Raw genomic sequence first — 112,841 nt, forward strand, 5'->3', positions numbered from 1 at the left:
ACGCCCACCGCGGCACGCCCCACGGCTGGGGGTGTCACTCCTGGACCAAAACATAACCCCCAAAAAAACCCACGCCCATAGGAGCGACAACGCGCTCCCCGCCCCCTTGACGCGTCGATCTTGCGGTTTCGGTTGTCGATATGGACTATGTGCCCACATCTGTCGCAGCAGAAAGTGCAAGATCGGCGCACGCCGGGCGGGGGCGGGGGTGGGGGTTAGGGGCGGGGTCAGCCTGCTATGGCGGCTGGTTCGCGGAGCGGGTCGGTGGCGAAGCCGGCCACGCCGTCGGCGAAGCCGACCCGGGCGGTGTAGCCGAGCAGTTCCGCGGCGCGGCGCGGGTCGGCGACCACGTGCCGCACGTCGGCCGCGCGTGCCCCGCCCACGACCTGCGGGGCCGGTCCGCCCATCGCCTCGGCCAGGGCGACCGCCAGCTCCCCAACGGTGTGCGGCTCGCCCGAGCACACGTTCACCGGTACGAGGGTGGCCGGTGGCAGGTCGCGGGTGAGCGCCAGCAGGTTGGCCCGCGCCACGTCGGTGACGTGCACGAAGTCCCGCCGTTGCCGGCCGTCCTCCAGCACGCGCGGGGCCATGCCGGCCGCCAGCGCCGACCGGAAGATGGACGCTACTCCGGCGTACGGGGTGTCGCGGGGCATCCGAGGGCCGTAGACGTTGTGGTAGCGCAGCGCCCACACCGTCCCACCGGTCTGTCGGGCCCAGGCGGCGGCCAGGTGTTCCTGCGCGAGCTTGCTGGCGGCGTACGTGCTGCGCGGCTCCAGCGGCGCGTCCTCGGGCACGAGCACCGGGTCGAGGCCCCGACCACAGCGGGGGCAGGTCGGGTCGTACCGGCCGGCCGCCACGTCCTCGGGTCGCCGTGGCGCGGGGCGCACCGTGGCGTGCTCGGGGCAGGCGTAGCGCCCCTCGCCGTACACCACCATCGAGCTGGCCAGCACCAGCCGGCCGATTCCCGCCCGGTGCAGGGCGGCCAGCAGCACGGCCGTGCCGTAGTCGTTGTGCGTGACGTAGTCGGGGCCGTCCGACGGGTCCAGGCCGTGGCCGACCATCGCCGCCTGGTGACAGACCACGTCCACACCGGGCAGCAGGCGATCCAGCAGGGCGCCATCCCGGACGTCGCCGCGCACCACCTGGTGCTCACGTGACCAGACGGGCAGCTCCCCGCCGTGCGCCTGGGGCAGCAGCGCGTCCAGCGCCACCACCTCGTGGCCCTGCTCGACGAGCAGGTCGACGACCTGCGACCCGATGAACCCGGCCGCGCCGGTGACCAGTACGCGCATGTCGGACACGGTAGGGCCGGTCGGGCGTCCGACGGGCCGGTTCGGCGCAGCCGTAAGGAGTTCGCAACAGCTCGGCCGGCCACGATGGCCCGGTAAGCGTTCGGTAATGCGGTAAACCCCGCTGCGTCGTACCCCTGCGGTCTAACCTGCCGGCAGTGCCCGCCACCGGCGCTCGCGCCCGGCGGGCCGACGACGGCGGGATGTGAGGACCAGGAGGGAACAGCGAGTGCCAGGAGCAAGGCCCGGCCCGGGCGACAGCGGGGCCCCGGTGTCGGACGCGGACGGCTACGGCGCGCCGCGCGGGCTCTGGCGGGGACTGGCCCGGCATCGTCCGCCGGGTGTGGACGCGGCCGAACGCGCCTGGCGCAGTCCGTTGCGCGGTCCCTGGCTCACCGCCGTCTACGGTTCGGCGCTGCTGGTGGCGCTACCACTGGTGATCATCACGGGGCTGCTCGACTACGCCGCCTACGGCCCCCGCTTCGACCAGGCGTTCCCGCAGGACGTCGGCTGGCTGCGGCTGCCGGTCTTCGACTGGCCCACGCGGCCGTCCTGGCTGTTCCGGGTCACCCAGGGCCTGCACGTGACGCTCGGGATCGTGCTCGTCCCGGTGGTGCTGGGCAAGCTGTGGTCGGTGCTGCCGAAGCTGTTCGCCTGGCCGCCGGCCCGCTCGGTGGCGCAGGTGCTGGAACGGCTCACCCTGCTGCTGCTGGTCGGCGGGATCCTGTTCCAGATCGCCACCGGCCTGCTCAACATCCAGTACTCGTACGTGTTCGGCTTCGACTTCTACACCGCCCACTACTTCGGCGCGTGGATCTTCACGGCGGCCTTCGTGGCGCACGTGATCATCAAGTTCCCCCGGTTGGTGACCGCGCTGCGATCCCGCCCGCCGGGCACCGAGCTGCGGACCACGCGCGCCGACACGCGACCCGAACCACCCGACCCGGACGGCCTGGTCGCGACCGAACCGGGCCCGGCCACGGTCAGCCGACGTGGGGCGGTGGCCCTGGTGGGCGGCGGCGCGCTGCTGCTGGCCGTACTGACCATCGGGGAGAGCCTGGACGGTCCACTGCGGCGTACCGCGCTGCTGCTGCCTCGCGGGCGACAACCCGGCACCGGGCCGAACGGCTTCCCGGTCAACCGCACCGTCGCCGCCGCCGGCGTACGTCCCGAGCAGACCGACGCGAGCTGGCGACTGACGCTGCGCGGCGGTGGGCGAACGGTGACCCTGGACCGGCCCGGCCTGCTGGCCCTGACCCAGCACACGGCCGCGCTGCCCATCGCCTGCGTGGAGGGCTGGTCGACCCGGCAGAGGTGGACCGGCGTACGTCTTCGTGACCTGGCCGCGCTCGCCGGCGTTCCCGACCCGGTCTCGGCGCGGGTGTCGTCGCTGGAGCAGGCCGGGCTGTTCCGCACGGCGGTACTCGCGGCCAACCAGGTCCTCGATCCCGACTCGCTGCTGGCGTTGCGGGTCAACGACGTCGACCTCTCCCCCGACCACGGCTATCCGGCCCGGGTCATCGTGCCCGCCCTGCCCGGCGTGCACTGCACCAAGTGGGTCGCCGAGATCGACTTCCGGGAGCGGACCGATGACTGAGCGCACCGCTCGGCCGCGGGCGGCCTACGGCGCGGCGCCCTGGCATCTCGCCCTGGTGACGGCGGTGATCGTGCTCGCCGGCTGGGTGGCGCTACGCCTCGCCGACGAGGCGACGTTCGGCCGGATGCTGCTCTGGTTCGTCGGCGCGGTCGTCGCGCACGACCTGGTGCTGTTCCCGGTGTACGCGAGCGTCGACCGCGTGCTGCGCGCGGCGGCACGCGGTCGCGTCGTGCTGCTCAACCACCTGCGGGTGCCGGCGCTCGGCACGGCGCTGCTGTTCCTGGTCTACGCACCCGGCATCCTGCGCTGGGGCGAGACGACCCACGAGGCGGCCACCGGCCAGACGCAGCGGCCGTACCTGCTGCGCTGGCTGGCGCTCAGCGGGGCGCTCTTCCTGCTCAGCGCGCTCGCGTACGCGCTGCGGCGTCGCCGTCAGTCGTCGGGGCAGCGCTCGGAGAGCGCGTAGCGCAGCAACACCACGTCGCCGATCTGGCGCGTCTCGGCCAGTCGGGCCCGGCGGCCCGGATGCCAGGGGAAGCGGCCCTCGTCGACGAAGCGTGGCGCCCGACGGTCGCCGACGAAGAACGGGGCGACGACCAGGTGCAGCTCGTCGGCGAGGCCGGCGGTGAGGAACTGGGCGTGGACCGTCCCGCCACCCTCGACCATCAGGCGGCGCACCCCCCGCGCCGCCAGGTCGGCCAGGACCCAGCCGAGGTCGACCGGCTCTCCCCCGTCGATGACGGTGGCCAGCTCGCCGACCCGCTCCCGGGTCTTGTCCAGGGCGCCGCTGGCGCAGTAGACCAGCCGGGTGGAGTCGCCCGCGGTGAAGAACCGCGCGGTCGGGTCGAGGTCCCCGCGCGCCGTCAGCGTCACCTTGACCGGCGAGGCGGGCTGGCCGCACGCCACCCGTTCGGTCCGCCGCGCCGCCGATCGCACCAGCAGGCGGGGGTCGTCACGGCGGACGGTGGCGGCACCGACCAGGATCGCGTCACAGCCGGCCCGGACCGCGTCGACGCGGTCGAGGTCGTCCTCGTTGGACAGCAACAGACGCTGGTCGGAGGTGTCGTCGATGTATCCGTCGATGGAGGTGGCGCAGCTCAGCAGCACGTAGGGCCGTGGCGACGCCGGCCGGCAGCTCACCGGGAGACGGGCCGGTCAGGGGTGCGGCCCGCCCGCTCCTCGGCCGCTGCGGCCTCGGCCGCTGCCTCGGCCGCCTCTGCCTCGGCCGCCTTGGCGGCCTTCGCCGCCAGGTAGTCGGCGTTGGCCGGGGAGAGGAAGACGCTGGTGGGGACGCGTTCCACGACGTCGACACCCAGCCGGGTCAACTGTTCGGCCTTGTCGGGGTTGCTGCTGAGCAGGCGTACGCGCGGCACGTCGAGCGTGGCCAGCATCTGCGCGGCGGCGGTGTAGTCGCGCTCGTCCTCGCCTCGGCCCAGCGCCACGTTGGCCTGGTAGGTGTCCAGGCCGGCATCCTGAAGGGCGTACGCGTCGAGCTTCGCGTACAGGCCGATGCCCCGGCCCTCCTGACGCAGGTAGAGCAGGAACCCGCCGGTCTCGGCGATCCGCTGCACCGCCTCCCGCAGTTGCGGCCCGCAGTCGCAGCGCTGGCTGCCGAACACGTCCCCGGTCAGGCACTCGCTGTGCGGGCGGACCAGCGGCGGCTCCCCACCGGCGGTGAGCCGGTCCAGCGCGCCGGCCCAGTCGCCCAGGCCGAGGGCGAGGTGTTCGCGACCGTCGACCAGACCTTTGAACGTGAACACCCGGACGGTGGTGGTGTAGCCGTCGGGGAACGCCAACGGCACCGTGACCTGCGTACGGACCGTGGCGACGGGCAGTGCTTCGGGCATGGGACTCCTTCGTCCGGCGCCGCGGGACGGCGGCGACGCGTACCGTTTCACCACTGAATCAACAGCCGCCGGGCGAGGCGGCTTCCCGAGCGGCGGTGGGTTCACGGGCCCGTCGGGCGAGCAGCACGGCCGCGCCGGGCAGGCTGGCCACCAGCACGAGCGCGCCGTAGACGGTGGCGGTGGCGACACCCTCGGAGGCGCTGAGACCGGCCGCGCCGAACACCCAGGCGGCCACCCCCTCGCGGGGGCCGAAGCCCGCGACGTTCAGGGGCAGGCCCATGGCCAGCAGGGCGAGCAGGGTCAGGGGCAGCAACCTCGTCAGCGGCGCGTCGGATCCGGCGGTCCGGGCCGCCACCAGGAAGGTGGCCAGGTGACCGGCGACCATCACGGCGGAGGCGACCAGCACGCCGAGCCAGGTCCGCCGGCCCAGCAGTCCGGTCCGCACGTCGGCGACGGCGGTTCGCACGCCACGCGCCCACCGGGACCGGCCGGTACCGGGCAACAACCGAGCCAGGAGTACGGCGGCCAGTCCGACCGCCACGAGCAGCGCGGCGGTGGCCGGCAGGTACGGACGCACCGGGGACGGGAACGCCGCGAGCACGACCAGGGCGACGCCCACCAGCACCACCTGACCGGCGGCACGTTCCCAGACCACCGCGCGGATACCCCGGCTGACGTCGCCGGCGTCGCGGCCGTGGCGCACCGCCCGGTGCACGTCCCCGAGCATCCCGCCGGGCAGGGTGGCGTTGAGGAACACGGCCCGGTAGCAGTGCGCCACCGCGGTCGCCAGCGGCAGCCGCACGCCCAGGCCACCGGCGACGAGACTCCACCGCCACGCGGCGCAGACCGTGGTGAGCGCGCCGATGAGCAGGGCCGCGGCCAGCGCCGGGGCGTCGATCAGCCGTACGCCGGCGAGGAACGCGCCGCCGCCCACCTGCCACAGCAGGACGGCGAGCAGGCCCACCCCGCCGACCACTCGTGCCCAGGCCCACACCATCGACGCCGGTCCTCCCTGAAGATCGTCCACTCTCTTAGTGCACGTACCCAGGGTGTGGATGGTTCATCCACCGGCCAGCAGGTCCCGGTGCTCGACCACCACGCCCAGCCGGCCGGCCGCCGCCTCGGCCAGCCGACGTCGGGCGTACGCGTCGGCCGGGCCGGCCAGGTCGGGCCGCTGCTCGCAGGCCGCGCCCAGCCAGCCCCGGAACCACTCGGCGGCCAGGTCGGCCTGCTGGGGGCCGAGTCGCCACGGGCTGGGCCGCTCGACCACGGGCACGCCCCGCCGGGCGAATGCGGCGGCGGTGACGGCGGCGGCGTCCGGGCCGAGCAACCGACGGCCGTCGACGGTACGCCGCTGGTGCGCGTTGAACGCCTCCTCGACCGCGGCGTCGAGCGGGTCCTCGGGAGTGAGCCGGACCCGTCCGGTCACCGAGACCGCGAACAGGGCGGGGCGGCCGGCGTCCACACAGGCCGTGACCACCCGCTCGACCTCCTCGGCGGTCAACATGTCCAGCAGCGCGGACGCGGTGACCAGCGCGCCGTCGGACAGGTCGGCGGCGGTGAGCCGGGTCAGGTCGCCGCAGCGGGTGTGGACGGTGACCGGCGCTCCGTCGGCGGCGGTCACCCCGGCCATGCTGTCGGCGGCGCGGGCCAGCAGGTCGGCGTCCCGGTCGTGCAGCACCCACCGCTGCGGTCCGCTGAGCCGGGCGGCGAGCCAGCGGCTCATCGAACCGGTGCCGCTGCCCAGGTCGTGGATCACGACCGGGTCGTGGCCGGCCAGTCGGGGTCGGACGGCGTCCAGCAGGTCGTCGGCGCGGGCCGCCGCGTCGGCCGGCTCCCGCAGACGCAGCCAGTCGGCGAACGGCAGGGTCTCCTCGACGGTCACCCCGTCACCTCCTCCAGCACGGTGGCCAGGCGCGCGGTCGTCACCGGCCAGTCGGACAGGGTGTCGCGGCGGGCGAGCGCGGCGCGCCGCAGCCGGGACCGCAGTTCGTCGTCGCCCAGCCACCGGCTCAGCGCGCCGGCCAGGGCGGCCGGATCGTCCGGCGGGACCAGCAGACCGGGCACGACGCCGTCGGGGGCGCGACCCAGCGCCTCGGGCAGGCCCCCCACGTCGGTGCCCAGCACCGGTACGCCACGCGCGAGGGCCTCGGTGACGACCATCCCGTACGTCTCGCCCCGCGAGGGCAGGACCAGCAGGTCGGCGGCGGCGTACGCGGCGTCGAGCGCCGGGCCGGTCAGCGGGCCGGCCAGTCGGACCCGTTCCGCCAGGCCGGCGCCGGCGAGCCGGTCGCGCAGCTGGCACACCAGCTCGGGTTCCCGGGTCAGGGTGCCGGCGCAGACCAGCGTCCACGGCGTCTCGGCCAGCACGCACAGGGCGTCGACCAGCAGGTCGTGACCCTTGTGACGGGTGACCGCGGCGACGCAGAGCAACCGGTCACCGGTTGCGCTGCCGGGATTCGTCACCGGAGCGGGCGTCACCCCGGGCGGCGCGACGTGGACGCGCTCGGCGGGCAACGCATGGCGGGCCAGCAGCCGGCGGCGGGTCCACCCGCTGGTGGTGACGACGGCGCTGGCGGTGGCCAGCGCACGACCCTCGGCCTCGTCGTCGAGCGGCATGTGCACCAGCGGGACGAGGCGCAGCCGGGTCGCGTGCGGGGCGAGCAGCTCCGGCACCGTCGAGGCGATCAGGCCGTCGACGAGCACCACGGCGTCGTCCGCCGTGGTGGCGAGCAGCCGGGCCAGCGCTGCCCGGTCGGCCGGGTCGGGGTGCGGCCACGCGCCGGGTACCGGGTGCTCGTGCACCGTCCACCCACGCTCGGCGAGCCCGGCGCAGACCCGCCGGTCGTACGTGTTGCCACCGCTGGGCGTGCCCGGGTCGTCGATGTCCCCCGGCAGGACGACGTGCACCGCACGTCGTCGCGCGGCGGCGGGGGCGGGGGCCGGCGGCGGCCGGCCCGCGTCGGTCACAGCGACCGCTCGTAGCTGGCCCAGGCGACGTGTGACTCGTGCAGGGTGACGGTGATACCGGCCAGCTCCCGGGCACCGGCCCCCAGGTCGCCGGCGTGTACCCGCTCGGCCAGTCGGTCGGCGACGGTACGGGCGAGCACCTCCGTGGTGGTGTTCGTGCCGGCGAACGCGGGCTCGTCGTCGAGGTTGCGGTAGGACAGCTCCCCCACCACGGCCCGGAGCTGCTCGGTGGCGAGGCCGATGTCCACGACGATGCCGTCGGCGTCCAGGTCGGGCCGGCGGAACGTCGCGTCCACCACGAACGTCGCCCCGTGCAGGCGCTGGGCCGGGCCGAACACCTCGCCCCGGAAACTGTGGGCGATCATCATGTGATCCCGAACGGTCACGCTGAACATGGTCACTCCCCGTCGTCGTAGGTGATGAGGTGGCAGAGCGCGGGCAGGTCACCCGAACTCAGTCGGGCGAGTACGTCGGGTAGCTCCGTGAACCGGGACGCGCCGGTGATCAGCGCGTCGAACGCCGGGTCGTCGAGCAGGTCCAGGGCCAGCGCCAACCGGTCGGTGTAACTGCGACGACCGCGCCGCGCGGGCGCGACCATGCCGACCTGGCTGCTGCGCACGGTGAGCCGTCCGGAGTGGAACGCCCCACCGAGGGACACCTGCACCTGGCGGTCGCCGTACCAGCTCAGCTCGACCACCGTGCCCTCGGGCGCGAGCAGGTCCAGCGCCTGTTGCAGGCCGGCGGACGTGGCGCTGGCGTGCACCACCAGGTCCCGGTCGCCGGTCGCGTCGGCGGGTCGGGCGAACCGGACGCCGAGCGCCCCGGCCACCCCGGCCCGGCGGGCGTCGGTGTCGACCAGCTCGACGTCCACACCGGGGAACCGCGCCACCAGCGCCGCGACGCAGCAGCCCACCATGCCCGCGCCGATCACGCTGACCCGGTCGCCGAGCAGGGGCGCGGCGTCCCACAGGGCGTTCACGGCGGTCTCCACCGTGCCGGCGAGCACGGCGCGGGCGGGCGGCACGTCGTCGGGCACCGGCACCACGGCGGTCGCCGGCACGACGTACGCGCTCTGGTGCGGGTGCAGGCAGAACACCGTACGCCCGAGCAGTTCCGGCGGGCCCTGTTCGACCACGCCGACGCTGAGGTAGCCGTACTTGACCGGGCCGGGGAAGTCGCCCTCCTGGAACGGGGCGCGCATCGCCGCGTACTGGTCGGCGGGCACCCGACCGGCGAACACCAGCGTCTCGGTGCCCCGGCTGACCCCGGAGTAGCGCGCGCGGACCAGCACGTCGTCGGGGCCCGGGGCGGGCAGTGGCACCGGCCGGATCTCCGCCGCGCCGGGCTCGCGCACCCAGCAGGCGTACGCCTCGCGGTTCACCCTCGTACACCTCACCTTTTGTCCCGGTCGAACCGAACGGCCCTGATTTCCGTGTTCCCTGTCGGGGTCGTCGATCATAAACACGGAGGTACGGTGCCCACAGTTCGAAGCGGCCCGGTGATCGGGCTCACCGCACAACTGGTCGTGCTGGCGACGCTGGCCGCCACCGTGGGTCTGGACAAGGCGGGTTGGCTGGCCGGCGTCGGCTACGCGGCGGTCACCTGTCTCGCGTTGAGCCGGGGCCTGCACCTGTCCGGCGCGTCCCGCCTCGGCCCCGCCGACCGGGTGACGTTGGCCCGGGGCGTCCTGGTCGGCGCGGTCACCGCGCTGGTCGTGGACTCGTTCGACCGCCCGACGCCGGTGGGGCTGCTGGTCGCGTTGAGCGCGGTGGCCCTGCTGCTGGACGCCGTGGACGGCCAGGTCGCCCGGCGCACCGGCACCGCCAGCGCCCTGGGGGCGCGCTTCGACATGGAGGTCGACGCGTTCCTCATCCTGGTCCTCAGCGTCTACGTCGCCCCGGCGGCCGGAAGTTGGGTGCTGGCCATCGGCGCGATGCGGTACGCCTTCGTCGCGGCGAGCGCGGTCCTGCCCTGGCTGCGGGGCACGTTGCCGCCACGCTTCTGGCGCAAGGTGGTGGCCGCCGCCCAGGGAGTGCTGTTGACGGTGGCCGCCGCGCGGGCGCTGCCGGAGCAGTGGACCACGCTGGTCCTGGTGGCGGCGTTGGCGCTGCTGGTCGAGTCGTTCGGCCGGGACGTGGCCTGGCTGTGGCGTCGCCGCCCGGCGCCCCGGCCGGCTCGCCCGCTGCTGCCGGTGCCCACGCCGACGCTCCCGGTGCCCCGGCCCGCGCTGGCGGCGCGCTCCGGCGGTACGGTCCACTCCGACTGGAGGCCCCGATGACCCTCGCACCTCGGCGACGCCGGCTCGCCGACCGGTTGCGCGGGCGCTCCGCGTCGACCGGCGACGCCGCTGGTCGTACTCCCGTGGTGTCGCCCGCGTCGCGCGGCCCGGCGCGGCGGGCGCTGCGGGGGGCGGGCACGGTGCTGGCGGTCCTGCTGGTGTACGTGGTCCTGGTCGGACCGGACCGCCTCGGTGAGCTGACCCCCGGCGCGCTCGTGCGGATCCCGTTGGAGGGTCTGCTGGTGGCCGCGCTGCTGCTGGCGCTGCCGGCGCGACCACGACGGATGGTGGTGGCCGTGCTCGGGCCGCTGCTCGGCCTGCTGGCCATCGTGAAACTCGCCGACCTGGGGTTCCGCACGGCCCTCGACCGCCCGTTCGACCTGGTGCTGGACTGGCTGTTGCTGGACGACGCGTTCGGCTTCGTCCGGGACTCGGCGGGGCGGGTCGGCGCGCTCGGCGCGCTGGTCGGCGTCGTGCTGCTGATCGGAGCGCTGCTGGTCGTGGTGACCGTGGCACTGCGGCGGCTGGCGTCGCTGCTGGTGGACCACGAGCGGACGGCGACGCGGGCGGTGGCCGCGCTGACGGTCGTCTGGGTGGTCTGCGCCGTCGCCGGGGCGCGGATCGTCCCGGGTGTGCCGGTGGCCGACGCCGGGACCACCGCGCTGGTGGGCGCGCACGCCGAGCAGGTGGACGCGCGGCTGCACGACGGGAGCCGGTTCACCGCCCAGATCGACGCCGACCCGTTCCAGGACGCCCCGGGCGAGCAGTTGCTGACCGGGTTGCGCGGCAAGGACGTCGTCCTGGCCTTCGTGGAGAGCTATGGGCGCGACGCCGTCGAGGACCCGGAGTTGGCGCCGCAGGTCAACGAGGTGCTGGACGCCGGGACCGCGAGCCTGCGCGCTGCCGGGTACGGCTCACGCAGCGGCTTTCTCACCTCCCCCACGTTCGGCGGCGGTAGTTGGTTGGCGCACGACACCCTGCTGTCGGGTCTGTGGACGGACAACGAGCAGCGGCACCGCAGTCTGCTGGCCAGCGACCGGCTCACCCTCAACGGCGCGTTCCGCCGGGCCGGCTGGCAGACCGTCGGGGTGCTGCCGGCGGCGACCCAACCCTGGCCGGAGAAGGACTTCTTCTCGTACGACCGCTACTACGACACCGAGGCGCTCGGCTACCGGGGCCCGAAGTTCGCCTACGCGCCGATGCCCGACCAGTACACGCTGTCCTTCTTCCAGCGGCACGTGCGCGCCGACGCGGACCGTCCGATCATGGCGGAGATCCCGCTGATCTCCAGCCACTCGCCGTGGACGGCGGTGCCCCGCATGATCGGCTGGGACGCGGTCGGCGACGGCTCGGTCTACCACGGCGACGCCGGGGCGAAGGACGGCGGTAAGGACGACCGGGACACCGGCCGGGTACGGGCCGGCTACCGGCAGGCGATCGCCTACTCGCTCCAGTCGCTGATCTCCTACGTGCAGACCTACGGCGACGACGATCTGGTGCTGGTCTTCCTGGGCGACCACCAGCCCGCTCCGGTGGTGACCGGCGAGGGCGCGAGCCGGGACGTGCCGATCACGATCGTCGCCCGGGACCCGAAGGTCCTCGAACAGATCACCGGGTGGGGCTGGCAGGACGGCCTGCGGCCGGGTCCACAGGCGCCGGTGTGGCCGATGGACTCCTTCCGCGACCGGTTCCTGACCGCCTTCGGGTCGTCGACGCCGCCGTTGGCCGCACCCCGCTGAGCTGTTCGGACCTACGCATGATCGACCCGAGGTCGCCGATGTCGGGGTGTTCAGCTGGCAGGGAAACCGCGACATCGCCGATGTCGTGATGATCATCGTTCGTCGGACGCGGCGGGGCGGGCGCGGACGTGCAGCCGCTCCCCCTGCGGCCCGAAGAGGCTGAGCGCCTCGGCGGTGCCCGGCCCGGGGTTCATGATCAGGTGCGGGATGCGGGTGTCGAACTCGGCGACCTCCCCGTGCGTCAGGATCAGGTCGCGGTCACCGAGCACCAGGCGCAGTCGACCCGAGAGCACGTACAGCCACTCGTACCCCTCGTGGACCTGCGGGGTTCGTCCCCCGGCGGTCGGATCCGGCGGGAAGATCTGCTTGAACGCCTGCAGGCCGCCCGGACGGCGGGTCAGCGGCAGGTGCGTCACGCCGTGGATCACGATCGGCTTGGGGCGTACGCGGGGGTCGCCGGTGGCCGGGGCATCCACCAGCTCGTCCAGGGCCACCTGGTAGGCGCGGGCCAGCGGAAGCAGCAGCTCCAGGGTGGGCCGGCGGCTGCCGGACTCGAGCCGGGACAGGGTGCTCACCGAGATGCCGGTCAGGTCGGCGAGCTGGGTCAGCGTGGTGCCGCGCTGGTGACGCAGGGCCCGCAACCGGGGGCCGACGGCGGCCAGCGCGGCGTTGTCGTCGTTTGCCATAACGGCAACGATACTTGCCATCCTGGTGGCGGCGACGGATGGTGGGCTCAACCGACGAAGAGGGAGACATTCCGGTGGACGAGACGTACGACGTGGTGGTGGTGGGCGGTGGCGCGGCCGGGCTCAGCGGCGCTCTGGTGCTGAGCCGCGCGCGGCGGTCGGTGCTGGTGATCGACTCGGGGGAGCCGCGCAACGCGCCCGCCGACCGCGTGCACAACTACCTGGGCCGGGAGGGGACGCCGCCGGCCGAGCTGATCGCCGCCGGACGCGACGAGGTGGCCGGGTACGGCGGGCAGTTCCGCGACGGCCGGGTCCGTACCGTGACAAGGGAGGACGACAGTTTCCGGATCGCCCTCGACGACGGCGACGCGGTGCGGGCCCGCCGGCTCCTGGTGGCCACCGGGCTCACCGACGAGCTGCCCGACGTGCCCGGGGTGGCCGAGCGGTGGGGTCGCGACGTGCTGCACTGCCCGTACTGCCACGGCTGGGAGGTCCGGGACCGGCGGATCGGCATCCTGGCGACCGGGCCGATGGCCGTGCACCAGGCCGAGATGTGGCGGCAGTGGTCCTCCGACGTGCTGCTCCTGCTGCACGACGCGCCAACCCCGGACGAGGAGACGGCCGAACGGCTCGCCGCCCGGAGCATCCCGGTGGTACCCGGTCCGATCGCCGCGCTCGAGGTGACCGGGGACGCGCTCAGCGGTGTCCGGCTCGCCGACGGCCGCGTCGTGGCGCTCGACGTCGTCGTGGTCGCCACCCGCACGTCGCCCCGCGCCGACCTGCTCGTGGGGCTGGGTCTCGCTCCGGAGGAGGTGACGATGGGCGGGCACGTGGTGGGCACCCAGATCCCCGCCGACGCCACCGGCGCGACGACCGTGCCGGGCGTCTGGGTCGCCGGCAACGTGGCCGACCTGCGTGGTCAGGTCATCACGTCCGCCGCCGCCGGGCTCATGGCCGGGGCGGCGATCAACGCCGACCTCATCGCCGAGGAGACCCGGGACGCGGTGACCGCGTACCGGCAGTTGGTCGCCACGACCTTCGAGGAGCCGGCCTGGGAGGAGCGGTACCTGTCGAAGCCGGCGGTGTGGAGTGGCCGCCCGAACCCGCAACTGGTCGCCGAGACCGCCGATCTCAGCCCCGGGCGGGCACTGGACGTGGGCAGCGGTGAGGGCGCCGACGCGGTGTGGCTGGCCGAGCGGGGTTGGCAGGTGACGGCCGTGGACATCTCGACCACCGCCCTGGGTCGGGCCGCCGAGCACGCCGAGGCCGCCGGAGTCGGTCACCGGATCGAGTTCCTCCACGCCGACCTGCGCGACAAGCCGCCCGCCGAGGAGGCCTACGACCTGGTGACCGCGCAGTACATGCACCTGCCCCCGACGCAGCGGCGGGAGTTGTTCGCCCACCTGGCCGCCGCGGTGGCCCCGGGCGGCGCGCTGCTGATCGTGGGCCACCACCCGATGGACCTGTGGACGTCGAGCCACCGGATGCACATGCCGGACATGATGTACACCGCCGAGGACGTCGCCGCCGAACTGGACCCAACCCACTGGCAAGTCCAAACCACCGCAACCCGCTCCCGCCCCGGCCCGCACGACCTGGTCCACCACGACGCAGTCCTGCTGGCCCGCCGCCGCTAACCCACCCCCCCAACCCGTCACCGTCGATCATGGAGTCGTGGTGGATGACAAGAGCCGCCAATCAGGGCCTTCCGGGCACCACGACTCCATGATCGGCGAATGAGGGGTGCGTGCCTTCGCACGGGGGTGGGCTCGGCGGTAGCGTTGCGCCACACTCACGGCCCGCAGGGCGGTTGACCTTGCGCCCGACCGTACGGAGGATGGTGCATGTCCATCGGCGCTGAGCCGCTCGCAACACGCGACGATGCGGCCTCGCGGCCGAGCTTCGAGCTCGCCCTGCGCGGCTACGACAAACGCCAGGTGGACCGGCACCTGGAGCAGCTCGACGGGCAGATCGCCATGCTCAGCGGCGAGCACGGGCGGTCGGCGGTACGGGTGCGTGAGCTGACCGCCGAGGTGCAGCGGCTGCGGGCCGAGCTGGCCGAGATGCACGAGCAGCCGGTTCAGGTGGACCGCGCCTCGTTCCAGGATCTGGGCCCGATGGTGGGCGAGATACTGACCCTCGCCGAGAAGCAGGCCGCCCTCATCACCGAGTCGGCCGCCGACCGCGCCAACGAGCTGCGCACCGAGGCGGAGCGAATCCTCGCCGACACCCGTGAGCGGGCCGCGCAGGCACGACAGGATCTGTCCGAGGAGGTGGCCGCGCGGCGCAGCGAGCAGGAGCAGGCGTACGAGGAGCGCCGCGCCGTGGCCGAGGCCGAGTTGACGGCGATCCGGGAACGCGCCGAGCAGTTACGCGCCGACGGTGAGGCCGCGCACGAACGCGCCCAGCACGAGGCGAAGCGCATCACCGAGCAGAGCGCGCAGCAGCTCAACCAGACCCGGGTGGCTGCCGACGCGCTGATGAAGTCGGCGCGTACGCAGATCCAGCAGGAGGTCCAGGCGGCCCGCGCCAAGAACCAGCAGGAGATGGCGCAGTGGCAGGCCGGCGTGGAGCGCGAGGTCGCCGAGTGGCGCAGCGCCGCCGAGCAGGAGATCGCCGAGTTGCAGGCGGCCTCGCAGGAGGAGCTGGCCGAGCAGCGCAGCTCCACCGAGCAGCAGATCGCCGCGCTGCTCGCCGAGGCGCAGCAGCACGTGACCGAGCTGCGGAACCGGGCCGATGAGCAGGCCGCCAGCCACCAGGAGCAGTTGACCGCGCTCCAGCAGGAGATCGAGGAGCGCCGGGAGGAGTCGGCCCAACTGCACGCCGAGTTGGAGACCGCCCAGCAGCAGCTCGCCGAGGTCCGCCAGGAGGGTGAGACCCTGGAGAACGAGCTGTCCCGGATGCAGCAACGGCTGAGCGAGGTGCGTCGCGACCTGACCGCCGAGGCGACCCGGCTCGACGAGGCCCGGCGGGCCGGCGACTCCGCCGAGCGGCACGCCAAGGAGGTCCGTGCCCGGGTGCAGCGGGAGGCGAAGCGGGTGGCCGACCTGGCCGCCGCCGCCGTGATGGCCGCCGCTGCCGGTGGTACGGAGACGGCCGAGTATCCGATGGTCGGTCCACGGTCGAGTCGCGCCGCCGCCGACCCGATCCCGGTCGACCGGGGCGCGGGCGACGGCGCCGAGACCGGGCGGGCCGACGTCGAGGGCGCCGGTGACGACGAGGCCGAGGCCGAGCAGGCGCGCGTCGAGGCGGACCGGGCCGGTACCGACGAGACCGGCGACGAGGCGGTCCACGCCGATGCCGCGCACGCCGACGACGACCGGGCCGACGACGACCGCGCCGATGGCGAGCGTCCGGCAGGCACGCCGCTGCGATACCCGGTGGGGCCGGCCGACCGCACGCCCACCCACGAGCCCATCTTCACCCGGCCCGACGCTCCGACGCCCGTACCGTTCCTGGCCTTCGGGCAGCCGGTCAGCGACAACGGCACCGCCCGGCACTGACCGGTCGTCCGGGCCCGGGGCGCGTACGTTCTCCGGGCCCGGTACGACCAGGGTTCGACGATCTTCACCGAACCCACACACCGGCTGCGCCGCACGCCCACGAGTCGATGGTGGGATGGGCGGATGAGCCAGCTCACGAGTGCGGACCGGATCGCGTACCTGGACACGGCCGCGGCCACCCCGATCGGTCGCGACTACAAGAGGCGTGCCGTCGACGCTCTCGACCTGCGGCCGGGGCACTGCGTGGTGGACGTCGGCTGCGGGCCAGGCACCGACCTGGGGCGGTTGGCCGATGCGGTCCGGGCCGACGGCCTGGTGGTCGGCGTCGACCGTGACCCGAGGATGCTCGCGGAGGCGGGTCGGCGGCTGGCCGACCGGCCGCGGATCGACCTGCGCGTGGGCGACGCCCACGCGCTTCCGTTGGACGACATCAGCATGGACAGGGCCCGGATCGATCGCGTCCTGATGCACGTGGAGGATCCCGCGGCGGCGTTGGCCGAGGTCCGCCGGGTGCTGCGCCCGGCGGGTGTGCTCGTGGTGACCGAGCCGGACTGGGACACCCTGGCCGTCGCCGACGAGGACGTGGCCACGAGCCGCCGCTTCGCCCGGTTCGTGGCGGGGCGGGTGCGGAATCCGACCGTCGGTCGGGAGCTGGTCCGGTTGTCGGCGCGAGTTGGCCTGCGGGTGCGATCGGTCGAGGCGATCGCCGTCGTCTTCGAGGACTTCGGCACGGCCGATCAGATCCTGGGGCTGCGGCGCAACTCCGCCCGTGCGGTGGCGGCTGGCGAGATGGTCGACCGGGAGGTCCGGCCGTGGCTTCGCCGTCTTGCCGCCGGTCCGCTGCTGGCGAGCTTCACCCTCTACCTGGTCACGGCCGAGGCCTGACGACCAACGGCCACCCCTCGCCGCCCTGGTACGCCACCTGCATTCGCCGGGAACCGCCCCGGACGTCCCGTCGGAGCTGGCAGGCTGGGCTGGCCGACACGCACCGACGACCGCCGGCCCGGGTGGCGACGACGAGCACCCCGTGGCCGCGAAGGAGCGCCCGTGACCGACCAACCGGAGGACTTCGACCTGCTCGTCGTGGGCGGCGGCAAGGCCGGCAAGACGCTGAGCATGGACGTGGCCCGCTCCGGACGCCGGGTGGCGATGGTGGAGCGCGGCATGATCGGCGGGAGCTGCATCAACGTCGCGTGCATCCCCACCAAGGCGCTGGTGACGAGCGCGCGGGCGGCCCACCAGCTACGGCACGCCGCCGCGCTCGGCCTCGCCGTCGAGGGTGGGCGGGTCAACATCGACCTGCTGCGGGCGCACAAGCAGGACGTCGTCGAGGGGATGGTCGCCGCCAACCGGCAGCAGTTCCTCGACTCGGGTCTGCACCTGGTGATCGGTGCGGCCCGGTTCGTCGCCGATCGGACCGTTCGGGTGCAGCTGGCCGACGGGGGTGAACGACTGCTGCGGGGCGCCGACGTGGTCATCAACACGGGCACCCGCCCGCATCTGCCGTCCGTGCCCGGGATGGCCGAGGCCGGAGTGCTGACCAGCAACGACCTTCTCCGGCTGGATCGGCTGCCGGCACGGCTGGTGGTGCTCGGCGGCGGGACCGTCGGGGTCGAGTTCGCGCAGATGTTCGCCTCGTTCGGCAGCGCGGTGACGGTGATCGAGGGCGGCCCGCAACTACTCAGCCGCGAGGACCCCGATGTCGCCGACGCGCTGATGCGGGTCTTCCTCGCGGACGACATCGACGTCCGCGTCGGCGTGGCCGTCGCCCGGGTCGACCGCGACCCCGACGGGACGCTCCGGGTCACCCTCGACGACGGCAGCGTGGTGACCGGTGACGAGGTGCTGGTGGCGGCCGGCCGGGCGCCGGTCACCGACGGGCTGGGGCTGGACGCGGCCGGTGTCCGGCTCGATGAGCGTGGCTTCGTGCTGGTCGACGAGTATCTGCGCACCAGCGCCGAGCGGACGTGGGCGGCCGGGGACGTCGCGGGCAGCCCGCAGTTCACGCACGTGTCGCTCGACGACTACCGGATCATCCGGGCGAACCTGGCCGGCGAGCGGCGCAGTACGTCCGGGCGGCTCGTTCCGTACACCGTCTTCACCACCCCGGAGCTGGCGCGGGTCGGTCTCAGCGAGAGCGACGCGCGCCTTGCCGGATACGACGTCGAGGTGGCCCACCTGCCGGTCGCCGCGATCCCCCGCGCCCGCACTCTGCGCGAGACCCGGGGCATGTGGAAGGCGGTGATCGACACCCGCACCGACCTGATCCTGGGCGCGGCGCTGCTCGGCCCGGAGTCGGGTGAGGTGATCACCTCGGTGCAGTTGGCCATGCTCGCGCGGATGCCATGGGCCGCGCTGCGGGACGCGATCATCACGCATCCGACCATGGCCGAGGGCCTCAACCTGCTCTTCGCGTCATTGCAGAGCCGACCGGTGCGCTGAGCACAGGTCAGCCGGCGATCTCGGCGCGTACCCGTTGCTGGAAGGCGCGGGCCTCGGCGCCGGTGGGCGGTGGACCGCCGTGCCGGGCGGCGATCGCCCGACGGATGACCTCCGCGGGATAGCCGGTGTCGACGAGCCGCCGACCGGCGTCCACCTTGGACAGCCACACGCCGTCGCGGTGCCGCACCAGCGAGCGGCAGGCGCCGAGCACGGCGTCCTCGGTGCCGGGCGCGGGCCGGTCGTCCGGCGGCGTTGGCAGGGCCAGCCACCAGGTCAGCGCCTCGATCAACAGGCGACGCAGGTCGGCCGGGGCGAGGTCGGCGAAGACCTCGGCCGCCGGCGGACCGAGCAACGCCAGTCCGCTCTGGCGCAGGATGCTGCGGTCCAGCCCGTACCAGAAGCGGCCGTCGGCGCTCGGCCGATCGGCCGGGTCGAGGGTGCGGCGGAACGGCATGGCGCGTCCAGTGTTCAGCTCGACCTCGAAGCCGGGTTCGGGGCTGCCGGCCGCCGCCACCGCCCGCCGGTAAACGACCAGTTCCAGCCCGCGCGCCGGACAGGGCAGGGACTCGTGACGAAGCCGCGCCACCAGCGTCCGCTTGACGGTGTCGGTGAGCGGGCCGGCGCAGACCAGCGCCACGTCCACGTCGCTGCGGCCGGGCTCGTACGCGCCGAGCCCCACCGAACCGGCCGCGTACGCGCCGACGAGATCGTCGCCGAGGACCTCCCGGGCGGTGGCCACGAGATCGTCGAGGTAGCGCGTCAGAGCGGAGTCCACGCGCCCATCCTCGTCTGCGGGCGCGGACGCGCCCAGGCCGGGTGGTCAAGGTCCTCCGTCGAGCCGAGGCGGAGTCCAGGCGGTGGGCCGGCGGTGGGCCGCGCCCCTGCGGGTCGACGGCGGACGGCGCCGACGGCGCGGCCGACGGCCGACGGCGGACACCACATTGAGCGTGATGCCTGTGAGTCATCAAGATGACTCACCGGCATCACGCTCATTGGAGCGGGTGGCTCCGATCCGGCCGGACCACGGGCCCGCGAGCGACGCGCCACCAGCGGCCGAAGCGGCCGGTCGCCGTCCGGACCCTCGGCAGGCCGGCCAGGGGCTTTGACCCTCGGCCTAACCGGCGTAGAGCAGCAGCAGGCCGGCGACGGTGTAGGCGACCATCAGCGCGAGCAGCGGAAGCTGACCGGCGACCGCCCGCGCCCGGGGGAACAGGTACAGGGCGCGGTCGTGGGCGAGCAGCGTGCCGAGCAGGTGCCCGACGACGATGACGGTGATCTGAAGATTGGCCACCCCGGACGGGGTCACCAACGCAGTGTGCGGTTCCCAGCCGGCGGTGCCGAAGACGTCCGCGCCGGTGTGGCGGGGGTCGGAGAGCAGGGCGAGGGTGCGCTGACCCTCCAGGATCAACAGCGAGTAGTAGTGCGCCACCACGTAACCCACCGCGATGGGGACGATCGAGTGCGCGATCTCGCCCGGTACGCGCCGCGCCCCGACCGCGCCGGCGTCCGCCGGCTCGGTGCGGCCGACGCGGGCCGCGACGCCCGTGGCGGCGAGGTACGCCACGGCGACCGCCCCGATCACCAGGACCAGTCCCGCGCTGCCGGTGACCACCGGAGGCAGCCCGTTCTCCTGGGCGAAGCGCAGCCAGACCGGCGCGTTGGAGAGGCTGTCGAACATCGTCGAGCCGAGCAGCACGATCACCACGGCGACCAGCCCGGGGCGGGGCCGCAGCCCGGCGATCCCGTCGAGCGGGTTGCGCCACACCAGCACACCGTCGGCGGCCCGGCCGATCGGAGCGAGCTGGCCGACGAGCGCGCTGTAGACCTCGAACGGGTCGGCCCGGTCGAACCACGCCGCGCCGAACACCACGGCGCCGGCCAGCATCACCACGGCGTACCCGGCCAGCCACGCGGTGATGACCGGCAGCGTGGCCCGGTCCGGCGCGACCAGTTCGAGCCAGACGAACCCGAAGAGGGTGAGCGCGGCGGGCCAGAGGCCCAGACCGGCCGGCAGTTCACGGACGCCGCGCGCCGGGTCGCGCCGGGCCGCCAGCGCGCCGAGCAGATGCACGGTACGCAGCGGGTTAACCGCCCGCCACACCGGACCGAACAGCAGCGAGACGGGCACCAGACCGACCCAGAGGAGCACGTAGAGCACTCCGGCCGTCGGGTTCTCCGGGGTGTCCGGCCCGGCGAGCAGGCCGACACCGAACCAGCCGGCGCCGAGCAGGCCCAGTACGCGCAGCGCCCACCGGAACGTGGGGGCGTCGACGAGGCGGGCCAGCCGGTCCGGCACCGGCCGACCACCTGAGGCATCACGGTCCAGGCGTGGCTCCCGCCAGAGCACGCCCAGCGCGACGAACGTGACGACCAGGGTCAGAGCGGCGGCAACGACGAGCTCGGGCAGCGTGATCGGGAGGTCCTGACGGCCGCCGACGCCGTGCGCCAGCAGCGTGGGTGCGGCGGACATCGGAGATCAGCGGACGACGAGCTGGAACAGCACCAGCTCGGTCTCGTGCGTCTCGACCTCGAACAACCCGGTCTTGTCGGCCCGGAACTCCACCGAGCCCGGTGTGCCGGCCGGGAGGCGGGCGCCCAGGTCGTAGCCGTGCACGTGCAGCTCGTCGGCGACGTCCGAGGTGACCGTGATCCGGACCGACTGGCCCTTGTTCACGGTCACCCGGCCCGTCGGCGGGGTGATCCGTCGCTTGGCGATGGTCACGGTGATCTCCCGGTCGACGGCGGCGGGGGTACTGGCCGCGGGGGTGGGAGTGGGGCTGCCCGCCATGGTCGGCGCGACGGAGGGGGTCGGCGCGACGGCGGTTGTCGGGGCCGTCGAGGGGGCGGCCACGGACGGGTCGCCGTTCTGGCCACAGCCCGCGGCGAGCACGGCGGTGAGCAGACCGGTGACCAGCAGGGCGGCGGGGCGGGCGGTGAGGCGGGCGGTGGGGCGCGAACCGGGGACGGACACGGGTGAACTCCGAACGACGCGAGGGGGACGGGGTGTCGAGGTGATCGTCGGAGGGTGAACTCTACGTCTTGTTCGGCGGCGGGGAAATGACCATGATGAACGAATGCGATCGAGGCTGGTCACTGTCGGTAATGTCGTACGTCGCGCCGTGGCGGTGCTGGCCGTGCTCGTGGTCGCGTCGCTGGCGCTGCCCGCCGCCCCGGCGTCCGCGCACGGCCAGTTGGCGACCTCCACTCCGCTGACCGGCACCGTGGTGCGCCAGCCCCTCGAGAGGGTGGAGCTGTACTTCACGGAGAAGCCGGCCGCCAACGCGCACTTCACCCTCACCGGCCCGAACGGGTCACGGGTGGACAGCGGCTGGTCGTACGGCGAGCCGAAGCGGTTGGACAAGCCGGTCCAGGAGTACTTCATGGTCAACGGCACCTTCGAGCCCCGGCTGTACCACACCGGCTTTCCCGCGATGGTGACCGTCGCGCACTGGCCGGCGAAGGGCCGCTACACCGCCAGTTACCTCACGGTCGCGTCCGACGGTGAGGCCGTGAAGGGCACCGTCACCTTCGACTACCAGGGGCCGAGCACGGCGGCCCCGGCCGGTTGGGCGGCGCCGACGAACGGCCCCGATCCCGCCCTGTTGGCCCAGGCCGAGGGCACCGCGTCGGCGTCCGCCGTGCCGGCCGCGACCCTCGACCCGGCCGTGACGCCCGCCGCCGCGCCGCCGTCGTCCTCGAAGGAGCGCGGGCTCCCGTCCTGGGTGATCCCCGTCGTCATCGTCGCCGTGGTGGGCACGCTCATCGTCGTGGCGGCCCGCCGTCGCCCGGCGGCACGGCCGACCGGCGGAGCGGCCCGCCCGCGCGGCGGCGCCGCACGTCCACACGGCGGCGGCGCCCCGCGGCAACGCGGCGGAGCCAACCGCCGGCCGGCTCGTCGCGGCCGCCGCTGACGCCCGGGTAGTCAGGCCACGCCCACACGTCCACAGCGCGAAGATCTCCGCTCAGCGGAACAGCACCGGCCGGTTCCCCCGGGCGCCGACGAGCTGGCCCCGGATGTTGATGTCCTCGATCCAGTCGGTCTCCCCCACGCCCCGGGTGGTCAGGTCGGTCATCAACCCGTTGCGCCAGAGGAACGGGTGCCACGCGGCGGTGGTGGTGGCGCTCTGGCCCACCACCTCACCGCGGTCGTTTATCGCGGTGGCGCGGCTCCAGTCGCCGCCGAGCGTGCCGAGGTCGGTGAGTGTCCCGTTCTGCCAGCGGAACGCCCGCCCGTTCGCCGCCCCCACCACCTGACCCCGGTTGTTGACCCCGAGCGCCTCGCTGCCGATCTGGGTGAAGACGCCGTCGCGCAGCCGGCCACCGACGCAGGTGCACGGGTAGTCCTGCGGCGGCACGTTGAACCCGCCCACCACGTCGCCCGCGTTGTTGAAGTCGGCGGTGAACTCGTAGAAGTACTCCCGACCCAGGTCGGTGAAGACGCCGTCGCGCCACAGGAAACGGTGCGGCATGTCGCCGGCCGGTTCGCTGGTGCCGAGCACCTGCCGCCGGTCGTTGACGCCGATCGCCACGCTGTTCTCCCCGCCCAGGGTGCCCAGGTCACGGAGGTGGCCGTCGCGCCAGAGCACCGCGCGGGTCAGGTAGTCCGAGCCGAACGAGGTGATCGCCACGTCACCGAACTCGTTGACGTCCACGGCGCTGGAATCGGTGTCACCGGGCAGCACGCCCAGGTCGGTGATGACGCCGTGTCGCCACAGCACGGCGTGCCGGGCGCCGCCGGCGACGGTGCTCCAGCCGACGATGTCGCCGCGATCGTTCATCGCCGTCGCAGCGCCGTCACCCCCGCTCAGGGTGCCGAGGTCGACGACCCGATAGCTGTGCGGGGACGCCACGGCGGGAGCGGGAGCGAGGGTGATCAGCGCGACGACTGTCGTCACTGCGGTCAGCAGGGGACGCGGGGACACCATGGACGCCAAGGGGACGCTCCTCGGATCGGAGCGGCGACGACCCGGCGGACGGGCGCGGGGACAACCGCCACTGCGCGTTCGATCGGTTACGCACAGTAGATCCGGTGTCGTGGCGACACGCCAGGGACCGAACGGTCACCGACGCATCAGGCGCGCGTCGGTCAGGGGCCGTGCGGCAGCGGCTGCGCCAGTGCCCGCAGTTCCGCCGGGAGCTGGGACAGGGCATCGGAGAACTCCCGGTGCCCGACCACCCGGTGCATCGTCTCGAAGACCGCCCGTACGCCCCGCTCGGCCCCGGCCCGGTCCGTGCCGGCGCGATCGGCGACGCGGCGCAGGAACTCGTCGTACCCGAATGTCTCGGGCGGTTCGGCGGCCTTGACCAGCAGCGGACTCAGCTCGTCGGCCACGTGCGGGGCGAGCGCGGTGGCCTCGCCCCCGCTGAGACGCTCGGTGAGCGTGCGCAGCACGGCCTCGGTCAGCGGGCGTGCCTCGGCCGGCGGAATACCCGCCCGTGCCGCCACCTTGTCGACGAACGCCAGTTCGGCCATGGACCCGCCCCTTCCGTCGCCGGAACGCGTGGCTACCCGGGCCGGACGGCGACAAACCCCGGGAGGCGCTGGCCCGGCGGTTCTGCCGGTTGCGCCGCGCCCCACCCGCCGTGTCTCGTACCGTGAGGTCGGACCGGGACCACGGCGGCCGCCCCGACGGGCGGCCCGGGCCGCAGGAGGAGCAGATGGCGGTCGACCTGCCCGACGTGATCGACAGGTACTTCCGGGCCGTCGGCGACGGGGACGTGGACGCCTTCGTCGCCTGCTTCGCGGACACGGCGAGCGTGGCCGACGAGGACCGGCTGTACGACGGCCGTCCGTCCATCCGCTCCTGGCGGGAGCGCTCGATGGCGCAGTACTCGTACACCGCCGAACCGGTGCGGGTCACGCCCCAGGCGGGCGACTCCTACCTGGTTCTCACACGGCTGTCGGGCGACTTCCCGGGCAGCCCGGTCGAGCTGCGGTACCGGTTCACCCTGCGCGACGACCTGATCGGCGCCCTGGACATCCGTCCGTAGCGGGACGCGCGGTGACGCGAGCTGAGCGGGTCCGTCGCGGACGACTCGGGGTCCTGACCCGTCCGCCGTCGCACAGTGGCCGCACCTTCTTGATCAACCGCCGAACGGAGGACACGGCCGACCGGCCATCGGATGACATGATGTCCCGACAACGGCCGACGCGACGAGAAAGGGTGCTGCTGTCCGATGGCGCACTTCGAGGCCCGCACGTCCACGGCACCCGGTCGAATCGTGGTCACGCTGACCGGTGAGTGCGACCTGGCGGCCCAGCCCGAGCTGACGACCGTGCTGTCCGCGGCGGTACGAGCCGCCGCGGTGGTGGTGGTCGACGTCGGCGGGCTGCGGTTCCTCGACTCCACCGGCCTGCACGGCCTGGTGACCGCCCACCAGGCGGCGCGCGCCGACGGCCGGCACCTGTACGCGGTCAACGCCTCCGGTCCGGTCGCGGCGGTCCTCGACATCACCGGCGTGGGCAACCTGCTGCGTCCGCCCGCCGACGACCCGCGGCTGGCGGGCTGATGGCGGCCGACCGACCCAACGCGCACGCGGTGGCCGAGGAGCCGCCGTCGGCCCCGCGCACCGACACGATGGCGTACGAGGTGGCGGCCGACCTGCGGGCGCTGCGCACGTTCGTCTGCCAGGGCGCCACGGCGCGGGGCCTGTCGGCCGAGCGGGTGGAGTTGCTGGCGCTCGCGGTCAGCGAGCTGGCGACCAACACGTTGCAGCACACCACCGGTGGTGGCCGGGTCCGGCTCTGGGCCGAGGGCGACCAGGTGTTCTGCGACGTCGTCGACCAGGGCCCGGCGCGGACGCTCGGCCGGGAGATGCCCGCCGCCAACGCGGTACGCGGTCGCGGGCTGGCCATCGTCGAGCGGATCTGCGACGAGGTACGGGTGTTCACCGCCGGTGCGGGCACCGTGGTCCGGATCCGGCTGTCGCGGTGAGCCGGGCGCGGATCAGGGCAGCACGCGGACGGCCAGGGTGCACGTGTCGTCGTCCGGGCTGGGGTGGTGCAGCAGATTCCGCAGCCGGGCGAGGGTCTGCTCCCCCGGCGTCGCGCTGAGCGCGGACAGGGTGGCGCTCACCTGCCGCAACCGGTCCTGCCCGGGCTCCCGGCGCTCGACCAGGCCGTCGGTGTAGAACAGCACGAGGTCGTCGGGGCGCAGTCGCGCGGTGAGCACCGGGTACGTCGAGTCGACCATGGCGCCCAGCAGCAGACCCGGCGGGCTTTCGAGCGGGTCGGTCCGACCGGCTCGGGACAGCAGCGGCGCCAGGTGCCCGGCCCGGCCCCAGCAGAGCGCCCGGGTGGCCGGGTCGTACACGGCGACCACCGCGGTGGCGGTGATCGAGAGCTGACCGCAGAGCCGGTTGAGGTGCCCGAGCAGCACCGACGGGTCCCCGATGCCGATCGACAGCCAGGAAACCAGGGCGAAGCGCAGGTGCGCCATTCCGCTCGCCGCGTCCAGGCCGTGACCGGCGACGTCGCCGACGGCGAGCACGACCGTGCCGTCCGGCTGGGCCTGCGCGTGGTACCAGTCACCGCCGACCTGCGCGGTGCTCTCGGCCGGCAGGTAGTTGACCACCGCCTCGATGCCGGGCAGGGCGAACGTCTCGCGGGGCACCGGCTGGATGAGGTTCTGCAACTGCCCGGCGAGCCGGTGCTCGGCCAGCGCGGTCAGCTCCCGCGTCCGCAACTGGTCGTTGAGCCGTTCGATGGCGGTACGCGAGTTCACCCGGGCGGTCACGTCCTGCACCACGGCGTGGATCTTCAGCGGTACGCCGTCCGCGTCCCGGGACACGTCGGAGAGGATCCGCAGGTGCCGCACCCCGCCGGTCGTCTGGAACCGGACCGTCACGTCGGAGGACTCCCCGCCGTCCAACGTCTGCCACGCCGCCTCGCGCAGCAGGTAGTCGTCGGGTAACAGGGCGGCTGCCTGCTCGGCGCGCGACAGCGGCCCGAGCGCGGGATCCCGGTCGAAGACGCGGTACATGCCGGGTGACCATTGACTGATCCCGCTGGCCAGGTCGTACTCGGCCCAGCCGAGGCTGCCCAGCAGCTCGGTGCGGTCCAGGCGACGACGGTCCTCGTCGAGCCGCTGCCAGGACACCAGCAGGCCGCCGAGGACCCGGTGCACCTCGACGTCGAACAGCGAGTCGGCGACGACCCCGGTACGACTCTGGACGTACCGGAAGTCGGCCAGGCGGCCCGACGGCCCGGTGCTGAACACCCGTTCGTAGAGCTGCCAGAGCGGCCCGCCGACCATGGTGGGGTACAACTCGCTGAGGCAGGCGCCGACGCGGTCGACGCCCCGACCGTAGATGTCCTGGCTCTGCCCACTGGTGGCCGCGATCCGCCAGTCGGCGACGGCTCGGTGGGCGTCGGGCACCGGCACCAGCCAGGTGCACCCGGCCGGGACCACCGCGAGGATCTCCCGGACGACCGTCTCGACCGGTCGCGTCGCTCCGGTGGCGTGCGCGCCCGGACGGTCCTGGTCCGCCATGGCACGAAGCCTAGTACGCACCGCCGTCCGAGCTAGCCCATGGTGGCGCGGGCGGCGGTGTCGATGAAGTCGGCGACCGGGCCTGGTTGCGAGACCGCCACGGCGTGCGACCCGTCGACCTCGACCACGGTGGACCCGGCCCGCTGGGCCAGGAAGCGTTGCAGGTCCGGCGGGATGCCCTGGTCCTGCGTGCTGATCAGGGTCCACGACGGGATGGTCTTCCAGGCCGCCTTTTTCACGGACCCGGTCTGGGCCATCGCGGAGGCCGGCCGCTGGGTGACCGCCATCAGCTCGGCGAGCTCGGGGTCGACGTCGGCGGCGAACACCTCCGGGAACACGTCCTGCTTGATGTACTGGTCCATGGCCGTCCCACCGTCGGGCAGGGGGTAGGGCACCATCTCGATGGACGTGACGAGCTGACTGCCGGGGTACTTCATGACCAGGTCGACCACGCTCTCGCCGACGTCCGGGCTGATGCTGGCGACGTACACCAGGGCTTTCACGTTGGCCGCGCCGTCCGCGGCCTCGGTGATCACCAGTCCGCCGTACGAGTGCGCGACCATCACGACCGGACCGTCGACGTTGTCCACGACGGAGCGGGCGTACGCCGCGTCCCCCTGCACATCGCGCAGCGGGTTGGCGACGGCGATGGCCGGATAGCCCCGGCGCTTGAGGTTGGCGATCACCCCGTTCCAGCTCGACGAGTCGGCGAAGGCCCCGTGCACGAGCACGATGGTGGGCAGCCCCGCCTGCTGACCGGACGTGTCAGAGGCACTCATGCGGCATCACCTTCCGTGGCATAAAGCCAGTATTCGGGATGAATCAGGCTGCTGTCGGCGATTCCCCGACACGGGCGGGCGCGCCGCCGCGCCGATGCCCCACGTCCCGACGGGTCGGCCTGCCACAATGCGGTCAGTCCGGACGGTGACGCCGGGAGTGGGAGACCGGGAGGACGGCGCCATGCCGGACAGCGCACGCGAGGCGGAGCTACTCGACGCTGAACGCACCCTGCAGGCCGCGCAGCGGGCCGGTGACGCCGCCGCCCTCGACCAGTTGCTGGTCGACCAACTGATCGCGATCGGCCCCGACGGCCGAAAGCACACCAAGGCGGAAGATCTCGCCGCGTACCGGGACCGGACCTCGGTCGTCGAGGAGCTGACCGAGGAGGAGTTGGACCTGCTCGTCGTCGGGTCGACCGGGGTGACGTTCTGCCTGGCCCGGGTCGCCGGGATGTTCGACGGCGCGCCGTTCAGCGCGCGCCTGCGCTACACCCGCACCTGGGTGCACGACGACCCGCACGGGTGGCGGGTGCTCGCCGCGCACATCAGCCAGGTCTGAGCGCCGGTCAGCTCACGGTGGCGGTGACCGGGCCGATCCGCAGCACGCCGTCGTGCAGGGGGGTGCAGCGGACGCCGCCCGTGGTGCGCAGCGCCTTCCAGGCCCCCGGGCCGACCGTGACGTCCATCCAGGCGCAGGGGCGCGCGGCCCGGTTCACCCGCAGGCCGACCGGGCCGTCGCCGGAGTCGAGCACCAGCACCCGGCCGATCAGCTCGTCCACGGCGAGGCCGGCGGTGAGGATGTTGCGGCGGACCTGCGCCAGCCCGATGCCGGCCGGCAGCGACTCCTGGGCGATCACCGTGACGCTGGCGTCGCGGTGTGCCGCTTTGCCGAAGTAGCGGTCGCCGACGATGCCGAGGCCGGCCCGGATCTGGACGGCGTCGACCAGCTCGCCGGGGGGCGCGGGTGCCGGACCGTCGCTGGGCCGGCCCAGGAAGCGGTGCACGGGCGAGGCCAGTAACTCGACGATCTGCGCCATGGCAGGGATTCTACGAACCGGAGGGTGCCGCCGGGGCACGCTCCGGCCCGAGCCGGCTCAGACCGCCAGGGCCGCGCGTACCTCCCGCTCCGCCGTGACTCCCCCATCGCCGTGCGAGGTGACCCGGCCGGATTCGAGGACGTGGTAGCGGTTCGCCACCCGCAGCGCGAAGCCGAGGTGCTGCTCGACGAGCAGCACACTGAAGCCGGTCTGCCGGGTCAGCTCGACGATCCGCTCCTGGATCTCGGCGACCACCGACGGCTGGATGCCCTCGGTCGGCTCGTCGAGCATGAGCAGCCGCGGCCGGGTGATCAACGCGCGGGCGATGGCGAGCTGCTGACGCTGTCCGCCGGAGAGCAGCCCCGCCCGCCGCCGCAGCAACGGGCGCAGCGCCGGGAAGAGGTCCAGCACCTCCGCCGTGGCCACCGCGCCGTCGCGCCGGCCGTCGGCGACCAGGCGCAGGTTCTCCGCCGCCGTGAGGTGCGGGAAGCACTGCTGGCCCTGCGGCACGTACGCCATCCCGCGCGCCACCCGCTCGTGCGGCGCGAGCCGGGTGACGTCCTCGCCGTCCAGCTCGACCACCCCGGCGGTCGGGCGCAGCAGGCCCGCCGCGACCCGCAGCAGGGTGCTCTTGCCGGCGCCGTTGTGCCCGAGCACCGCGGCCACCCCGTCCGGCGGGACGGCGAGGTCCACCCCGTGCAGCACCCGGGAACGTCCGTAACCGGCGTGCACCCCACGCAGGGTCAGCATCATGCCTCCGAAGGACTGGGGACCGACCCGGCGTCGACCGAGTGGCCAAGGTAGACCTCCTGCACGCGCGGGTCCGCCTGGACCTGCGCCACCGTGCCCTCACTGAGCACCTTGCCCGCGTGCAGCACGGTCACGCTACGCGCGAAGCGCCGCAGGAAGTCCATGTCGTGCTCGATCACCACGACCGTGCGGTCGCGGCTCACCGTCTCCAACAGGGCGCCGGTGGCGTCGCGCTCCTCGTGGCTCATCCCGGCGACCGGCTCGTCGAGCAGCAGCAGCCGGGCGTCCTGCACCAGCAGCATGCCGATCTCCAACCACTGCTTCTGGCCGTGCGCGAGCGTGCCGGCGAGCTGGTCGGCCCGGCCGGTCAGCCCGATGGTGTCCAGCGCGGCGGCCACCTCGTCGGGGATGCCCCGCCGTCGCCGGGCCAGGGTGGCCCAGCTCCGGCGCGCGCCGGCCGCGATGTCGAGGTTCTGCACGACCGACAGCTCCTCGAAGATCGTCGACGTCTGGAACGTCCGTCCGACACCGAGGCGGCTGATCCGGTGCACGGGCCGACCCAGCAGCTCCTGATCCCCGAAGCACACCGATCCGGTGGCCCGCACCAGGCCGGTGATCGCGTCCACGAGGGTGGTCTTGCCCGCGCCGTTCGGCCCGATCAGGAACCGGATGTCCCCGGCGGGCACCTCCAGCGAGACGCCGTCGACCGCGGTGAAACCGTCGAAGCTGACCCGCACGTCACGGACGGACAACCCGTCCAGTCGGTCGTCGCTCATGCCACTTCCACCTCCGCCCGGTCGGCGCGTCGCCGGGCCAGCGGGAACCACCCGCGCCGGCTCGACGCGGGGTCCGCGTCGCGGCGACGGGCCAGCGCCCACAGCGACGCCAGGCCGCCGGGAAGGAACGCCACCACCACCACGAAGAGCAGACCCTGGAGGTACGTCCAGGTGCCCGGGAACCGTTCGGAGAGGGCGGTACGCGCCCAGGCCACCGCGACCGCGCCGAGCACCGGCCCGAGCAGCGTGGCGCGACCGCCCACCGCGACCCCGATGACGAACTCGATCGACGGGACGATGCCGATCAGGGCGGGCGAGATGATGCCCACCGCCGGCACGAACAGCGCGCCGGCGAGGCCTGCCATGCCGGCCGCCACCACGTAGGCGACGAGTTTGACCGACGCCGGGTCGTAGCCGAGGAAGCGGACCCGCTCCTCGCCGTCGCGCACCGCCACCAGCAGTTCGCCGTAGCGGCTGTGCATGAGCTGGCGGGCCAGGGCGAGCAGCGCCAACAGAATGCCGGCGATGATGAAGTAGACCATCCGCTGGTTGACCGGGTCGTCGAGGTCGTAACCGAAGAAGCCCTGGATGTCGGTGAGCCCGTTGGTGCCGCCCGTGGTCCCCTGCTGACCGATCAGCAGGATCACCATGGCGGCGGCGAGGGCCTGGCTGAGGATGGCGAAGTACGCGCCCCGCACGCGGCGACGGAACACCAGCGAGCCGAGCCCGAAGGCGACGGCCATCGGCAGCAGCACCGTGGCGGGCAACGCGAACCACGGGCTGGCGAACGGCCGCCACCACACGGGCAGTTCGTCGAGCTGCCCGTACAGCTGCATGAAGTCGGGCATCCCACCGGGACCCGCGTCGGCGAGCTTGAGGTGCATGGCCATCGCGTAGCCGCCGAGGCCGAAGAAGACGCCCTGGCCGAGGGTGAGCATGCCGCCCCGACCCCAGGCGATGCCGATGCCGACGGCCACCATGGCGACGCAGAGGTACTTGGCGAGCAGGGCCAGCCGGAAGTCCGACAGCGCCAGCGGCGCGACGGCGAACAGCAGCGCCGCGCCGAACGCGAACCCGGCCAGCGTGCGCAGCCGCGAGCGGCCACCGGGCCGTCTCGGTGGCACGGCGTCGGCCGGGGCCGGTGTGCCGACGGTGCTCGGCGGCGCGGGTGTCACGGCGGTCATGCGAGGCTCCTGGTCCGCAGGGTGAACAGGCCCTGTGGCCGCCACTGGAGGAACGCGACGATCGCCACGAAGACGATCACCTTGGCGACGCTGAGGGTGGTGAGGTACTCCCCGGTGGCCTGGAGCACGCCGAGGGCGAAGGCGACGATCACGCTGCCCTTGAGCTGGCCGATCCCGCCGACCACGACGACCAGGAAGGCGTCGATGATCAGGTTGGTGCCCATGGTCGGGCCGATCGGGCCGAGGAGGGTGAGCGCCACCCCGGCGAGCCCGGCCAGGCCGGAGCCGACGAAGAACGTCGTCCGGTCGACCCGGGCGGTGGGGATACCGGACACCGCGGCGAGGTCGCGGTTCTGCACCACCGCGCGGATCCGACGCCCCAACGGGGTGAGCCGCAGCGCCAGGGTGAGCGCGGCGACGGCGGCCAGCGCCAGGGCCAGGATGAACAGCCGGTTGTTGGCGACGGTCAGCCCGCCGGGCAACGCCACGTTGCCGGTGAGCAGGTCCGGCGCGCGGGTCTGCACGTTCGGGCTGCCGAAGACGTCCCGCGCGAGTTGCTGCAGCATCAGGGACACGCCCCAGGTGACCAGCAGGGTGTCCAGCGGGCGGGCGTAGAGCCGACGGATCAGCAGGATCTCCAGCAGCACACCCATCGTGCCGGCGACCACGAACGCCACCGGCAACGCCACCAGCAGGGAGACACCGGCCCCGCTGATGCTCTGTTGCAACACGTACGTGGTGTAGGCGCCGGCCATGATGAACTCGCCGTGGGCCATGTTGATCACGTTCATCTGGCCGAAGGTCAGCGCCAGCCCGAGCGCGATGAGCAGCAGCACCGCGCCGATGCTGATGCCGGTGAAGAGTTGACCGAAGAGGACTGTCACGGTGGGTACTCCGTACTGCTGGTCGGGGGGCCCGGGCGGGGGCGCGTCGTCGCGCCACCCGCCCGGGCCGGCGTCGTCAGCTCAGGCCGCTCGCCCACGGGTAGGTCTTGAGGTACGGGTCCGGCGCGACCGGCTTGCCGGAGTTCCACACCTCGGTGATCAGGCCGTCCGCGCCGATCTTGCCGATGCGGGCGGTCTTGGCGATGTGCTGGGTCTTGCCGTCGACGGTGACCAGGCCCTCCGGCGCGTCGAAGGTGATCCCGTCGGACGCGCCGCGGACCTTCTCGACGTCGAACGCGCCGGCCTTCTCGACCATCGCCTTCCACAGGTAGACGCTGACGTAGGCGGCTTCCATCGGGTCGCTCGTCGGCTTGTCCGCGCCGTACTTCGCCTTGTACGCGGCCACGAACTTGCTGTTCGCCGCGCCGGGCGTGGTCTGGTAGTAGTTCCAGGCGGTCAGCTGACCCTCCAGGTACTGGGTGCCGATGCCCTTGACCTCCTCCTCGGCGATGGACACCGACACCACCGGCATGGCGGCGGCGGTCAGCCCGGCCGACTTGTACTCCTTGAAGAAGGCCACGTTGCTGTCACCGTTGAGGGTGTTGAAGACCGCCTTCGCGCCGGACGACTTGACCTTGTTGACGATCGTGCCGAATTCGGTGGACCCGAGCGGCGCGTAATCCTCGCCGACCACGGTCATCCCGTTCGCCGCCGCGTACGCCTTGATGATTTTGTTGGCCGTTCGCGGGAACACGTAGTCGCTGCCGACCAGGTAGACCGACTTCGTTCCCTGGGACTTGAGGTAGTCGAGCCCGGGGACGATCTGCTGGTTGGTCGTCGCGCCCGTGTAGAAGATGTAGGGCGACTGTTCCAGGCCCTCGTACTGCACCGGATAGAACAGCAGCGCCTTGTTCTTCTCGAACACCGGCTTGACCGCCTTGCGGCTGGCCGACGTCCAGCAGCCGAAGACGGCAGCGACCCGGTCCTCGGAGATGAGCTTCTCGGCCTTCTCGGCGAAGGTGGGCCAGTCCGACGCGCCGTCCTCGCCGACCGGCTGGATCTTCTTGCCGAGGACCCCACCGGCCGCGTTGATCTCCTCGACGGCGAGCATGATCGAGTCGCGGACGGTGACCTCGCTGATCGCCATGGTGCCGGAGAGCGAGTTGAGCAGGCCCACCTTGACGGTGTCGCCGGAGACGTCGGCGGTGACGCCGGCCGTGCCGCCCTCGTCATTGGTCTTGCTGCCGCACGCGGTCATGGCGGCCGCGGCGACGAGGGTCATGGCACCCGCCAGGATGCGGCGGCCCCAAAGAAGTGACATCTAATCTCCCTGCGGTGCACTCAAGTAGCGAAAGGACGGTCGGTGCGGTCCGGTGGAGCTGAACTTGGCGATGCCGAGGTCGACGGGTGGACGTCGCCGGTGGTCATCGCATCGGGTACGGGCACGCAAAGCGTCGACCGGCATGATTGCGTGAGTGTTTCCCAGTCCTTAATTGACTGTTTCCCCGGCACCTGGAGAGGGCGCACGCCACAATGGCCGACATCGCCTTCACAGACGATGCCGGCACTGATTAATTCGGCTGAGGAAAGGGCCACCACAATGGTCGGCGGACAGATTTCCGCCGACGGTGGACACAATCGCGGTATCCGGCCCCGAGCCAGATCCTTCACGCAGGAAGTATCTTAGGGTCGGGCCGGGTGGACCTGTCAAGGGTCCGGACGGTCGGTCAGAGCTGGGCGAGCACGGTGAAGTCGAGACCGTCGGCCTCGGCGAGGTAGATCCGCTGGCGCACGTGCCGCCGACGCAGCCGCAGCCGACCGCGCGGCCCGTGGTACGCCACCGAGTCGGCAGCCGTCTCGATCGCCCGTACGTCGAGGGTGCGGGCCTGCGCGATCAGGGCGGCGAGCAGCATCACACCCTCGTAGCAGGACTCCCCCAGACTGCCCAGCGGCGGTGCCTCCACCCCGAACCGGCGGGCGAACTCGCCATGGAAGTCCAGGTTCTCCTGCGTCACCAGACCGGCGAAGAAGCCCGCCGTGCTGTAGAGCCGCCGCGTCGCGCCCACGCCACTGGCCAGCAGCATGTTCTCGTCCATCAACGTGCTCAGGCGCAGGCAACGCTGGTCCATCCCGGCCCGCCCGAACGCCCGGTTGAACCGCACCGCGTCCGCGCCGACGAGCAGCATCACCACCGCGTCGGCCTCGCTGCGCTCGATCTGGCGCAGCACCTCGTCGAAGTCGTGCGTCTCCAACGGCAGGAACGCCTGCCCCACCACCCGACCGCCGCCGCGCAACGCGTACCGCTGGGCCGCCCGCGCGGTACGCCGCGGCCACACGTAGTCGTTGCCGACCACGAACCAACGGCGCACGCCCTGCTCGCCCGCGAGCAGCCGCATGGCGGGCCACAACTGGGCGTCCGGCGTCTCGCTGGTCAGATAGACCCCCTCGGTACGCTCACCGCCCTCGTACAGCGCGGTGTAGACGTACGGCACGCGGTGGGCGACCCGGGGCGCGAGCGCCTGCCGTACCGAGGAGATGTGCCAACCGGTCACGCCCTGCACGGCCCCCACCGACACCAGCGCCTCGACCTCGGCGGCCACCTCGGCGGGCGGGGCGCCACCGTCGACCGGCACCAGCCGTACCTCCCGGCCCAGCACCCCGCCGCAGGCGTTGATCTCCTCGACCGCGAGCTGGGCGCAGAGTTCGCAGGTCGGGCCGAACATTCCCGCCGGCCCGCGCATCGGGTACACCAGCGCGATGCTGACCACGGCCCGATCGACGGTGAGCCACGGCGGTGCCGGCGCGGACATGAGCACATGATTGCCCGGCCCAGGTCGGAAGACCAGAGTTCACCACGGACCGGGACGACTCGCTACCATGACAGGGCCCACCGGCCCAGGGAGTTCCATGTCAGACGTGCCCGGGGCGCCAGCCGACCTGCTGCGCTCGCTCACCCGCGCCGAACGGCTGCTCTCCCGCCGGTTGGCCGCCGTCCTGGCCGACGACGAGCTGACCACCGAGGCGTGGCGGGTGCTCTGCCTGCTCGCCGACGGTCAGGGCCACCCGATGAGCGAGGTGTCCGCCGAAGCCTCGCTGCCGCCGGGCACGCTCACCAAGCTGGTCGACCAACTCGTCGACCGTAACCTCGTGTTCCGGCGGATCGACGTGCTGGACCGCCGACGGATCCGGGCCTACCTGACTGCCCGCGGCCGCCGCGAGCACGCCCGCCTCGACGAGCGGGTCCGGGCCAGCCTCGCCGAGGTGGGCGTACCGGCCGACAGCGCCCTGCTCGACGACCTCGCCGAGCTGATCGCCCGCCTCGACCCGGCCGGTCGCCGCGACCACGCCGAGGCGGCCGGGCCGCGCCGCTGACGTCGGGCTCACTCCACCTTGGTGAGCAGCGGCTTGCCCTTCTCGACGACGTACGTGGCCAACTCGACGGCCACCCCGTCGCCGACGTTGCGGGCCTGGTGGTGGACCCCGTACGGCACGGTCAGGGCGTCACCGACGTTGCACACCACCGGCGGCTGACCGTCGAGGGTGTACTCCAGCGACCCCTGGAGCACACAGATGATCTCCTCGCCGGGGTGGAAGTGCTTGAACGGCGGCGAGTCCGGCGTGAACTCCACCCGGCTCTGCACGACCTCCCGGCCCTCGATGCTGAGATCGTGCCGCTGAAGGTCGACGCGCCACAGCCCGGGAGCGCCCTCCACGGCTGTCGGACTGATGCCCTCGGGTCGAGCATTTCCACTCATCACGGCCTCCTGTGAGCCCTCCGGCGACCGACGATCGCACCTTCGGAGACTAGGAGCATTCCGATCCGGCGGGGCCGAGATGCCGCATAACAACGTCGGGGTTCAGGCCATGACCAGAGGGTTCAAGGAAGGGCCCCCTCCTAACGCCTGGTGTATAAGAAGGGGCCCTTCCTAACGGGATCAGCCCTGGACGCTCGCGCCCACCCCCGCGTCGAGGTGGGCGCGCAGGGTGTGTGCGTCGGGCGCGGTGGCGCTCCACAGCGTCGCCGGACCACCGGCCAGGGGCAGCCGCGCGAGCGTGCCCTCGACCATCGCGGGCTCGGCGGGGCGCGACGGGTCCACCACCAGCAGCGACCCGGTGGCCGACGCGCCGCCGAGCACCGCCGGGCCGGCCCAGCCGGGCGCACCCGGCCCCACCGCCAGCGACTGGCGCAGCAGCGGCCGGCCGTCGTAGTCGACCCGGGTGTGCACGACGGCGGCGCCCGGCGTTTCGCCGTACCGGCCGCAGATCACCTCGTCCCGCCAGGTCAGCCGCGCGTCTGCGGCCAGCTCGATGCGGGACTCGGCGAGGTGCGCGCAGCCGGCCGCCGCGACCAGTTGCTCGGGCAGCCAGTGCAGTGCGCCGCCGTCGTGCACCACGGCGCGTACCGCCATCCGCGACACGGCGCCGGGCCGGCCGGGCAGGGCCACCGAGGCGGCGACGCTGTGCACCCGCACCGCCGCGCCCGGCCCCACGTCGATCTCCAGCCGCAGGTCGTCGCCGGCGAGCGGGCCGGCCGCCCCGCCCACCACGTACACGGTCACGACGCGACCGTCCCCGGGTGTCTGCCGCAGCAGCAGCGGCGTCTCGCCGCGCAGCTCCGTCAGGGTCGTGCCGCCCCGGCCGTCGGCGCGGGCCACCACCCGGGCGAACGCGCGCATCAGACCGGGCCGGCCTGCGCGGCGATCGGGTGCAGGGCCGCGTGGTGGGCCAGCTCGTGGCGGATCCAGTCGGCGACCCGACCGGCCGTCGGGTCCCCCACGATTGACAGGAACACGGTCGGCAGGTCGCCGCGCCGGGCCCGCGCGTCCCGGTCCATGACGGCCAGGTCCGCGCCGACCATGGGCGCCAGGTCGGTCTTGTTGATCACGAGCAGGTCGGCGGAGGTGACCCCGGGGCCGCCCTTGCGGGGCACCTTGTCCCCGCCGGCCACGTCGACCACGAAGATCTGCCGGTCCACCAGGCCCCGGCTGAACGTGGCGGTCAGGTTGTCCCCGCCGCTCTCGACCAGCACCAGGTCCAACGGGCCGACCGCCTCCGCCAACTCGTCCACGGCGTCGAGGTTGGCCCCGATGTCGTCGCGGATGGCGGTGTGCGGGCAGCACCCGGTCTCCACCGCGCGGATCCTGCTCGGGTCCAGCACGCCGGCTCGCTTGAGGAAGTCCGCGTCCTCGGTCGTGTAGATGTCGTTGGTGACCACGCCGAGGCGCAGCTCGTCGGCGAACGCCCGGCACAGCGCCGCCACCAGGGCGGTCTTGCCGGACCCGACCGGCCCGCCGATGCCGACGCGCAGCGCCCGGCCGGCCCGCGCGAGCGGCGGATGCGGGTCCACCCCCGGCTCGGGGTGGATGTGCGGAACGGTCTCGTCGTGCGGGTCGGCAGTGGGCGCAGCGATCGGCGAAACGGTGTCAGGACGCAAAGAGACGCACCTCCCAGGTGGCATGAGCTTCGGCGTAGATGTCGGCAAGGGGCGCGGCGGCCGCGGGCAGCCGTTCGGGTGGATCGTCGGCGGCCCGCGCCGCGTCGGCGGCGGTGCCGTCGCAGAGGTCGGTGAGACCGACCAGCAGGGCCTGCACCTGGTACGGATCGAGACCGAGCAGGCGTACGCCGGCACTGGCCGCGCCGGTCACCGTCCCGTAGGCGGCGACCGTCGCGGTCTCGGCGCGGTTCAGGCCGGCGGCGGCGCAGAGCAGCCCGAGCACCAACGGCTGGTGCGCTCCCTGCGGTGTCGCGGGCAGATCGTCGAACGGGCCAGCCGACCAGATGGCCCGTCCGGCACGCAGCAGGGCCCGGCCCTGGCGGCGGGACACCCCCCGCAGCGCCGGTGACGCGGTACGGGCGTCCAACTCCGCGTCGAGCCGCGCCAGCGCGTTCCGGCACGGGCTGGCGTCGGCCGGCGCTCCCCCGCGTACGGCCGAATCAGCCGCCACCGCCGGGCGGACGCCGGGATCGGTCGGCGTGTTCGCCCGCCGCGCGGGATGGCCGAGGCCGGCCGGGCGCGCGCCGGGGCCGACGCTGGTCGGCGTGACCGCCGCCCGGTGCGCCGCCGCCGCGAACGCCGCGCCGACCAGACCGGCGGTGGCCAGCCGGCCGACGAGGAACGCCTCCAACGAGGCCAGGTCGGTGACCCGGCCGGCGGCGACGGCGGCCTCCAGACCACCGGAGTGCGCGTGCGCGCCGGCCGGGAAGCGACCGTCGGCGAGCAGCAGGAGCAGGCTCGACGTCGGCATCAGAACAGGAAGTACCGCTGGGTCATCGGCAGGCGGGGCACCGGGTCCGGTTCCACCACCTCTCCGTCGATCCGCACGGTGAAGGTGTCCGGGTCCACCTCGATTCGGGGCATCGCGTTGTTCTCCGGCAGGTCGGCCTTGCCCCGCGAGCGCACGTCGGCGACCGGCACCACCCGTCGCCGCACGTCCAGGCGCAGCCCGGCGTCGAGGGCGGCCGGCGCGACGAACGCCAGGCTGGTGGCCGCCGCCGCGACGCCGTACGCCCCGAACATCGGTCGCGGCAGCATCGGCTGCGGCGTGGGGATGGACGCGTTGGCGTCACCCATCTGGGCGTACGCGATCATGCCGCCCTTGATCACCAGGTGTGGTCGTACGCCGAAGAACGCCGGGTCCCACAGCACCAGGTCGGCCAGCTTGCCCGGCTCGACCGAGCCGACCTCGCCGTCCAGCCCGTTCGCCATCGCCGCGCAGATGGTGTACTTCGCCACGTACCGCCGGGCCCGGTGGTTGTCGGCGGCCCCGTCGCCGGGCAGCGCGCCCACCCGCTCCTTCATGACGTGCGCGCTCTGCCAGGTCCGCAGGATCACCTCGCCCACCCGGCCCATCGCCTGCGCGTCGGAGCCGATGATGGAGATCGCGCCGAGGTCGTGCAGCAGGTCCTCGGCGGCCATCGTGGACGGTCGGATGCGGCTTTCGGCGAAGGCCAGGTCCTCGGGCACGGACGGGTTGAGATGGTGGCAGACCATCAGCATGTCCAGGTGCTCGGCGAGGGTGTTGGCGGTGTACGGCCGGGTCGGGTTGGTCGACGACGGCAGCACGTTGGGCTCGCTGGCCACCGTGATGATGTCCGGCGCGTGCCCGCCGCCCGCGCCCTCGGTGTGGTACGAGTGGATGGCCCGGCCGCCGATCGCCCGCAGCGTGTCGGCCACGAACCCGGCCTCGTTGAGGGTGTCGGTGTGGATCGACACCTGCACGCCGGAGGCGTCCGCCACCCGCAGACAGGCGTCGATCGCCGCCGGGGTGGTGCCCCAGTCCTCGTGCAGCTTGAAACCGCCCGCGCCGGCGCGCAACTGCTCCCACAGCGCCTCTGGCGAGACGGTGTTGCCCTTGCCGAGCAGCAGGACGTTGACCGGCAGCGTGTCCAGCGCCTCGTGCATGCGGGCCAGGTGCCAGGCGTTCGGGGTGACGGTGGTGGCCCGGGTGCCCTCGGCGGGGCCGGTGCCGCCGCCGACGAGCGTGGTGACGCCGCTGGCGAGCGCCTCGGTGACGATCTCCGGGCAGATGAAGTGCACGTGGGTGTCGACGGCGCCGGCGGTGAGGATCCGGCCGTTGCCGGCGATCACCTCGGTGGCCGGGCCGATGACCAGGTCGGGGTGGACGCCGGGCATGGTGTCCGGGTTGCCGGCCCGGCCGAGGGCGACGATCCGCCCGTCCCGCAGGCCCACATCGGCCTTGACGATCCCCCAGTGGTCGAGCACCACCGCGCCGGTGATGACGGTGTCGAGGGCGCCCTCGGCACGGGTGGCCCGTGACTGACCCATCGACTCGCGGATCACCTTGCCGCCGCCGAAGACCGCCTCGTCGCCGCCCACGCAGTGGTCGGTCTCGACCTCGATCAGCAGGCTCGTGTCGGCCAGCCGGATGCGGTCGCCGGTGGTGGGCCCGTACAAATCGATGTAGCGGTCCCGCCGCACGGCGCTCACCGCGCCGGCCCGTCGGTCGTCGGTCTGGCTGGTGACGCGGTGTCCAGGGGCCCGGCGCACTCGCCGCGCAGGCCCGGCACGACGCGCGCGCCGCCGAGCGGCACCAGGTCGACGCTGCGGCTCACGCCCGGTTCGAACCGGACCGAGGTACCCGCCGGGACGGCGAGACGCTGCCCCCAGGCGACGTCCCGGTCGAACGCCAGGGCCGGGTTGGCCTCGGCGAAGTGGTAGTGCGAACCGACCTGCACCGGACGGTCGGCGGTGTTGACCACGACCAGCGTGGTGACCGGCCGACCCACGTTGATCTCCACCGGGCTGTCCGCCGGCAGGATCTCCCCGGGGATCACGGGATCGGGTGGTGCACCGTCACGAGCTTGGTGCCGTCCGGGAACGTGGCCTCCACCTGCACCTCCCTCAGCAGCTCGGGGATGCCGTCCTGGACGTCGTCGCGGCCGAGCACGGTCCGGCCGGCCGACATGAGGTCCACCACCGAACGCCCGTCCCGGGCCCCTTCGAGCAGGAAGGCGGTGATGATCGCGACGGCTTCGGGATAGTTGAGTCGCAGGCCGCGCTCGCGGCGGCGGCGGGCGACATCGGCCGCGACGTGGACGAGCAGGCGGTCCTGCTCGTGCGGGCTGAGGAACACGGGATTCTCCGGTGGGGTTCGGCGTGGTCGGCTCGCCGTCGGCTCCGCGCTGAGCCACGCCCGGACAGCACCACCCGGGGTACGAGCTGGGATCACACGACCGCCGTGACGACCGTCGACGGGGTGGCCCGGGACTCCACCATCCCGGCCCGCACGACGGGCACCCGGCGGTGTCGGTCGGATGCGGACCGCACCGCCCACCGCTTCAGCAGACCGTAGAGGATCGTCACCGGCGGCGGCAACAGTGTGCCCGGGATGAGAGATCACGCTGGGACGTCGGACAGTTGACTCGATCCGCGCCGCAAGGCGGTCCGCCGACGAGCGCGCTGATGGGATCATGACGGGGGCGGTACAGTCCGCTCCGGCACGGCTATCCACAGTGGAGGTAACCGTTGGGTGAGTCCCCGCCCCCCGCACCGGCCGGCGGCAACAGCGACGACCGCCGGATCAGGACCCTCGCCGTGATCGGCGTGGCGGCGAACGTCCTCGGCGTGGTGACCGCGGTGGAGAGCTGGCTCAAACAGGACGTACTGTTGTTCGCGCTCACCCTGACGGCGGTCCTGGTGCTCGGGGCGTTCTGGCTCTGGCGGCGGCGGACCCGCGTCGCGATCGCGTTGCTGGCACTGGGTTGCCTGCTGCTCGGCGGTGTCCTGGCGAGCCAGCTCCGCGATTCGTCGACGCCGCCACCCACCGCCGGCTCCTCGTCGACGTCACCGCCCGCCGGAGGGCCGACGGCGACGGCGACGCCGAGCGCCAGCCCGGCCGCGCCGCCCACCGGCCAGACCACCCCGACCCCCGGGGGTACGACGGACCCCGACGCGCCCCGCACCCTCGTCGTCCGGAACTTGGTGCTGCCCCGAGAGGCCGCCGTCGACGTCGACCAACCGGATCAGCCGGTCGTGCCGCACCACTCCGACGGGGCCACGGACGGGCTCGACCTCTACCACGATTGGGGCGATCTGCGTTCGGACAACATCCAGGTCGCCAACGCCCCGAGCGTGTACCAGTACTCCGGCGGCAACCCCGGCCAGGCGTACGCGGGGTGCGTCGCATCCGCCACCGGCTCGGCGCGGGCCTTGTTCACGCCCGGCGCCGACTGGTGCTTCCGCACCTCGGAGGGACGCCTCGGGTTCGCCACCATCACCAACGACAGCCGCGCGGACAAGGCGTTCGTCGTGCGCGTCGTGGTGTGGGACGCAACGGGCGGCTGACGCTGCGCCGCATCGCGTCGCGGAGCCCGCTGCTGCCGAGGAGCGGACGCATTGAGGTTACGGATGCCGTGCTTCGTCGTCCGCGAACGCGCTCTCCGCCGCGGCGTTTCCAGTTGGTAGGGTCGCGGCGTGACGACGAGCGCGGGCCTTGAGGCTGGCGTTCCGCCGGAGCTGCGGCGGTGGAAGTGGGAGCATCCGGTCAGCCCGCGCTGGCTGCTCCTCGGCGACGTCGGCTTCGAGTGCTCCTACGAGATCGACATCCCGCTGGCGCTGTGCGCGGAGATCGAAGGAGTGTTCGTCGACCTGCCGCCACGGCCACGGGAGCGGTTCACGCTCGTCGGTTGCGCCCCGGCCGGCGCCCTCGCCGACCTGCTCGACCGGCTGCCCGCCGAGGCACTCGGAACCGAAAGTGCCTGGCTGGGGAACGTCTCCGTAACGGCGCCTCCCCCACTACCAGGCACGCCGCCGTCCTGGTGGGGCGAGGACCTCGCCGACGTCGTCGTCCTCGCGCAACGGCCAAACGCGACGATGCCGGAGACCGTGGACATCGACCTCGACGGGTTCGTCCACGTCTACGACCGCACGGACGCTGTCGAACGTCCTAGCGACGACGTCACCGAATTCGTACTCCTGAGCCCGGACGAGGCACCCTACGGCACCTGTCGGGACGTCATCGGCGTGTTCCGCGAGCAAGCCGAACCGCCGGTGCCGCAGGTCCGGCTGCTCGGCTGCCGACCGGAACCACTGTTGCTGGATGCGCTGGACGCGGTCGGGCAGTCGACCAAGGGCTGCCTGCGCCGCCGCCGGATCCGCGCCGAGGTCTACCTGGTCGCCGCCGACGGTTCGATCAGCCCGGTCATCGCCGCCGTGGTGTCCGGAACCGTCCAGGCCGGCGAGCCATCGCGCCTCGGTCCCGGACTCCTCGACGTGACCGTCGACAGCGACCCGCAGGAACCGATGCCGACCGGCGTCCTGGGCATCCTCAGGCACTGGTGGGCCGGACGGCCCGTCGAGAAGAACCTGTGGGCCGGCTACGACCGGGAGCTGCGCCACCGCTGGGCAGGAGCAGCACTCGCCCACCAATCCGGCGTGCCGGACCGGCCGGCCGGCAGCACGTACGAACTCGACGGCCGGTTCGTCACCGACGTTGAAGGGTTCTACTGCGCGATCGGCGAGGCGATCAACGGGCCGGGCGGATACTTCGGTTGGAATCTCGACGCCCTCGACGACTGCCTCGCCGGAGGGTTCGGCGCGCATACACCATTTCGGCTGGTGTGGCACAACTCTGCCATCGCCCGCGAACACCTCGTCGCCGGCTACGACCGGCGTTTGCTGCGTCCGGCGACGACGTTGGAGTATCTGCTGGGCATGCTCACCGAGCACCAGGTTGAGATCGACTTGCGCTGAGCCGTGAGCCGACGGGATCGCCGATCGCGCCACGGGTTGGCGGTCTGCCGGATGAACGACAAGACCCTCGGCGATCAGAGCTGAAAGTTGCTGGATAGACGCGGGAGCCTAGGGTTGCGGGGTGAACCTTGACTACTACTCAGCGGCCGAAGGTGTCGACATCGCGGGTGCCCGTGCTGAGCTTTGTCACCTCGCTGAACTGGTAGCAAGCGGAGGCGAGTTGAGCCTTGCGCCGTCGGCTCACTCTCGGCACCTACGGGGTGTTCTCATCGAAGCGACACAGGGGCCCGTCGTCATTGGTGTCGACGATCGCCACTATCTCAGCATCCACGGTGGCGCGGAAAGCCGGTCGCTCCTCGCCGACCTGCTACGCCAGGTAGCCAGCATGGACGACGGCGGCCACGTTCACCTCGAGTACTTCGAGGACCACTATTTTCTGGCACCAGACAGCGTGCCGCTCATAGTCAACAGTCCTCATGGCGGGATGCCTCGGCACTAATCAAGCCCCCGCTCGTCTCAGGACGGCCCGGCGGTCCAGGGCGCGTCCGGCCCGGTTCGGTGGGCGCTCTCGCCGGGGCCGAGGTCGAGGACGTCGAGCAGCGTGAGGTCGTGTTCCACGGCGTGGTGAAGGTGGCTGAGCTTGCCCGTCGCGGGGTCGGCGTCGCTCGCGCCGATAAGTTGCCAGCGTCCGTCGTCGGCGTCGTGGCTGACGTACAGGATCGGCTCTCTCTGCTCGAAGACACCGCTGGTCTGGATGCTGTTGGTCCCCAGCAGCCAGTGCTTCATCCACCGCGCGCGTCGGTCACGCTCCATGACGAGGTCCACCACCCACCAGATGAACGGCAGATCCTCGTGTGCGCGGGCCTCGGTCGCGGTGAGGTCCGGGCCGCCCTCGGGGACTCGCTCGAACGGCTCGTCGACGAGCGAGCAGGCGTAGCTGTCCTCGCTGTCGAAGATGATCGCGTGGAAGCTGGCGCCGCCGGGGTTTCCGGCCCCGATCCCCACCGTCAGCCGGGCGACGTGCTGCTCGGAGTTGGTCGTCCAGCCGAACGCGTACGAGGCGAGTTCGCCGTGGGGCCCGACGAACTCACCGAAAGCGCGCCGTTCCACACCCGAGCCGGCCTGCGTCTCGGTCAACCGGCCCTCGATCACCTTCGGATTCACGCGGCGAGACTACCGGCACGGACGGAACGGGAGGTAGGCAGCGGGGCGTCGCTGGGCGCTGGCGCGCCGCCTACTCAACGACCAACGATCGCGGGCTCCGGCGTCGGGCGGGGTGTCGTCGTGCCGGCGAAGGGGATGTCCCGGAGGTCCGCCGCCGAGGGCTGGTCGGGGTGTTGCCACAGGCCGCGCTGGCGCAGGATCGGTAGCACCCCCTCGCCGAACCAGTACGCCTCCTCCAGGTGGGGGTAGCCGGAGAGGATGAACTCGTCGATGCCGAGAGCGTGGTACTCGGCGATCCGGTCGGCGATCTCGCGGTGGCTGCCCACGAGGGCGGTGCCGGCCCCACCGCGTACCAGGCCGACGCCGGCCCACAGGTTGGGTGCGACCTCAAGGCTGTCGCGGGAGCCGCCGTGCAGGTCGAGCATCCGGCGCTGCCCCTCCGACTCGCTGCGACGCAGCCCTTCCTGCACCGCCTTGATGTCGGCCTCGGCGATGCCGTTGAGCAGCCGGCGGGCCTGTGCCCACGCCTCGTCGGCGGTGTCGCGGGTGATGACGTGCAGCCGGATGCCGAAGCGCAGCTCCCGACCGGCGTGGGCGGCCAGGGCCCGTACCCGGTCGATTTTGTCGGCGACCTGGGCCGGCGGCTCGCCCCAGGTGAGGTAGACGTCGCTGTGCCGCACGGCCACGGGCAGGGCGGCCGCGGACGAGCCACCGAAGTAGACCGGCGGCGTGGGGTCGGGCAGCCGGTGCAGTCGCGCCTGCTCGACACGCAGGTGGTCGCCCGCGTGGTCGACGGTCTCCCCCCGCCACAGCGCGCGCACGACGTGCAGGAACTCGTCCGTGCGCGCATACCGGGCGTCCTTGTCCAGGAAGTCGCCGTACGCCCGCTGCTCGGTCGACTCGCCGCCGGTGACCACGTTGAGCAGCAGTCGGCCCCGGGACAGCCGCTGGAAGGTGGAGGCCATCTGCGCGGCCAGGGTGGGTGAGGTCAGGCCGGGCCGGAACGCCACCAGGAACTTGAGGCGTTCGGTGACCTCGGTGAGCATCGCGGTGCTGAGCCAGGCGTCCTCGCACCACGCGCCGGTCGGGGTGAGCGCGCCGACGAAGCCGAGTTGCTCGGCGGTGCGGGCGATCTGACCCAGGTAGGCCACGCTCGGCGGGCGGGCGCCCCCGGCCGTGCCGGTGGGTACGCCGTGTCCACCGCCGACGACGTCCCGGCTGTCGCCGTTGGTGGGCAGGAACCAGTGGAAGGTGAGGGTCATCGGGACTCTTTCCGTGTGTGCGCGCGGCGCTCCTGAGGGGTGGGACGAACCCGCCGACAGCCTACCCATAAAACCTATCGGGTTAGTAGGCTACCGCCCACGCCGGTCGACGCGGCCCGGCTCATCCGCTCATGTCAAGGAGCCGCCATGCGTACCCCCTCACCTGTTCGTCCCCTGCTCACAGCGGCGTTCACCGCCCTCGTCCTGCTCGCTGCGGGCGGCGTGAGCGCCTGCGGCGGGTCCGCCGACGCCGGTGACGACGGGGGCAAGCTGCGGATCGGCTACCAGCGCTTCGGCGGGCTCAGCCTGGTCAAGGCGCGCGGCGCGGCCGCCGACGTCGAGTGGTCGCTGTTCGAGAGCGGGCCGGCGCTCACCGAGGCGCTCAAGGCCGGGTCGATCGACATCGGACAGGTGGGCGAGGCCCCGCCGGTCTTCGCCGCCGCCGGCAAGATCCCGTTCTCCATCATCGGCACCTCCGCGCCGATCCCGCAGGGTGAGGCCGTGCTGGTCAAGGCCGACAGCGGCTACCGCAGCTTCGCCGACCTCAAGGGCAAGACGGTCGCCCTCAACAAGGGCTCCAACGTGCACTGGCTGCTGGTCCGGCTGCTGGAGGCCAACAGGATGACGCTGCGCGACATCAACGTGAAGTACCTCAAGCCGGCCGAGGGACGGCCCGCCTTCGACAGCGGGCAGGTCGACGCGTGGGTGATCTGGGACCCGTACTTCGCCCTGGCCGAGCAGCCGGGCGTACGGGTGCTCGCCGACGCGACCGGCCTCGCCAGCAACCGCGAGTACGTGCTGGCCGCCCCGGATGCGGTCACCAAGCGCACGGACGACGTCCGGGCGTTCCTGCAGAAGTACCGCGAGGTGACCGACTGGGGCATCGCCAACCCGCAGGAGCGGGCCCGCACCCTCGCACCGGAGTTGAAGATTCCGGAGGACGTGACCAGCCGCGCCCTGGCCCGCAGCGCCAGGCCGCTCGCCCCGGTCAGCCCGGCCATCGGCGACGAACTTCAGGCGATCACCGACAGCTTCATCGCGCTGGACCTCATCCCGGGACCGGTCGACATCAGGAGCCGGGTGGACGACCGGTTCAGCGCGGTGTTCCAGTGAGTCGTACCCCTCTGCTGGAGACGCCGCCGGAGGTGGCGGCCGAGGCGACGCCCGAAGCGCGCCCCCGGCGGACCCGGCGGTGGCGGCGGCTGCTCAGCCCGGTCGCGCTGGTGCTGGGCTGGGAGCTGGCGGCCCGGACCGGCGTGCTGGCGCCGGAGAAGCTGCCCGCGCCCAGCGACATCCTCGCGACCGGCTGGCGACTGTCCCGCGACGGCACGCTCGCCGTGCACCTGGTGGACTCCCTCACCCGGGCCGGCGCGGGGCTGCTCATCGGCGGCGTGCTGGCGCTCCTCCTGGGCACGGTGGCCGGGTTGTTGCGCCTCGGCGACGATCTCGTCGACCCGCCGGTGCAGATGGCCCGCATGTTGCCGCACCTGGGCCTGGTGCCCCTGCTGATCATCTGGGTCGGCATCGGCGAGTCGCTGAAGATCAGCCTGGTGGCGCTCGGCGCGTTCTTCCCCGTCTACTTCAACACGTACGCCGGCATTCGGGACATCGACGAGCGGCTGGTGGAGGCCGCCCGGGCCTGCGGGCTCGGGCCGGCCGCCCGGCTGCGTCACGTGGTGCTGCCCGGGGCGCTGCCGTCGCTCTTTCTCGGCCTGCGCCTCGCGATCGGCGCGGCCTGGCTCAGCCTCGTGGTCGGCGAACAGGTCAACGCCCAGACCGGCATCGGCTTCCTGATGATGGAGGCCCGCGAGTTCAGCCAGACCGACGTGGTGCTCCTCGGCCTGCTCGTCTACGCGCTGCTCGGGCTGATATCCGACCTTGCCCTACGCGTGGCGGAGAGGAGGATGTTGACATGGCGACGCGGACTGCGAGCCACCTGATCGGCGCGACCCCGGTGCTGACCGCCCACGCGATCCGCCGGTCCTTCGGGCCGACGGTCGTGCTGGCCGGGGTCGACCTGCGCATCGCCCGGGGCGAGGTCGTGGCCCTGCTCGGCGGCAGCGGTTCGGGCAAGAGCACTCTCCTGCGCATCCTCGCCGGCCTGGACGGTGAGGCGACAGGTGAGACCGCCGTGCACGGCACCGCCGCCGTGGTCTTCCAGGAGCACCGGCTCCTGCCCTGGAAGCGGGTGGCGGCCAACGTCGGGCTCGGCCTGACCGGCCCGGACACCGCCGGCCGCATCGAGCGGGCGTTGACCGAGGTCGGGTTGGCCGAGCGGCACCGGGCCTGGCCGGCCGAGCTGTCCGGCGGGCAGGCACAGCGGGTCGCCGTCGCCCGGGCGCTGGTCCGCGAACCGGACCTGCTGCTGCTCGACGAGCCGTTCGGCGCCCTCGACGCGCTCACCCGGCTGCGGATGCAGGTGCTGCTGCGCCGGCTGCGCGCCGAACACGGCTTCGCCGCCCTGCTGGTCACCCACGACGTGGAGGAGGCGCTGCTGCTCGCCGATCGGATCCTGCTCCTCGACGAGGGACGCATCGCCGCGGACCTGCCCGTCGACCTGGCCCCCACCCGCACGCCGGACGACCCGGGCTTCGGCGCGCTGCGCCGTCTCCTGCTCGACCGGCTCGGCGTTCCCACCACCTGAGGCCCACCACCTGACGAAGCGGAGATGCGATGACCCGCTGGACGCCCGACCCCACCTTCTACCCGTCACCCCGCGAGGCGGCCACCGCGCCGGCCGAGAAGCTCGCCTACGTGGCGGCCTTCGACCGTACGGCGAGCCGCCCGGACGCCATCGTGGTGCTCGACACGGACCCGGACTCCCCCGACTACGGCCGGGTCGTCGGCTGGACCGACCTGCCGCACCTCGGCGACGAGCTGCACCACTTCGGCTGGAACGCGTGCAGCAGCGCGCTCTGCCCGACCGCCCCGCACCCGCACGTGGAGCGGCGCTACCTGATCGTGCCGGGCCTGCGCTCCTCGCGTATCCACGTGATCGACACCCAGCCCGATCCGCGCCAGCCGCAGGTGGTCAAGGTGATCGGCCCGGAGGAGCTGGCGAAGCGGGCCGGCTACTCCCGGCCGCACACGGTGCACTGTGGCCCGGACGGCATCTACCTGTCCGCGCTCGGCGGCGCGGACGGCGAGGAGGGTCCGGGTGGCGTCGCGATCCTCGACCACACCACCTTCGAGGTACGCGGGGCGTGGGAGGCCGACCGGGGGCCCCAGTTCCTCGCATACGACGTGTGGTGGCACCTCAACCAGGACGTGCTGGTCACCAGCGAGTGGGGCACCCCGTCGATGATCGAGGACGGCATCATCGGGGAGCTGCTGCTGGGCCGCCGCTACGGTCACGCCATCCACTTCTGGGATCTCGCCAAGCGCCGGCACGTGCAGCGGGTCGACCTGGGCGATCAGTACCAGATGCCGCTGGAGCTGCGCCCGGCGCACGATCCGACGAAGTCGTACGGGTTCGTGGGGGTGGTGATCAGCGTCGAGGACCTGTCCGCCTCGGTGTGGCTGTGGCACCGCGACGGGGACGCCTGGGCGGTCACCAAGGTGATCGACATCCCGGCCGAGCCGGCCGACCCGGCGGACCTGCCCGACCTGCTCAAGCCGTTCGGCGCGGTGCCGCCACTGGTGACCGACATCGACCTGTCCGTCGACGACCGGTTCCTCTACGTGTCGTGCTGGGGCACCGGCGAGCTACGCCAGTACGACGTCAGCGACCCGCTGCACCCGGTGCAGACCGGCTCGGTGCACCTGGGCGGCATCGTCCGTCGTACCGCCCACCCGTCCGCCCCGGACGAGGCCCTCGCGGGCGGCCCGCAGATGGTGGAGGTCAGCCGGGACGGCCGGCGGGTCTACGTCAGCAACTCCCTCTACGGCGCGTGGGACGACCAGTTCTACCCCGACGGGGTGGGCGCGTGGCTCGCCAAGCTCGACGTGGACGTCGAAGCCGGCGGGCTCGCCCCGGACGAGCGGTTCTTTCCGCACGGGGACGAGTTCCGGGGGCTGCGCGTGCACCAGACGCGCCTACAGGGCGGGGACGCGTCCTCCGACTCGTACTGTTTCCCGTGACCGTCGCCACCCTGGTGACGCTCGCCGCGCTCGGCGCGTTCCACGGCCTGAACCCGGCGATGGGCTGGCTGTTCGCGGTGGCGCGGGGCCTTCAGGAGCGCAGCCGTTCGGCGCTGCTGGGGGCCCTGCCACCGATCGCGGCCGGGCACCTGGCCTCGGTGGGGATCGTCGCCGCCCTGGTCACGGCGACCCGCTCGGTGACGGCGAGCACCGTCCTGGCGGTGGTCGGCGGGGTGCTGCTGGTCGGCTTCGGACTGTGGCGGCTGCTCTCCGAGCGGCACTTCCGCTGGGCGGGCATGCGCCTGTCGGCGGCACAGCTCGCCGGCTGGTCGTTCCTCATGTCGTCGGCGCACGGCGCGGGGCTGATGCTGCTGCCGGTGCTGGTGGCCGAGCCGGTGTCCGGGGGCCATTCCGGGCATCTGGCCGCCGCGCCGGTGGGCGCGCTGCCCGGGTTGGCCGCGGCGGGCGTGCACACCGTGGCGATGTTCGGCACCGCCCTGGTCGTGGCGGTGCTGGTCTACGAGGTGCTCGGGGTGGGGGTGCTCCGCAAGGCGTGGTTCAACGTCGACCGACTCTGGGCCGGCGTGCTGGTGGCGGCGGGGCTGGTGACGCTGATCCGGGCGTGACCGACGCCGACACCCGGCCCCGGTGCGAAACCCTGGGGCCGGGTGCCGCAGCGCCGTTACGGCGCTGGCGTCCGATCGGCTACCGGTACGGGTCAGGCGCGCGCCTTCGCGGGCTGCTTCATGAAGTCCATGATCGCCTTGTTGACCTCGTCGGCGTGCGTCCACGGGATACCGTGCGGCGCGCCCTTGAGCGTGACGAGCGTGCCGGTCGGCATCATCGGGCCGAGCCGCTGACCGGTCACCGGGTACGGCAGCACCCGGTCCTGGTCACCCTGCACGATCAACACCGGAATGTCGATCTTCGGCAGGTCCTGGCGGAAGTCCTCCTGCCAGGAGTCCACACTGTCGTGGGTGGCCTTGCCGGAGGCCATCGCACCGATCTGCCAGTGCGCCCGGTACGTCTCTTCGCTGACCCGCTTGCCCATGTTCTGGTCCGGGTTGAAGAACGCGTCGCAGAAGGACGTCAGGTAGGCGAAGCGGTCCTTGATGATGGCGTCCTGGAAGCCCTTGAAGAGCTTGCGGTCGACGCCCTCGGGGTTGTCGTCCGCCTTCGCCAGCATCGGTTGCAGCGGGCTGAGCACCACGGCCCGGCTCACCCGCTGGGAACCGTAGTTGCCCAGGTAGCGAATCACCTCGCCGGTGCCCATCGAGTGCCCCACGAGGGTGACGTCGCTGAGGTCCAGCTCGGTCATCAGCACGTCGAGATCCGCCGCGAACGTGTTGTAGTCGTACCCGAACGCCGGCTGCGCCGAGTTTCCGTAACCGCGACGGTCGTAGGTGATCGTCCGGTATCCGGCGTTCAGCAGCGCCCTGGTCTCCTTCTCCCACGTTGCCCCGTTGAACGGGAAGCCGTGGATCAGCACCACCGGCTTACCGGAACCGTGGTCCTCGTAGTACAGGTCGATGGGTGCGGAGTTTTCCGTCCCCACGGTGATGAAAGGCATGTTTCGTCTCCTGCTCCGGTTTCGGGCTCTCGGACGCCCCGCGCTTTCCCGCCGGGTCACCGGATATGCCGGCCAGCCGGCACGTCCCGTGGTAGCCCACGGCGAGCGGAGGAGAACACGAGCGGATCGGAGTGTGCCGATCGGGTCACCGCCGCCTAGCCTCAAGGCGTGAGCGCTTCCCCCCGGCTGCGGGCCGTCAGCGACCTGCACATCAGCTACGCGGAGAACCGCGCCTTCGTCGAAGAGCTGCGCCCGGACCACCCCGGCGACTGGCTGCTCGTGGCCGGCGACGTGGCCGACCGGTTCGCCGACATCGAGTGGGCGCTCGAGCTGCTGAGCAGCCGATTCGCGAAGGTCGTCTGGGCACCGGGCAACCACGAGCTGTGGACGCCGCCCGGCGACCCCCAGCATCTGCGCGGCGAGACCCGCTACCGCGAACTGGTGGCGATGTGCCGCCGCCTGGGCGTCGTCACGCCCGAGGACCCGTATCCGGTCTGGGACGGCGAGGGCGGCCCCGCCACCATCGCCCCGCTCTTCGTGCTCTACGACTACACGTTCCGGGTGCCCCAGGCGAGCACCAAACAGGAGTCCCTCGACATCGCGTACGCGGCCGGCGTGGTCTGCACGGACGAGGCGCTACTGCACCCCGACCCGTACCCGAGCCGCGAGGCCTGGTGCGACGCCCGCGTCACCGAGACCGAACGCCGCCTCGCCGAGCGCGACCCGGACCTGCCGACTGTGCTGGTCAACCACTACCCGCTGGTGCGCGAACCCACCGACATCCTGTGGTTCCCGGAGTTCGCCCAGTGGTGCGGCACCGTCCGTACCCGCGACTGGCACCTGCGCTTCGGCGCGTCCACGATGGTCTACGGGCACCTGCACATCCCCCGCACGACCTTCTACGACGGCGTGCGCTTCGAGGAGGTCTCGCTCGGCTACCCCCGCGAGTGGCGGCGACGCGGCCCAACGCCGAACCCGGTCCGCACCATCAACCCCGCCGACGACGTGCGGCGCCGCGCGTCCGTCGCCGAATAAGCCCCACCAGCGTCGCCAGCCGCGCCACGCCGGCCGGCGCCGGCTTGGCCTGGGCAAGATCGGCGATGAGAGTACGCGCCAGAGGCCGCCCCCGAACCTCAGCCGGCGCGATGGCCAGGGCAGGCCCGAGTACTTCTCACGCAAGTCTCAGGCTTCCGTCTCTGGCACCGGGGTGGTGTTGGCGATGAGTTTCTGCAGCACTGTCAGCGCCGCGACGTAGTCCGCGTCATCGATACCTCGATGGATCAGCGAACGGATCTCGGGAGCGGACTGCCCCATCTGCAGTCGAGCTGCCTCGCCGGCGTCGGTGAGTCGTAGGTTGCCGTCGTCATCCGCGTGGACCCATCCTCGGCTGACGAGCACCTCGGCTTCGCTCGCGAGGTCGTCGTCGGGGCGGATGTACTCGGTCATGGCTTGCTGAAGTTGGGAAATGGTCCTGGTTGCGCCGTCATGAGGCGCGAGGTCGTGAGGAGACAGGTGGCGCAGGATCCAGAACTGCGGCTGCGTGAAGCCGCGCTTGGCCTGCTCGTCCCGGGTGAACCGGACGATGGATTCGTACGCCAACCGCGTCCAGTACGCGGCCACCTGGTTGGCGTCGGCCTGCATCGGGGCATCACTGCTTCCTGGGATCTGCATACGGCTGATGCTGGGGGTTCAAGGACTGTTGAAGTCAAGAGGGTGTTGCAGCATGTTGGGGACATGACCGTCAGTCCGCAGGCCCCGACATCTTTCGTGTTCACCGTCAAAGACGTTGCACACGCGAGCCACGTCGCTCCGTCGGCGGTGCGCTTCTACGAAGAACAAGGTCTGATCCAAGCGCGCCGAACCACTGGAAACCAGCGCCGGTTCGACGAGAACGCGGCCTGTCGCATCCGGTTCGCCCGACTCGCTCAGCGGGTCGGGCTGACAGTTCGGGAGATCGCCACCATCTTCCAGGCTTTACCCGAGAAGCCGTCGGCGCAGGACTGGGCGCGGGTCTCCGACTCGCTGGTCGCCGAGGCCGAAGCCCGCGTGGCGCACCTGCGCCACGACCTCGACGCCCTCCAGACCGTCACCACCAGGTGCACTGCCGGAGTCCTACGGTGAGGAACGGGGCGGTCCTCCCTGGTGGTGACAGTGCCGCCGCCTCGGCGGCCGCAGTCCGGATCCGTCGTCTGGGCGTAAGCCAGGCGGCGACGACACCAGAGAGCACGCCCGTGGCCCGGGTCGACAACGTTCCGGGCCACTGGCGTGCCGCCCGTTCCTGCCACACGCCAGCGTGCCGGCATTCCGGAAAATCGACTCGGTTCCAGCCGCGGGCGCCACGTCTGGGATCCGCCTGTATAACCTGTGCGGATGCCTTCAGCGAAGCAGCTTCTGCTGCTCGTCGGGGCCGCGCTGCTCGCCGTCGTGGGCGCGCTGTTCGGATCCCCCTGGGCGACCGGGGCCGGCGTCGTCGTCGTGCTGAGCGTTCTTGCCGTCCACCCCGCGGTGACCGGTCCCGCGGTGCCTCGGTCGACACGTCTGCTGCTGCAGGGTGGCCTGCTTCTCCTCACCCTCGCGGGCGTCGTGCAGATGTGGGGATGGGCGGCCTCGTCATTCGCCGACGCTCCGCCGAGCGCGAGCGAGCTGATCGCGCTGGTGACCGACCCGGTACGGCAGCGGACGCAGTTCCTGCGACAGCTGGCCGTGGCAAGTTGTCTGATCCTGGCCTGCGCCTGCTTCGGCATCGCTGTCGGGCGGCTGCCGCGGGATCGGCTACGCCGGATCGGCCGGGCCGCGCCGGCCGTGGGCGTGCTCACGCTGGTCACCCTGGCATTCGTCGCCCTCCTCCCGTCGGGGCTGACCGCCCTGCTCGGCTCGTTCACCAATGTGGCCGTGGCGGTGTTGCTCGTGCTCGGGGGGTATGCCTGGGTCGTGAGCCGCGCGGTCCGGCGCCATGGCACCGGCCCGATCGCCGTAATAGGTGCCACGCTGCTGGCCGCGGTGGCCTGGCTCGCGGTGGACGATGCCTTGCGGAGTCGGCCGGAGCCGCGCGGCAGCGACGCCTTCCACCAGCCGGGCGTCAGTGTGTCCGTGGCGGTCGAGACCGGGCCCGACGTTGAGACCGCCGTCGCCGTCGCGGCGCTGCTGCTCGGAGCCGCCCTGACCGTGCTGGCCTGCGCGAGGCTCAGCACGACCCACAGCGAGACGCGCTGAGCCGGATCGGGTGACTGTGCCATCCGCGTTGGCATCGTTGATGACGAGGATGTGGAGCACGTCGAAGAGGCAGTCTCAGCAGAGTGCGCACCGCTGAAGGTCTTTGGGCTTGGCGTTGTCTCACCGCCGCGTGACGGGCGGCCGCTCCACAGTGAGGCATCCGTATCGGTGACCAGCACAAGCGTCGGCCTACGAGAGCGCGGTGGGTGGCGGCCGCCGGTCGGCGTCCGGCGGCCGAATAAGCCCAACCAGCGTCGCCAGCCGCGCCACGCCCGCCGGCGCCGGCTTGGCACGCGCAACCTCAGCGATGAGAGTACGCGCCAGAGGCCGCCCCCGAACCTCGGCCGGCGCGACACTGTCCGCGTCGACCAGGGCCCGCGCCGCCCCACGCAGGTCACCGGCATGCAGGTACACCCGCGCGGCGTCGAGCAGGTAGGCACCCCGACACTCGGCCGGCAACCGCCGCCACCCCTCCCGCCGAACGACGCTCACATGCCGTGTCAGTGCGCCGTCGACGTCACCCCGCTGCGCCGCGACGAGCACCCGCGCCATCTCCACGGCGACCGTCCCGAAGCCGATGGAGTGCGGTTCGTCGTACCCCCGGAGGTTGGCGGCAGTGCCCGCAGCCCGGTCGATCAGCTCGGTGGCCCGGCGGTGCTCGCCGCAGCCGGCGGCCGCGAGGGCGGCCTGGACCAGCAGGGTCCCACCCACCGCCCACCCACGACGGTCGCCCGGCCCCGCGTGCTCGCCCTGTCCCCGGTGATCAAGAGGTTTGCGTCGACTTTGATCTCCAAACGTGCCGCAAACCTCTTGATCACCGGGGCGGAGTGTCGGTGGCAGAGTTCGGTCGGCCGCTGCGAGGGTCGCCGACAGGGCCAGGCGGTCCCGGCCCGACGCGCGTAGGGCCTGGGCCACCGCGATCGCCGCCGTCGCCGCGAGGACTGGATCGTCTTGGGCAGCGCCCATGGCCCGGTCGGCGGCGAGCCAGGCGAGGTCAGCCTCGCCGAGTTTGATCAGCAGCAGCGCGGTGATCCGGTACGCCTGTACCAGCACCTCCGGCGACCGCGCGCCCTGGGCGGCGTCGAGCAGGCTCGGCACCGCCCGCACCAACTGCGGGTAGTGCGCGTGCTGGTACGTCAACCAGGCATGCCCGACCTGACGCCGCAGCTCGTGCAGGTGTGGTGAGGTCGGCGGGGTGTCATAGCGGGCGAGCGCGGCCCGGATGTCGTCCACGCCGTCCGGGGTGCTCGCCGGGGTGCTGGGCGGTTGGCCGAGCAGCACCTCCGGGTCGACCCGCAGGACGCGGGAGAGTTCCTGGATGACCGAGTACCGGTCCAGGGGGCGAACGCCGCGTTCGATCTTGTCGACCCAGCTCTTCGACCTGCGCAGGCGGTCGGCCAGCATCTGCTGGGTCATCGACCGCCGCACCCGCCAGCCGGCGACGCGTCGGCCGATGGGGAGGTCATCGCTGCTCACGCCGCCACCGCCGGTCGGGGACCGCACGGGTCGTGTCGTCCACGGGCACGCGTTCGGCCTCGGCCTGAGCCAGGATGCGCTGCTTGGCAGCCTCCCGCTCGGCCGCCTCAGCCTGTTCACCCTTGCTCGCCGTCTCGTCGCCTTGCCCATGATGCCTGCCGCTCATTCCCCCACCTCACGGGTCGGGGCGCGACGTGCACATGACGGAGTTGGCCGCCGCGCCCGGCTCGCCGCGCCCGATCGGGCAACCACTCAGCGATGCCTAGGTGACAGCCTGTGACGATCATTGATTGCGATCCAGACGGATCGCGTCCGCTACTGTCCTTCGAGGTGTCCGCCTGGATCGGCGGACATGCCAGCGGACAGCTCTAGGAACTCGTCAGCAGCGCTCGTTCTGCCCTCGACAGCGGCGATCATGTGACGCAGCTCGGCGACACGGTCAACGGCACGTTGCGACCGCGCCGAGCGCGCGAGAGTCGCGGAACGTCCGGCCACGGCGACGGCCTGCTCAACCTCCCCGGCTTGCAGCAGCGCTTGGGTGAGCCAACCGAGATACAAGGAGGTCTCGCGGGGCGAGTCGTCGCCGTAGCGACGGACGGCGTCTTCCAAGATGGGTACCGCTCTGAGCGGTCGGCGCAATTCAGTCCACACACGCCCCGCCATTACCTGAACCTCATCCTGGGTCAGCCAGTACGCCCAGGGAGGCGCATCGCCCAGGTCGACGTGCTGATAAATCTCCGCGACGTTGCCCAGGGCCCGCTCGGCGAGACTTGCCTCGCCCATGCGGGCGTGGGCCCAGGCAACGCGCTCAAGCAGCAGAGCTTGGCCGGTGGCCTCGGCCGCGTGCTTGCCACCCACGTAGGCCGATCGAGCCAACGTGGCCGCCTCGCGTCGGTCGCCAAGATTCGCCTCAAGGTAGGAGAGGCTACTGAGACAGTTGGCCGCACTCGCAGCGTCGCCGCCAGTGTGTGCTGCGCGCATCCCGGTCAGGTAATAATGGCGAGCCTCAGCGACCCGGCCAGAATCCTCGGCGACGAATCCCGCCAACTGACACAGATCGGCGATGACGACGAGCAGCCGCCGACTCACGGCTTCTCGATAGCTACCCTCGCGAAGCAGGTCGGCGGTGGCGGCCAACTCGGCAGAAACCATCGCGTAGGTCTCGGCACCACCCACGTGGTCGTCCAGCCGTCGGAGCTGACGAACCCGGTCCTCGATCCGAGCCACCGTCTCGTCCCCGACCCGGCGGCCCGCGCTCAGCTCATACCGCTGAGGTGGCTCAGTGATCAACCACTGATGGGCCAGCGCGGCAGCGTTCTCGGTCGTGGGCGTCTGCGTTACGAGCAGTCCGGCGAGCCGTTCCGCGTCGCACCGCAAAGATTGCGCCCCACCGCTGGCCGTGCGCTCCTCGTCGACACCAGGGACCGGAGCGAGCGCGACCAGCGTCCCGCCCGCCGCCAAGGCAGTGTCCAGGCGCTGAGCAGTGTTCAGGGCCGGCATCTTCCGACCGCAAGCCAGGTCATGCAGGTAGCTCTTGCTGTAGAAGGTCTGGCGCGCCAACGCGCGATAGCTGATCCCACGATTCGTGATCAAAGCGCGGAGCCGTTCGGCGAAAGACGAGGCGGACTCCGGCATCATTGCTCCCTACGGATTACAGGCTGGGCCGACCTTGGTAACTGCCACTTCGGACAGTACCGCCGCCATCGTCGCCCGAGCTATAGCCAAACGCACACGGCCTTCCCAGCAGGATTGACATCAGTTTGATCACGCCTTCGGTCAGCGCCGCGACCGTCACATCGGATGAGCGGAAATGCGATGCTGAGTCCTGCGTATGGCGCCTAGGAGCATAGGCTCAGCCTTCTGCCAGAACCGAGTCACCACGTCATCCGGCCCATAGCGCTGCCGGATCTCTGCCAGCCTCTCATCGACGCTGAGATCCTGGCCGTCCGGCCCAGTCGTCATGTCCGCGTACCAGAGAGCATCCGAAGTGGCTGACTCCTCACGCGGGAACTCGCTAACCAGAGCCTGCCGCAGACCACGCTCCTCTGCTTCGTAAACAGCGCAGGAGTGATGGGCGACCAGAGCAGCGACGCGACCTGCGAAGCCGTGACGCTGAAGCCACCGCCCGCCGTCCAATGCGTGGAAGCCCGTGTCGGCGACGTCAGGGGCGTACCCGATGTCATGCAGCCACGCCGCCGCCGACAGCAACTCCGCATCGTCCCCGACCAGGTGCGCAAGCTGCTTGGCTTTGGCCGCCACCGCCTGCACGTGCAGCCAGCGTCGGGGTATCGCGTTTCTCAGATGACGTTGTGAGGTTGCCGCGGCCAGTTGGGAGGGAGGACCCACGCGCGAATTCTAAAGCCCGAGCCCAGCTAGAACCGGCCGCCAGCGCCACCGAGGCGACTTGGAGGGAGCCCCCCACCTGGTACCCAAACCTGCCTTCCTTTCACGACGCCGCAGCGGCGTTCATCACCAACCCGGAGGTCGACGTGCTGCGCGCCGAACCGAACTACCGCGACCACTGGGCCTTCTCCGGTGGTTAGGGCTACGTCGATGAGGGCGAATACCCGCACGACGCCTGCGCCCGCGAATTCCGAGAAAGGATTCCGGCGAGGCGCTCGCCTACGGCTCGGTAGACAGCTCGCCAGCCCTCTGCTGGCTGGCCCGAACATCGAGCGGTCGGGTCGGTGGCTGCACTTCAGCGCTGTGCGACGAGGACGACTGCAACGGCGATTGCGGAACTAGACCTACACCTGTTGGCTGCGGCGATGCGTATGCCGGAAAGCTGACGGGCGGCAGCGAGAGCTCTAACCGCGCGGCGGCCAAGAAGGCGTGTTCAGCTGTCCATACCTTCTTGATGCGCTCCTGCGCGATGTCGCCCACGCCGCTGCTCGCACGATCAGCGGCCAGTTGACGCGCTTGCTGGACTGCTTGAGCGAGCGCGTCCAAGGTCTCCTGAGACTGAGCGACGAGGCGCACCTTGGTCTTGGCGGCTTCCATTCGTTCTTTGTAATCGGTGCCTTCGTTATCAAATATCGGCATTAAGTGCCCCGGCGAGTACGCGTCCGGCACGGCGTCTATCTTGGCACTCGGGTTCAAGGCAAAGGCAATGTAGGAGCGAAAGGCTGACAGGAAGTCGTCGAAGGCGCTAAGCCGGATATCACGCCAATGGCGAAGGTGATCTCGATCCCAGTGTCTGCGTTGAGCCCGGGTGGAGAGGTAGCCGCCAAGGGCTACGGATAGCAGGGCCACAAGAGCGGTCAAGCCGTTCGCTAGAAGATCCACCATGCGTCACCTTCCGCCTACCTTGCGCTCAAAGCTATTCGCGGCGTCAAGCGCTGCGGGGCTCGTGCGGTGACCACCTGGCTGGAAAGATGGGCGGATGGGGTCGAGGCTGCGCATGCTCCACATCGACGGTCGGAGTTCACCTGGCACGCCGACATGCGGTCCGCATATGGCCCGGACGGTCGTCTTTACCGCTGCATAAGGCTTCGCGTGTGGGGTGCTGGAGAGACCGGGCGCGCCCTACAGGTCGACTTGGCCGAGCGGCCCACCGTTGCCTCTAACGGTAGGTACGTCCAGACGGACGTGCACGACAGAGGGGAGACGTATCCCTACCCGACAGCCGAGGATGTACGCGATCTTGTCCACTTCGCCCTCGGCGCTGGATGGACGCCGCAGGCGTTGGGGGGTGGGACGTTCAGAATCGCGCCACCGGCCGAACTTGAGCTACCGCGATTTGTCATCACCGAGCTTGTGTCAAACATCGACCAGCACCGTTAGATCCTGGGTGCTCGACGGGAGGGGCGGCCGCCGGTCGGCGTCCGGCGGCCGCCCCACGTCCGGTCAGCTCGCGTACACCTCCAGTGCCGCCAGCTGCCCGGCCGGCCAGCCGGTGTTACCGGTAACGGTGATCCGCACATAACGAGCCTGCGCGGCACTGAACGTCAGCGACACCGAGTTGCCCGTCGAAGGATCGAACGTCCGCCCCGCCGCCCCAACGAGCGTCCCGAAGCTCGAACCGTCCGTGCTGCCGGCAACGGCGACCGTCTGCGTCCGAGCACCCCAGGCCGACGACGGCGGCAGCTTCAGCACCACCCGTCCGACCGTGCGCGCAGCGCCCAGGTCGACCTGCACCCACTGGGGGAAGGCGTTGTTGGCGCTCTCCCAGTAGCTGTTGGCGTCGCCGTCGACCACGTTGCCCGAGCTGTAGCTCTGCACGTGGCTGCTCTCCGAGGTGGACCGGCCGCGGGCCAGGTCGGAGTTGGCGGCGGCGTCGGTGGTCACGGTGACGGCGTTCGACGCGGCAGAGGTGTTGCCGCCGGCATCGCGCGCCACGACCGTGAAGGTGTACGAGGTGGACGCTGCCAGGCCGCTCACGGTCGCCGTGGTGCCCGTGACCGTGGCGACGACCGTGCCGCCCTGGCGTACCTGGTAACCGGTCACCCCCTTGTCGTCGGTCGACGCCGTCCAGGCCAGGGAAACGCTGCTCGACGTCTTAGCGGTCACCGCAAGATTGCTCGGGGCGGTCGGCGGGTTGTCCGTGGTGCTGCTGGATCCGTACACCTCGACCTTGGCGAGCTGGCCCGCCGGCCAGCCGGTGTTGCCGGCGATGCTCAGCCGGACGTGGCGGGCCGTGGTGGTCGTCAGCGTGCGGCTGACGGTGTTGCCGGTCGCCGGGTCGAAGGCGAACGCCGAGGCCCCGGCGATGGTCGAGAAGGAGCTGCCGTCGACGCTGCCCTGCACGGTGATGGTCTGGGTCCGCGCCTCCCAGCCGGCGGGGAGCCGCACCACGAGCCGGCTGACCTGCTGGCTGGCGCCCAGGTCGACCTGCCACCAGTGCGGGAACGAGCCGCCGCCGCTCTCCCAGTAGCTGCCGGCGTCGGAGTCCACCGCGTTCGCGGCCACGAAGGAGCCGTTCTGGCTGCTGGCTGAGGTGGACCGGCCGGCCGCGAGGTCGCCGGTGGTCGGGGGCGGGGTGCCGACCATGGGCGGGGTGGGTCGGGTGGCGGTGAGGGCGAGCTGTCCCTTGAGCATGCGGCCGCCGTCGGCGGTGATGCGCAGGTAGTAGTCGGCGGAGCAGGCCACGCCGTCCTCGTCCAGGGCGCGGATGTTCGCGCCGGCCGGGGTGGTCGCCTGTGTCTCGGAGGTCTTGGCGATCTGGTTGCCCTCGTTGTACTCGTCGAACATGGACACGTAGAGGCCCTGGGAGCCGAGCCGGACCATGTTGTAGATGTGTCGCCAGTAGAAGTCGCCGTGGCGGCGGTGCCCGCCGGCCAGGTCGCCGGGCATCACGCAGGGCAGGTAGTCGATGCCACGTGCCGCGCAGTCGGCCATGTCGCCGATGTTGACGTTGTTGTAGTACGAGTCGAGGCCTTCGAGGGTGTCGGTCCGGTAGACCATCCACGGCGAGATCGCGTTGAAGGCGTGGTAGACGTCGAGGAAGCCGGCGCGGGAATCCTCCCGACCCTCCCGCCACCAGGTGGGTACGCCGCCGATGACGTAGCAGCCTTGCGCCTTGAACCAGTTGATGACCTCCAGGCAGGGCCCGGGGGTAAAGGGGCGGCTGGATTCGCTGAAGCCGAAACCCCAGATGCAGACGACGGGCTTGCCGTTCTGGCGGGCGTACGCGCTGGACGCGGTGTGCGTCGACATCTTGTTCAGCCAGTCGGTCTTGATGTCCGTCTGCATGGTGAGCCAGTCGGTGACGTCGTACATGATGTAGAACTTGCGGTTGTAGCGCTCGGCCGCCGCGCGGACCTTGAGCGTCATGGCGTCGCGGGTCGGCCCCTCGTCGCCCGTCGGGTTGAAGCGTTGCAGGGCGGCGGTGTCGCAGCCGTACTCCTGCATCCAGCGGAAGTGGGTGTCCACGGTCTGCTGGTCGTAGGAGGAGAAGAGGGTGGCCGGCGAGCCGTTGCCGAGGTTCGGGTACGCGGTGGGGTAGCTGCGCGTGTACTCGCGCATGTCCGGCCAGGACACGATTGTGGTGTTGCTGGGCGACGGCGGCTGGAAGCGGTCGCGGCTCCAGTGCCACCAGCCGCCGATCGGCGCGGAGTCGCCGGGTGCGCTGAACCAGCCCTGGTAGCCGACGGTGACCTTGCCGACCACGTCGCCGGGAGGGCTGGCGGCCTGGGCGGGGCTGGCGAGGAGCTTCGTGGTGGAGGCGGCGGCGAGGGCGGAGCCCGCCAACACGGACGTGACGAACCTGCGGCGGGTTACCGCCATGACGACCACTCCTTCGGGACGGAAGGCATTGACGGCCATCGTGGCAGCATCGAATGCCACCCCGCAAGAGTACGACTGATCGATGAAATTTTGAGTCAGTCCGGCGGAAGGGTCGGAGGGCGCGCGACGGCGCGGCCACCCGGAGCCGGGTTCAGGGCTGCTCCGGCTGCGGTCGGAGCCCGTCCAGGATCACCGCGAGATAGGCCTCGGAGAGACTTTGTGAGGCGGACGCCGACCGCGCGATCGCGTAGGTCAACTCGTTGATCAGCACGGCGACGACAGCCACGTCGAGGTCGGTACGGATCACCCCCTCGTCGCGGGCCCTGGTGATCAGATCGAGTCCGACCCCGTCGAGGGCCGCCCGCTGCGCGGCGGTGGCGGGCAACTCCATCACCCCGAGCCGCTCGCCCATGACCCAGTGAGCGGACTGGAACGCCATCGCCTCGACCAGGAACCCGCGAAGAGCCTGCTCGGCGTCCGGCTCGGACAGCGCGGCCCGACCTCGTCGGATGAGCGGTTCGAGCAGGTCGGCCACGGCGGCGTCGACGAGCGCCTCCTTGCTGCCGAAGGTGCGAACGACGGTGGCGGCACCGACGCCCGCCCGCTGCGAGATCACGGTGACGGTGATGGCGTTGCCCCCCTCGGCGAGGAGCGCCTTGGTCGCCTCCAGCACGAGGTGGCGGTTGCGGACGGCGTCCGTCCTACGTCGAGGCACACCGCTCTCGGAAGGGGTTGACATCTGAAACGTCCATTCCATATCGTCAAGTGGAACGAGCATTTCACTTAGCCTACGAGACCCGCCCGGACGGCGCAAACCCGTCCGCGTACCCCTCCACAGCCCAGAGAGCAGGAGCCGATGAACCGGCGGATTCTCATCTCCGGCGCCAGTATCGCCGGGCCGGCCCTCGCGTTCTGGTTGGCCCGGTTCGGGTTCTCTCCCACCGTGGTCGAGCGTGCGCCCCGGCTGCGCGAGGGCGGCAACGGCGTCGACGTACGCGGGCAGGCCGTACACGTCGCCGAGCGGATGGGCATCCTGCCGCTGGTCCGCGCGGCGGCGGCGGACGTCGTCGGCCTGTCGTTCGTGGACGGGGCCAACCGGAGTGTGGCGCGCCTCGACCTGCGGGCCATCCAACGTCGAGCCGGCGACGCCGATGTCGAGATCATGCGGGGCGACCTTGCCGCGATCCTGCACGAGGCGACGAGGAACGACGTCGAGTACGTCTTCGACGACTCCATCCGACGGATGGACCAGGACGACGATGGAGTCACGGTCACCTTCGAGCGCGGGCCGACCCGGCGCTTCGACCTGGTGGTGGGCGCCGACGGCACCCACTCCACCGTGCGGCGTCTGGCCTTCGGCCCGGAGTCGGGATTCCTCACCTACCTGGGCCACCACTTCGCATTCGCCGAGGCCGACCCCGGGCTGGGCGAGAAGCGGTGGGTGACGCTCTACAACCTGCCGGGCCGGGCCGTCTCGATCTACCGCTCCGGCAACCATCCCGGCGCGAAGGTCCACTTCATGTTCCGCAGCAGGCCCCTGACGTACGACCACCGGGACGTCGAGCGGCAGAAGCGGTTGCTCACCGAGGCGTTCACGGATGTTCCGTGGCTCGTGCCGGAGCTGCTGGCGGGAGCGCTCGCCGATCCCGACTTCTACTTCGATTCGCTGAGCCAGGTGCGGATGCCGTCGTGGTCGTCGGGGCGGGTGGTGCTCGCCGGGGACGCCGCCCACTGCGCGTCACCGGCGGCGGGTGCCGGGGCGACGCTGTCGCTCGTCGGCGCCTACCGCCTCGCCGGAGAACTCTCGTCGGCCGCCGGGGATCATCGGGTCGCGTTTCACCGGTACGAGCAGGGCTATCGCAAGACGGTGGAGCGGCATCAGTCGAACCTGTTTCTCGGCCTGCTCGCCCCGAAAAGCCGCCCCGGCATCTGGGCGCGCAACACGATGGCCCGACTGCCGGTTCTTGGCGCGCTGGCGGGGGTGGAAGGTCGCCTACAGCCCCGGACCCCGGCGCTGCCGGACTACGGGCCGGCTGTGGGCTCGTCCCGGACCTGACAACGACCCTCGGCCTGCCGCGACGCACCGACGGGGACCGGAAGCGCCTCGGCTCCGGCCCCCGTCGGGACGCTACGAAGCCGGGTACTGCGCGAGGTAGACCGGCACGCCGACCTTCGTCATGTCGGCCGCGTCGCCGACGCCGTTGACGACGTGGTCGATCGTGCCGGCGCTCAGGTTGACGGTCATGATGTGGTGCAGCCGCACACCCGGCCGGTTCGGCACCTCGAACCCGTTCTCGGTGTGGATCGACGGGTTGTTCTGGTTGAACACGTACACCCCGCCGCCGTAGAGGTCGTGGTGGCGTACCCGGTCGCCGACCTTGTAGCCGGCGTAGCCCTCGACCGGGCCGTTCATCCAGTCGGCCTGCGTCGGCGGGTCGTACGGCAGCTCGTTCTGGTAGAGGACCGTGGTGCCGTGCTCGCCGTTCCAGACGGTGTTGTAGCGCTGGAAGTGCTCGACGAACAGCCCGGTGGCGGTCACGTGGTCGCCGTTGATGACCGCGCCGTACCGACCGGTGTTGGTGCGCCACCGGTCGGTGTCACCGTTGACGCCCTCGGTGAAGCCCTCGACGCCGTGGTCGCCGCGCCACACCCAGGTGTGGTCGATGAGCACGTTGTCGCTGTTGACCTCCAGCGCGGTGTTCGTCCGGCCGATGTGCGGGCCGCCGACCCGGAAGTACACGTCGGACAACGTGGTGGGGTTGGCCGCGCTGCTGGCGTCGTGGCCGTGCTGCCGGCCCACCCGCAGCAGCACCGGCGACTCGACCGTGCCGGCGTCGATCGTGACGCCCGCGACGATGACACCGGGCACTCCGGCGACGTCCAGCGGGACCGCGCCGTTCACGGCCGTGAGGGTGGCGTGGCCGATGCCGAGCACCACCGTGTTGGCCCGCCGGATCTCGATGCTGCGGGCGATGTCGTAGACGCCGGGGGTGAGCAGCAGGTGCTTGCCGCGCGCGAGCTGCGCGTTGATCAATCGGACCGGGTCGGACGGCTTCGCGATGAAGAAGTCGTCGATGCCGATGGTCCGTCCGGGGGTCATGCCGTTCGCCCACGAGATGCCCCGGCTGTCGCGCTGCGCCGCCGGCACCCGCACGTTGTAGTGGCCTTTGGCGTCCACGAACAGGTACGGCTTCTCCCGGCTTACCGGGGTCGTGTCGAGGGTGGTGTACGGCGGGTCGGGGAAGGTCGCGTCGTCCGGGGCGCCCTCGACGCCCGCGAACACCTGGTTCCACACCGCGTTGGACCACCCGGCGACCTCGCTGTTGCGGGTGAGCCACTGCTGCTGCGAGCCGTTGGTGGTGGCCGGCAGCCGGGAGTCGGCGATGAAGCCGCCGCTGGCGTACTGCGGGCCGGCCGTGCAGTAGTCCATCAGGGACAATCCGCCGCCGGTGATGTTGAGCCGGCGCATCGAGACCGCCTGGGACACCGCCCAGAAGTTCGCCGTCGAGCGGCAGCCGTCCTGGCCGGCGGCGTTGACGGTGAGCGAGAGGTTCGACAGGGTGCGCCAGAAGTTGACAAGCGCGAGGCAGTTGCCGGTGCCGCCGTCGGCGAGGCAACGGTTGTAGACCTCGATCTTGCCGTTGACGGCGACGTCGGTCGGGGACGCGCCGAGGCCGGCGACCTCGGTGTAGTAGCCGACCTTCGTCTGCAACGGCTGCTCGGCCGTGCCGTAGCTGCCCGGCGTGAAGAGGTACGCGTGCCGCTCGGTGCCCATCTCGTTGTCGACCTGGCGGGCGTGCGCGGCGTCGAGGGTCTGCTGGATCTCCCCGACCGGCATGGACGGGTCGAAGATGGTCACGTTCGGCCCGAAATCGGGTGCGCTGTGCGTCGGGCGGCCGGCGCTGGCCGCGGTGCCGCTCACGGTGACGGCGGCGGTCACCAGCAGGGCAAGGGTGAAGGTACGTCGGGACGGGCTCGTCATGTGGTTCGTCCTATCGACTGGGCGGACCATGGGCGCGCTCGACAGTGAGAGCGCTCTCTGACCCCGTTTCTACCCGCTCGACGCCCCGTACGCCATCGCCCCGGCCACCTCCCCCGCGATCTTGCACTTTGTGTCGACGATTCGCGCCCTTGGATGGGTTATGTCGCCACCGAAAGTGCAAGATCGCGGAGCGGGGCGGGGCGGGGGTGGGGTGGGGCGGAGGCCCGGTGGGGGTCAGCCCAGGGTCAGGGGGCGCAGGCCCAGGTGGTCCAGGGCGCGGCGGTCGTTGACGGTGGCGGGGGCGCGTCCGGTTGCCTTGCGGAGGAGGGTGATCGGGTCTCCGGTGGCGTCGACCGCGACCCGCCACTGTGGGCCGAAGAGCAGGCGCAGCAGGTGTTCGGTGGCGGCCGGGGTGAGCCACGGCTCGCGGGGTAGCGCGTCGGCGACGTCGAGGCCGTGCAGGACCACCTCGACCAGGCGGGTGGTCAGGAAGTCCGACAGCAGCATGGGGTCGCCGTGCCGGGTCCGGACCACCCGGTCGGCGGGCTCGTCGCGGCACACCTCGACCACGGTCCGCCCGGTGTCCGCGAGATCCCGCACGAGTGTCGCCGCGTCCGGGTCGGCCGCGCGGCGCTGCGCCGTCCGTACCCGCTCGTCGTTCGTGTCGTCGCTGAACCGCCCGTCCGCGCGGTAGTACTGCGCCGCCGTGGTCCCGGCCCGCCCGGGAGCGGGCGCGGCCACCATGTCCGGCACCCGCGAGAGTACGACGATGACGTGCCCCACCACGTCGCGTACCCGCCACGGGTCGCAGCGCGAAGGCCGCTCCCACTCCGGCGGCGGCACCTCGACCAGGGCACCGGTGAACGCGTCGATCTCGCGGCCCAGAACGGACAGGACATGGTCAGTCATCGTCCACCATTCTGCCACCGACGGATCCGGCCGCCCGCCGGTACTCGATCGTCGCGGCGACCCGGTCGGCGGTGGCGACGTCCACCTCGCGTTCCGTGATCCACAGGGCCAGGTCCAGCCCGGCGGAGAGCGCGCCCGCGGTGATGCGGTCCCCGTCGTCGACCACCCGCTCGTCGAGGACGGTGACCCCGTACGCCCGCAACTCCTCGTACGCGTTGCGGTTGGTGGTCGCTCGCCGTCCGGTGAGCAGCCCGGCGGCGGCGAGCAGGAGGCTGCCCGTGCACACCGACGCCAGCCAGCGCGTCGCGGGTGCCAGCGCGGCCAGTCGGGCAGGCAGCACCCCGTGCTGCGCCTGCGCCCACGACCCCGCGGCGGCCCGGTTCAGCCAACCCCCACCCGGTACGACGATGCCGTCGGCCGGCCCGAGCACCGTCGGCACGTGCAGGGTCACGCCCCGCATGCTGCGTACCGGCCCTGGCCGCTCGACCGCGACCAGCTCGACGGCGAATCCCGCCATCGCCAGCACCTCGAAGGGACCGAACACGTCAAGTTCGTCGAAGCCGTCGAAGACCACGATCTGTATCCGCACCCGGCCAGGATCTCGTCCGGCCGCCGGCTCTGACGAGTGGCATTCTTGCCACTGTGCACAAGCAATCCGCCACGCACCGGGTCGCCGTCCTCGCCCTGCCGCCCGTCGTCGCCTTCGACCTGACCATCGCGACACACGTCTTCGGACACGAGGGCCAGGGCCGGTACGCGACCACCATCTGCGCCCCGGATATCGGCGGGCTGCCGACCACCACGGCCGGCCTCGGCATGAGCGTCGAGGCCGACCTTGAGGCCCTGCGCGACGCGGACACCGTCATCGTGCCCGGCTTCCGGCGCGGACCCGCGCCGGCCCGAGCGCTCGACGCCCTGGTCGCCGCCTACGACCGGGGTGCCCGGGTGGCGTCGATCTGCACCGGCGCGTTCGCGCTGGCCCAGGCCGGGCTGCTCGACGGCCGGCGGGCCACCACCCACTGGGTCCACGCCGAGGCGCTGGCCCGGGAGCACCCCACGGTCACCGTCGACGCGAACGCGCTGTACGTCGACGAGGGACAGGTGCTGACCAGCGCAGGGCTGGCCGCCGGCCTCGACCTGTGCCTCTACCTGGTCGGCCGGGACCACGGCCAGGCGGCGGCCATCGAGCGCGCCCGGGTCATGGTCACTCCGCTGCACCGGGCCGGCGGGCAGGCGCAGTTCATTCCGCTGCAACCCACCGACGACACCGCCCTGGCCGTGGTCACCGAATGGGCGACCGCCCACCTGCACCTGCCGCTGACCGTCGCGGACCTGGCCCGACGCGGCCACCAGTCCACCCGTACGCTGCACCGCGCCTTCCGGCACCGCTTCGGCATGAGCCCGCAGGCGTGGCTCACGCAGCAGCGCCTACGCGCCGCGTGTGGCCTGCTCGAAGACGGCACGGTCACCGTCGACGAGGTCGCCCGCCGAACCGGCCTGGGCACCGCCACCAACCTGCGGGCCCACTTCCGCCGCGCCTTCGCCGCCACCCCCACCGCCTACCGCCGAGCCTTCAACCCCTGACCCCACCCACCCCTCCCGCCCCCGCCCCCGCCCCGCCGATCATGTAGTTGTGGTGGTGCACAAAAGGGACTTTGATGGCTAAGATGGCCACCACAAGTCCATGATCGACGCCGCAGAGCCCGGGCTGCGGGGCGGGTGGGTCACCGGGCCGGCACCGGGTCGTCGAGGAACTCGTCGATCATGGGGGCCAGCCAGTCGGCGCGGTGCGGGATCGTGGTGTGGGTGGTGCCGGGGAGGATGGCCAGGCGGCAGGACGGTAGCCCGGTCAGGTCGCCGGGCACCGCGCCGCCGAGCAGGCGGAACATCCGTACCGCGTGTTCGGGCTGGACGATGTCCGCGTCGGCCAGCACGAGCATGGCGGGTACGGCCAGGGCCGCGATCTGCTCGGGCGTCCACCGGGGCAGGTTCGCGTCCAGCACCTTCATCTTGGTGACCAGGTTGGCCCAGCCCGTCGGGTCCGGGGCGGTCCGCAGGTACTCGTCGTGGAACTCCGAACCGTGCAGGTGCTCCGGTCGCAGGTCCTGGATGCCGTCGAGCAGCCCGGGGTGCAGGCCCGCGTCGTCGAAGCTCACCGAGGCGAGCACCAGCCGCCCCACCCGGTCGGCGTGGTGGGTGCCGAGGCGCAGCGCCACCGCCGCGCCCATGCTCCACCCGTACACGTCGGCCCGGTCGACACCGAGGCGGTCGAGCAGCTCGACCACGTCGGCGGCGAAGTGCTCGACGGTCAGTGGACGGTCGACGTCCGGGGTGTGGCCGTGCGCCTGCAACTCCACGGCGATCACCCGCCGGGACCGGGCGAGCAGCGGCAGGATCGTGCCGAACGAGGTGCCGATGCCGGAGAGCGCGCCGTGGATGAGCAGCAGTGGCCGGCCCTCGCCGGTGCCGTGAGTCTCGTGGTAGATGTCCATGCCCACACGGTGCGCCGGCCCGCTTACGGTCCGCTTCAGGTCGGCTTACCGGCGTTCGGAACTGTGCCGAACCCTTCGGTCCGACCGGGGACGTCGATACAGGCCATAAGATGACCGCCGTGCAGTTCGGGGTGCTCGGGCCGCTCGCCGTCACCACGGACGCCGGCGAGCCGGTGGTGGTGCCCGGCGCCAAGGTCCGCGTCCTCCTGGCCGACCTGCTCACCAACCGCAACCAGGTCGTCTCCGCCGACCGGCTCATCGACGACCTGTGGGGTGACGACTCCCCCGCCAACCCCACCGGGGCGCTCCAGGTGCGGGTGTCGCAGCTGCGCAAGGCGCTCAACGACGCCGAGCCGGGTGCCCGCGACCTGGTCGAGTCCCGCGCGCCCGGCTACCTGTTGCGGGCCGGGACGGTCGACGCCGACCGGTTCGCCGAACTGGCCCGGCACACCGACGTCGGCCGGCTGACCGAGGCGCTGGCGCTGTGGCGGGGCGAGGCGTACGCCGACGTGGCCGACGCCGAGTTCGTCCGCGCCGAGGCGACCCGCCTCGCCGAGCAGCGTCTCGCCGTGCACGAGCGGCTGGCCGAGGCGCGGGTGGCCCGGGGCGAGCACGACCTGGCCGCCGCCGACCTGGCCGAGCTGGTGGCCCGCAATCCCCTGCACGAAGGGCTGCGGGCGGTGCAGCTCCGCGCGCTGTACGCGGCCGGTCGCCAGTCCGAGGCGCTGGACAGCTACGCCGAGCTGCGGGACCGGCTCGCCGACGAGCTGGGCCTCGACCCGAGCCCCGAACTGGTCGCCCTGCACCGCCGCATCCTCGAACAGGACGCCGGTCTGAGCGCGCCGCCGAAGGCCGCGATCATCCGCAACAGCCTGCCGGCGCAGCTCGACGAGCTGGTCGGCCGGGCCGAGGCGTTGACCGAGCTGCGAGCCCTGCTGCCCGGGCAGCGCCTGGTCACGCTGGTCGGGCCGGGTGGTGTCGGCAAGACCCGGCTGGCCACCGAGGCCGCCCGTACCCAGTCTCCGCCGGACGGCGTGCTGCTGGTCGAGCTGGCGCCGCTGCCGGCGGGCGACCCGGGCGTCGCCGAGCAGGTGCTCGGCGCGCTGGACGTTCGCGAGGCCGCCGGCGCCAGCCGGTCCCCCACCGACCGGCTCGTCACGGCGCTACGCCAACGGCACCTGCTGCTGGTGCTGGACAACTGCGAACACGTCGTCGAGCCGGTCGCCGCGCTGGTCGCCCGGCTGCTGCGCGACGCGCCCGGCGTGCACGTGCTCGCCACCAGCCGGGAACCTCTCGGTCTGACCGGCGAACTGCTCTGGGACGTACCCCCGTTGTCGTTGCCGCCGTCGGACGGTGACCCGGACGCGGTCCGGCGCTCGGCGGCGGCCCGGTTGTTCGCCGCCCGCGCCGCCGCCCAGCAGCGCGGTTTCCGCCTCGACGAGCGCACCGCGCCGGCCGTCGCCCAGCTCTGCCGTCGCCTGGACGGTCTGCCGCTGGCCCTGGAACTGGCCGCGACCCGGGTGCGCGCCCTTGGCGTGCAGGGCGTGGTGGAACGCCTCGACGACCGGTTCCGGCTGCTCAGCACCCCGCAACGCGACGTGCCGCCGCGCCAGCGGACGCTGACCGCGGTTATCGGCTGGAGTTGGGACCTGCTCGACGAGGCCGACCGGCAGGTGCTCGCCCGGCTCGCGGTGTTCCGCGACGGCTGCACGCCGGAGGCCGCCGAGCTGGTCTGCCGCACCGACCTGGACGCCCTCGCCCGGCTGGTGGACCGGTCGCTGGTGGTGTTGGACGACGCACCGGACGGGCCGCGGTACCGGCTGCTCGAATCGGTCGCCGCGTTCTGCCTGGACCGCCTCGACGACGCCGACGAGGTCCGGGCGCGGCACGCCGGCTACTACACCGAGCTGGCCGAGCGCGCCGACCCGGAGTTGCGCGGGCCCGAGCAGCGGCGGTGGCTGGCGCTGCTGGACGCCGAGACGGCGAACCTGCGCGCGGCGCTGGCCCACGGTGGCGGGTTGCGGCTGGCGGTCGCGCTGAGCTGGTACTGGTATCTGCGCGGCCGGCTCACCGAGGCGTGTCGAGCCCTGGCCGTCACCGGCGACCCGGAACAGGAGCGCAGAGCGGCCCCCTGGCGGGTCGGGTTCGCGCTGCTGCGGGGCGCGGCGGTCGCGCCGGCCGACGTCCGGGCGGCGGTCGCCGGCGACCCCGGCGGCCGGGGCGCGTGGTTCGCGGCGAACACGCTGATCGAGCACAGTGACCTGGCACTGGCCGTGGAGCTGATGCCGGCAGACGTCGACACGTGGACCGAGGCGGCCGTGCTCGCCTCGCAAGCCAAGATCGCGCACGTCGCGGGCGACCAGGCGACCCTGGAGCGGACGGCGACCCGCAGCGCGACGCTCTTCGCCGAGATCGGCGACCGGTGGGGCCGGCTCCAGGCCACCGAGTGGGTGGGCGGGCTCGCCGAGATGCGCGGCGACCACGAACGCGCCGCCGCGCTGCACACCGAGGGGCTGCGCTGGGCCGAGGAGTTACGGCTGTGGCCGCAGGTGTGCACCGAACTGTCCTGGCTGGCCTGGTTGGCCGTGCAGACCCGGGACTATTCGCAGGCCCGGGAGCTGGCCGAACGCGCGTACCACCTGGCGGTGCAGCAGGACGCCCCGGGCGCGCTGGTCTTCGCGGAGCTGAGCCTCGGGTTGGCCGCCCGCCGCGACGGCAAGCTCGACCTGGCCGTCACCCACCTCGGCAACCTCGCCGAGCGGGGGCGCGCGGAGGCGCAGACCGCGCTGTACCTGCCACCGGTCCTGGTCGAGCTGGGGCACGCGATCGAGCAGGGTGGCGACCCGGACGCCGCGCTGGCCCTGCACGTCGAGGCGTTCGAGGCCGCCGAGGCGATGGCCGCGCCCCGGGACGCGATCTTCGCGCTGGAGGGGATGGCGTCGGCGGTACGCGTGCCGGAGGTCGCGGCCCGGCTGCTCGGCGCGGCGACGGCCGCCCGCCTGGCCACCCGGTCGCCGTGCGCGCCGGCCGAACGTGACGAGGTCGACCGGGTGACCGCGCGGGTCCGGGCCGCCCTCGGGCCGGACCGCTTCGACGCGCTGGTCGACGAGGGCACGAAGCTGAGCCCGGGCGAGGCCCGGGCCCAGCTCTGAAGCGACCGTCGGGGGACGGTCAGGCGGCGCTCTTCGGCCGGTACGTCGCGACGATCACGCCGCTCTTGTGCACCCGGGTGTCGACCAGGTCGAACGACGCCGTGAAGTCGCTCAGCGGCGTCGTCACGCTGGACGCGCCCTGCAACACGGGGTGGATCCAGAAGCGGACCTCGTCCACCAGGCCCGCGTCGACGAGCTGGGCGGTGACCGAGCCGAAGCCGTACTGGATGATGTTCCTGCCGTCCTGGGCCTTGAGCGTGCGGACCGCCTCGACCAGGTCGCCCTGGAGCACCTCCGTGTTGTTCCAGGTGGGGTCGGTGAGGGTGGTCGAGGCGACGTACTTCTTGACGTTGTTGAAGTAGGCCGCGCCGGTGGTCGGGTCGCTCTCGTCCTGCTGCGGCCAGGCGACGGACATGCCGTCGTAGGTGGCCCGGCCCATCAGCATCGCGTCGGCGGCGTCGGTCAGCTCGCCGGCGAGGCCCCTGGCCTCCTCGTCGAAGTACGGCGCGGTCCACATCGGGTTCTCGATGACGCCGTCGAGGGTGATGTAGGTCGAGTTGACGAGCTTGCGCATCGGTATCTCCTGGGTGTCGGTCGTGTTCTCCGGTGACACCCAGGACACTGCCCGGCCCCGCTTACGATTCGCTTCAGGTGCCCTTGCCAGGGTCCGAAAGCGGGTCGACCAGCGGCTCGACCAGCGGGATCGGCAGCGCCTGCGCGGCTGCCGTGCCGCCGCCGGCAGAATGCTCCGGCGCGGGCCGGTCGTCGACGCGGCTGTGCAGGCGTCCACGCCCGGCCGGCCCGGGGCGTCGGGTGACCTCGACGGTCACCATCGCCACCGGTGGTGGCGGGACGGTGAACCGGCCGACGCCCCAGCGCACCCAGATGGGGATGCGCCCGGCGTCCGCCTCCGCGGTCAGCTTCTGGACCGTCCGGGCCCGGTCGGTGTGGTCGACCTCCACCACCACCGGCGGCCCGTCCGGGCGGGCGCACGCCACGTCGAGGACCGAGTGCCGCTGCTGCATCGGCGGCGGCAACGGCAGCACGCTGGGCGCCCGCCGGTAGACCCGCCAGCCCTGCGCGCTGGCCCACCGCACCACCGCGTCGATCACCCGCGCCGTGACCTCGTCCGTGTCCAGGTCGACGAAGGTCAGCTCGGCGAGGGACCGGCCCAGGTCGGCGGCCAGCCGCTCACCCTGCGCCGTGACGTCCACCGGCGCAGGATAACGCCTCAGCCGAGGGTGATCACCGTCGTGGCGAGGTGCCGGTTCAGCCAGGAGGTGGTGGCCGTACGCGCCGCCTCGGCGTTGTCGCGGGCCAGGAAGTCGTGCCCCTCACCCGCGAGCACGAGGTGCCCGTGCGGCACGTCCCGGGCGGCGAGCGCCTGCGCCACCTGCGCCGACTCCCCGGCCGGCACGTTGGTGTCGTTCGCGCCGTGGATGAGCAGCACCGGCACGTCGAGCTGGTCGATACGGGTCATCGGCGACAGGTCGCGCAGCAGCTCCGCGTCGCGCACCGGGTCGCCGTACTTACTGACGGCGGCGGCGGCGATCCACGGCTCGGTGCCGGCGTAGAAGGTGCGGAAGTCGGAGATGCCGCACTCGGCCACGCCGGCGGCGAACAGGCCGGGGAAGTTCACCAGCACCGCGAGGACCAGGTAGCCGCCGTAGGAGCGGCCCAGGCAGCCGAGGTGGCCCGGGATCGCGACACCGCTGTCGACGAGGTGCTCGGCGCACGCCGCCACGTCAGCGATGGCCCCGTACCGGCCGGCGAGGTTGTCGGCGGTGACGAAGGAGCGGCCGAAGCCGGACGAGCCGCGCACGTTCGGCGCGAACACCGCGATGCCCTGCGCCACCAGGGCCTGGAACAGCGGGTTGTAGCCGGGACGCTCCTGCGCCTCCGGGCCGCCGTGCAGACTGATCGCCGTCGGCCAGGGGCCCGGGCCGGCCGGGCGGTAGAGCCAACCGGACAGCGGCAACCCGTCGTGGGCACGCAGGTCGACCAGCTGCGGCGCGACACCCGGGCCACCCGTACGCGCGGCGTCGGTGTCCGGCCGCAGCGGGCGCGGATCGCCGGTCGCCGGGTCGACCAGCCACACCTCCCGGGGCTGCACCGGCCCCTGCGCGGTGAGGCAGAGCAGGTCACCGCCGTCGGCGAAGACGGCGTCGCTGAGCACCTCGCCGGGGGCGGTCACCGCCCGTTGGACGCCGCTGGTCAGGTCGAACAGGCTCAGCTCGCTGCGCCCGCCGTAGGTGTTCCACAGCAGCGCGGCCCGCTCCCGCCGGGTGTCGAGCGCGACGTGCTCCAGCTCCGCGTCCAGCCGCGCCGCGACGCGGGTCGGGGCCAGCGTCGGTCGCGCGAGGTCGACGCGCACCAGCGCCGCCAGCTCCGAGAACGCGTCGGTACGCGCCAGCACGCTCGTCCCGTCGGGGCCGAACCAGCCCTGGTCGGTGCTGCCCCGGCCGGTGTCCGGCAGCAGGCGTACCCGGTCGCCGGTGGTCACGTCGAGCAGTTCCAGCCAGCGGGCGTTACGGGGGCCACGCCGCAGCAGGGCGGACCCGCCGTCGTCGCTGACATCCAAGAGGATGAGCAGGTCGTCCTCGGCGAGCACCCGCCGGTGCCCCGTCTCGGCGTCGACGAGTACGGCGGCGCTCCGCTCGGCGCTCTCGGTGACCGCCATCAGCGCGCCGCCGGGCAGCCACCGGGACAGGCTCGCGCTGCGGCGGCCGAAGCCGGCGACCTGGCGGAGTCCCGTACCGTCCGGGCGCAGCACCCACAGCTCGGTGCGGGGCGCGCCGCCGGGCGCGACGACGCAGGCCAGCCACTGCCCGTCCGAGGACCAGCTCACCGAGAGGACCGGCTCGTCACCGCCGGGCAGCGCGACGGCCTCGACGGCGTCCACGTCCCGGACCCAGACGGCCGGGGTGCCCGCCCGGTCGGACACGTACGCCACCCGCCGGCCGTCCGGCGACGGCGCGGGCGCGGGCGCGGGCGCGAAATCCTCGCCGGGAGGCGGGGTCACCGCCGGCCGGTGCCGCGCGGGGCGGGTCCGGTGCGGCGCCTCGGTCCGTACGCTCATCTAAACCCCGATCCGCTGCAACCAGAGCTCCAGCAGCCCGAGCTGCCAGAGCGCGTTGGAACCCAACGTGGTCCGCTGGGCGTTCGGCGTGTCCAGCAACTCCTCCAGGTAGTCCTTGCGGAACAGGCCGCGCTCGCGCGCCGGGCGCGCGGTCAGCGCGTCCCGGACGTCGTCCATCAGCGGGCCGGAGAGGTGCCGGATCGCCGGCACCGGGAAGTAGCCCTTGGGCCGGTCGATCACCTCGTCGGGGACGATGCCCCGGCTCGCGGCCTTCAGCACGCCCTTGCCGCCCAGGGCCAGCTTGAGCGCCGGTGGGCAGGCGGCGGCCAGCTCGACAACCTCGTGGTCGAGGAACGGCACCCGGGCCTCCAACCCCCAGGCCATCGTCATGTTGTCGACCCGCTTGACCGGGTCGTCGACAAGCATCACCAGGCTGTCCTGGCGCAGCGCCGCGTCGAGCGCGGTGTCCGCGCCCGGCGCGCCGAAGTGGGCGGTGACGAACTCCAGGCTCGCGTCGTGGTCGAGCATCCACTCGGGCGCCAGGTGGCCGGCCAGCGCGTCGTGGCGACGATCGAAGAACACCCGGGCGTACGCTTCGACGGCGTCCTCGCGGGCGACGTTGGCCATCGGCGGATACCAGTCGTAGCCGGCGAAGATCTCGTCCGCGCCCTGGCCCGACTGGACCACGGTGATCCGCTTCGAGACCTCCTCGGAGAGCAGGTGGAACGCCACGCAGTCGTGGCTTACCATCGGCTCGCTCATCGCGGCGATGGCGTCGTGCACGGCCGGCACGAAGCGGGCGGCGTCGATGCGGATCTGCTGGTGGTCGGTGTCGAAGTGGCGGGCGATCAGGTCGGAGTAGTGGAACTCGTCGCCGGTCTCCCCCGCCGCCGCCTCGAAGCCGATGCTGAAGGTGGCCAGTCCGGTCTGGCCCTGTTCGGCGAGCAGGGCGACGATCAGGCTGGAGTCGAGCCCCCCGGAGAGCAGCACGCCGACCGGCACGTCGGCGACCATCCGCCGCCGTACGGCGGTCCGCAGCGCCGCCATGATCCGTTCCTGCCACTCCTCGGCGGACATGGCTGGCGCGGCGGCGCGGTTGAACTCGGGCTGCCAGTAGACGGTGTCGGTGCTGCGGCCGTCGGCGGTGATCACCCGTACGGTGGCGGGCGGGAGTTTGCGGACGCCGGCCAGGATGGTGCGCGGCGGCGGCACCACCGAGTGGAAGCTCATGTAGTGGTGCAGCGCCACCGGGTCCAGATCGGTGTCCACGTCACCGGCGGCGAGCAGCGCCGGCAGCGTCGACGCGAAGCGGATGCGACCCGGCGTCTCGGCCAGGTAGAGGGGTTTGATGCCGAGCCGGTCGCGGGCCAGCACGAGGGTGTGCGTGGCCAGCTCGACCAGGGCGAACGCGAACATCCCGAACAGCCGCTCGACGCACGCGGTCCCCCACCGGTGGTACGCCTTGAGGATCACCTCGGTGTCCGAGGTGGACCGGAAGGAGTAGCCGGCGGCGGTCAGCTCGTCGCGCAGCTCCCGGTAGTTGTAGATGCAGCCGTTGAAGACCAGGGCGAGGCCCAGCTCAGCGTCGACCATCGGCTGGGCGCCGGTGTCGGACAGGTCGATGATGCGCAGCCGGCGGTGCACCAGCGCCGCCGGACCGTGCTGCCACCGCCCCTCACCGTCCGGGCCGCGGGACGACAGGACGGGGAGCATCCGCTCCAGGGCCGCCAGGTCCGGTGACGCCCCGTCGAGGCGGAACTCGCCTCCGATACCGCACATGGCACACACCTCTCATCGGCTCGGTCCGCTCGGGCCGCTGACCGGTCCAGGCTTGGTGGGCCCGGTTGCGTCCCGATGACATCCGCATCAAGCGTGGGTTACACCGAGGGCTCTCCGGCTCCGCCGAGCAGCCAGGTGTCCTTCGACCCACCTCCCCGCGACGAGTTGACGATCATGCTGCCGGCCGGCGCGACCCGGGTCAGGGCCACCGGCGCCACCTCCGCAGTCTCGCCGAGGAACACGAAGGCCCGCAGGTCAACGTGGCGAGGCGCGAGCGCCGTACCGTCGAAGACCGGGTGGGTGGTGAGCGTGACCATCTCCTGGGCGATCCACCGGTGTGGGGCGGCGAGGATCTGCTCCCGGACAGCGTCCAGCTCCTCGGCCTCGGCGCGCGGGCCGATCACCACCCGGTCGCCGCCGTACCCGTCGACCGGCTTGAGCACCAGCTCGCCGAGCCGGCCCAGCACCTCGGCGCGCTGCTCGGGCACCCCGCACAGGTACGTCGGCACGTCGCCGAGCAGCGCCTTCTCCCCGAGGTAGTACTCGATCAGCCGGGGCACGTACGCGTACAGCGCCTTGTCGTCCCCGACGCCGTTGCCGAGCGCGTTGGCCAGCGTGAGCCGCCCGGCGTGCACCGCCGCGAGCAGCGGCCAGCCCAGCGGCACCCCGTCCGCGCCCGGGGCGTGCAGCAGGGCCTCCTCGTCCATCCGCAGGTAGATCACGTCCACCGGGCTGCGGTGGCCCTCGGTGACCATGTGCACCCGGCCGTCCTGGACCAGCAGGTCACCGCTCTCGGTCAGCGGCACGCCCATTTCGTCGGCGAGCAGCCGGTGCTCGAACCAGGCCGGGTCACCCGGGCCGCTGCTGAGCACCACCACGGCGGGGTCGTCGGCGGCGGCCGGCGCGGCGGCGACCAGCGCCCGGCGCAGCATCGCCGGCGTCTCGTCGGCGGGCAGCAGGTCGGCGGGCACCGGCAGCTCGGGCAGCACCGCCTGGGTGAGCCGGCGGTTCTGCACGGCGTAGCCGATGCCCGAGGGCACCCGCAGGTTGTCCTCCAGTACGTACCAGCCGCCGTCGGGGTCGCGCACGAGATCAGTTCCGGACACCTGGGCGCGCGTGCCGTGTCGGCCCATGAGCGCGCCGGTCGGGCGCAGCCCCGGCGAGGACTCCACCACCCAGGCCGGTACGACACCGTCGGCCACCACCGCCCGGTCGGCGTAGACGTCGCGCAGGAACGCGTCGAGCGCGCGGGCGCGCTGCACCAGGCCGGCGCGCAGCGTCCGCCAGTCGTCGGCGGGCACCACCCGGGGCACCAGGTCCACCGGGAAGAGGCGGGTGCTGGCCTCGCCGGCCACGCTGAAGGTCACGCCCCGGGCGCGTTGCTCCTCGTCCCGGTCGTGCTCGCGGTGGCGCAGGCCGACGGCCCCGAGGGCGCGCAGGGCGGTGAGCAGCGGACGGTACGCGGGTGTCGGCCCGGCCGGGCCGAAGACCTCGTCGCCGGCGTCCGCGTACGTGGACAGCGCGGGCGGGGGCGTCGCACCGGGCAGGGGGGCGCGCACCCGACCCCGGGTCTCGTCGAGCAGCAGGTCGACCACGTCGGCCAGCCGGCCCCGCCGCTCGTAGGCCCGTCGCTGTCGGGCGGCGGAACTGCCCCGGTCGAGGGCGTACCGGGTCAGCTCGCGGACCTGCTCCCAGTCGCCGGTCGCCTCCAACTGGGGGCGCAGGTCGGCCACGAGGCGGCGGACCGCCTCGGCGGCGGGCACCGGCCGCGCCGAGCGGGGCAGGTCGAGCAGGTCGCCTTCGAGGCCGGAGCGGGCGGCCCGCCACACGGCGGCGCGCAGCACCGGCGGCCGGACGGCGGTGCGCTCGACACCGGCGCGCAGGGCGGCCACCTCCCGCCGCACGAGCGCCCGGAACAGGCCGGTGAGCAGGACGATCGTCTCGACGTCGGCGTTGGCGTCGGTGATGCGCAGCTCGACGGTGGGCACGTGCGCCGACGGCCGGACGTCGAAGTAGATCATGGCGGGGTCGGTGATGGTCTCGGACGAGATCAGCTCGGCGACCAGGGCCTCGTGGTCGGCCGCGCTGGTCACCTCGCCCGGGTCGCCGGCCGTGGGCCAGCGCTGCCAGACCAGCGAGCGGACGCTGGCGTAGCCGCTGTCCTGGCCCATCCAGTACGGCGAGCTGGTAGAGAGGGCGAGCAGCACCGGCAGCCACGGCTGGACGCGACGGGTGACGGCCACCGCCAGGTCCCGGTCGGAGACGCCCACGTGCACCTGCGCGCCGCAGATCAACTGCTCGCGGGCGAGCAACTGGTACTCGTCGACCATCCGCCGGTACCGCGAGGTGGGGGTGACGCTCGGGTCGCCGTCGGCGCGCAGCGGCACCGTACCGGCCGCCACGATGCCCAGCCCGGCCCGGTCGGCGACCTGGATCGCCGACTGCCGCAGCCGGGTCAGCTCGGCGCGGATCTCGTCCAGGGTGCGGCAGACGGCGGTGTTGGTCTCCACCACGCTGCGGTGCAGTTCGGCGGTGAACGACGTGGCCGGCAGCCGGTCGAGCAGTTCGCCGGCCCGGGGCACCAGCTCCCGGGTGTGCAGGTCGACGACGTGGAACTCCTCCTCCACGCCGAGGGTGGCGAGGTCCGCCGGGTCGTCGTGACCCGGTGGGGCCGGAGCCGGACGGGACGCGGGCACGGCTCGTCCGTTGCCGGACCGGCCCACCGGCCCGTCGAACGTTGCCGCGTTCGTGGTGTTGTCGACCATGGTCACCCCGGTTCGCGTGTCGGTGGTCTCGACTGTCCGACGAGCGTTCCCAGGCTTGGTACCGAGGGTGTTTCCGGCACGTTAAGGTGACGCGCTGTTCCGCCTCGTGGTCACCGGTCCTCTGATCACCTTCGGACACCGAGCCGCAAGCCTCAGGTGCCGCCCCGGCGAAGGCCGCGGGTGGGTGATCGACACGTGATCGCCGATGTCGGGGCATCCCACTGGCTCGGATACCCCGACATCGGCGATCTGGAGTCGATCAAGCGCGCGGCGAGGTCACCTCATGTTGGCCACCACGAACGGCGCGTGACCGTGCAGGTAGTTGTTCCATCCGCCGGTCACCGGCGCGCCGGGGCTGAGCAGGTTGGTGGTGTCGGTGCCGACGTCGAGCTTCCAGGCGGTCCAGGAGATGCCGTTCGCCCTCATCCAGTCGATCCAGGACTGCGCCTCCGGCAGGCAGGCGCGACCGTCGAGGCCGCCGTCGGCGTTGCTGGCCCCCCACTCGGTGACGAACAGCGCCAGACCGGCCCGGATCGCCGCGTCGCCCTTGGCGCGCAGCGACGCGCCGTGGGTGCAGGAGTAGAAGTGCAATGTGTACATGAGGTTGGTGCCGGAGAGCGGGCTGGCCGCCGCGGCGTCCACGTCCTGCGACCACGTCGGCGTGCCGAGCACCACGATGTTGTCCGGGTCGGCGGCGCGGATCGCGGAGACGACCGCCTGGTGGTACGGCTTGATGACGCCGGTCCAGCTGAACTGCAACGGCTCGTTCCACGTCTCCCAGATGACGTTGGGCAGGTGACCGTAGCGGCGTGCCAGGTCACCGAAGAACGCCACCGCCTGGGACTGGTTGTTCTGCGCCTCGTGGGCGTGCCAGTCGACGATCACGTAGACCCCGGCGCTGACGGCGTTGTTGATGATGGTCTCCACCTGCGCCCGCGCCCTGTTCGGATCGCTCAGGTACGCCCCGGCCGGCTCGACGCCCATCGCCGCGCGGATCACCTGGAGGTTCCAGTTGTCCCGCATCCAGCGCAGCGCGGACAGGTTCTCGGCGTAGGGAGCGGTCTCCCAGTTGAGCCACATGCTGCTGACGCCGCGCAGCTGCACCCGCGCGCCGGACCTGTCGCACATCGTCGTGCCGCAGACCCGGAGCTGCCCGTACCGCTCGACCGGCGTACCGGCGGTCGGCGGCGGCGTGGTGGGCGGTGGGGTGGTGGGCGGTGGGGTCGTGGGTGGCGGAGTGGTCGGCGGTGGCGTGGTGGGCGGCGTTCCGCCGGAGCAGGAGACGCCGTTGCCGTTGATGGTGCAGTTCACCGGGGTGCCGGTGCCGTCGACGAGGAAGCCGAACGACGTCGACGCGCCAGCGCCCAGGGTGCCGTTCCACGACACGTTGCTGAAGGTGTAGTGGCTGCCGGCGGTCACCTGCTGGGCGTTCCACGACTGGCTGATGCGCGACCCGGCTGGCAGGTCGAACTCGACCCGCCAGCCGCTGATCGGCGCGGAGGTGTCGTTGGTGACCGTGACCTGGCCCTGATAGCCACTGCCCCAGCTGTTGGTCACGGAGAACGCGGCTGTCGCCGCGCTGGCCGGCGTGGCGATCGTCGCCACCGCGCCGGCGAGCAGGCCGGCGACGGCCAGCGACGTGACAAGTCTCAGTGTGCGCATGCGGAACCCGCTTCGGATCGACGGTGATGGTCTGCGGCGGGGCGGCGCCTTCGCGCACAATATCGATGGCCGACGATTCCATGCAAGCCGGGTCAGTCGGCTCAGCGCCGCCGGCCCCAGCGACGTGAACCGGCCCCGCCCCGCGACCCACCCTTCTCCCGGGCCAACATCTCGGCCGCGACCCGCAACTTCTGGGCCGGCTCGGCGGCGGCCGGGCCCAGCGTCTCGACGAACCGGTTGCCCATCGACAGCACGATGGCCGCCCGGTCCAGGTCACCGATCAGGACCAGACACTGGGCGTACACCCCGTAGGTGTTGGCCATCTCCCAGAACGACAGTGGACGCGCCATGTCCAGCAGACCCTGTCGCAGCTCACAGGCCCGCGACGCCGCCAGCGCCGCCTCCTGGGCGCCCTCGGTCGGCGACGGCCGGGTGAGGTGCCGGTGCAGCAGCGCGACCGCCTGGTTGTGGTAGGCCGTCCCCATCGCCTCCCGGGTCCGCGGCCCGGCGGACGGGGGCGACCCGGCGGAGGTCAGACCCGTCGTCACGGCACGCTCCAACAGGTCCCGTCGGGTGGCGGGCTGACCAGCGGCGAACGAGACCTCGGCCAGATCGACGAGCGCGGTGATCAGTTCGGCCAGGGCCTCGTCCCGGGGCGTGGCGAGCACGCTCGCAAACTCGGCCGCCACGGCGTCGTACACCCGCTCGAAGACGACGACCGCCTCACCGCCGGGCGCCATCGCGTCGGCGGCCCGGCCCCGCGCGGACAGCAGCATGCTGTGTCGCCACAGCGCCCGGGCCAACTGCTGCTGGTCCTCCCGCGCGGCCCGGCCCGGCCCCCGCACGGCCTCCCGGTACGCCTCGATCACCCGGCTCCAGAGCCGGTCGGCCTCCGCCCACGTCTCCTGTCGCGTCGAGCGCTCCCGCGCCTGCTCGAACAACCGTCGTCGCTCGTCCGGCCCCATGCCACACACCGCCCTTCGTGGTAGCCCCAGCCCACGCCGCACGGAACAGTGAGCCCTGTCGATTCTAGGCCGGACCGATGACCACCACCCGCGCGGTCGCGTCGACCGCTGACCGCCCGGGATATCGCCGCCACCTCGAGCAGCGCGCTGCCGCGCCTCGGGGCCGGCCCGCGCGGGCCGGCCCCGGCCGCATCCGGGTCGGCCCGGGGGTCGGTGGGGGCCCGCCGTGCCGGCGGGCCCCGACCTGCGTCTGGGCGCGGCGCAGCCGCCGGCGGGCGCGGGCGCGACCGCCGGGGCACCGACCGTGGGCAGTCCGAGCAACACCCCGGGGGTACGCGGGGAGCGCCCGGCCTCGGCGGCGTCACCGGCCCGGGTCCGGCGGTGCGACAGGGGCGCGCCGTCGGCGTTGAGGTGGTGCGGCGCGGCGTAGGTGATCTCGGTGTGCACGATGTCGCCGGGCCGGATCGACCCGGCGAAGCTGCCGGCGTCGAAGTGCACGAGACGACCGTCGCGGGCCCGCCCGGACAGCCGCCCGGTCCGCTCGTCCTTGCGCCCCTCGCCGACCGCGACCAGCACCTCGACGGTCTCCCCCACCAGGCGCTTGTTCTCCGCCCAGGTGATCTCCTCGACGCAGGCGATCAGCCGCTCGTAACGCTCCTGCACGACCTGCTTGGGCAGCTGGCCGTCCATGGTGGCGGCGGGGGTGCCGGGGCGCTTGGAGTACTGGAAGGTGAAGGCCGACGAGAAGCGGGCCTCGCGCACCACGTCCAGCGTGCGCTGGAAGTCGGCCTCGGTCTCGCCGGGGAAGCCGACGATGATGTCGGTGGTGATCGCCGCGTCCGGCATCGCCGCCCGGACCTTCTCGATGATCCCCAGGTACCGCTCGGAGCGGTACGACCGGCGCATCGCCTTCAGCACGTCGTCGGAGCCGGACTGCAACGGCATGTGCAGCGAGTGGCACACGTTCGGGGTCTCGGCCATCGCGGCGATCACGTCGTCGGTGAAGTCCTTCGGGTGCGGGCTGGTGAACCGGACCCGCTCCAGGCCGTCGATCTCACCGGTCGCGCGCAGCAGCTTGCCGAACGCGTACCGGTCGCCGAACTCGACGCCGTACGAGTTGACGTTCTGCCCGAGCAGGGTCACCTCCAGCACGCCCTCGTCGACGAGGGCGCGCACCTCGGAGAGGATGTCGCCGGGGCGCCGGTCCTTCTCCTTGCCGCGCAGAGAGGGCACGATGCAGAACGTGCAGGTGTTGTTGCAGCCCACCGAGATCGAGACCCAGCCGGCGTACGTCGACTCGCGGCGGGTCGGCAGCGTGGACGGAAAGACGTCCAGCGACTCCAGGATCTCCACCTCGGCGGCGGCGTTGTGCCGGGCCCGTTCCAGCAGGACCGGAAGCGCGCCGATGTTGTGCGTGCCGAAGACCACGTCCACCCAGGGCGCCTTGCGGACGATCTCGCCACGGTCCTTCTGCGCCAGGCAACCACCGACGGCGATCTGCATCCCCGGGTGCTTGTCCTTCACGGGGCGCAGATGACCGAGGTTGCCGTAGAGCCGGTTGTCGGCGTTCTCCCGCACCGCGCAGGTGTTGAAGACGACGATGTCCGGGGTGTCGTCGGCTTGGGGCGCGCGCACGTAGCCGGCCTGTTCGAGCAGGCCGGAGATGCGCTCGGAGTCGTGCACGTTCATCTGGCAGCCGTAGGTGCGCACCTGGTAGGTGCGCGGGCTGCCCGCCGCTGCGGTAGTCATGACCTGGACAGCGTATCCGGGTCGGCCGGATCACCCCGAACCGAGGAGCACCCGACATGTGCCGAAGCATCAAGACGTTGCGGGAGCCGTTCACCCCGCAGGTGACCGACGCGGACATCGAGGCGGCGGCGTTGCAGTACGTCCGCAAGATCTCCGGCTTCCGGGCGCCCGCCGCGCACAACGCCGCCGCCTTCGAGGCCGCCGTGGCCGCCGTGACCGAAGCCACCCGCACCCTGCTCGACCAGTTGGTCGTGCGGGGTGGGTCGAACGCCGCCGACCGGCCGGCCGCCACCGCCCCGGGGCGCGGCTGACGCCCCGGCCCGGCCGGCTCGGCGCGAGCGGGCCCGGCCGGCTCGCTGGCGGTCAGGCCCGGCCGGCCCGGCGTGAGTAGGCCCGGCCGGCTCGGCGGCGGTCAGGCTGCGGCGAGGACCGGCGCGACGGTGTCGGGCGCCCAGCGGGAGCGGTGACACTGCGACCAACCCCGGCAGCCCGGGTCACCCAGCGAGCAGAGCCGTCGCCGGCTGAGCACCTCGCCGTCGTCGGTGTCCCGGACGTCGAAGTGCACCGGGCGGACCGTGCCGTCCGGTGCGACGAGCAGGTGCCGGCTGGCGTCCAACGTGTCGTCCCGCAGCAGGCAGTCCCGGCCCAGCAGCCGGGCCAGCGCGGCGATGCTGGCGTGCTCGGAGAGCCGCTCGGGCACTCCGTAACAGTCGATCACCGTCGGGAACTCGCCCGGCGCCTGCCAGACGTCACACACCACCGCGTACGCGGGCAGTCGCGCCGGGTCCGCCGCGGCCAGCGGCATCACCACCCGACCGAGCGCCTCGGCCAGCGCCGGGTAGACCTCCACGGGTCGTACCCGGTCGATTCTCCAGTTCCACAGCTCGGTCATTCCGCCTCCTCGCTGCGTTCGTCCCACCGGCCTCCGGATCGGGCCTTACTGACGATGGTGGGGGGCATATGACCTCAGCCGGGGGCAAGTTACCGGTCTGTGACCATTCCGGGCAAAATTTCCCTGAGCGGCATTGCTCGGAGTAGCGGGAAGGTGACAGTTTATCGGGTATCGTGCGCCAGCCGAACCACCGGGCCAGCGTGTCCCGGCACCATCGGTAGCGGTTCGGTGGGCCGTGGGTCAGCGCAGGACGACCAGGTGCTCCCCGCGGGGCAGCAGCTCTCCCACCACCGGTGCGCCCGGCAGCTCACCCGCGACCAGCAGACCGCCGGACGTCTGCGCGTCGGCCAGCAGCAGCCGCTCTCCCTCGTCGGCCGCGCCGAAGTCCGTCCACGGGGTGACCCACTCCAGGTTGCGGCGGCTCCCGCCACTGACGTACCCGTCGCGCAGCGCCTCCCTTGCGCCCGCCAGGTACGGCACCCGGGCCGTGTCGATGGCCACCGTCAGCCGGCTGGCGCGGGCCAACTTCGAGGCGTGCCCCAGCAGGCCGAACCCGGTCACATCGGTGCCGCACCGGATGCCGGCGGCGACCGCGGCGCGCGCCGCGTCCCGGTTCAGCGCGCTCATCGAGGCGACCGCCTCCGGGAAGCTCTCGCCGGTGGACTTGTGTCGGGTATTGAGCACGCCCACACCGAGCGGCTTGGTCAGGGACAGCGGTATCCCGGCCCGGCCCGCGTCCAGAGTGATCAGCTCTTCGGGGCGTACGGTGCCGGTGACCGCGAGGCCGTACTTCGGACCGTCGTCGTCCACACTGTGCCCGCCGGCCAGGTGACAGCCCGCCTCCCGGGCCACGTCCTGGCCGCCGCGCAGCACCTCCCGCGCCAGTTCCAGCGGCAGCACGTCCCGCGGCCAGCAGAGCAGGTTCAACGCCACCAGCGGGATGCCGCCCATCGCGTACACGTCGGACAACGCGTTGGCCGCGGCGATGCGCCCCCAGTCGTACGCGTCGTCGACGACCGGGGTGAAGAAGTCCGCGGTGCTGACCAGGCCCGTACGCTCGTCCAGGCGGACCACCGCGGCGTCGTCGCCGTGGTCGAGGCCGACCAGCAGCTCGGCGGTGCCGGTGGCCGGGCCGAGACCGGCCACCATGGCCTCCAACTCGCCCGGCGGGATCTTGCAGGCGCAGCCGCCGCCGCGCGCGTAACGGGTCAGCCGTACGGGTTCGGTCATCCCCCCATGATTTCGGCAACGCCGTGCCACCGCCACCGTCGCGGCCCACCGGTGACCGAAACCGGACCCCCGTAGCCGATCGTGACCGGTGTTACCGCTCCGTGACCAACTGGGTTGCGTTCCGCCACATCATGCCGCCTACAGTTGCCCAACCGGGGGTCGACCGACCCCGATCCGGGGAGACGACAGGGACGGTGGACGACGTGACGACGGGCGAACCGCTCATCGTGCTGGACGCGGTCAACAAGTGGTTCGGACCGCTGCACGTGCTGGACGACGTCTCGCTGTCGGTGGGTCGGGGCGAGGTGGTCGTGGTCATCGGCCCGTCCGGCTCCGGCAAGTCGACGCTGTGCCGCGCCATCAACAGACTGGAACCGATCAACTCCGGCACCATCACCTTCGACGGTCAGCCACTGCCGGCCGAGGGCAAGCCCCTCGCTCGCCTGCGCAGCGAGGTGGGGATGGTGTTCCAGTCCTTCAACCTCTTCGCCCACAAGACCATCCTGGAGAACGTCACCCTCGGGCCGGTCAAGGTCCGCAAGGAGAAGCCCGCCGTGGCCCGCGAGCGCGGTCTGGCCCTGCTCGACCGGGTCGGTATCGCCAACCAGGCGGACAAGTTCCCCGCCCAGCTCTCCGGCGGCCAGCAGCAGCGGGCGGCCATCGCCCGAGCGCTGGCCATGCAGCCCAAGGCGATGCTGTTCGACGAGCCCACCAGCGCCCTCGACCCGGAGATGGTCGGCGAGGTGCTGGACGTGATGACCTCGCTGGCGCGCGACGGCATGACCATGGTCGTGGTCACCCACGAGATGGGCTTCGCGCGGCACGCCGCCAACCGGGTCATCTTCATGGCCGACGGCCGGCTCGTCGAGGACGCCTCCCCGGCGGAGTTCTTCGAGAACCCGCGCAGCGAGCGGGCCAAGGACTTCCTCTCCAAGATCCTCACGCACTAGGCGTCCGTAGTGGAGCGCGCCGCACAAGGGCGGGCTCCGTCGAAGAAGGAGAAGAGTATGCGTATGACGCGCGTGGCGGCGGTCGCCATGATGGCCTCCCTCGCCCTTTCCGCCGCGGCCTGCGGCAAGGAGGGTGAGCCGACGCCGAGCGCCGGTGGCAACGCCTCCGGCGCCGCCCAGGGAGACACCTGCAAGAGCTCCGGCGCGACCTTCACCCCGAAGTCGGACGCTGCCGTCGCCGGCAGCCCGACCTTCGAAAAGATCAAGACGGCCGGCACGGTCTCCGTCGGGGTCAAGTTCGACCAGCCGAACCTCGGCTACAAGGACGCCCAGGGCAAGCGGTGCGGCTTCGACATCGAGATCGCCCAGTACGTCGCGAGCACGCTCGGCATCGACCCCGCGAAGATCCAGTACAAGGAGATCGCGTCGGCCAACCGGGAGACCGCGATCAAGGGTGGTGAGGTCGACTACTACGTCGGCACCTACTCGATCACCGACAAGCGCAAGAACGACATCTCCTTCGCCGGCCCGTACTTCGTCGCCGGTCAGGACCTGCTGGTCCGCAAGGACGAGTCGTCGATCACCGGCAAGGACACCCTCAAGGGCAAGAAGGTCTGCTCGGCCACCGGCTCGACGCCGATCCAGAGGGTCCGCGACGAGGGTCTGACCGAGGCGAACAACATCGTCGAGTTCAAGACCTACTCGGAGTGCGTCTCGCAGCTGCTGGACAAGAAGGTCGACGCCGTCACCACCGACGACGCGATCCTCAAGGGCTACGCGGCGCAGGACCCGGACGGACTCAAGGTGGTCGGCCAGCCGTTCAGCACCGAGAAGTACGGCATCGGCCTCCCGAAGGACGACAAGGCGCTGCGCGACTACGTCAACGACCAGATCGAGGCCGCCTTCACCAACGGCACCTGGCAGAAGATCTACGACGGCACGCTCGGACTCTCCGGCTCGGCCGGCACCCCGCCGAAGGTCGAGCGGTACTGATCGACCCGGCTCGACACGAGTAGCGGCGCCGGGCGGGGTTCGTCCCCGTCCGGCGCCCGTGGAGAGGGACTGAGAGCGAGGCATGGGCGAGTTCTTCCGCGTACTGACGGACAACGGGCAACTGTTCGTCGACGGGTTCACCAACACCGTCAAACTTTTCCTGATCGCCGCGGTCGGCAGCCTCGTCCTCGGCACGCTGCTCGGCGCGATGCGGGTCTCGCCCGTGCCGGCCCTGCGCGCGTTCGGCGCCACGTACGTCAACCTGGTGCGCAACACCCCGCTGACGCTGGTCTTCGCGTTCCTCGTGTTCGCGGTGCCGAAGCTCGACGTCAACTTCGACTACGACACCAGCGCCGCCATCGCGCTGACCGTCTACACCTCCGCGTTCGTCTGCGAGGTGATCCGCTCCGGCGTCAACACGGTCGCCGCCGGGCAGGCCGAGGCGGCCCGCGCCCTGGGCATGACCTTCGGTCAGGTGCTCACGCTCATCGTGCTGCCGCAGGCGCTGCGCGCGATGGTCCCGCCGATGGTCAGCGTGTTCATCGCGATGCTGAAGAACACCACCATCGCCGCCGGTTTCTCGGTGCTGGAAGCGGGCGCGATCCCCGCGTACATGGCCGAGCGGGGCGAGCCGCAGTTCGCCGTCCTGCTCTGGATCACCATCGGCTTCCTGATCCTGATCCTGCCGCTGGTGGCGTTGCAACGGTTCCTCGAACGCAAGTGGCGGGTGGCACGGTGAGCCCGGCTACGGCGAACGAAAGGTGCGCGGTGAGCGCGAGGAGTGAGCTTGCGAGCCCCGCAGTCGCGAACGGAGGGTGGTTGAGTTGAGCCAGGCGTCGATCCTCTACGACCTGCCCGGTCCCCGCGCCAAGCGGCGCAACGCGATCCTGGGCGTCGTCTCCACCGCCGGCATCATCGCCCTGCTCGCCTACATCGGCTACAAGTTCGCCGACACCGGGCAGTTCGAGGCTCGCAAGTGGGAGCAGTTCCAGTACGCCTCGGTGCAACGCGAGCTGCTCGGCGGCCTGTGGGCGACGCTGAAGGCCGCCGGCATCGCCGCGGTCCTGGCGCTGCTGTTCGGCGCGATCTTCGCCAGCGGCCGCCTCAGCGACAAGTGGGTCCTGCGGGCCCCGTCGACGTTCGTGGTGGAGCTGTTCCGCGCGATCCCCCTGCTGATCCTGATCTTCTTCGGCTACTACGTGCCGCTGCAGTACGGCTGGTCGATCGACAAGCTGTGGGCGCTGGTCATCGGGCTGATGCTCTACAACGGCTCGGTGCTCGCGGAGATCTTCCGCGCCGGCATCAACGCGGTGCCGTACGGGCAGACCGAGGGCGCGTACGCGATCGGCTTGCGCAAGAACCAGGTACTGCGGCTCATCCTGCTGCCGCAGGCCGTCCGGTCGATGCTCCCGGCGATCGTCAGCCAGCTCGTCGTGCTGCTCAAGGACACCGCGCTGGGCTTCATCATCACGTACCCCGAGCTGCTGTTCGCCGGGAAGCAGATCGGCGGCCGGTTGCCGTTCGGGCTGCCGTACGTGCCGACGTACCTGATCGTGGCGGCCGTCTACATCACGATCTGCGGGCTGCTGTCGATCTTCGCGTGGTGGTTGCAGCGGCGGCTGGGCCGCATGCCGCGAACTGCGGCCAAGGTAGTGCCGTCCCAGGACTTCGGTCGAGACTCAACGGCGATGATCTGACCGGACGACCGCCTGGAGTGTGATCGACCCAGTTTCGCCAATATCGGGGTGTCCCCATTGAGGGGACACCCCGATATTGCTGAATTCGTGGTGATCGGGTCGGTCAGCGGGCGATCTCGGTGACCCGGGACTCGCGGACCACGGTGACCCGGATCTGACCCGGGTAGGTCAGCTCCTCCTCGATCTGCTTGGCCACGTCACGGGCCAGCACGGCCGCCCCGATGTCGTCGACGTCGTCCGGCTTGACCATCACCCGGATCTCCCGGCCGGCCTGCATGGCGAAGACCTTGTCCACGCCGAGCTTGCCGGCCGCGATCTCCTCGATCCGCTCCAGCCGCTTGACGTACGCCTCGAGGCTCTCCCGGCGCGCGCCCGGCCGACCACCGGAGCAGGCGTCGGACGCCTGGGTGAGGACGGCCTCGATGGTCTGCGGGGGCACCTCGTTGTGGTGCGCCTCGATGGCGTGCACCACGTCCTCGTGCTCGCCGTACTTGCGGGCCAGGTCGGCGCCGATGATGGCGTGGCTGCCCTCGACCTCGTGGGTGAGCGCCTTGCCGATGTCGTGCAGGAACGCCGACCGCTTGATGGTGGGCACGTCCAGCCGCAGCTCGGCGGCCATGATGCCGGCGATGTGCGCGGTCTCCACGAGGTGCTTGAGCACGTTCTGGCCGTACGACGTGCGGTAGCGCAGCCGGCCCAGCAGGGTCACCAGCTCCGGGTGGATCTCGGTGATACCCACCTCGACCAGGGCGTCCTCGGCGGCGCGCAGGCAGAGCTGCTCCACCTCCTGGCGGGCCAGGTCGTAGACCTCCTCGATCCGGTGCGGGTGGATCCGCCCGTCCAGCACGAGCTTCTCGAGGGTGAGCCGGCCGACCTCGCGGCGCACCGGGTCGAAGCAGGAGAGCAGCACGGCCTCGGGGGTGTCGTCGATGATCAGGTTGACGCCGGTGACCGACTCGAAGGCCCGGATGTTGCGGCCCTCGCGGCCGATGATGCGGCCCTTCATCTCGTCCCCGGGCAGGTGCAGGACGCTCACCACGCTCTCGGCGGTCTGTTCGCTGGCGACCCGCTGAATCGCGTCCACCACGATGTGCCGGGCCCGCTGCTCGGCGGTGTTGCGCGCGTCGGACTCGATGTCGCGCACCAGGAGCGCCGCCTCCCGCTTGGCGGACGTCTCGATCGCCTCGATCAGCTCCAGCCGGGCGGACTCGGCGGTGAGGCCGGCCACCCGCTCCAGCTCCCGGCGGCGCAGCTCCTCGGCCTCGGCCAGCTCGGTCTCGCGCTGGGCGAGCGCGGACTCCCGGGCGGCGAGGGCGGCGCCCGCCGCCGTGAGCTGCCGCTCCCGCTCGGCGAACCGCTCCACCTCCTCGGTGTGCAGCCGCTCCCGCTCGTCCATCCGGGCCGCCCGCCGCTCCACCTCGGCGGCCTGTTCGCGGGTCGTGGCGGCGAGCACCGCGACCTCCCGCTCGCCGCTGCGGCGCGCGGCCGTGCGGAGCTGCTCGGCGTCCGCCTCGGCCTGCTTGTGCGCCCGTTCCAGCACGGTGTCCGCCTCGGCGCGGGCGTCGTCGAGCACTCGCCGGGCCTCGGCCCGGGCCGCCTTCGCCTCGGCTTTGGCGGCCGCCGCTTCGGCGCGGGCCGCGGAGGCGGCGGACTTTGCCACGTCGATCGTGCTGTTCGCCTGGTCGGCCGCGTCGCGCAGGGCGGCCAGGGACTGCTCCTGACGGTCCTTCTCGGCGATGAAGGCGGGATCCTCCGGGGCGGATGTCGAGCCGATCCGGCGCAGCGTCCGGATGCCGACCAGCACCGCCGCGACCACGACCACGGCGAGGATCAGGACGGCCGCGAGGAGCACCACGTCGAGGGCGTTCATGCCGGAACCCCGCGAGGTCCATCCGTGCGCCTGTGCCGCCGCCCCGCCATGGCCGCCTCCCCTGAACGTCATGACCGCAGCGACTGTGCCCAGGGCACACTCCTGCGGCTGTGGACGCCCGACCGGAGCGGCTGGCCGTAGATAGCTCTCTCCGCCGGCGGTGCCCTCGGGCATCGTCGGCGACCGGGTGCAGTTGTCGCGACGTCCCGGACCGGCCAGTCCGGAACTGCCGCCAAAGGCCGTGGAGCCGGCCAAAGTGATGCTGTTCTGTTACGAGATCTATGTTGTGCGCTTAGCCTGCAATGGTCGGGCAATGTGAGCCTGTATGGCGAGGCTAGGTCTCCGAGGGCGGTCTGGTCAAGGACTCATGATCAAACCCCCCGAACGGAGAGAAGTTGCAGCGTCACGCAAAGCTGATGTCGTGTCGGACACGGCAGGACAAAGGCGGCGAGCCGACGCCTCGATTCGACCGTCGTGCCTGTTCAGCGACCGCACAGGTCCGCCGACGGGCCGTCAATGTGACACCCGCGACCCAACGTCGGCCCGTCGCACCCGTCCCTGGGTCAGCGCGGGATTGACCGCAGGCTTTCAGCAGCATCGGGTCATACCCCTACCGCACTCGGCGCGTGCCGCTCAGTCGATCGGGCGGCTGTCCCGCTCCAGCTCGCCCTCGGCGTCGGCCAGGGCGTCGGCGTCGATCTGCTCGGCGAACTCGGCCGCCTCGGCGCTCTGCGCGGCGAGCGCGTCCTTCACCGCCCGGATGGCCACGCCGGGCGGGTAACCCTTGCGGGCCAGCATGCCCACCAGCCGGCGGAAGACCGCGTCCGGCTCACCCCGGGCGGTACGCAGTTTGCGCTCCACGAGGGCACGGGCGGTCTCCGCCTCGGTCTCCTCGTCCAACTCGCCCAACGCCTCGGTGGCCACCTCGCCGTCCACGCCCTTGCGGCGCAGCTCGTTGGCGAGCGCCCGGCGGGCAAGACCGCGCCCGGAGTGTCGACTCGACACCCAGGCTCGAGCGAACGCGGCGTCGTCGATGATGCCGACCTCGTCGTACCGGTCGAGCACGTCGGCCGACACCTCTTCGGAGATGCCCCGCTTGGCCAGCGCCCCGGCCAGCTCGGCGCGGGTACGCGGTCGCACGGCGAGTTGGCGCAGGCAGATCTCGCGCGCCAGCTCGGACTCGTCGCGCGGTGTGGACGCCTGCTCGTCGGCCGGCGACTCGGCCCGCCGGCCGCCCCGGCGAGGGCGCGGCGGAGCGGCGTCATCGCCCGTACGAGGCGGACTGGCATCCCAGCCCCGCCCCGTACGGGCGCGTCGTCCTGCCATCGGTCAGCGACCGGTCAGAAGTCGACCGGCGGCAGCTCCGGGCCACCGGCGGCGTCGCCCGCGCCGACCCCGACGCCGAGCTTCTCCAGGATCTTCTTCTCGATCTCGGCGGCCACGTCCGGGTTCTCCTTCAGGAACTCCCGGGCCTTCTCCTTGCCCTGGCCGAGCTGGTCACCGTCGTACGTGTACCACGCGCCGGACTTGCGGATGATCGCCTGCTCCACGCCGACGTCGATCAGCGAGCCCTCGCGCGAGATGCCCTTGCCGTACATGATGTCGAACTCGGCCTGCTTGAACGGCGCGGCCACCTTGTTCTTCACGACCTTGACCCGGGTGCGGTTACCGACCACGTCGGTGCCGTCCTTGAGGCTCTCGATGCGGCGCACGTCGAGCCGGACCGAGGCGTAGAACTTCAGCGCCCGACCACCGGTCGTGGTCTCCGGGCTGCCGAACATCACGCCGATCTTTTCCCGGAGCTGGTTGATGAAGATCGCCGTGGTGCCGGTGTTGCTGAGCACACCGGTGATCTTGCGCAGCGCCTGGCTCATCAGCCGGGCCTGCAGACCCACGTGGCTGTCGCCCATCTCGCCCTCGATCTCGGCGCGCGGCACCAGGGCCGCCACCGAGTCGATCACGATGATGTCGATCGCGCCCGAGCGGATCAGCATGTCGGCGATCTCCAGCGCCTGCTCGCCCGTGTCCGGCTGGGAGACCAGCATCGCGTCGGTGTCGACGCCGAGGGCCTTCGCGTACTCCGGGTCGAGCGCGTGCTCGGCGTCGATGAAGGCGGCGATGCCGCCGGCCCGCTGGGCGCTGGCCACCGAGTGCAGGGCCACCGTGGTCTTACCGCTGGACTCGGGGCCGTAGATCTCGACCACCCGGCCGCGCGGCAGGCCGCCCACGCCGAGCGCCACATCGAGCGCGATGGAACCGGTCGGGATCACGGCGGTCTGGACGACCGGCCGCTCTCCCAGCCGCATCACCGAGCCCTTGCCGAACTGCTTGTCAATCTGAGCGAGAGCAAGGTCGAGTGCCTTCTCCCGGTCAGGCCCTGCTGCCATGGTTGCCACCCCTGCCTTCGCCGGCGTCTTTGCTGAGCTTCGCGTCACGCGGACACGCTAGGCGCTAGGTCCGACAGAAAACCAGCCGACGGGCCGCGAGCTGTGGACGAGCACCCCGCTGTGGACAATAGCCGAACAGGTGTACGACTCGACAAGCGACACGCGGACCCGACGAAAAGGCTGCTCAGCGTAGTCGCGCGGGCACGCGGTCGGGATACGCGGCGCAGACCGCCCGCCACACCACGTTCGTCCGCTCCCCCGCCGCCAACGCCTGCTCGACGGTCCGGCCGTCAAGCTGGGACAGCACCTGATCCCGGGCGATGCTGGCCGCGTAACCCGGCCCGAACGCCTCCTCCAACCGCGCCCAGAAGTCGGTCAGCCGCACGTGATCAATCCTCCTCACCCGGCGCCCCGGTCGGCACCGGGCGCAACGCTAGCGCCACCAGGGGCACGGTCGCGACCGCCGCGAGCAGGGTGAGCACGGGATAACCGGCCACCTGCATGACAAACCCGCTGAGCACCGCGGCACCCGCGCCCGCCAACCCCATGATCAGGTCCGAGAATCCCTGGACGCTCGGCCGCACATCGGCCGACACCGACTCGGAGAGCAGCGTCGAGCCGGCCACCATCGTCCCCGACCAGCCCAGCCCGAGCAGGACGAGACCGACCGAGAGCCGAGGCGTGTGGTGCCCGGCGGTGCCGGCCACCGCGCAGGCGGCCAGCAGCAGTCCGACCCCGCCCAGGATCACCGCCCGCCGGCCGAGCCGGTCGGTGAGCCAGCCGACGAGCGGGGAGAACGCGTACATGCCGGCGATGTGCAGACTCAGCACGATCCCGACCAGCCGCAGCACGTCGGCGTCGGCGTGCGACTCACCGAGCCGCACCGGGGTCATCGCCATCACCGCCACCATCACCAGGTGACCCACCGCCACCGCGGCGATGCCGAGCCGGGCGGCGGGCTGAGCGCGTACCACCGACCAGGCCGCCCGCATCCCGGCGCCGCGCGGCGCGCGGGCACCGACCGGCGCGGCGGCCGGCCCGACGCCACCGCCCGCCGGCGACCCGGCGGTCCCGGCGGTGGGGGCGGTCGCCGCCGCCGCACCGCCCGGCGGCACGGCGGCGACCGGCCCGGGACCGTCGGGCACGGATGCGGCGTCGGCCGCCGCGAGTCGCCGCGCGGTGAGCAGCGGGTCGGGCCGCAACAGGCCGAGGAGTACGACGGCAGCCAGCACGAACGCCGCCGCGCTGAACGCGAACGGACCGGCCAGCGCGGGCAGCCCCCAGCCGGTGGTCACCCGGTCGGCCAGGGCGGCGAAGTTCGGCGCGGCCACCGCGCCGATGGTGGTGGCCCAGACGATCAATGAGAGCTGGCGACCTCGACGGGCCGGCTCGGCGAGGTCCACGGCGGTGTAGCGGGCCTGGAGGTTGGCGGCGGTGCCGCCACCGAACAGCAGCATGCCGAGAAGGAGCAGCGGCACCGAGCGGGTGGCCGCCGCCAACACCACGAGGACGCCACCGACGGCGCCCACCGTGTACGCCAGCACCAGGCCGGGCCGGCGACCGTGCCGGGCCATGATCCGGGTGACCGGGACGGCGAGCAGCGCCGCGCCGACCACCCCGGCACTCTGCGCGATGCCGGCCAGCGCGGTGCCGGCCACCCGGGCGGCGAGCAGCGCGCCGACGGAGATGCCGATGGTCACGCCGATGCCACCGATGATCTGGGTGGTGACGAGCAGCCGCATGGTGCGCCGCTGAATCGGCGCGACGTCGAGTCGGGCGGCGGTACGCGGCTCGGTCAGGTCGGTGGCCATCGGCGCTCCTCGAGGACGGGGTTCCCATCCTCGCGCACCCACCCCGAACCCCGACGCCCCGCAGGCGGCGCTACCCGCCCCGCCCTGCCGCACGCCCGGACGCCCGGACGCACGCCCGCACGCCCGCACGCCCGCAAGATCCGCGCAACTTCAGGGAAGTTGCTGGCTCGGCGCGCCGGGAAGCAGCAGGTTCCCCGAAGGTGCGCGGATCTTGGTCAGTACCGGCGGGGACGCGTGGACGTCAGCCGGTCATCACCCGCTGGTGCAGGGAGGACACCGCCGCGCGGGCCGCCACGAACGCGCCGTGCTGCCAGGCCACCTCGTGACTGAGCCAGTCCCCGGCGAAGTAGACCCGTCCGGCCGGCTGGAGCAGCCGGTCGTATCCGGCGGTGCCGTACCGGGGTGAGGTCCAGGCGCCCTCGATGTAGCGGGTCCGGTCCCAGGCGTGCGAGTACGAGCTGACCAGCTCGCTGCGGTACTTGTCGCCGTGGATCTTCACGCCCTGGCTGACCGCCCGCTCCTGGCGCAGCTCGGGGGTGAGCCCGCTGTAGGACCGAGCGTTCGCCCCGGTGTTGTAGTAGCCGACGACCAGACCCCGCTTGCCGTGGAAGCCGTAGGACGGGTACCAGATGTGCGACAGGTCCAGGTCGGTCTCGGTGATGCCGCCGTAGATCCGCTGGTCGGTCTCCCACCAGCGGCTGCGGTACTCCAGACCGATCTTGCCGGCGGCGGTGACGGGGAAGTCGGCCAGGGCGGCGGTCACGTCGACGCCGAGGTTGTGCGGCACCCGGGCCATCAGGTGCGGTGGCAGCGCGGCCACGCAGTAGTCGGCGGTGATCTGCGACAGCCGGCCGCCCTGGCGATAGGTCACCTCGACCCGGCTGCCCCGGTCCGTCACTCCGGTCACCTCGGCGTTGAGGCGGATCCGGTGCCCGCCGACGGCCTTGGCGAGGGCGCGGGGGATCTGGTCCATCCCGCCGACCGGCTGGAACATCAGCATGGCCTGGTCGTAGCCGAACTCGAAGGAGAAGTACCGGCCCACGTTGCTGGCGAAGACGTCGGAGAGCGCCGGCGGCGCGCCGAGCAGGCTGCCGACGTCGTTACCCGCGCCGGGGTACGTGGAGAAGCCGCGTCGGCTGGTCCCGGTGTACGCCCAGTCGCTGGCACGCCCGCCGATCGCGCCGAAGCTCTGCAGGAACGACAGCAGCCGCTCCCGGTCCTCGGTGGTGAGTCGCGCGTCCAGCGCGCCCTGGTCGGTGGCCTTCGCGAGCATCTCCGAGACGTACCCGTAGACGTCGGCCTTGGCGGTGCGGTAGCGGACCGGCTCGGTCATTCCGGCGGACTCGTTGTAGATCCAGGCGTCGGCGTTCTGGTTGGTGAAGACCTCGACGGGTACGCCCAGCTCCCGGCAGTAGTCCATGGTGACCATCCACTGTGCGATCCGGCCCGGCCCGGCGTTGAAGTAGACGCCGTCGGAGAAGCCGGCCCGCTGGGTGTGGCCGTCGAGGTCGGTCTCGACGTCGCCGCCACGGATGGTCAGGTTCCGCCCGCCGACGCGGTGCCGCGCCTCCAGGACCGTGCAGTGGTAACCCGCCTTGCCCAGCTCGTACGCGGCGGTGAGCCCCGCGATGCCGCCGCCCAGCACCACGACGCTGGCGCCCGGCCGCCCGGACAGCGTGAAGTCGGACGGCTCCGGCGCCCGGAAGGCCGGCGTCGGCGACGCGGCGGCGCTGGGCGCGAGACCCATGGCGCCCATCGTGGCGAGCATCGCGCCGGCCCCGCCGCTGACCCCGACCGCGCGCAGGAATCCACGCCGGCTCACCGTCGACTGCGTCTGATCACTCATGAACGCCTCCCCTACAAGATCGACTCACGTGAGTCTGTGGAGGGCGTGTTACACCGTTCACGCAACGCGGTTTCCAGTAGGTATCCGGTCTTCTGAATACCGTGGCGACCCTCAGGACGGTGGGTGCCGCGCCACCGAGCGGAGAACGCCGTCCAGGCCCTCCTCGAACAGCAGGTCGTCGCCCCACCGGGAGTCGTCGAGGTGGCCGGAGGCGTTGAGAGTCGGGTAGGCCTCGGCGTGGGCGGTGACATGGTCGCGGGCGGTGGCCCGCGTGTCCGGGTCGGCGCTCCTGCGCCAGGTGGCCTCGGTGAGCGAGGCGCCGATGACGTAGTTGGCCAGTGTTCGCGTGGCCACCGCGAGGTGGCGGCCACGGCAGCCGCCGCGTACCAGCGCCGCCTGGAGGAACTCGGTGCGGGCCAACACGTTGGGGCCGAGCATCGGACGCCCGACCAGGCCCGGCGCCCAGGGATGCCGGAGCATGGCGGAGCGCCAGCCGCGGACGAGGAGGCGGACGTCCTCCGGCCAGTCGTCGGTCGCGTCGGGGATCGGCACGTCGCCGAAGATCTGGTCCATCGCCAGGTCCAGCACGTCGTCCTTGGTCCGCACGTGCCAGTACAGGGCGGTCGCCGTCACGGTGAGGCGCTGGGCGAGGCTGCGCATCGTGAGGCCGTCGATGCCGTGCTCGTCGAGCAGGTCGACCGCCGCGCCCACGATCCGCTCGATCGTCAGTGGTGGCCGGCGCTGCGTCCGGGAGGGCTCCGGGCGTAGCCACACCGACGAGGGAGAACGGCGCTCTGTCATGCCGTCACCCTAATACGGTGGACAGGAAACTTAACGTCGGTAAGCTAGCTGAACATCCGTACACCGACCACCGCACGGAGGTCCCCTCATGCCTCTTCTGCGAGTCCACGTCGACACCGACCGGAGCACCGCTCGGCGCGTCCTGCACCTGCACCAGGAGGGCAGGAGCCATCACGAGTCGCGGGAGGCGGCCCGGGAACAGGCGTGGCGGCAGGGCCGGACCCTGGCGGGGGAGCCGGTCTTCGTCGGCGTCACGAACGGCCGCCGCAACGTCCAGTTGCTCTACGACGTCGAGGTCTACTCCGACACCGCCGGCTGACGCCCGGCCCGACGCGAGCGGGCGCGACGGCGCCGCGCGGCTATCCGGCGAGGGCGCGGGCGGCGACGGTGAGGTCGGCGACCAGCCCCTCGTACGCGGCGTCCTGGTCGTCGGCGCGCAGCACCGCGGACGGGTGGATGGTCGCCAGCAGCCGGGTCGGCGGAGCGTCGGCCAGCGCGCCGGCGCTGTCCACCGGGACCCGCTGGAAGTCCTCGGGGCGCTGGGCCGCCGCGGGCCAGGGCAGCAGTTCGCCGCGCTGCCTCGTGACCCGGAAGGACGGGCCGAGCAGCGCCTTGCCGGCGGTGGCACCGAGCACCACCACGATCGCCGGGTCGAGCCGGGCGAACTCGGCGACCAGCCAGGGACGGCAGGCGGCGATGTGGATCCGGTCCGGCGTCTGGTGGATGCGCCGCTTGCCGCGCACCTCAAAACGGAAATGCTTCACAGCGTTCGTGAGGTACAGCACGGCCGGGTCGAGGCCGGCGTCGTCGACGGCCCTGCGCAGCAGCCGACCGGCGGGACCGACGAAGGGCAGGCCCTTCTGGTCCTCCATGTCGCCGGGCTGCTCGCCCACGAGCACCACGCGGGCGCTCTCGTCACCCCGCCCGAAGACGGTCTGCGTGGCGTCCCGGTACAGCTCGCAGCCACGACAGTCGCCCGAGGCCGCCCGCAACCCCTCGATGGTGTCGGCCTCGGGAGGGATGAACCGCTGGGCGCCGGGGGCGGCGTCGGTCTGCTCGGCCATGCCGACTGTTATATACCTGTTCGGCCGGCCCTGCCGGATCTGCCTTAGGTGAGATCCGACGGTCCCCCGTCAGTACCCGCCGCCACCGCCACCGCCACCACACGACGCGAGCGCGATCAGCACGATGATGATCACGATGACCGCGACCGCGACCCCGATCCAGAGCCCTCGATTGCCGCCTGAAGCCATGTCAGCCACCTCCACCGGCGCGCATACCCGCCACGGACCCGGCAAACCTCCCGCGGAGGTCGCCACGGGTCAGGTGGCGAAACCGGACGGTGGATCGGGACGGGTGGCGCGGGCCAGCGCGGCGGCCAGGGGCGTCAGGTCCGCCACGGCCAGGGAACTGACGGTGACGCGCACGGCGGGCGGGGCGGCGATCCGGTAGAGGGCGCCGGGCGCCACCACCCAGCCCGCGTCACGTAGCGCGGTGACCACGCTGGTCTCGTCCGGCACCGGCAGCCAGACGTTGATGCCGCTGCGGCCGTGGGCGGTCAGGCCGTGCTCGGCGAGCGCGGCCACCAGACCCGCGCGCCGCAGCTCGTAGCTCTGCGCCGCACGGCCCACCAGGTCGTCGACCGCCGGGTCCCGCCACAGGGCCAGCACCAGCCGTTGCAGCACGGTGGACACCCAGCCCGCGCCGACCCGCGTCCGGCCGGTCACCCGGGCCACGGTGGTCTCGTCGCCGGCCAGCACCGCCAGTCGCAGGTCCGGGCCGAAGGGTTTGCTCACCGACCGCACGAAGGCCCAGCTCGCGGTCGTGCCGGCAAGCGGGTGCAGGGGTACGCGGGCCAGCTCGGCGGCGTGGTCGTCCTCGATCAGCAGCAGGTCCCGTCGCCCGGCGAGCAGCGCGCGCAGTTCCTCGGCGCGGGCGCCGGAGACGGCCGCGCCGGTCGGGTTCTGGGCGCGGCTGGTGACCACCAGCGCCCGCGCGCCAGCGGTCAGCGCGGCCGCCACCCCGGCCGTGAGCGGCCCCTCGTCGTCCACCGGTACGCCGATCGGGCGCAGCCCGAGGGCGGCGACCAGGTCGAGCAGGTTGGCCCAGCCGGGGTCCTCCACCGCGACCGCGTCGCCGGGGCGCAGGTGGGCGCCGAGGAGGCGTTCGATGCCGTCCAGCGCGCCACCGGTGAGGGTGAGGTCGTCGGCGGGTACGCCGTCGGCGCGCAGCCGGGCGCGGGCGACCTCGGCCAGCTCCGGGAGCACTCCGGCCTGCGAGTAGCCGATCGGTGGGCCGGCGTCGGCGGCGAGCGCGGCGAGGTGCGGACCGATCGGGGGCAGCAGCCGGGGGTCGGGCTCGCCCCGGGACAGGTCACGCGCGCCGGGCAGGGGCGCGGGGCGCAACGCGGAGCGACGGGCGGCCACCGGTGGCCGTGGGCGGACGCGGGTGCCGTGCCGGCCGGCGGTGGTGAGCACGCCACGCTGGCGCAGCTCCTGATAGGCGCGGGCGACGGTCGCCGGGCTGACGGCGAGGTCGGCGGCGAGGGCCCGCACCGGCGGCAGGGCCGCGCCGGGTGGCAGAGCGCCGGTACGGATGCCCGATTCGATGCTGGCCAAAATCGTGGCGGCCGTCGTCCCGGTGAACTGATAGCGTGCTGACACAAACAGGAGATTGTACTAGAACAAAGGGGCGCGCATGTACCCACCCACCGCCCGGACCACCGCCACCCGTTCCCGCGAGCGGATGAGCTACGACCGCGAGGCGGCACACGCCGTCCTCGACGAGGCGTACCACTGCGCGCTCGGCTTCACCGTGGACGGCGAGCCCCGCGTACTGCCCACCCTGCACGTCCGCGTCGGCGACACCCTCTACCTGCACGGCTCCACCGGCAGTCGCCCGCTGCTCGCCGCCCGGGGCGACGGTCTGGCCGTCTGCGTCGCGGTCACGCTGCTCGACGGGCTGGTGTACGCCCGCTCCCAGTTCCACCACAGCGCCAACTACCGCTCGGTGGTCGCACACGGCACCGCCCGACTGGTCACCGACGCCACGGAGAAGAGCGCCATGCTCACCGCGCTCGTCGAGAAGGTGGGCGCGGGCCGCAGCACGGACAGTCGCCCGCCGAACCGGCGCGAACTGGCCGAGACCGCCGTGCTGGCGCTGCCGCTGCGCGAGGTGTCCGTCCGGTCGCGCACCGGCGGCGTCCGCGAGGACGAGGCCGACCTGCACCTGCCGCACTGGGCCGGCGTCCTGCCGCTACGGCTGACCGCCGGGCTGCCGCAGCCCGCCGCCGGGGTCGCCGCGCCGCTGCCGGCGTACCTGCGGACGATCCGTACGCCCTGGCACGACCCGGCGCCGCTGAGCGGCGAGCACGTCCGGCTGGAACCGCTGGACCTGGCGCACGCCGACGACCTGCACGCCGCCACCGCCGACGACGACGTCTGGCGGCACCTGACCGTTCCACGGCCCACCGAGCCGGCCGGGACCGCCGAGGTGATCGCCGCCGCGCTGGCCGCCCAGCAGCGCGGCGAGCGGGTGCCCTGGGTGCAGCGCTGCGCGGCGACCGGGACGGTGGTCGGCAGCACCTCGTACTACGAGATCGACCCGGAGCGGCGGTCGGTGGCGATCGGGCACACCTTCCTCGGCCGTCCGTGGTGGCGTACCGGGATCAACACCGAGGCCAAGCTGCTGCTGCTCGGCCGGGCCTTCGACGAGCTGGGCGCGGTACGGGTCGCCTGGCACACCGACATCCGCAACGTTCGGTCCCAGGCGGCCATCGAACGGCTCGGCGCGACCCGGGAGGGGGTGCTGCGGATACACCGCCAGCGCCCGGACGGCTCATGGCGGGACACGGTGCAGTACGCGATGACCGTCGACGAGTGGCCGAACGCACAGGCCACGCTGCGGAAAAGACTTCGCCGTACGGCGTCGGTGGCGTGATGATGGCGGGCGTGCTGGGGATCACCGACATCTGGACGTACGTGCTGGGCACCGTGGCCATCATCCTGCTGCCCGGACCGAACTCGCTCTTCGTGCTCTCCACCGCCGCCAAGCGGGGCGTGGGGGCCGGCTACCGGGCCGCGGGCGGGGTGTTCGTCGGCGACGGGGTGCTGATGATCCTCTCCGCCGCCGGGGTGGCGTCGCTGCTCAAGGCGTACCCACCGTTGTTCCTGGTGATCAAGTACGCTGGCGCGGCGTACCTCGGTTATGTCGGGCTGACCATGCTGCGGGGCGCCTGGCGGCGCTGGCGCGACCGCAACGACCCGACCACGCCGCGGCTGATCGACGCCGCGGAGCCGGCGCAGCTGCGCAGCCCGTTCCGCAAGGCGCTGGTGATCAGCCTGCTGAACCCGAAGGCGATCCTCTTCTTCATCTCGTTCTTCATCCAGTTCGTCGACCCCGGGTACGCGTGGCCGGCGCTGTCGTTCCTGCTGCTCGGCCTGATCGCCCAGGTCAGCAGCGCGCTCTACCTGACCGCGCTGATCTTCGCGGGGACGTTCCTGGCGGCCCAGTTCCGCCGCCGCCGTCGTCTCGCGGTGGGCGGCACCACGGCGGTGGCAACGCTCTTCCTAGCCTTCAGCCTCAAACTAGCCACCGCCAGCGCCGGCTGACCCCGACCCCACTGCTCGTCGCCCCACCCGACCCCACCGCTCTCCGCGATCTTGCACTTTGTGCTGTCTTTTTGCGTCTTTCGCACCGCTCTACGGCGACAGTAAGTGCAAGATCGGCGCGGGGGGTCAGGTGCCGTCGCCTCCTCCGCCGCCGCCGACCCCGGCTCCTCCGGCTGTGCCGCCCAGTCCGTAGCCGGGTTTGATCGGGGCGTCGGGGTGGCGGCTGACGTGGGCGGAATGGCCGATCTGCGCGGACCAGTCGGCGTGGGCGGCGGCCGCCGCGTGGCGGTTGATGGCGTGGCGCAGCCAGCCGTCCACGGTGGCGACCCAGTCCCGCTGCCCGGCGTCGGCGTGCCAGATCCGGAACCGGCTGATGCTCTGGTGGGTGATCCCGGCCAGGGCCAGCTTGCGGTCCACCCAGGTGATCACCTCGAGGCCCGCCGAGTTCGTCACGAAGATCAGTTCCAGCTCGGTGATCGGGCCGGCGTAGAGCGGCCCCACCCAGTAGCCCCAGCGCTGGTGCAGCGGTAGAGCATGCTCCACCCCGGGCAGGCCGCCCTCCACCAGCCCGGCCTGGCGGATCGAGAAGCCCAGCGTGTCCAGCGCCGCCAGCACGTGCTGCTGGGTGGGGACCGGGTGCACGAAGACCGGCACCATGGCGCCCTGGTCCAGGTCCGGGTCGACGGACACCTCGGTCCGCAGACCCATCCGCAGACTGAGCAGCGGCACCCCACCGAAGGTGGTCACCGGGGTCTCCCACGGCAGCGGCAACGCGAAGTCGACGGCCCGGCGGCGGCCCGCCGGGACCACGAACCGCCCGGCGATCGGGAGCTGGAAGAACTGCATGAGACGTCGCGGGGCCGCCGGGTCGTCCGGCTCGACCGTCGTGACCAGGCCGAGCCGGATGTGGCGTACGAGCACGTCGTCCGGTCCGGCGGCGAGAGTCACCCGCCCGGGCAGGCGCAGGCCCGGACGGGTGCTCGGGTTTCCCAGCGTGGTCTGTACGGACAGCCCGGTCCAGCCGGACTCCCGAGACACCCCCGTCAACCGCATCGCGCCCCCCGCCAGGTCACCTCAACTGTCGCGGACCCGGCGGGGGGTCACCCGGAACTTGCGGGAATTCTCCTAGCGGAGTCGCCGACCGCGCGGCACCGTGTCGGTCTCGTCGTCGAACTCGCCGATGACCTCCTCCAACAGGTCCTCCAGGGCGACGAAACCGATCGGGCGGGCCGGGCCACCGCCGTTGCGGACCAGCGCGAGCTGCGACTGCCGGGCGCGCATCGCGGCCACCGCCTCGGTGACCGAGGACGTCGCCGGCAGGGTGAACGCCGGTGTCATCAGCTCCCCGGCCACGGCGGCCCGGCCGGTGGTGACCGCCCGTACCGCCTCCCGGACGTGCACCAGACCGCAGACGTCGCCGCCCGCGTCCAGCACGGCCAGCCGTGACCGGCCGCTGTCCCGGCTGACCTGCTCGATCCGCTCGGCCGGGTCGTCGCGCCGGACCGTGACCATGGTGGCGAACGGCTCCATCACCTGCGCCACCGACGTGCCCTGCAGCTCGAGCATGCTGGTGAGCAGTTGGTGCTGCTCGGCGCCGAGCAGCCCGTGCTCGCGGGACTGTTCCAGCAGGATCCGCAGCTCGTCCGGACCGTGCACCTGGGCCAGCTGGTCCTGCTGGTTGACCCCGACCAGCCGCAGGATCGCGTTGGCCAGCGCGTTCAACGCGGACAGCACCGGCCGGGACACCCGGGCGAACGCCCGGAACGGCAGCGCGAGTAGCGTCGCCGACCGTTCGGCGTCGGTGATCGCCCACGACTTCGGTGCCATCTCCCCCACCACCAGGTGCAGGAAGGTCACCAACCCGAGGGCGAAGACCAGGGCGATGACGTGACTGGCCGCGTCGGGCAGCCCCACCACGTGCAGCAGCGGGCTGACCAGGTGCTCGATCGCCGGCTCGGCCAGCGCGCCGAGCCCCAGGGTGCACAGGGTGATGCCGAGCTGCGCACCGGCCAGCATCAGCGACAGCTCGCGGACGCCGTCGAGCGCGGCCCGCGCCGCCCGGCCACCGGTGGCCGCCGCCTGCTCCAGCCGGTACCGCTTGCTGGCCACCAGGGCGAACTCGGCGGCCACGAAGAACCCGTTCAGCCCCAGCAGGACGCCGGAGCTGATCAACGCGATGCCGGGGCTCATGCGGACACCTCGCGCCGCTCGCCACGGTCGGTGAGTTGCAGCCGGACCGAGTCGGCGACGTGCCGGTCCACGGCCAGCACCTCGACCAGCGCCCGGGGCTCCGCCTCGCCCTCGTCGGCCTCGACGCCCTCGGGCAGCAGACTGATCTCCAACCGGTCGCCGACCTCCGGCACCCGGCCCAGCTCCCGCATGACCAGCCCGGAGAGCGTGTCGTACTCCGGGGCCTCGGGCAGCGCGATGCCGGTGCTGTCGGCGACCTCGTCGATCCGCCAGCGGGCCGGCACCACCCAGGAGCCGTCGTCCTGGCGGGCGGGCGCCCGCTCCGGCGGGTCGTCCTCGTCCCGGATCGGACCAACCAGCTCCTCGGCGATGTCCTCCAGGGTGATCACGCCGGCGAAACCGCCGTACTCGTCGACCACGCAGGCCATCTGCCGGTGCCCGGAGCGCAGGCGGTCCAGCACCGTGGGCAGGGGCAGGGTCTCCGGTACGAGCAGCGGCGGGCCCGCCACCGCGCTGACCGGGGTGGTGGCCCGTTCGGCGGGGGGTACGCCGAGCACGTCGGCGATGCCGACGATGCCGAGCAGGTCGTCGACACCCTCCGCGCCACGAACCGGGAAGCGGGAGTGGCCGGTGTCCAGCAGCTCGACCACCCGACTCACCGGCTCGTGCCCCCGGACGATGTGCACGTCGACCCGGGGAACCATGGCCTCGCCGGCGGTCAGCTCACGAAAGTCGAGCCCCCGGTCGAGCAGCGTGGACATCTCAGCGTCCAGGCTGCCCTCCTCACGTGACTCGGCGATGATCTGTTCCAGGTCGGCGGGGGTCGCCCCGCTGGGCAGCTCCTCGATCGGCTCGATACCGACCCGGCGCAGCAGCCGGACCGACGCCCGGTCGAAGAGCCGGATCACCGGACCGGCGATGGCCAGGTAGAAGAGCGTGGACCGGCTCAGCGCCCGGGCCAGCGGTACGGCCCGGGCGATGGCGAGGTTCTTGGGCGCCAGCTCGCCGAGGACCATCTGCACGACGGTGGCGATGACCAGGGCCAGCGCCACCGACAGCGGCAGGCTCACGGACTCGCTGACGCCGGCGACGCCGAGCAGGTCGGCGAGGCCACCACCGAGGTACGGCTCGGCGACGTAACCGACCAGCAGCGCGGTGACGGTGATGCCGAGTTGCGCGCCGGAGAGCATGAAGGAGAGCCGGCTGGTGACGGCGAGGGCCCGGGCGGCGGCCTGGTCGCCGTCGTCGGCGAGCTGGCGCAGCTTGCCCCGGTCGACGGCGACGTAGCCGAACTCCTGCGCCACGAAGTAACCGGTGGCGGCGGTGAGCACGATGATGAGAAGAAGACCGACGACGATCAACACGGGACGCTCAGGGCTCCCGGGGCCGTCGGGACGGGGATACGCCGGGCACGACCCGGCTGGCTACTGCTGCCCTCCTGGGCAGAGGAGTCGATCATGCCGTCATTTTATCGGCGTTGCCTGGGACTCCGCTGGGGGTGGGCCGAAGGAGTCGATCGTCCTGTTCAGCCCGGCCGGGACCGGCTTTCGCCGCGCCCACCGGTCGACTCGGTCCCGGCCAACTCGTCGGCGTCGAGCAGGCCCCGGTCGAGTCGGCCGGACCGGTAGGCGGCCCGGCCGATCATCTGCGCGGCGACCGGGGCGGTGGCCAACTGGAAGACCCCGACCAGCAGGATCATGCCGAGGTCGGCCCGGGACCGCAGCCGCAGCGCGATCCCGAGCAGCAGCAGGAGCACGCCGAGCACCTGGGGCTTGGTGGCCGCGTGCATCCGGGACAGGGCGTCCGGGAAGCGCAGCACACCGATGCCGGCGCACAGCGCGAGCAGCGCGCCGGCGACCAGGCAGACGGCCCCGAGCCAGTCGGCGATCGTCGCGAGCACGCCCGGCATCAGGAACGCTCCCGGACGGCGAAGCGGACCAGCGAGACCGAGCCCACGAAGCCGAGCAGGGACAGCACCACCAGCACCGGCAGCGTGGTGGCGTGCCGGTTGACCGCCGCCTCCGCGCCCACCGCGCCGACCATGGTGGCGAGCAGCATGTCCGCCGCGATCACCCGGTCCAACAGCGAGGGCCCCCGGTAGAGCCGGATCAGCACGAGCAGCGCGGTCACCGACAGCAGGACGGTGAGGACGACGGCCAGGAACGTGATCATTAGGCGAATCCCTTCTCGGCGGGACCGGGCTCCACGCGGCGCAGTTCGTCCGCGCTGCCCACCGCCCGGACGATGCGTCGTTCGACGTCGAGGGTGCGGTCCCGGGCGAGCGCCAGGTCGGCCGGGCCATGGGTGTCCAGCACGTGCAGGTAGAGCACCCCCGGCTCACGGTCCACCTTGAGGACCAGCGTGCCGGGCACCAGCGAGACCGCCTCGGCGGTGAGCGCCAGGATCAGATCCGTACGCACCCGCAACCGGACGGCGATGATCGCGCCACGGGGCCGGTAACCGGGTTGCACGGCGATCCGGGCGATGTGCAGGCTCGCGCTGACCAGTTCGACGACGAACCGACCGGCGAACGCCAGCAGCGCCCCCGGCCGCAGCCGCCCGCCGAAGGTGACCGCCGGCAGCGGGAAGAACAGCAGGACCGAGCCTCCCACCAGCAGGCCACCGATGATGTTTGCCAGGTTGATCTCGCCCCAGAGCAGGTTCCAGACGAGCACCAGCCAGCTCAGCGCCAGCGTCTGGTCCCGCCAACGCCCGAGCCGACCTTCCCTGGCGGCGTCCGTCGGGGGTGCGCCGCGTCGGCCCGTCACGGCACGCCGCCGGGCAGAACAGCGCGCACGTACGGCGTACGCGAGAGCAGGTCGGTGGCCGCGTCGGCGGTGACGTCGAACAGGGGGCCGGCCAGCACGGTCAGCGACACCCCCAGGGCGACCAGGGCGACGGTCGCGCCGACCGTCAGGGCGGGCAGCCGGACGACGGGTTCCTCGGTGGCGATCCGGGGCGCCCGCCAGAACGCGATGTTCCACACCCGGGAGGCGACGTACAGGGTGAGCAGACTGGTGAGCGTCCCGGCCGCCACCAACGTCGCGGGCAGCGCGCCGCCGGCCGCCACCCCGGCCTGGAGCAGCCCGAGCTTGCCGAGGAACCCGGAGAACGGGGGCACCCCGGCGAGATTCATCGCCGGGACGAAGAAGAGGACGCCCAGCAGGGGCGCCACCCGGGCCAGTCCGCCGAGACGACGCAGGTCGGTGCTGCCGGCGCGCTCCTCGACCAACCCGGCGACCAGGAACAGGGTCGTCTGGATGGTGATGTGGTGCACCACGTAGAAGATCGCCCCGGCGAGCCCGGCCGCGGTGCTCAACGCCACCCCGAAGATCATGTAGCCGATGTGGCTGACCAGGGTGAACGAGAAGAGCCGCTTCATGTCCGACTGCGCCACGGCGCCGAGGATGCCGACCACCATGGTCAACCCGGCGACGACCATGAGCAGGTCGTCGACCTGGCCGCCCGGAAAGAGCAACGTCTCGGTACGGATGATCGCGTACACGCCCACCTTGGTGAGCAGCCCCGCGAACACGGCGGTCACCGGGGCCGGAGCGGTGGGATAGCTGTCCGGCAGCCAGGCCGACAACGGGAAGACCGCAGCCTTGATCGCGAACGCGAGCAGCAGCATCAGTTGCAGGGTCACCCGGACGTTGTCCGGCAGGTCGTCGAGACGCTGGGCGAGCTGCGCCAGGTTGAGCGTGCCGGTGGCCGCGTACACCAGTCCCACGCCGGTCAGGAAGATCATCGAGGAGAGAACGCTGACCACCACGTACGTCGAGCCGGTGCGGATGCGCGTCTCGGTGCCGCCCAGCGTGATCAGCACGAAGCTGGCCGCCAACAGGATCTCGAAGCCGACGAACAGGTTGAACAGGTCACCCGCCAGGAACGCGTTGGTGACGCCCGCGGTGAGCACCAGGTACGTCGGGTGGAAGATCACCACCGGCGCGCTCTCGCTGGTCTCGCTGCGGCCCTGCCCGATCGAGTACACCAGCACGCACAGGGTCACCGCCGAGGACACCACCAGCATCAGCGCGGCCAACTGGTCGGCCACCAGCACGATGCCGACCGGCGGCGGCCACCCACCGACCGCGAGCACCACCGGCCCGTGCCGGTACGCCTGCACCAGCAGCACCAGCGCGACGGTGAACGTCACCGCCAGGCAGAGCACGCTGACCGTACGCTGCACCCGGGGCCGGTCGGCCAGCAGCAGGGTCAGCGCCGCGCCGAGCAGCGGCACCACCACCGGCAGGGGCAGGAGCCGGCTCACGACGCGTCGTCCGGCTGGCCACGTCGGAGTCGGCGGCGGGCCGGCTCCGGGTCGACCTGCTCCGGATCGCCGTTCGGACCCTCCCCGCCACGGTCGACCGCGCCCACCCCGTGGTCCTCCGCGCGACGGATGATCTGGCGGTCCTCCAGGTCGTCGGGCACCTCGTCGTCGCCGGTGAGATACCAGCTCCGGTACGCCACGGCGAGCAGGAACGCGGTGAACCCGAACGTGATCACGATGGCGGTCAGCACCATCGCCTGCGCCAGTGGGTCACTCATCCGGTCCACCGGGCCGGTGCCCACGACGGGAGCGCCACCCGACCGGCCACCCAGCAGGATCAGCAGGTTGACACCGTTGCCGAGCAGGATGACGCCGAGCAGGATCCGGGTGAGGCTGCGCTCCAGCAGCAGGACCACCCCGCACCCGACGAGCGCCGCGACGGCGAGCACCAGCACCAGCGTCGGCCCGGCGCCACCCGCCGTCACGGCCGCGCCCCTGTTCGCGACTGCGGGGCTCGCAAACCCGGCTCACTCCTCGCGCTCACGGCCGTCCGCCCTTGTCGATGGCCAGGCCGCCGCTCTCCGTACCGGTGGCCTCGATGTGCCGGTCCACCTCCGCGCCGAGACTGCGCAGGATGTCCAGCAGCAACCCGATCACGATCAGGTACACGCCGATGTCGAAGAAGAGCGACGTGACCAGGTGGACGTCGCCGACCAGCGGTAGGGACACGTCGAGCTTCGCGCTCTGCAGCACCGATCCGCCGGCCAGCAGCGCCACCGCGCCCGTACCCACCGCCAGGGCCAGCCCCGCGCCGAGGATCAGGCCAGCGCCCACCGGGGCGGCGTCGGTCAGCTCGTACCTGCCGCCGGCCAGGTAGCGGACGACCAGCGCGAGCCCGGCCACCAGGCCGCCCGAGAATCCGCCGCCCGGCGCGTTGTGCCCGGAGAAGAGCAGGAACAGCGAGAACAGCACCACCGTGTGGAAGATCAGTCGGGTGACCACCTCAAGGACGAGCGAGCGCTGCTCGTCGTAGAGGGTCGGGCCACCCCGTAACCAGACGGGCCGGTGCGGCGGGGCGGCCCCTTCGGCGGACTCCGGCCGGCGCGGCCTCGGCCCGGTACGGGACCGCTCGAAGATCAGGCTGGCCACCCCGGTCGCGGCCACCACCAGCACCGACACCTCGCCCATGGTGTCCCAGGCCCGGATGTCGACGAGGGTCACGTTGACCACGTTGCGGCCGTACCCCTCGCCCACCGCGAGGGCCGGGAAGACGGTGGAGATGTCCGGCGCGCGGCGGGCGCCGGCCGCGACGAGCGCGAGCCCGCCCGCCACCACGCCCATCGCCACGCCGATCGCCCGACGCGTCCATCTGCTGCGGCGCAGCGGTCGGGCCGAGAACCGCTGCGGCAGGCGGCGCAGCACCAGCACGAAGACCGCGATGGTCGCGGTCTCCACCAGGAACTGGGTGAGCGCCAGATCAGGTGCGCCGTGCAGGATGAACAGCATGGCCGTGCCGTAGCCGGTGACGCCGACCAGCAGCATCGCGGTCAACCGCCGACGAGCGCCGACCGCGAGCAGCGCGGCCACCGCGATGACCACCACGACCACCGGTTGCAGCGGGTTGTCCCAGAGCGGGAGCCGGGCCCGCCAGGGGGCGGCGGCGAGCATCGCCCCACCGGGCAGCAGCACGAGGGTGACGAGAATGATGCCGAGGTACTGCGGTAGCGAGCCGCGCTGGGTCGCGCCGGTGACCCCGATGGCGAACCGGTCGAACCGGCCCACGACCCACTCGTACCCCTGATTGCCGCCGACCGGCGACCGGAGCCGGGCCAGCGCGGGGGCGAGCGGCCCGCGCAGCGCGAAGAGCAGGATGCCGCCGGCAAGCGCCAACACGGACAGACCGAGCGCCGCGGTGGGTCCGGGCCAGAGCGTCAGGTGCGCGTCGAGGGTCCCCAGCAGCTCGGCGTACGGACTGAGCAGACCGTCCAGCACGCCGGCGGCGGGACCGGCGAGCAGCCCGACGACGGCGAGCACCGCCGGTGGGAGCAGCATCGACGCGGCGACCGGCCCGGGTGGTACCGGTTCGACGCCCGGCCGGTCGGCGAACGCGCCCCAGAGGAAGCGGGCGCTGTACGCGACGGTGAGCACCGTTCCGGCGACCAGCCCGGCGAGGACCACCGGATCGCTGGTGAACGCCGCGAACACCGCCTCCTTGGCGACGAACCCGACGAGCGGCGGTACGCCCGCCATCGACGCCGCCGCCAGCACCGCGACCCCGAACAACGGGCGGGACCAGCGGCGCAGC

At 72.3% G+C, this 112,841-nt stretch carries 107 protein-coding genes and 2 pseudogenes (1 of these 109 running past the window's edge); 36 read left to right on the plus strand and 73 right to left on the minus strand.

What is annotated here, in order from left to right; genetic code table 11:
• Window positions 1-227 precede the first annotated feature (227 nt).
• On the minus strand, window positions 228-1,292 hold the full coding sequence (locus AB0J36_RS10395) for an NAD-dependent epimerase/dehydratase family protein (protein WP_357397579.1): 1,065 nt from the start codon (window positions 1,290-1,292) through the stop codon (window positions 228-230).
• Between the two features lie 268 nt (window positions 1,293-1,560).
• On the opposite strand from AB0J36_RS10395, the gene AB0J36_RS10400 reads away from it, so the two are divergent.
• Window positions 1,561-2,886: a molybdopterin-dependent oxidoreductase gene (locus AB0J36_RS10400; protein ID WP_357117803.1), complete on the plus strand. Its 1,326-nt coding sequence runs from the start codon at window positions 1,561-1,563 to the stop codon at window positions 2,884-2,886.
• Window positions 2,879-3,352, plus strand: coding sequence for a hypothetical protein (locus AB0J36_RS10405; protein ID WP_357169604.1), 474 nt, complete (start codon window positions 2,879-2,881; stop codon window positions 3,350-3,352). Before AB0J36_RS10400 ends, AB0J36_RS10405 begins: the two co-directional genes overlap by 8 nt.
• Here the strand turns inward: AB0J36_RS10405 and AB0J36_RS10410 are convergent.
• The 7 genes from AB0J36_RS10410 to AB0J36_RS10440 all read right to left on the minus strand — a co-directional run bounded on the left by AB0J36_RS10410 (window position 3,319) and on the right by AB0J36_RS10440 (window position 9,084).
• Entirely contained in the window at window positions 3,319-4,026 is a 708-nt protein-coding gene (locus AB0J36_RS10410; RefSeq protein WP_357169601.1) for a dihydrofolate reductase family protein, read from the minus strand. The genes AB0J36_RS10405 and AB0J36_RS10410 overlap by 34 nt on opposite strands.
• The gene (gene ribA, locus AB0J36_RS10415; protein WP_357117794.1) at window positions 4,023-4,733 is read right to left on the minus strand and encodes a GTP cyclohydrolase II; all 711 of its coding nucleotides are present in this window, start codon (window positions 4,731-4,733) and stop codon (window positions 4,023-4,025) included. The genes AB0J36_RS10410 and ribA overlap by 4 nt, the downstream gene beginning before the upstream one ends.
• Before the next feature lie 58 nt (window positions 4,734-4,791).
• Window positions 4,792-5,730 (minus strand): lysylphosphatidylglycerol synthase transmembrane domain-containing protein, encoded by a 939-nt coding sequence (locus tag AB0J36_RS10420; RefSeq protein ID WP_357119382.1) that lies wholly within the window; start codon window positions 5,728-5,730, stop codon window positions 4,792-4,794.
• A gap of 63 nt (window positions 5,731-5,793) precedes the next feature.
• Window positions 5,794-6,618 (minus strand): class I SAM-dependent methyltransferase, encoded by an 825-nt coding sequence (locus AB0J36_RS10425; RefSeq protein WP_357169598.1) that lies wholly within the window; start codon window positions 6,616-6,618, stop codon window positions 5,794-5,796.
• Window positions 6,615-7,703: a glycosyltransferase family 4 protein gene (locus tag AB0J36_RS10430; protein ID WP_357397587.1), complete on the minus strand. Its 1,089-nt coding sequence runs from the start codon at window positions 7,701-7,703 to the stop codon at window positions 6,615-6,617. The genes AB0J36_RS10425 and AB0J36_RS10430 overlap by 4 nt, the downstream gene beginning before the upstream one ends.
• A complete protein-coding gene (locus AB0J36_RS10435; RefSeq protein WP_357117784.1) occupies window positions 7,700-8,098 on the minus strand; it encodes a 6-carboxytetrahydropterin synthase in 399 nt (132 codons plus the stop codon). The genes AB0J36_RS10430 and AB0J36_RS10435 overlap by 4 nt, the downstream gene beginning before the upstream one ends.
• A 2-nt stretch (window positions 8,099-8,100) precedes the next feature.
• Entirely contained in the window at window positions 8,101-9,084 is a 984-nt protein-coding gene (locus tag AB0J36_RS10440) for a dehydrogenase (RefSeq protein WP_357169589.1), read from the minus strand.
• Between the two features lie 93 nt (window positions 9,085-9,177).
• On the opposite strand from AB0J36_RS10440, the pseudogene AB0J36_RS10445 reads away from it, so the two are divergent.
• Both AB0J36_RS10445 and AB0J36_RS10450 read left to right on the plus strand, forming a co-directional pair.
• Window positions 9,178-9,888, plus strand: a pseudogene (locus AB0J36_RS10445) (CDP-alcohol phosphatidyltransferase family protein); the annotation flags it as partial.
• A gap of 89 nt (window positions 9,889-9,977) precedes the next feature.
• A complete protein-coding gene (locus AB0J36_RS10450) occupies window positions 9,978-11,720 on the plus strand; it encodes a sulfatase-like hydrolase/transferase (protein WP_357169587.1) in 1,743 nt (580 codons plus the stop codon).
• Window positions 11,721-11,812: 92 nt separating this feature from the next.
• On the opposite strand, the gene AB0J36_RS10455 is transcribed toward AB0J36_RS10450, so the two are convergent.
• Window positions 11,813-12,406 (minus strand): XRE family transcriptional regulator, encoded by a 594-nt coding sequence (locus AB0J36_RS10455; RefSeq protein ID WP_357117773.1) that lies wholly within the window; start codon window positions 12,404-12,406, stop codon window positions 11,813-11,815.
• A gap of 74 nt (window positions 12,407-12,480) precedes the next feature.
• Between AB0J36_RS10455 and AB0J36_RS10460 the strand changes: the two genes are divergently transcribed.
• The 4 genes from AB0J36_RS10460 (at window position 12,481) to AB0J36_RS10475 (ending at window position 18,351) form a co-directional block, all read left to right on the plus strand.
• Window positions 12,481-14,043, plus strand: coding sequence for a bifunctional NAD(P)/FAD-dependent oxidoreductase/class I SAM-dependent methyltransferase (locus AB0J36_RS10460; protein ID WP_363660419.1), 1,563 nt, complete (start codon window positions 12,481-12,483; stop codon window positions 14,041-14,043).
• A gap of 207 nt (window positions 14,044-14,250) precedes the next feature.
• Entirely contained in the window at window positions 14,251-15,909 is a 1,659-nt protein-coding gene (locus AB0J36_RS10465) for a hypothetical protein (RefSeq protein WP_357169581.1), read from the plus strand.
• Window positions 15,910-16,032: 123 nt separating this feature from the next.
• The gene (locus tag AB0J36_RS10470; RefSeq protein ID WP_357117764.1) at window positions 16,033-16,794 is read left to right on the plus strand and encodes a methyltransferase domain-containing protein; all 762 of its coding nucleotides are present in this window, start codon (window positions 16,033-16,035) and stop codon (window positions 16,792-16,794) included.
• Window positions 16,795-16,956: 162 nt separating this feature from the next.
• Window positions 16,957-18,351 (plus strand): FAD-dependent oxidoreductase, encoded by a 1,395-nt coding sequence (locus AB0J36_RS10475; RefSeq protein WP_357169578.1) that lies wholly within the window; start codon window positions 16,957-16,959, stop codon window positions 18,349-18,351.
• Window positions 18,352-18,358: 7 nt separating this feature from the next.
• Here the strand turns inward: AB0J36_RS10475 and AB0J36_RS10480 are convergent, their stop codons facing one another.
• The 3 genes from AB0J36_RS10480 to AB0J36_RS10490 form a co-directional block, all read right to left on the minus strand.
• Window positions 18,359-19,126, minus strand: coding sequence for a nucleotidyltransferase domain-containing protein (locus AB0J36_RS10480; protein ID WP_357117756.1), 768 nt, complete (start codon window positions 19,124-19,126; stop codon window positions 18,359-18,361).
• A gap of 339 nt (window positions 19,127-19,465) precedes the next feature.
• Window positions 19,466-20,821, minus strand: coding sequence for a hypothetical protein (locus tag AB0J36_RS10485; protein WP_357117753.1), 1,356 nt, complete (start codon window positions 20,819-20,821; stop codon window positions 19,466-19,468).
• A gap of 6 nt (window positions 20,822-20,827) precedes the next feature.
• Window positions 20,828-21,322, minus strand: coding sequence for a hypothetical protein (locus tag AB0J36_RS10490; RefSeq protein ID WP_357117750.1), 495 nt, complete (start codon window positions 21,320-21,322; stop codon window positions 20,828-20,830).
• A gap of 103 nt (window positions 21,323-21,425) precedes the next feature.
• Here AB0J36_RS10490 and AB0J36_RS10495 point away from each other — a divergent pair, with 103 nt between their 5' ends.
• Window positions 21,426-22,262 (plus strand): copper resistance protein CopC, encoded by an 837-nt coding sequence (locus AB0J36_RS10495; protein WP_357169575.1) that lies wholly within the window; start codon window positions 21,426-21,428, stop codon window positions 22,260-22,262.
• Between the two features lie 51 nt (window positions 22,263-22,313).
• Here AB0J36_RS10495 and AB0J36_RS10500 read toward each other — a convergent pair whose 3' ends face one another.
• Together AB0J36_RS10500 and AB0J36_RS10505 are read right to left on the minus strand one after the other, a co-directional pair.
• A complete protein-coding gene (locus AB0J36_RS10500) occupies window positions 22,314-23,276 on the minus strand; it encodes a hypothetical protein (protein ID WP_357119380.1) in 963 nt (320 codons plus the stop codon).
• A 161-nt stretch (window positions 23,277-23,437) separates the two neighbouring features.
• On the minus strand, window positions 23,438-23,824 hold the full coding sequence (locus AB0J36_RS10505; RefSeq protein ID WP_357117743.1) for a DUF2267 domain-containing protein: 387 nt from the start codon (window positions 23,822-23,824) through the stop codon (window positions 23,438-23,440).
• 185 nt (window positions 23,825-24,009) lie between these two features.
• Here AB0J36_RS10505 and AB0J36_RS10510 point away from each other — a divergent pair, with 185 nt between their 5' ends.
• From AB0J36_RS10510 to AB0J36_RS10520, 3 genes are all read left to right on the plus strand, one after another.
• The gene (locus AB0J36_RS10510) at window positions 24,010-24,342 is read left to right on the plus strand and encodes a nuclear transport factor 2 family protein (protein ID WP_357117740.1); all 333 of its coding nucleotides are present in this window, start codon (window positions 24,010-24,012) and stop codon (window positions 24,340-24,342) included.
• 186 nt (window positions 24,343-24,528) lie between these two features.
• Window positions 24,529-24,861, plus strand: a complete 333-nt coding sequence (locus AB0J36_RS10515) for an STAS domain-containing protein (protein WP_357394681.1) — start codon at window positions 24,529-24,531, stop codon at window positions 24,859-24,861.
• The gene (locus AB0J36_RS10520) at window positions 24,861-25,286 is read left to right on the plus strand and encodes an ATP-binding protein (protein ID WP_357117733.1); all 426 of its coding nucleotides are present in this window, start codon (window positions 24,861-24,863) and stop codon (window positions 25,284-25,286) included. The genes AB0J36_RS10515 and AB0J36_RS10520 overlap by 1 nt, the downstream gene beginning before the upstream one ends.
• A gap of 12 nt (window positions 25,287-25,298) precedes the next feature.
• On the opposite strand, the gene AB0J36_RS10525 is transcribed toward AB0J36_RS10520, so the two are convergent.
• Both AB0J36_RS10525 and AB0J36_RS10530 read right to left on the minus strand, forming a co-directional pair.
• Window positions 25,299-26,843, minus strand: coding sequence for a SpoIIE family protein phosphatase (locus tag AB0J36_RS10525; RefSeq protein WP_357117730.1), 1,545 nt, complete (start codon window positions 26,841-26,843; stop codon window positions 25,299-25,301).
• A 32-nt stretch (window positions 26,844-26,875) separates the two neighbouring features.
• Window positions 26,876-27,622 carry an alpha/beta hydrolase gene (locus AB0J36_RS10530; protein WP_357117727.1) on the minus strand — a complete coding sequence of 249 codons (747 nt, stop codon included), beginning with the start codon at window positions 27,620-27,622 and terminating at the stop codon, window positions 26,876-26,878.
• 181 nt (window positions 27,623-27,803) lie between these two features.
• Here AB0J36_RS10530 and AB0J36_RS10535 point away from each other — a divergent pair, with 181 nt between their 5' ends.
• Entirely contained in the window at window positions 27,804-28,181 is a 378-nt protein-coding gene (locus AB0J36_RS10535; protein WP_357117724.1) for a nuclear transport factor 2 family protein, read from the plus strand.
• A gap of 7 nt (window positions 28,182-28,188) precedes the next feature.
• Here the strand turns inward: AB0J36_RS10535 and AB0J36_RS10540 are convergent, their stop codons facing one another.
• The 7 genes from AB0J36_RS10540 to AB0J36_RS10570 all read right to left on the minus strand — a co-directional run bounded on the left by AB0J36_RS10540 (window position 28,189) and on the right by AB0J36_RS10570 (window position 35,063).
• The gene (locus AB0J36_RS10540; protein WP_357117721.1) at window positions 28,189-28,659 is read right to left on the minus strand and encodes a molybdenum cofactor biosysynthesis protein; all 471 of its coding nucleotides are present in this window, start codon (window positions 28,657-28,659) and stop codon (window positions 28,189-28,191) included.
• A 57-nt stretch (window positions 28,660-28,716) separates the two neighbouring features.
• On the minus strand, window positions 28,717-29,409 hold the full coding sequence (gene urtE / locus AB0J36_RS10545) for an urea ABC transporter ATP-binding subunit UrtE (protein ID WP_357117718.1): 693 nt from the start codon (window positions 29,407-29,409) through the stop codon (window positions 28,717-28,719).
• On the minus strand, window positions 29,409-30,185 hold the full coding sequence (gene urtD / locus AB0J36_RS10550; protein WP_357117715.1) for an urea ABC transporter ATP-binding protein UrtD: 777 nt from the start codon (window positions 30,183-30,185) through the stop codon (window positions 29,409-29,411). The genes urtE and urtD overlap by 1 nt, the downstream gene beginning before the upstream one ends.
• The gene (gene urtC, locus AB0J36_RS10555; RefSeq protein ID WP_357117712.1) at window positions 30,182-31,369 is read right to left on the minus strand and encodes an urea ABC transporter permease subunit UrtC; all 1,188 of its coding nucleotides are present in this window, start codon (window positions 31,367-31,369) and stop codon (window positions 30,182-30,184) included. Before urtC ends, urtD begins: the two co-directional genes overlap by 4 nt.
• Window positions 31,366-32,253 carry an urea ABC transporter permease subunit UrtB gene (urtB, locus tag AB0J36_RS10560; protein ID WP_357117709.1) on the minus strand — a complete coding sequence of 296 codons (888 nt, stop codon included), beginning with the start codon at window positions 32,251-32,253 and terminating at the stop codon, window positions 31,366-31,368. Before urtB ends, urtC begins: the two co-directional genes overlap by 4 nt.
• Before the next feature lie 76 nt (window positions 32,254-32,329).
• On the minus strand, window positions 32,330-33,574 hold the full coding sequence (gene urtA / locus AB0J36_RS10565) for an urea ABC transporter substrate-binding protein (RefSeq protein ID WP_357117706.1): 1,245 nt from the start codon (window positions 33,572-33,574) through the stop codon (window positions 32,330-32,332).
• A 406-nt stretch (window positions 33,575-33,980) separates the two neighbouring features.
• The gene (locus AB0J36_RS10570; protein WP_355049787.1) at window positions 33,981-35,063 is read right to left on the minus strand and encodes a substrate-binding domain-containing protein; all 1,083 of its coding nucleotides are present in this window, start codon (window positions 35,061-35,063) and stop codon (window positions 33,981-33,983) included.
• A 97-nt stretch (window positions 35,064-35,160) separates the two neighbouring features.
• Here AB0J36_RS10570 and AB0J36_RS10575 point away from each other — a divergent pair, with 97 nt between their 5' ends.
• Window positions 35,161-35,625 carry a MarR family transcriptional regulator gene (locus AB0J36_RS10575; RefSeq protein WP_357117702.1) on the plus strand — a complete coding sequence of 155 codons (465 nt, stop codon included), beginning with the start codon at window positions 35,161-35,163 and terminating at the stop codon, window positions 35,623-35,625.
• Window positions 35,626-35,633: 8 nt separating this feature from the next.
• Here AB0J36_RS10575 and AB0J36_RS10580 read toward each other — a convergent pair whose 3' ends face one another.
• The 8 genes from AB0J36_RS10580 to AB0J36_RS10615 form a co-directional block, all read right to left on the minus strand.
• Window positions 35,634-36,008 (minus strand): cupin domain-containing protein, encoded by a 375-nt coding sequence (locus tag AB0J36_RS10580; RefSeq protein WP_357117699.1) that lies wholly within the window; start codon window positions 36,006-36,008, stop codon window positions 35,634-35,636.
• 180 nt (window positions 36,009-36,188) lie between these two features.
• On the minus strand, window positions 36,189-36,929 hold the full coding sequence (locus AB0J36_RS10585; protein ID WP_357169557.1) for an urease accessory protein UreD: 741 nt from the start codon (window positions 36,927-36,929) through the stop codon (window positions 36,189-36,191).
• Window positions 36,929-37,687 (minus strand): urease accessory protein UreG, encoded by a 759-nt coding sequence (ureG, locus tag AB0J36_RS10590; protein ID WP_357394697.1) that lies wholly within the window; start codon window positions 37,685-37,687, stop codon window positions 36,929-36,931. The genes AB0J36_RS10585 and ureG overlap by 1 nt, the downstream gene beginning before the upstream one ends.
• Window positions 37,677-38,498 (minus strand): urease accessory UreF family protein, encoded by an 822-nt coding sequence (locus AB0J36_RS10595; RefSeq protein ID WP_357394700.1) that lies wholly within the window; start codon window positions 38,496-38,498, stop codon window positions 37,677-37,679. The genes ureG and AB0J36_RS10595 overlap by 11 nt, the downstream gene beginning before the upstream one ends.
• Window positions 38,498-40,201, minus strand: coding sequence for an urease subunit alpha (locus AB0J36_RS10600; protein ID WP_357117686.1), 1,704 nt, complete (start codon window positions 40,199-40,201; stop codon window positions 38,498-38,500). The genes AB0J36_RS10595 and AB0J36_RS10600 overlap by 1 nt, the downstream gene beginning before the upstream one ends.
• Entirely contained in the window at window positions 40,198-40,548 is a 351-nt protein-coding gene (locus tag AB0J36_RS10605) for an urease subunit beta (RefSeq protein WP_357394704.1), read from the minus strand. The genes AB0J36_RS10600 and AB0J36_RS10605 overlap by 4 nt, the downstream gene beginning before the upstream one ends.
• A complete protein-coding gene (locus AB0J36_RS10610; RefSeq protein WP_222957358.1) occupies window positions 40,545-40,847 on the minus strand; it encodes an urease subunit gamma in 303 nt (100 codons plus the stop codon). Before AB0J36_RS10610 ends, AB0J36_RS10605 begins: the two co-directional genes overlap by 4 nt.
• Window positions 40,848-40,939: 92 nt before the next feature.
• Window positions 40,940-41,077 carry a hypothetical protein gene (locus AB0J36_RS10615; RefSeq protein WP_357117672.1) on the minus strand — a complete coding sequence of 46 codons (138 nt, stop codon included), beginning with the start codon at window positions 41,075-41,077 and terminating at the stop codon, window positions 40,940-40,942.
• Between the two features lie 162 nt (window positions 41,078-41,239).
• Between AB0J36_RS10615 and AB0J36_RS10620 the strand changes: the two genes are divergently transcribed.
• The 3 genes from AB0J36_RS10620 (at window position 41,240) to AB0J36_RS10630 (ending at window position 43,964) form a co-directional block, all read left to right on the plus strand.
• Window positions 41,240-42,058, plus strand: coding sequence for a hypothetical protein (locus AB0J36_RS10620; protein ID WP_357394707.1), 819 nt, complete (start codon window positions 41,240-41,242; stop codon window positions 42,056-42,058).
• Window positions 42,059-42,187: 129 nt separating this feature from the next.
• A complete protein-coding gene (locus AB0J36_RS10625) occupies window positions 42,188-43,465 on the plus strand; it encodes a barstar family protein (RefSeq protein WP_357394708.1) in 1,278 nt (425 codons plus the stop codon).
• Between the two features lie 121 nt (window positions 43,466-43,586).
• Complete coding sequence (locus tag AB0J36_RS10630) at window positions 43,587-43,964, plus strand: hypothetical protein (RefSeq protein WP_357117664.1); 378 nt, start codon at window positions 43,587-43,589, stop codon at window positions 43,962-43,964.
• Between the two features lie 17 nt (window positions 43,965-43,981).
• Here AB0J36_RS10630 and AB0J36_RS10635 read toward each other — a convergent pair whose 3' ends face one another.
• Window positions 43,982-44,629: a hypothetical protein gene (locus AB0J36_RS10635; RefSeq protein WP_357394710.1), complete on the minus strand. Its 648-nt coding sequence runs from the start codon at window positions 44,627-44,629 to the stop codon at window positions 43,982-43,984.
• A 74-nt stretch (window positions 44,630-44,703) separates the two neighbouring features.
• Window positions 44,704-45,891: an LLM class flavin-dependent oxidoreductase gene (locus tag AB0J36_RS10640; RefSeq protein ID WP_357394711.1), complete on the minus strand. Its 1,188-nt coding sequence runs from the start codon at window positions 45,889-45,891 to the stop codon at window positions 44,704-44,706.
• A gap of 147 nt (window positions 45,892-46,038) precedes the next feature.
• On the opposite strand from AB0J36_RS10640, the gene AB0J36_RS10645 reads away from it, so the two are divergent.
• From AB0J36_RS10645 to AB0J36_RS10665, 5 genes are read left to right on the plus strand one after another with little or no spacing between them, the layout of a single operon-like run.
• On the plus strand, window positions 46,039-47,004 hold the full coding sequence (locus tag AB0J36_RS10645; RefSeq protein ID WP_357394714.1) for an aliphatic sulfonate ABC transporter substrate-binding protein: 966 nt from the start codon (window positions 46,039-46,041) through the stop codon (window positions 47,002-47,004).
• The gene (locus AB0J36_RS10650) at window positions 47,001-47,831 is read left to right on the plus strand and encodes an ABC transporter permease (protein WP_357117652.1); all 831 of its coding nucleotides are present in this window, start codon (window positions 47,001-47,003) and stop codon (window positions 47,829-47,831) included. The genes AB0J36_RS10645 and AB0J36_RS10650 overlap by 4 nt, the downstream gene beginning before the upstream one ends.
• On the plus strand, window positions 47,804-48,535 hold the full coding sequence (locus tag AB0J36_RS10655) for an ABC transporter ATP-binding protein (RefSeq protein ID WP_357394717.1): 732 nt from the start codon (window positions 47,804-47,806) through the stop codon (window positions 48,533-48,535). Before AB0J36_RS10650 ends, AB0J36_RS10655 begins: the two co-directional genes overlap by 28 nt.
• 29 nt (window positions 48,536-48,564) lie before the next feature.
• Window positions 48,565-49,971, plus strand: a complete 1,407-nt coding sequence (locus AB0J36_RS10660; RefSeq protein ID WP_357394720.1) for a selenium-binding family protein — start codon at window positions 48,565-48,567, stop codon at window positions 49,969-49,971.
• Window positions 49,968-50,597 carry a hypothetical protein gene (locus tag AB0J36_RS10665; RefSeq protein WP_357394722.1) on the plus strand — a complete coding sequence of 210 codons (630 nt, stop codon included), beginning with the start codon at window positions 49,968-49,970 and terminating at the stop codon, window positions 50,595-50,597. The genes AB0J36_RS10660 and AB0J36_RS10665 overlap by 4 nt, the downstream gene beginning before the upstream one ends.
• A gap of 92 nt (window positions 50,598-50,689) precedes the next feature.
• Here the strand turns inward: AB0J36_RS10665 and AB0J36_RS10670 are convergent, their stop codons facing one another.
• Window positions 50,690-51,541: an alpha/beta hydrolase gene (locus tag AB0J36_RS10670; protein WP_363660420.1), complete on the minus strand. Its 852-nt coding sequence runs from the start codon at window positions 51,539-51,541 to the stop codon at window positions 50,690-50,692.
• Between the two features lie 168 nt (window positions 51,542-51,709).
• Here AB0J36_RS10670 and AB0J36_RS10675 point away from each other — a divergent pair, with 168 nt between their 5' ends.
• Window positions 51,710-52,576, plus strand: coding sequence for a metallophosphoesterase (locus AB0J36_RS10675; protein WP_357169545.1), 867 nt, complete (start codon window positions 51,710-51,712; stop codon window positions 52,574-52,576).
• A gap of 147 nt (window positions 52,577-52,723) precedes the next feature.
• Here the strand turns inward: AB0J36_RS10675 and AB0J36_RS10680 are convergent, their stop codons facing one another.
• Complete coding sequence (locus AB0J36_RS10680) at window positions 52,724-53,212, minus strand: MarR family transcriptional regulator (RefSeq protein ID WP_357394725.1); 489 nt, start codon at window positions 53,210-53,212, stop codon at window positions 52,724-52,726.
• 63 nt (window positions 53,213-53,275) lie between these two features.
• Here AB0J36_RS10680 and AB0J36_RS10685 point away from each other — a divergent pair, with 63 nt between their 5' ends.
• Window positions 53,276-53,662 (plus strand): MerR family transcriptional regulator, encoded by a 387-nt coding sequence (locus AB0J36_RS10685; protein WP_357117631.1) that lies wholly within the window; start codon window positions 53,276-53,278, stop codon window positions 53,660-53,662.
• Between the two features lie 249 nt (window positions 53,663-53,911).
• Window positions 53,912-54,754 carry a hypothetical protein gene (locus AB0J36_RS10690; protein WP_357169530.1) on the plus strand — a complete coding sequence of 281 codons (843 nt, stop codon included), beginning with the start codon at window positions 53,912-53,914 and terminating at the stop codon, window positions 54,752-54,754.
• Between the two features lie 189 nt (window positions 54,755-54,943).
• On the opposite strand, the gene AB0J36_RS10695 is transcribed toward AB0J36_RS10690, so the two are convergent.
• From AB0J36_RS10695 to AB0J36_RS10725, 7 genes are all read right to left on the minus strand, one after another.
• Window positions 54,944-56,230, minus strand: a complete 1,287-nt coding sequence (locus AB0J36_RS10695; protein ID WP_357394728.1) for a helix-turn-helix domain-containing protein — start codon at window positions 56,228-56,230, stop codon at window positions 54,944-54,946.
• Window positions 56,217-56,396, minus strand: coding sequence for a hypothetical protein (locus AB0J36_RS10700; RefSeq protein ID WP_357117606.1), 180 nt, complete (start codon window positions 56,394-56,396; stop codon window positions 56,217-56,219). The genes AB0J36_RS10695 and AB0J36_RS10700 overlap by 14 nt, the downstream gene beginning before the upstream one ends.
• A 149-nt stretch (window positions 56,397-56,545) precedes the next feature.
• Window positions 56,546-57,865 carry a helix-turn-helix transcriptional regulator gene (locus AB0J36_RS10705; protein WP_363660421.1) on the minus strand — a complete coding sequence of 440 codons (1,320 nt, stop codon included), beginning with the start codon at window positions 57,863-57,865 and terminating at the stop codon, window positions 56,546-56,548.
• 156 nt (window positions 57,866-58,021) lie between these two features.
• Entirely contained in the window at window positions 58,022-58,576 is a 555-nt protein-coding gene (locus tag AB0J36_RS10710; protein ID WP_357117600.1) for an HDIG domain-containing metalloprotein, read from the minus strand.
• 276 nt (window positions 58,577-58,852) lie between these two features.
• Window positions 58,853-59,518, minus strand: a complete 666-nt coding sequence (locus tag AB0J36_RS10715; protein ID WP_357117597.1) for a hypothetical protein — start codon at window positions 59,516-59,518, stop codon at window positions 58,853-58,855.
• A gap of 558 nt (window positions 59,519-60,076) precedes the next feature.
• Window positions 60,077-62,455, minus strand: a complete 2,379-nt coding sequence (locus tag AB0J36_RS10720; RefSeq protein WP_363660448.1) for a discoidin domain-containing protein — start codon at window positions 62,453-62,455, stop codon at window positions 60,077-60,079.
• Window positions 62,456-62,606: 151 nt separating this feature from the next.
• Window positions 62,607-63,194 carry a TetR/AcrR family transcriptional regulator gene (locus AB0J36_RS10725; protein ID WP_363660422.1) on the minus strand — a complete coding sequence of 196 codons (588 nt, stop codon included), beginning with the start codon at window positions 63,192-63,194 and terminating at the stop codon, window positions 62,607-62,609.
• Window positions 63,195-63,311: 117 nt separating this feature from the next.
• Here AB0J36_RS10725 and AB0J36_RS10730 point away from each other — a divergent pair, with 117 nt between their 5' ends.
• Window positions 63,312-64,511, plus strand: coding sequence for an FAD-dependent monooxygenase (locus AB0J36_RS10730; RefSeq protein WP_357117588.1), 1,200 nt, complete (start codon window positions 63,312-63,314; stop codon window positions 64,509-64,511).
• Between the two features lie 72 nt (window positions 64,512-64,583).
• Here AB0J36_RS10730 and AB0J36_RS10735 read toward each other — a convergent pair whose 3' ends face one another.
• From AB0J36_RS10735 to AB0J36_RS10745, 3 genes are all read right to left on the minus strand, one after another.
• On the minus strand, window positions 64,584-66,437 hold the full coding sequence (locus AB0J36_RS10735; protein WP_357169509.1) for an adenylyl cyclase: 1,854 nt from the start codon (window positions 66,435-66,437) through the stop codon (window positions 64,584-64,586).
• Window positions 66,438-66,671: 234 nt separating this feature from the next.
• Entirely contained in the window at window positions 66,672-67,346 is a 675-nt protein-coding gene (locus AB0J36_RS10740) for a maleylpyruvate isomerase family mycothiol-dependent enzyme (protein ID WP_363660423.1), read from the minus strand.
• Window positions 67,339-67,935 (minus strand): DJ-1/PfpI family protein, encoded by a 597-nt coding sequence (locus AB0J36_RS10745; RefSeq protein WP_363660424.1) that lies wholly within the window; start codon window positions 67,933-67,935, stop codon window positions 67,339-67,341. Before AB0J36_RS10745 ends, AB0J36_RS10740 begins: the two co-directional genes overlap by 8 nt.
• 53 nt (window positions 67,936-67,988) lie before the next feature.
• On the opposite strand from AB0J36_RS10745, the gene AB0J36_RS10750 reads away from it, so the two are divergent.
• On the plus strand, window positions 67,989-68,930 hold the full coding sequence (locus tag AB0J36_RS10750; protein ID WP_357169500.1) for a helix-turn-helix domain-containing protein: 942 nt from the start codon (window positions 67,989-67,991) through the stop codon (window positions 68,928-68,930).
• 140 nt (window positions 68,931-69,070) lie between these two features.
• On the opposite strand, the gene AB0J36_RS10755 is transcribed toward AB0J36_RS10750, so the two are convergent.
• Window positions 69,071-69,838, minus strand: a complete 768-nt coding sequence (locus tag AB0J36_RS10755) for an alpha/beta fold hydrolase (protein ID WP_363660425.1) — start codon at window positions 69,836-69,838, stop codon at window positions 69,071-69,073.
• A 110-nt stretch (window positions 69,839-69,948) separates the two neighbouring features.
• Here AB0J36_RS10755 and AB0J36_RS10760 point away from each other — a divergent pair, with 110 nt between their 5' ends.
• Window positions 69,949-72,990 (plus strand): BTAD domain-containing putative transcriptional regulator, encoded by a 3,042-nt coding sequence (locus tag AB0J36_RS10760; RefSeq protein ID WP_363660426.1) that lies wholly within the window; start codon window positions 69,949-69,951, stop codon window positions 72,988-72,990.
• A gap of 19 nt (window positions 72,991-73,009) precedes the next feature.
• On the opposite strand, the gene AB0J36_RS10765 is transcribed toward AB0J36_RS10760, so the two are convergent.
• The 7 genes and pseudogenes from AB0J36_RS10765 to miaB all read right to left on the minus strand — a co-directional run.
• Window positions 73,010-73,564 (minus strand): dihydrofolate reductase family protein, encoded by a 555-nt coding sequence (locus AB0J36_RS10765; RefSeq protein WP_363660427.1) that lies wholly within the window; start codon window positions 73,562-73,564, stop codon window positions 73,010-73,012.
• A 73-nt stretch (window positions 73,565-73,637) separates the two neighbouring features.
• Window positions 73,638-74,204, minus strand: coding sequence for a hypothetical protein (locus AB0J36_RS10770; protein ID WP_363660428.1), 567 nt, complete (start codon window positions 74,202-74,204; stop codon window positions 73,638-73,640).
• A gap of 17 nt (window positions 74,205-74,221) precedes the next feature.
• Window positions 74,222-76,069, minus strand: coding sequence for a prolyl oligopeptidase family serine peptidase (locus AB0J36_RS10775; RefSeq protein WP_363660429.1), 1,848 nt, complete (start codon window positions 76,067-76,069; stop codon window positions 74,222-74,224).
• Window positions 76,070-77,848 carry an N-acetylglutaminylglutamine amidotransferase gene (locus AB0J36_RS10780; RefSeq protein WP_357394753.1) on the minus strand — a complete coding sequence of 593 codons (1,779 nt, stop codon included), beginning with the start codon at window positions 77,846-77,848 and terminating at the stop codon, window positions 76,070-76,072.
• Between the two features lie 98 nt (window positions 77,849-77,946).
• Window positions 77,947-80,613, minus strand: coding sequence for a carboxylate--amine ligase/circularly permuted type 2 ATP-grasp protein (locus tag AB0J36_RS10785; protein WP_357394783.1), 2,667 nt, complete (start codon window positions 80,611-80,613; stop codon window positions 77,947-77,949).
• Window positions 80,614-80,889: 276 nt separating this feature from the next.
• A complete protein-coding gene (locus tag AB0J36_RS10790; protein WP_357117556.1) occupies window positions 80,890-82,275 on the minus strand; it encodes a cellulase family glycosylhydrolase in 1,386 nt (461 codons plus the stop codon).
• Between the two features lie 1,256 nt (window positions 82,276-83,531).
• Window positions 83,532-84,989 (minus strand): annotated as a pseudogene (gene miaB, locus AB0J36_RS10795) (tRNA (N6-isopentenyl adenosine(37)-C2)-methylthiotransferase MiaB); the annotation flags it as partial.
• A 56-nt stretch (window positions 84,990-85,045) separates the two neighbouring features.
• Between miaB and AB0J36_RS10800 the strand changes: the two are divergent.
• Window positions 85,046-85,300, plus strand: a complete 255-nt coding sequence (locus tag AB0J36_RS10800; RefSeq protein WP_357398695.1) for a DUF2277 family protein — start codon at window positions 85,046-85,048, stop codon at window positions 85,298-85,300.
• Window positions 85,301-85,401: 101 nt separating this feature from the next.
• On the opposite strand, the gene AB0J36_RS10805 is transcribed toward AB0J36_RS10800, so the two are convergent.
• Window positions 85,402-85,881 (minus strand): hypothetical protein, encoded by a 480-nt coding sequence (locus tag AB0J36_RS10805; protein WP_357122620.1) that lies wholly within the window; start codon window positions 85,879-85,881, stop codon window positions 85,402-85,404.
• A gap of 240 nt (window positions 85,882-86,121) precedes the next feature.
• Window positions 86,122-87,111: a selenide, water dikinase SelD gene (gene selD / locus AB0J36_RS10810; RefSeq protein WP_357122617.1), complete on the minus strand. Its 990-nt coding sequence runs from the start codon at window positions 87,109-87,111 to the stop codon at window positions 86,122-86,124.
• Between the two features lie 194 nt (window positions 87,112-87,305).
• Here selD and AB0J36_RS10815 point away from each other — a divergent pair, with 194 nt between their 5' ends.
• From AB0J36_RS10815 to AB0J36_RS10830, 4 genes are all read left to right on the plus strand, one after another.
• Window positions 87,306-88,061 (plus strand): amino acid ABC transporter ATP-binding protein, encoded by a 756-nt coding sequence (locus AB0J36_RS10815; protein ID WP_357122614.1) that lies wholly within the window; start codon window positions 87,306-87,308, stop codon window positions 88,059-88,061.
• A 57-nt stretch (window positions 88,062-88,118) separates the two neighbouring features.
• Window positions 88,119-89,054 carry a glutamate ABC transporter substrate-binding protein gene (locus AB0J36_RS10820; RefSeq protein WP_357398697.1) on the plus strand — a complete coding sequence of 312 codons (936 nt, stop codon included), beginning with the start codon at window positions 88,119-88,121 and terminating at the stop codon, window positions 89,052-89,054.
• A gap of 82 nt (window positions 89,055-89,136) precedes the next feature.
• The gene (locus AB0J36_RS10825; RefSeq protein ID WP_357122608.1) at window positions 89,137-89,793 is read left to right on the plus strand and encodes an amino acid ABC transporter permease; all 657 of its coding nucleotides are present in this window, start codon (window positions 89,137-89,139) and stop codon (window positions 89,791-89,793) included.
• A 76-nt stretch (window positions 89,794-89,869) separates the two neighbouring features.
• Complete coding sequence (locus tag AB0J36_RS10830; RefSeq protein ID WP_363660430.1) at window positions 89,870-90,751, plus strand: amino acid ABC transporter permease; 882 nt, start codon at window positions 89,870-89,872, stop codon at window positions 90,749-90,751.
• Between the two features lie 103 nt (window positions 90,752-90,854).
• Here the strand turns inward: AB0J36_RS10830 and rny are convergent, their stop codons facing one another.
• The 7 genes from rny to AB0J36_RS10865 form a co-directional block, all read right to left on the minus strand.
• On the minus strand, window positions 90,855-92,621 hold the full coding sequence (rny, locus tag AB0J36_RS10835; protein ID WP_357122602.1) for a ribonuclease Y: 1,767 nt from the start codon (window positions 92,619-92,621) through the stop codon (window positions 90,855-90,857).
• Between the two features lie 633 nt (window positions 92,622-93,254).
• Window positions 93,255-93,947: a regulatory protein RecX gene (locus tag AB0J36_RS10840; RefSeq protein WP_363660431.1), complete on the minus strand. Its 693-nt coding sequence runs from the start codon at window positions 93,945-93,947 to the stop codon at window positions 93,255-93,257.
• Between the two features lie 14 nt (window positions 93,948-93,961).
• A complete protein-coding gene (recA, locus tag AB0J36_RS10845; protein WP_354884861.1) occupies window positions 93,962-95,008 on the minus strand; it encodes a recombinase RecA in 1,047 nt (348 codons plus the stop codon).
• Window positions 95,009-95,192: 184 nt separating this feature from the next.
• Window positions 95,193-95,393: a DUF3046 domain-containing protein gene (locus tag AB0J36_RS10850; protein WP_357122594.1), complete on the minus strand. Its 201-nt coding sequence runs from the start codon at window positions 95,391-95,393 to the stop codon at window positions 95,193-95,195.
• Window positions 95,394-95,397: 4 nt separating this feature from the next.
• Entirely contained in the window at window positions 95,398-96,819 is a 1,422-nt protein-coding gene (locus tag AB0J36_RS10855; protein WP_357122591.1) for an MFS transporter, read from the minus strand.
• Window positions 96,820-97,060: 241 nt separating this feature from the next.
• The gene (locus tag AB0J36_RS10860) at window positions 97,061-98,665 is read right to left on the minus strand and encodes an FAD-dependent oxidoreductase (RefSeq protein ID WP_357122588.1); all 1,605 of its coding nucleotides are present in this window, start codon (window positions 98,663-98,665) and stop codon (window positions 97,061-97,063) included.
• 111 nt (window positions 98,666-98,776) lie between these two features.
• Window positions 98,777-99,466 carry a TetR/AcrR family transcriptional regulator C-terminal domain-containing protein gene (locus tag AB0J36_RS10865; RefSeq protein WP_363660432.1) on the minus strand — a complete coding sequence of 230 codons (690 nt, stop codon included), beginning with the start codon at window positions 99,464-99,466 and terminating at the stop codon, window positions 98,777-98,779.
• 88 nt (window positions 99,467-99,554) lie between these two features.
• On the opposite strand from AB0J36_RS10865, the gene AB0J36_RS10870 reads away from it, so the two are divergent.
• Complete coding sequence (locus AB0J36_RS10870; protein ID WP_357122582.1) at window positions 99,555-99,785, plus strand: hypothetical protein; 231 nt, start codon at window positions 99,555-99,557, stop codon at window positions 99,783-99,785.
• A gap of 40 nt (window positions 99,786-99,825) precedes the next feature.
• Here AB0J36_RS10870 and AB0J36_RS10875 read toward each other — a convergent pair whose 3' ends face one another.
• Together AB0J36_RS10875 and AB0J36_RS10880 are read right to left on the minus strand one after the other, a co-directional pair.
• Window positions 99,826-100,530, minus strand: a complete 705-nt coding sequence (locus AB0J36_RS10875) for a UdgX family uracil-DNA binding protein (RefSeq protein ID WP_357122579.1) — start codon at window positions 100,528-100,530, stop codon at window positions 99,826-99,828.
• 258 nt (window positions 100,531-100,788) lie between these two features.
• The gene (locus AB0J36_RS10880) at window positions 100,789-102,129 is read right to left on the minus strand and encodes an aminotransferase class I/II-fold pyridoxal phosphate-dependent enzyme (protein WP_363660433.1); all 1,341 of its coding nucleotides are present in this window, start codon (window positions 102,127-102,129) and stop codon (window positions 100,789-100,791) included.
• Between the two features lie 34 nt (window positions 102,130-102,163).
• Here AB0J36_RS10880 and AB0J36_RS10885 point away from each other — a divergent pair, with 34 nt between their 5' ends.
• Entirely contained in the window at window positions 102,164-103,405 is a 1,242-nt protein-coding gene (locus tag AB0J36_RS10885; RefSeq protein ID WP_363660434.1) for a bifunctional pyridoxamine 5'-phosphate oxidase family protein/GNAT family N-acetyltransferase, read from the plus strand.
• Window positions 103,405-104,076: a leucine efflux protein LeuE gene (gene leuE / locus AB0J36_RS10890; RefSeq protein WP_357122570.1), complete on the plus strand. Its 672-nt coding sequence runs from the start codon at window positions 103,405-103,407 to the stop codon at window positions 104,074-104,076. The genes AB0J36_RS10885 and leuE overlap by 1 nt, the downstream gene beginning before the upstream one ends.
• Before the next feature lie 126 nt (window positions 104,077-104,202).
• On the opposite strand, the gene AB0J36_RS10895 is transcribed toward leuE, so the two are convergent.
• The 9 genes from AB0J36_RS10895 to AB0J36_RS10935 all read right to left on the minus strand — a co-directional run.
• On the minus strand, window positions 104,203-105,129 hold the full coding sequence (locus AB0J36_RS10895) for a sporulation protein (RefSeq protein WP_357122567.1): 927 nt from the start codon (window positions 105,127-105,129) through the stop codon (window positions 104,203-104,205).
• Between the two features lie 72 nt (window positions 105,130-105,201).
• Window positions 105,202-106,266, minus strand: a complete 1,065-nt coding sequence (locus AB0J36_RS10900; protein WP_357122564.1) for a hemolysin family protein — start codon at window positions 106,264-106,266, stop codon at window positions 105,202-105,204.
• On the minus strand, window positions 106,263-107,630 hold the full coding sequence (locus AB0J36_RS10905) for a hemolysin family protein (protein ID WP_357122561.1): 1,368 nt from the start codon (window positions 107,628-107,630) through the stop codon (window positions 106,263-106,265). Before AB0J36_RS10905 ends, AB0J36_RS10900 begins: the two co-directional genes overlap by 4 nt.
• Window positions 107,631-107,791: 161 nt before the next feature.
• Window positions 107,792-108,175: a monovalent cation/H(+) antiporter subunit G gene (mnhG, locus tag AB0J36_RS10910; RefSeq protein WP_357122558.1), complete on the minus strand. Its 384-nt coding sequence runs from the start codon at window positions 108,173-108,175 to the stop codon at window positions 107,792-107,794.
• The gene (locus tag AB0J36_RS10915; RefSeq protein ID WP_357122555.1) at window positions 108,175-108,438 is read right to left on the minus strand and encodes a monovalent cation/H+ antiporter complex subunit F; all 264 of its coding nucleotides are present in this window, start codon (window positions 108,436-108,438) and stop codon (window positions 108,175-108,177) included. The genes mnhG and AB0J36_RS10915 overlap by 1 nt, the downstream gene beginning before the upstream one ends.
• Window positions 108,438-109,034 carry a Na+/H+ antiporter subunit E gene (locus tag AB0J36_RS10920; RefSeq protein ID WP_357175201.1) on the minus strand — a complete coding sequence of 199 codons (597 nt, stop codon included), beginning with the start codon at window positions 109,032-109,034 and terminating at the stop codon, window positions 108,438-108,440. The genes AB0J36_RS10915 and AB0J36_RS10920 overlap by 1 nt, the downstream gene beginning before the upstream one ends.
• Window positions 109,031-110,536, minus strand: a complete 1,506-nt coding sequence (locus tag AB0J36_RS10925) for a Na+/H+ antiporter subunit D (RefSeq protein WP_363660435.1) — start codon at window positions 110,534-110,536, stop codon at window positions 109,031-109,033. The genes AB0J36_RS10920 and AB0J36_RS10925 overlap by 4 nt, the downstream gene beginning before the upstream one ends.
• A complete protein-coding gene (locus AB0J36_RS10930; protein ID WP_357122546.1) occupies window positions 110,533-111,021 on the minus strand; it encodes a Na(+)/H(+) antiporter subunit C in 489 nt (162 codons plus the stop codon). The genes AB0J36_RS10925 and AB0J36_RS10930 overlap by 4 nt, the downstream gene beginning before the upstream one ends.
• Before the next feature lie 55 nt (window positions 111,022-111,076).
• Window positions 111,077-112,841, minus strand: the 3' portion of a protein-coding gene (locus tag AB0J36_RS10935; protein WP_357122543.1) for a Na+/H+ antiporter subunit A. 1,070 nt of this gene lie beyond the right edge of the window; only the last 1,765 of its 2,835 coding nucleotides appear in the window; its start codon lies beyond the right edge, outside the window; its stop codon occupies window positions 111,077-111,079.

This window comes from Micromonospora sp. NPDC049662 (genome assembly GCF_040675055.1).
GTDB lineage: Bacteria > Actinomycetota > Actinomycetes > Mycobacteriales > Micromonosporaceae > Micromonospora.

Coding starts and splice junctions, on each gene's coding strand:
- urtE (WP_357117718.1), bottom strand. CDS start 29,409: ATGCTGACCCTGCGTGGGGTGCACGCCGGTTACGGACGTTCCCGGGTG.
- AB0J36_RS10775 (WP_363660429.1), bottom strand. CDS start 76,069: ATGAGCGTACGGACCGAGGCGCCGCACCGGACCCGCCCCGCGCGGCAC.
- AB0J36_RS10865 (WP_363660432.1), bottom strand. CDS start 99,466: ATGACAGAGCGCCGTTCTCCCTCGTCGGTGTGGCTACGCCCGGAGCCC.
- AB0J36_RS10585 (WP_357169557.1), bottom strand. CDS start 36,929: ATGCGCGCGTTCGCCCGGGTGGTGGCCCGCGCCGACGGCCGGGGCGGC.
- AB0J36_RS10790 (WP_357117556.1), bottom strand. CDS start 82,275: ATGCGCACACTGAGACTTGTCACGTCGCTGGCCGTCGCCGGCCTGCTC.
- AB0J36_RS10640 (WP_357394711.1), bottom strand. CDS start 45,891: ATGACCCTCACCTTCCACTGGTTCCTGCCCACCAACGGCGACAGCCGG.
- AB0J36_RS10860 (WP_357122588.1), bottom strand. CDS start 98,665: ATGAGTGATCAGACGCAGTCGACGGTGAGCCGGCGTGGATTCCTGCGC.
- urtC (WP_357117712.1), bottom strand. CDS start 31,369: ATGACCGCCGTGACACCCGCGCCGCCGAGCACCGTCGGCACACCGGCC.
- AB0J36_RS10870 (WP_357122582.1), top strand. CDS start 99,555: ATGCCTCTTCTGCGAGTCCACGTCGACACCGACCGGAGCACCGCTCGG.
- AB0J36_RS10535 (WP_357117724.1), top strand. CDS start 27,804: ATGCCGGACAGCGCACGCGAGGCGGAGCTACTCGACGCTGAACGCACC.
- AB0J36_RS10760 (WP_363660426.1), top strand. CDS start 69,949: ATGACCGCCGTGCAGTTCGGGGTGCTCGGGCCGCTCGCCGTCACCACG.
- AB0J36_RS10685 (WP_357117631.1), top strand. CDS start 53,276: ATGACCGTCAGTCCGCAGGCCCCGACATCTTTCGTGTTCACCGTCAAA.
- AB0J36_RS10510 (WP_357117740.1), top strand. CDS start 24,010: ATGGCGGTCGACCTGCCCGACGTGATCGACAGGTACTTCCGGGCCGTC.
- AB0J36_RS10660 (WP_357394720.1), top strand. CDS start 48,565: ATGACCCGCTGGACGCCCGACCCCACCTTCTACCCGTCACCCCGCGAG.
- recA (WP_354884861.1), bottom strand. CDS start 95,008: ATGGCAGCAGGGCCTGACCGGGAGAAGGCACTCGACCTTGCTCTCGCT.
- urtD (WP_357117715.1), bottom strand. CDS start 30,185: ATGAGCGACGACCGACTGGACGGGTTGTCCGTCCGTGACGTGCGGGTC.
- AB0J36_RS10670 (WP_363660420.1), bottom strand. CDS start 51,541: ATGCCTTTCATCACCGTGGGGACGGAAAACTCCGCACCCATCGACCTG.
- AB0J36_RS10680 (WP_357394725.1), bottom strand. CDS start 53,212: ATGCAGATCCCAGGAAGCAGTGATGCCCCGATGCAGGCCGACGCCAAC.
- AB0J36_RS10740 (WP_363660423.1), bottom strand. CDS start 67,346: ATGACTGACCATGTCCTGTCCGTTCTGGGCCGCGAGATCGACGCGTTC.
- AB0J36_RS10395 (WP_357397579.1), bottom strand. CDS start 1,292: ATGCGCGTACTGGTCACCGGCGCGGCCGGGTTCATCGGGTCGCAGGTC.
- AB0J36_RS10805 (WP_357122620.1), bottom strand. CDS start 85,881: ATGACCGAGCTGTGGAACTGGAGAATCGACCGGGTACGACCCGTGGAG.
- AB0J36_RS10540 (WP_357117721.1), bottom strand. CDS start 28,659: ATGGCGCAGATCGTCGAGTTACTGGCCTCGCCCGTGCACCGCTTCCTG.
- leuE (WP_357122570.1), top strand. CDS start 103,405: ATGATGGCGGGCGTGCTGGGGATCACCGACATCTGGACGTACGTGCTG.
- AB0J36_RS10515 (WP_357394681.1), top strand. CDS start 24,529: ATGGCGCACTTCGAGGCCCGCACGTCCACGGCACCCGGTCGAATCGTG.
- AB0J36_RS10900 (WP_357122564.1), bottom strand. CDS start 106,266: ATGAGCCCCGGCATCGCGTTGATCAGCTCCGGCGTCCTGCTGGGGCTG.
- mnhG (WP_357122558.1), bottom strand. CDS start 108,175: ATGCCGGGCGTGCTCGCGACGATCGCCGACTGGCTCGGGGCCGTCTGC.
- AB0J36_RS10755 (WP_363660425.1), bottom strand. CDS start 69,838: ATGGACATCTACCACGAGACTCACGGCACCGGCGAGGGCCGGCCACTG.
- AB0J36_RS10785 (WP_357394783.1), bottom strand. CDS start 80,613: ATGGTCGACAACACCACGAACGCGGCAACGTTCGACGGGCCGGTGGGC.
- AB0J36_RS10780 (WP_357394753.1), bottom strand. CDS start 77,848: ATGTGCGGTATCGGAGGCGAGTTCCGCCTCGACGGGGCGTCACCGGAC.
- AB0J36_RS10405 (WP_357169604.1), top strand. CDS start 2,879: ATGACTGAGCGCACCGCTCGGCCGCGGGCGGCCTACGGCGCGGCGCCC.
- AB0J36_RS10530 (WP_357117727.1), bottom strand. CDS start 27,622: ATGAGTGCCTCTGACACGTCCGGTCAGCAGGCGGGGCTGCCCACCATC.
- AB0J36_RS10465 (WP_357169581.1), top strand. CDS start 14,251: ATGTCCATCGGCGCTGAGCCGCTCGCAACACGCGACGATGCGGCCTCG.
- AB0J36_RS10735 (WP_357169509.1), bottom strand. CDS start 66,437: ATGACGAGCCCGTCCCGACGTACCTTCACCCTTGCCCTGCTGGTGACC.
- AB0J36_RS10730 (WP_357117588.1), top strand. CDS start 63,312: ATGAACCGGCGGATTCTCATCTCCGGCGCCAGTATCGCCGGGCCGGCC.
- AB0J36_RS10705 (WP_363660421.1), bottom strand. CDS start 57,865: ATGCCGGAGTCCGCCTCGTCTTTCGCCGAACGGCTCCGCGCTTTGATC.
- AB0J36_RS10595 (WP_357394700.1), bottom strand. CDS start 38,498: ATGCCGACGTCGAGCCTGCTCCTGCTGCTCGCCGACGGTCGCTTCCCG.
- AB0J36_RS10470 (WP_357117764.1), top strand. CDS start 16,033: ATGAGCCAGCTCACGAGTGCGGACCGGATCGCGTACCTGGACACGGCC.
- AB0J36_RS10570 (WP_355049787.1), bottom strand. CDS start 35,063: ATGTCCGCGCCGGCACCGCCGTGGCTCACCGTCGATCGGGCCGTGGTC.
- AB0J36_RS10645 (WP_357394714.1), top strand. CDS start 46,039: ATGCGTACCCCCTCACCTGTTCGTCCCCTGCTCACAGCGGCGTTCACC.
- rny (WP_357122602.1), bottom strand. CDS start 92,621: ATGAACGCCCTCGACGTGGTGCTCCTCGCGGCCGTCCTGATCCTCGCC.
- AB0J36_RS10715 (WP_357117597.1), bottom strand. CDS start 59,518: ATGGTGGATCTTCTAGCGAACGGCTTGACCGCTCTTGTGGCCCTGCTA.
- AB0J36_RS10580 (WP_357117699.1), bottom strand. CDS start 36,008: ATGAGTGGAAATGCTCGACCCGAGGGCATCAGTCCGACAGCCGTGGAG.
- AB0J36_RS10820 (WP_357398697.1), top strand. CDS start 88,119: ATGCGTATGACGCGCGTGGCGGCGGTCGCCATGATGGCCTCCCTCGCC.
- AB0J36_RS10875 (WP_357122579.1), bottom strand. CDS start 100,530: ATGGCCGAGCAGACCGACGCCGCCCCCGGCGCCCAGCGGTTCATCCCT.
- AB0J36_RS10915 (WP_357122555.1), bottom strand. CDS start 108,438: ATGATCACGTTCCTGGCCGTCGTCCTCACCGTCCTGCTGTCGGTGACC.
- AB0J36_RS10690 (WP_357169530.1), top strand. CDS start 53,912: ATGCCTTCAGCGAAGCAGCTTCTGCTGCTCGTCGGGGCCGCGCTGCTC.
- AB0J36_RS10655 (WP_357394717.1), top strand. CDS start 47,804: ATGGCGACGCGGACTGCGAGCCACCTGATCGGCGCGACCCCGGTGCTG.
- AB0J36_RS10495 (WP_357169575.1), top strand. CDS start 21,426: ATGCGATCGAGGCTGGTCACTGTCGGTAATGTCGTACGTCGCGCCGTG.
- ribA (WP_357117794.1), bottom strand. CDS start 4,733: ATGCCCGAAGCACTGCCCGTCGCCACGGTCCGTACGCAGGTCACGGTG.
- AB0J36_RS10765 (WP_363660427.1), bottom strand. CDS start 73,564: ATGCGCAAGCTCGTCAACTCGACCTACATCACCCTCGACGGCGTCATC.
- AB0J36_RS10725 (WP_363660422.1), bottom strand. CDS start 63,194: ATGTCAACCCCTTCCGAGAGCGGTGTGCCTCGACGTAGGACGGACGCC.
- AB0J36_RS10520 (WP_357117733.1), top strand. CDS start 24,861: ATGGCGGCCGACCGACCCAACGCGCACGCGGTGGCCGAGGAGCCGCCG.
- AB0J36_RS10855 (WP_357122591.1), bottom strand. CDS start 96,819: ATGGCCACCGACCTGACCGAGCCGCGTACCGCCGCCCGACTCGACGTC.
- AB0J36_RS10435 (WP_357117784.1), bottom strand. CDS start 8,098: ATGTTCAGCGTGACCGTTCGGGATCACATGATGATCGCCCACAGTTTC.
- AB0J36_RS10895 (WP_357122567.1), bottom strand. CDS start 105,129: ATGCGGTTGACGGGGGTGTCTCGGGAGTCCGGCTGGACCGGGCTGTCC.
- AB0J36_RS10825 (WP_357122608.1), top strand. CDS start 89,137: ATGGGCGAGTTCTTCCGCGTACTGACGGACAACGGGCAACTGTTCGTC.
- AB0J36_RS10485 (WP_357117753.1), bottom strand. CDS start 20,821: ATGTCCGCCGCACCCACGCTGCTGGCGCACGGCGTCGGCGGCCGTCAG.
- AB0J36_RS10840 (WP_363660431.1), bottom strand. CDS start 93,947: ATGGCAGGACGACGCGCCCGTACGGGGCGGGGCTGGGATGCCAGTCCG.
- AB0J36_RS10800 (WP_357398695.1), top strand. CDS start 85,046: ATGTGCCGAAGCATCAAGACGTTGCGGGAGCCGTTCACCCCGCAGGTG.
- selD (WP_357122617.1), bottom strand. CDS start 87,111: ATGACCGAACCCGTACGGCTGACCCGTTACGCGCGCGGCGGCGGCTGC.
- AB0J36_RS10420 (WP_357119382.1), bottom strand. CDS start 5,730: ATGGTGTGGGCCTGGGCACGAGTGGTCGGCGGGGTGGGCCTGCTCGCC.
- AB0J36_RS10525 (WP_357117730.1), bottom strand. CDS start 26,843: ATGGCGGACCAGGACCGTCCGGGCGCGCACGCCACCGGAGCGACGCGA.
- AB0J36_RS10700 (WP_357117606.1), bottom strand. CDS start 56,396: ATGAGCGGCAGGCATCATGGGCAAGGCGACGAGACGGCGAGCAAGGGT.
- AB0J36_RS10720 (WP_363660448.1), bottom strand. CDS start 62,455: ATGGCGGTAACCCGCCGCAGGTTCGTCACGTCCGTGTTGGCGGGCTCC.
- AB0J36_RS10885 (WP_363660434.1), top strand. CDS start 102,164: ATGTACCCACCCACCGCCCGGACCACCGCCACCCGTTCCCGCGAGCGG.
- AB0J36_RS10505 (WP_357117743.1), bottom strand. CDS start 23,824: ATGGCCGAACTGGCGTTCGTCGACAAGGTGGCGGCACGGGCGGGTATT.
- urtA (WP_357117706.1), bottom strand. CDS start 33,574: ATGTCACTTCTTTGGGGCCGCCGCATCCTGGCGGGTGCCATGACCCTC.
- AB0J36_RS10575 (WP_357117702.1), top strand. CDS start 35,161: ATGTCAGACGTGCCCGGGGCGCCAGCCGACCTGCTGCGCTCGCTCACC.
- AB0J36_RS10450 (WP_357169587.1), top strand. CDS start 9,978: ATGACCCTCGCACCTCGGCGACGCCGGCTCGCCGACCGGTTGCGCGGG.
- AB0J36_RS10455 (WP_357117773.1), bottom strand. CDS start 12,406: ATGGCAAACGACGACAACGCCGCGCTGGCCGCCGTCGGCCCCCGGTTG.
- AB0J36_RS10500 (WP_357119380.1), bottom strand. CDS start 23,276: ATGGTGTCCCCGCGTCCCCTGCTGACCGCAGTGACGACAGTCGTCGCG.